Source organism: Pseudomonas sp. Q11 (assembly GCF_024494355.1).
GTDB lineage: Bacteria > Pseudomonadota > Gammaproteobacteria > Pseudomonadales > Pseudomonadaceae > Aquipseudomonas > Aquipseudomonas hefeiensis.
In genome coordinates, this window is sequence record NZ_JAKNQY010000007.1 from 1 (window position 1) to 115,343 (window position 115,343).

A 115,343-nucleotide genomic window follows, 5' to 3' on the forward strand; every position below is an offset into this window, starting at 1 on the left:
TGGCCCTTCGCGGCGGGCCCACGGAGCAATGCCGGAGTGAGGGCACACCGAGCCTGGGCGAGGTGCCAAGTGGTGGGGCAAAGCGCTTTTGGTTACTTTTGGCGCTCTTCCAAAAGTGACCCGCCGTAAGGGCGGAACCCTAAGCAGCCGTTACCGCAGCAACGGATATGCACACTACCCGTCTGGAAAAAGGCGAGTAGATTTTTCAAAAAACAAAAAACAAAAAAACGGCGCTTTTCATTTCTGAAACAAGCGCCGTTTTTCCTAAGTGAACAGCATTACGCAAATATCGCGGGCTTTTCTGTATCTATCTGGCTGTGGCGTTGAAGATTACAAATCTTTAACGGTACGAACCTGATCCTTGTTCACGCGAGTCTCTTTACCGTCCAGTTGCTCGAATTCGTAGAAGCCGGTGTCTTCATCGTACTCGGGGGTGTCGACGGCCTGGATTTCGCGACCGTCATTCAAGGTAATCACTGTTGGCGATGCGCACCCGGCGAGAGTGGCGAGGCCCAGTGCGAGCATGAAAGTGGCGAGGGTCCGTTGAGTCATGGTGTTTCTCCGAAATAGGATTCTTCAAGTTACTGACCTTCAGACGTATACATCGCGCGCAAGTTCCTGGCTAGTGTCACTCTGACACACCTTTGTGTCCGCTGAGCAGTTCCGGCGTATTCAGATTTGCCAGGCGAATATCGTTTGCAGGGCATTGCAGGGCAATCGCATGCAGCGCCCGCATGATGCGACCCGGGCTGCGTTCGCCTTCGCTCCAGGCCTGTTCGAAGGCCGGTGCCAGAGCCACAGGAATGACGCACAGCAGCGGTTCCCAATGTTCACCATGACGTACCATCAGCGGTTTGTCGGGATGCTGGCTCGCCTGGCTGAGCATGCTGTCAAGCAGGCTGGCGTCGATTTGCGGTACATCACACGGCAGCACCAGCAGCGTTGGGTATCGTGCCACCTTGAGGCCCGCCCGGATGCCTGCCAACGGGCCGGGGAAGCCCTCTTCATCGTCATGCACCAATTGATCGGCATACAGCGCATAGCGTTCCGGGTTGCGGTTGCAGGAGATAATCAAGTCGTCGCTCAGCGCTCGGGTCCGTCTATGGAGATGGGCGATCAACGGTTCGCCCTGCCACTCCAGCAGGCCTTTGTCCTGCCCGCCCATGCGGTGTCCGCGCCCACCCGCCAGCAGCAGGATGGAGCATGATGGCAGGGAAGTGTTCGAGGTCATGGTGTATCTCCGCACGGGCGAAAAAATGAAGCGCTGTGATATAACACCGGGCTGTTTCCTCTACAACTGGACGAGCCTATGAAAGCCAAGGCTGATGTACCTTTCGTGCCGCTCAATATCGCGGTGCTGACAGTCAGTGATACCCGCACCTTTGAAACCGATACGTCCGGGCAGGTCTTTGTCGATCGGCTCACGGCGGCCGGTCACAACCTGGCGGCGCGAGTTCTGCTCAAAGATGATTTGTACAAGATCCGCGCGCAAGTCGCGAACTGGATAGCCGAGGACGTGGTGCAAGTGGTGCTGATTACGGGTGGCACGGGCTTCACGGGGCGCGATAGCACCCCCGAAGCTGTCGCGTGCCTGCTGGACAAGCAGGTCGACGGTTTCGGTGAGTTGTTTCGACAGATATCGGTGGCGGACATTGGCACTTCCACCGTTCAGTCGCGGGCGTTGGCAGGCCTGGCCAATGGCACGCTGGTTTGCTGTCTTCCTGGCTCTACCAACGCGGTTCGCACCGGTTGGGACGGGATCCTGGCCGAGCAACTGGATGCGCGGCATCGTCCGTGTAACTTCGTGGCCCATCTGAAAAAGGCGGCGCCTTGTGAATCCCGTGGGTAAACCGGGCAAGGCCGGCGCCTTGATGGCCGTGGAAGTGGCGTTGGAGCGTTTGCTCGCGATGGCGGCGGCCACGCCGATTACCCAGCGCGAGCGTTTGCCTTTGGCCGCGGCACAAGGCCGGGTGCTTGCAGAGGATGTGGTATCAACCCTTGATTTACCGCCATGGCCCAACAGCGCCATGGACGGCTACGCCTTGCGGCTGGCTGACTGCAAGGGTGAGCCTCTGGTGGTCAGCCAGCGGATTTTCGCCGGGCAGGCCCCGGAACCACTAGCCGCCGGGACTTGTGCACGGATCTTCACGGGAGCGCCAGTTCCTGCTGGCGCCGATTGCGTCGAAATGCAGGAAAACGCTGAGGTTGAAGCTGACCAGCGGATACGGTTCACCCGCCCCATGGTCAGCGGACAAAACATCCGCCCTCAGGGCCAGGAAACAACGATCGGGGAGCAGGTTCTCTCTTGCGGCACTCGCCTGGGCCCGATTGAGCTGGGGCTGGCGGCATCCCTGGGATGTGCGTCGCTGGAAGTGGTGCGCAAGGTGCGTGTTGCGGTCCTCTCCACCGGTGACGAGTTGGTTGAGCCAGGCCAGGCGCTAGGGCCTGGTCAGATCTATAACAGTAATCGCGTGCTGCTCTGTGGCTGGCTGCGGCGATTGGGCTGTGAAGTGGTCGACGCGGGTATTCTGCCCGACGACTTGCCAGCCACCCGCCAGCGTCTGGGTCAGCTGTCGGATGTCGACCTGATCCTGTCCACTGGAGGTGTCTCGGTGGGGGAGGCCGACTTCCTGGGTATTGCGTTGCGTGAAGAGGGTGAGCTGGCTCTTTGGAAGCTTGCCATCAAACCTGGGAAGCCTTTGACGTTCGGGCATTTCCGTGGCGTGCCCGTGATTGGCCTGCCTGGAAACCCGGCCTCGACACTGGTGACATTTGCACTGCTGGCTCGGCCGTACTTGTTACGACGTCAGGGTGTTAAGTCCGTGACGCCGCTCAAGTTCAAGGTGCCGGCCGGTTTCGTCTGGCCGAAGGCAGGCAGTCGCCGAGAATACTTGCGAGGCCGCATCGAGGACGGTCGGGCGATCATCTACCGGAATCAAAGCTCTGGTGTACTGCGTAGCGCGGCCTGGGCTGAAGGTCTGGTCGAAGTGCTCGAAGAGCGGACCCTTGTCGAGGGTGACGAAGTGGGGTTTATTCCCTTGAGCGAGGTCCTGGGCTAGCGCTGCAGCAGCGGGTGTTTTAGGCCCGAGTTGAGTGCTCGGGCTTCTACATCCAACCCATTCATCGCGAGAGCAGCATTACCAGTTGATCGAATCGACTGTTCGCAATCCAGCCCAGCAGGCCGATGACCACCGCCGCGGCGCCAGCCGAATAGGCGAGTCTGTGACGTATCACCTTCACATCGGTACGGATTTCATCCATGTCTTTGCGGATGTACTTAAGGTGGGTTTCCAGTTCAACGACGCGCGGTTCCAAATCAATTCCTCCAGCGAAATTACTGCAACTTTTGCATTCGTTTCGAGCGTCGGCCTGCTCGCTTCCAAATGATGCGAGCTGCCGCGGCGACAGCTTGTATTTATGGCTATACATGGGAGCTTTCATCCCTTTGGCCATAACTGTTCGAACCACTGTTCCGGCCCTTGCGGGCCGTGACGTATCCATCCATGGGTTAGGACATCCTTGTGTAATAAGCGTTTTAACGATCCAGCACAACAGAATGCCAAGGTGTCTCAATACCGGTGGAGGGTCAATTGAGCAGATTCGCCAGTTCTTGTAAGAAAATTCTTCGAGGAGAAGTATCGAGCGGGGCGAGCTGCTTGGCTGTTGTTCCCCATCGGCGGTGGGTCTTTTATTTAAATTGAATCAGCCTGGGCTTTTTCGGCCGTGTGAGTGGTCCCATTCCCTGTACCTTTCAACGATGGAGATGACGATGAGCAAAGGCAAGGCGCTGTTGATTTTGCATGGCAAACAAGCGCTCAACGAGGAGGTTCGCGCCGCCGTAATGCTCAAGCGCAAGCAGGGCTGGGATCTTGCGGTCCGGCTGACCTGGGAGGCCGGCGATGCCCAGCGATGTGTCGAGGAGGCGCTGGATGCCGGTTACACGAAGCTGATCGCCGGTGGCGGTGATGGGACCTTGCGTGATATCGCCGAGGCCATCGCGCGCAAGTCGAGCGACATCAGCCTGGTGTTGTTGCCGCTGGGCACGGCCAATGATTTTGCCCGGGCAGCCGGAATCCCGCTGGAGCCGGACCAGGCTCTGGACCTGCTGGATGTTGCGCCCCAGGCCATTGACCTGGGTGAAGTCAGCGGTCGGATTTTCCTGAACATGGCTACGGGTGGTTTCGGCAGTCAGGTGACGGCCAATACCTCCGAGGACCTTAAAAAGGTCTTGGGGGGCGCTGCTTACCTGTTCACCGGTTTATCGCGTTTCAGTGAGCTGAGTACGGCCTATGGAGAGCTACAGGGCCCCGATTTCCACTGGCAGGGCGATTTGTTGGCGCTGGGCATCGGCAATGGCCGGCAGGCAGGAGGCGGCCATGTGCTGTGCCCAGAGGCACTGGCCGATGATGGGTTGCTGGACATCAGCATCCTGCCAGCGCCTCAAGAAGTGGTCAGCACCTTGAGGGACCTGCTGGCCGGTGGCCTGGGCATCGACAACATGTTTGTGCGCGCCCGTTTGCCATGGGTGGAAATCAAGGTCGCCCAAGGCCTGGACATCAATCTTGATGGCGAACCGTTGCAGGTCGACAGTTTGCGTTTCACCGTATGTGCGAAGGCGCTGCGTGTGCACCTGCCATTGGGTTCGCCTCTGCTGGGCGGTTCGACGGCGCTCAATCGTCCAGGCTGATGATCTGCTCGCGCACGGCGAACAGCACCAGTCCGGCCACATCATGGATCTGCAGGCGCTTCATGATCTGTGCTCGATGGGTTTCAATGGTCTTGATGCTCAGGCTCAGGCCGTTGGCAATTTCCCGGGTGGACTTTCCGCGCACAATCAGTCGCAGGATCTCCAACTGGCGTGCCGTCAGGTTGTGGGTCTGACCCGGATCGGGTTGCGGCTTCTGGACGCGGGTCAATGCCTGGTTGATCACGGTATGGGCGATGGCTGGGCTCAGGTAGCGTTCGTTGTTGCGCAGCGCCTCCAGCGCGTGTTCCAGCTCGGTGGCCGTGGTGTCCTTGAGCAGATAGCCGTGGGCCCCCGATTCCAGCGCTTGCATGATCAACGCCGGATCGGTGTGCATCGACAGAATCAATACTTTGCTATGGGGGCGCACCCGTTTGAGCTGCCGCAACGCATCCAGGCCGTTGGTGTCTTTCATGGAGATGTCGAGCAAGACGATATCTGGCGCCAGCCGTTCTACCAGCTCCAGCAATTGCGCGCCGTCGCTGGCTTCTCCGACGACCGCATAGCCGGGGAGATCCATGACGAGGGCGCGCACGCCGGCCCTGATCAGCGAATGGTCATCTACCAGAAGCAAATTACAAGTCAATGGAGAACCTTATTCTTACTGGCCCGTTCCAGGGCACGAGGCGCCCAGGGAAAGCTTGCTTCGATGTGCGTGCCTTTGCCGGCCTCGCTGATGACTTTCAAGGTGCCGCCCAATTGTTCGACCCGCTCCGACATGCCGGCCATGCCGCGTTGTCCTTCGCGAGCGGGGTGGGAGGCCGGGACAAATCCACAGCCATCGTCGCTGATCAACAGTGTCAGGCCTTCGGGTAGCCGTTGCAGGCGCACCAGCAGATTTTTCGCCTGGGCATGACGCAAGATATTGGTAACAGCTTCCTGGGTGATTCGAAACGCGGCAACCGTCATCTCCTCCGGGATACCAGCCATGCGTTGCTGGCAGTCGAGACTCCATTTCACCTGGGTGTTAGCCAGCGTCTTGAGCAGGTGCGCACGCAGGCTGGCTTCAAGTCCCAGGCTGGTCAGTTGTCTTGGGTTGAGGATGGCTGATACGTCGCGAACCTTATTGAGGGTTTCGTCCAGTGTCTCGCAAAGGATCGTGCATTGGCCGTGCAGTTCTTCGGGCATCCGCCGCTTGAGCCATTCGCTTTGCAGCTTTGCCGCGGTCAGTAACTGGCCGATATCGTCGTGCAATTCGCGGCTGAGCCGATGGCGCTCGTTTTCCTGGACCTCGAGCAACCGATCGGCCAGCTCCTGAGGCTGGAACTTGATGGATTTGCGTGACAGGCGATGCTGGATCCAGACACAGGACATGGCCGCGATATTCAGCGCCAGCAGGCTCAACGGTACGGTATGGGCGAACAGGTAGGCCAGCAGGCCGCCGAGGGCCGAGCAGATGCACAACAATAACGTGAACCGGCGGGCATTTTCTCGAGAGGGTGGCCAGGTAATGATTGACTTGAGGCTGGCGTACATAACGGATGGAGCCAATGAATGTTCGCTGCGGGCAGGCCGGTCAGCGTATCTGACAGGCCGGGACGGGTAAACGTTTCAGGTCGAGGCGGCTTCGGCTGATGGCTTGATGCCGTTGCCCTGAACCGACTGACGCGGGAGATAGTACCACTTCATATTTCGTTGGTCGCGTTCAGGATGGGCGGCGTGAAAGTGCTATGTGCCAGGCGCGTCGGGCTGACTGCAATCATCGGCATCAAGCCTGTTTTTGCGAGTAGGGCACTAACGCCATGGGGCGCGAAGCGGGTAATGCCTGGTCGGGGCTCTGGCCCATCTGGAAGGCAAAGGCTTCGATCAGCGACGTCTGTTCGCTGCTGTCCAGGCCTAGTTGGCCGGTGGTGTGATCGACCAGTTCCAGTTGCCAGGCCATCAGCGTGAAGCAGTCCTTTAGAGCGCCCAGGGCTTGATCATGCAACTCAACATGACTTTGCGCGTGGCTGAGCAAGCCATGGATATGCAACGAAAATTCCGAAACAGCTTCCAGCGCCAGGGCATCGGCCTTGTTTGCCAACTTCAGCAGGGTGCTGAGCATGCAATCGATGGCGTCCTTGTCGTTGTTGATCAATTGCAGATGGTTCAGGCATTCCTCTGACTTGGCCAAAAGTGTTTCGGCCTCGATCAGAAATTCGGGAAGACGCTGACTCCAGTTCTTACGATCGTTCGGCATGCTTATCTCCACAACATCATGTCAGGCGAAATACAATCGCGTGTGGCGAACGGCTGGACCTCACGGCCGGCAACTAACGAAGACGCGCTGATACATCCTTGCCCTTGGGCAAAAGCGCGCTCGCAAACGATTGCACTGGCAGAATCGGCCAAAAGGCTGGAAGTCCGGTGTCCCGCAGTCGCGCACAAAAGCCTGACTCCATTCAGCAATGAGAATGGCGTCACATTAATGGCTATTGGATAGCGGGAATATCAGGTTGGTCCTGATTGTTCCTAGGGGAAACCCTTACGCAAGGGAACTTTGTGCGCAAACCGAGGTCGTGGTGCGCGGAGAGAGGGCGGATGAAATCCGTGAAGCCAGTAAAGCATGATGCTAATGTGACATCAATGCCCTGCGCGACATTTTATACAGGGGTCAAGATCCGGCCTGCACGGCCGATATCTCCTTTATGGATTCATCCGAACAAGCCCAGGAGTCATCGATGGCCGGCATTCTCGACACAGTAGATCAACGAACCCAACTGGTGGGTGAGAATCGCCTGGAAATTCTCATGTTTCGCCTGGCAGGGCGGCAGTTGTTCGCCATTAACGTATTCAAGGTCCAGGAAGTGCTGCAACTGCCGAAGTTGACGTTGATGCCGCAGCGCCATCCATTTGTGTGCGGCGTGGTCAATCTGCGGGGCCAGACGTTGCCGGTGATCGACCTGTCCCAGGCCATCGGGATGCGTCCGCTGGTGCCGGGCCCCAACAGCACCATTATCGTCACGGAATACAATCGTTCGGTTCAGGCGTTTCTGGTGGGCGGCGTGGACCGCATCGTCAACATGAACTGGGAAGCCATTTTGCCGCCCCCTACCAGCGCCGGACGCGAACACTACCTGACGGCCATCAGCAAAGTGGACGATCAGTTGGTGGAAATCATCGACGTGGAAAAAGTCCTGGCCGAAATCGTGCCGTACAACGCCAAGGTTTCCAGGGACAAGCTCGAAGACCCGGTGCTGGAGCGCGCCCGCGGACGAGAAGTGTTGCTGGTGGACGACTCCAATGTCGCGCTTTCGCAACTGCGCGACACCCTGGGGCAACTGGGTGTGAAAATGCACGTTGCCAGCGACGGCTTGAAAGCCCTGAACATGCTCAAGGCCTGGGCCGATTCCGGCGAAGTGATGACCGACAAATTGCTGATGATCTTCACTGACGCGGAAATGCCGGAGATGGACGGCTATCGCCTGACTACCGAGATCCGCAACGACCCGCGTCTGCGTGCGCTCTACGTGGTGCTGCACACCTCGCTGTCGGGCAGCTTCAACGATTCGATGGTCAAGAAGGTCGGCTGCGACAACTTCCTCTCCAAATTCCAGCCGGACAAGTTGGTTGATGTGGTGCGCCAGCGGCTGATGCTCGACTGAGGCCGATCATGGTTTGCTTCAACGGCTGGCTCGTATAAGGTGGCGTTTTTTCGTCTCCAGGAAAGTCGACCATGTTGCGGCTGAGCGCGCTGTATCGTTATCCGTTGAAGTCCGGCAAGGGGCAGCTCCTGCAGGGCATAGGCCTGGACAAGCTCGGCCTGGACGGTGACCGGCGCTGGATGCTGGTGGACGAGGGCAGCGGGCGTTTCCTGACCCAGCGCGCGGTGGCGAAGATGAGCCAGCTTTCGGCATTGTGGAACGAGGCAGGTGGTCTGACGCTCAGCGCACCGGGTTTCGATACCCTTGATGTACCGCTACCGCCTGCTGACGAAGAACAACGGCGCGGTGTGATCATTTGGCGCGACACCTTGCGCGTGCCGGATGCCGGTGACGAGGCGTCAGCCTGGGTCAGCGAGTTCATCGGCAAGCCCACTCGGCTGGTGCATGTGCCGGTAGAACTGGCGCGAACCACCGCCGCCGGTTACGGCAAGGATGACGACAAGGTTGCCTTCGCGGACGGTTTCCCATTGTTGCTGATCGGCCAGGGCTCCTTGCAGGACGTGTCTGATCGGGTCGGTCGCCCCTTGGAAATGCTGCGCTTTCGTCCCAATCTGGTGGTCGAAGGCAGCGAGGCGTTTGCCGAGGATGGCTGGAAGCGCATTCGTATTGGCGATGTGGACTTCCGGGTGGTCAAGCCCTGCTCGCGTTGCATCATGACCACGGTCGATCCGCAAACCGGCGAACGCGATCCGAACCGCGAACCCTTCGCCACGTTGCAGCAGTACCGCTCGACACCGGATGGCGCGATGTTCGGCCAGAACCTGGTCAATGACAGCAATGGTTGGCTTGAAGTGGGTATGCCGGTTGAAGTGCTCGAATAAACACCGCATTTGAAAAAGCAATGCCCGTGTCCACTGGACACGGGCATTTTTCATTACCCCGATGCCACAGGCTCAGCCGCGGTATTCACACAGGTAGGCGGTATCGACGGCGACTTTGAGCTGGAACTTGCTGTTGGCCGGTACATTGAACTGGTTGCCGGCCTCGAAGGTTTCCCAGTCGGTGCTGTCGGGCAGTTTCACGGTCAGGGCGCCGGAGACGACGTGCATGATTTCCCGCTGGGCCGTGCCGAACTCGTATTCGCCCGGAGCCATGACGCCGATGGTCGCAGGGCCTTCGGCAGTGCCGAAAGCGATCGACTTGACGGTACCGTCGAAGTACTCGTTGACTTTAAACATGGGCGATTCCTCGAAAAAAGGGGCTGCAAAAGGCCGGCCAGTATGCACAAGGCTTCAACGTTCGTCATCTGCCGCGCCGCAGTCATGGCGCGTGTTCAGCCTGGGAGTACCAGGGGTAATAACCGCGCTGTATTGCGCGCATCTTCCAGGGCGCGATGCTGTTGACCGCAGAATTGCAGGCCGGCCAGTTGCAGCGCTCCGTTGAGCCCCAGCGGTCGCTCCAGCCGGCGGGCCTTGGCGAAGCGCTGCTTGAGATTCATGTGCGGCACCTGGCCGAGGAAACTGTGCAGTGGCTGGTGTTGCCATTCCTGAAGCAATTGCTGACGGTCGTAATCGCCCCAACTGACCCAGCTTTCCAGGTTCGCGTGATACGGCGCCAGCCAGCGTTCGAACGCCGGCCAGACCTCGGCCAAGGGTGCGGCGCTGTCGATATTGGCCTGGGTGATGTGGGTCAGCTCGCGACAAAAAGATGTGAGCAAGGGACGCCTCAAGGGCCTTACAAAACGCTGGAAATGGTCCAGCTCGCGGCCGTCCCGATTCACCAGCGTGGCGCCGATTTCGATAATTTCCATTTCGGTAACCGGCCAACCACCTTCATCGGTGGTGGCCTCCAGATCAATCACCAGCCAGTGAGGCATCGCAGGGTTCCCGGTATCGGCGTGCTGATGGGATTGAGCGTAGTCAAACCCTGCGCATCCGCCTAGTGCGCTGTTTCAACCTGCAACAAAACCTGCCGGTTTTTCACCTGATCACCTTGCTTGACTTGCAATCTGCTGATCACCCCATCGATGCCCGCTTTGAGTGGGTGTTCCATTTTCATCGCCTCGAGCACCATCAGCAACTGCCCCTGGCGCACTGCAGTGCCTTCGCTGACCAGTACTTCGACGATAGCGCCGTCCATGGGCGCCTTGAGGGTCCCGTCGCTGGCGCTGGCCTTGGCTGTGATGGGGGCCTGGGTCCGATCTTGCAAATGCAGGCCGCCAGGGCGAGTGAACAGCCACAGGTCATTACCCTCGCGGCGCCAGGCATGATGTTGACGAATACCGTCGATCATCAGTGTTGCACCGCACTGGTCAACATCGAGCAACATCAGCTCGATCACACGCTCGGCTATCTGGATACGCAGCGTACCCCCGGATTCGACGGCCAGGGTCAGTGTCCAGTCGCGCTCGCCCAGACCGATGCGATAGCGCCGCGCCGCGCCGTTAGTGTTGCTCCATCCTGCCAGGTCGGGCGCATGACGTGCATGCATGGCCTGATAGAACGAGGCTGCGGCGATGGCGAGCTGCTCAGCCGAGGGGGCGTGGATCTGCAGGGCGGGATGATCGGCGCAGTGCTGCTTGATGAAACCGGTGCCGAAATCTCCATCAATAAATTGGGAATGCGCGAGCAGCCCCGCCAGCAAGCGCTGATTGCTTTGGACACCAAGCAGCACGCAATCCTCCACCGCGCGCAACAATTTGCGCCGGGCCTCTTCACGGGTGGCGCCGTGGGCGATGACTTTGCCCAGCATCGGGTCGTAGAAGGGGGTGATGGTCTGGCCTTCCAGCAGGCCGTGGTCGATGCGCAGGCTGTCCCGGGTGGGCGGTTCCCAGCCGATCAACCGTCCGGTCTGAGGCAGAAAATCCTCGGTGGGGTCTTCGGCGTAAAGCCGCGCTTGTATGGCGTGACCGTTGAGCTGTATCTGGTCCTGGCGCAGGGGCAGCGGCAGCCCGGCGGCTACATCCAGTTGCCAGGCCACCAGGTCCAGGCCGGTAATCATCTCGGTGACCGGATGTTCGACCTGCAGGCGCGTGTTCATCTCCAGAAAGTAAAAACCGCCGTCCGGGGCGAGCAAAAACTCCACGGTCCCGGCGCCCACATAATTGACCGCGCGACCCGCCTTGAGCGCGGCGTCACCCATGGCCTGGCGCAGATTGGCGGTCATGACCGGGCAGGGCGCTTCTTCAATGATCTTCTGGTGACGTCGCTGGATCGAGCAGTCCCGTTCGCCCAAATGGACAAGATTGCCGTGGTGATCACCGAAAACCTGGATTTCCACATGCCGAGGATTGATCAATGCCTGTTCGAGGATCAATTCATCGTTACCAAAACCATGCAGTGCCTCGGAGCGTGCGGTGCGCAACTGTTCCAGCAGGTCTTCAGCCCGCCAAACCAGGCGCATGCCTCGGCCCCCACCGCCGGCGCTGGCCTTGATCATCAACGGATAGCCGATGCGCTCGGCTTCAAGGCGTAAGGTGTTGTCGTCCTGATCCGAGCCTTGGTAGCCGGCGATGCACGGTACGCCGGCGGCAATCATGGCGATTTTTGCGCGGCGTTTGCTGCCCATCAGGTCGATGGCGTCGGGGCTCGGGCCGATGAACACGATACCGGCCTCCTCGCAGGCCCTGGCAAACCCGGCGTTTTCCGAAAGGAAACCGTAACCGGGGTGGATCGCATCGGCGCCCGTGCGCCGGGCTGCATCGAGAATGGCCGGCTGATTGAGGTAGGACTGCTGCACCGGTGCCGCACCGATGAGTACCGCTTCATCGGCCATGCGCACGTGCAGCGCGGCGGCGTCGGCTTCGCTGAACACCGCCACGGTGCGATAGCCCAGGGCCTGGGCGGTGCGCTGGATCCGGCAGGCGATTTCACCGCGATTGGCGATGAGGATCTTGCTGAAGGCGGGCATGGTGGTCATTCCTGGGTTTTCCCGGTGGCTGTCAGGGCCTCATCGCGAGCAAGCTTTGCTCCCACAGATGAACGTGTTGCAACTCCACTGTGGGAGCAAAGCTTGCTCGCGATGGCGGCCTGGCAGGCGATGCATTCACTTTTTCTTCCCCGGCAAAATGCCCATGAGTTTGCAGATGATGCCGAGCATGATCTCGTCCGCACCGGCGCCAATGGACACCAGTCGCACGTCGCGATACGCCCGCGCCACCGGGTTGTCCCACATGAAACCCATGCCGCCCCAATATTGCAGGCAGCTGTCGGTGACTTCCCGGGCCAGGCGCCCGGCCTTGAGCTTGGCCATGGACGCCAGCCGCGTTACATCCTGGCCGTTGATGTACTGCTCGGTGGCCTGGTAGACCAGTGCTCGCAGGCATTCGATTTCGCTGGCCAGTTCCGCCAGGCGAAAGTGGATCACCTGGTTGTCGATCAGAGCGGTGCCGAAGGTCTTGCGGTCCTTGCAGTACGCGATGGTGCTGTCGATGCAGTGCTCCATGCCCTTGAGCATGTTCGCGGCGCCGAACAGTCGTTCTTCCTGAAATTGCACCATCTGCATCATGAACCCGGCGCCTTCCTGGCCAATGCGATTGCGTTGCGGCACCCGTACGTCGTCAAAGAATACCTGGGCGGTTTCCGAACTGCGCATGCCGAGCTTGTCCAGATGCCCGCCGAGGCTGATACCAGGGCTGTTCATCGGCACCATGATCAGTGATTTGTTGATGTGGGGCTTGTCGTCCGAAGTGTTGACCAGCAGGCACATGAAATCGGCGCTCGGTGAATTGGTGATCCACATCTTGCTGCCGTTGATGATGTAGTCATCGCCATCCTTGCGGGCTGTGGTCTTGAGCCCGGCGACATCGGAGCCGGCCCCGACCTCCGAGACGCCGATGCAACCTACCTGCTCACCGCTGATGGCCGGGCGCAAGAACGCTTCACGCAACTCATCGGAGCCGAAACGCGCCAGGGCCGGGGTGCACATGTCGGTCTGCACGCCGATGGACATCGGCACGCCGCCGCAATGAATGGTGCCGAACTCCTCGGCGGCGACGATCGAATAGCTGTAGTCCAGGCCCATGCCGCCGAATTGTTCCGGCTTGGATATACCCAGCAATCCCAGTTCACCGGCCTTGCGGAACACCTCGTGGATGGGAAATCGTCCGGCCTTTTCCCATTCGTCGACGTAGGGGTTGATGTGGTGGTCGACAAACTGGCGAACGGTGCGCCGCAGAGCTTCGTGTTCCTGGGTGAAGATCATTTTTTATTGTTCTCCTGTGGGCAGCGGTCAAAAGTCCTTCACCCGTTCAAAAACGGGCCACACCGAAGCTGTTGGGTTGCAGCGGTCGAAGCTCAGCCTCGTGGCAGATATCCAGCAGGTAGCCTAGCAACGTGCGCGTGTCCCGCGGGTCGATGAGCCCGTCATCCCAGAGGTTGGCGCTGCCGTATAGCGCAGTGGACTGACTGTCGAGTGTCTGTGCGGTGGTTTGTTCGAGCAGGTCCAGCATCTTCGGGTCGGGGGTGAGGCCGTTTTTGATCTGCGTGGCCTGCGTGATGATGCGCAGAACCTTGCCGGCCTGGGCACCGCCCATCACCGCCGTATGGCTGTTGGGCCAGGCGAAAATGAAGCGAGGATCCAGCCCCCGGCCGCACATGGCGTAATTGCCGGCGCCGTAGGAACCGCCCACCACGACTGTCAGCTTGGGCACCCGGGCGTTGGCGACGGCCTGGATCATCTTCGCCCCGTGTTTGATCACGCCTTGTTGTTCCGACTCGGTGCCGACCATGAATCCGGTGGTGTTGTGCAGGAACAGCAGCGGTGTACGGCTTTGATCGCACAGCTGGATGAACTGCGCGGCTTTGCTCGCACCTTTGGGCGTGATCGGGCCATTGTTGCCGATCAGGCCACAGGCATGGCCACGAATGCGCAGGTGGCCACAAATCGTCTGTTGATCGAACTCGCTTTTGAATTCCAGGAAGTCCGAACCGTCGGCGAGGCGGGCGATGATTTCCCGCACGTCATAGGGTTTTTTCGGGTCGTCGGGGATCAACCCCAGCAACTCATCGACTGGGTAGCGCGGCTCTTGCCAGGTCCGCTCAGGCTGAGGCGACGGTTGCTCGTTCCAGGACATCAGGCTGACGATCTCCCGGGCCAGGCGTATGCCATCGGCGTCATTCTCGGCCAGATATTCGGCGGTGCCCGTCACCTGCGCATGCATTTGCGCACCGCCCAGTTCCTCTTCGGTGGCGACTTCGCCAGTGGCGGCCTTGAGCAGCGGTGGCCCGGCCAGAAACAGCCGTGCTTTGTCGCGCACCACCACCACGTAATCCGAGAGCCCCGGCTGGTAGGCCCCGCCCGCGGTGGCCGAGCCATGCACCACGGTGATCTGCGGCAAGCCCATGGCCGACATCCGCGCCTGATTGGCGAAGCTGCGCGCACCTTCGACAAAAATCTGCGCGGCATAATTGAGGTTGGCGCCACCGCTTTCGGCCAAGGTGATGACCGGCAGTTTGTTCTCCATGGCGATCTGTTGCAGACGCAGGGTCTTGTTCAAGCCGCTGGGGGAGATGGTCCCGCCTTTGATCGCGCTGTTGTTCGCCACCACTAACACCCGCGCGCCGGACACGTAGCCGATTCCCGCGATCAAGCCGCCACCGGCCTGGCTGCCGTCCTTGTCGTCATGGAGTTTGTAGCCGGCCAGGCTCGCCAGTTCCAGGAACGGCGCGCCGGGGTCCAGCAGCAGATTCAGACGCTCGCGTGGCAGCAGTTGGCCGCGTTGATCGAATTTGGCCTGGGCTTGGGTGGCTTTCTCCAGCACCGTCTGTTCGATCTGGCGCAGGTGTGCCACGCCAGCCAGCATCGCGGCGCGGTTGCGGGCGAAGTCGGTGCTGTGAGTGTCAAGGTGCGATTCGATGACTGGCATGGGTGTTCCTTGTGCTCGAACCGAACGCCAGGGCGATCGTTCTTTAATTGACCTGATCGGCGATGCTTTGTGGCACCGGTATCTGGATCTCCAGCAATTGCTGAGCGAACGCCTTGCCCTGCGGGTCGATGCGCAGGCTGGCGACGCCACCGCCGCCAAGGGCATTTTCCAGTACGAAGTTCAGGCTGTGGGTGCCCGGCAGATACCAGCGTTCGACGCGCCCCAGCAGTGGGTCGAGCACATGACTCATCCAGTCGACCAGCACCTGGGGCGTCAGCGCCTCGGCGATCCACGGCAAGTATTCGGGAGCCCGGGCGATTACACCGATGTTGCTGTGGTTGCCCTTGTCGCCGGAGCGCGCCACTGCCAGTTTGACCAATGGCACGCTGGCGTCAGCCCGGCCTTGGGGTTTGGGCAGGTCGGGAGCGACGGGCAAGTCGCGGGTTTGCAGCGCTTTGACGGCGGGCAGCAGGCAAGGATGCCGCTGCCCATCGTGTTCGATTTCGAGACGGCAGGTGGACTTGTCGATCAGGAACGAGAACAGGCGAATCAGCGGATACACCGTCGGACGACCGCCCAGCAGCCCCGTCAGCCCAGGGGCCATGCCGGTGGCGGCCGGGGCGATCTCCCTGGAAAACAGGATCAGCGCCTGTCTGTCGGGGTGGCGTACTGCCAATTTGATCACCACTTCGCGGCTGTCCTGGCGTTGGCCGTGCGGCCCGTAAGTGGCTTCGCTGCCCAGAAGCTCGATGTTCACCTCGCTGTAGGGCGCCCAGCCGCGCAGGCTGAACATCTGCGAAGTCCTGGCGATGATTGCCTCGCTGACCCGTTCGGCCTTGGCTACCGCATCGACGCCGGCGATCAGGCACAGGGCGGTGCAACGAAAACCGTCGGCCCAGGTGGCGCAGACCTTGTATTGATCAGTGGGCGGCAGGCCCTTGGCACCTTGGACGCGCACGGCGTGTTTGCCTTGCTGGATCAACCTGACCTGGCTGAAGTCGCAGATCACGTCCGGCAGGAGATAGCCTTGGGGGTCGCCGATTTCATAGAGCAGTTGTTCGCCGACCGTCAGCGGCGTGACCAGCCCGCCGGTGCCCTCGGCCTTGGTGACGATGAACTTGCCATCGGCGCTGACTTCAACGATGGGAAAACCGATGTGCTCGTAATCCGCTACCTGCCGCCAGTCGGTGAAATTCCCGCCCGTGCATTGGGCACCGCACTCAATGAGGTGGCCGGCCAATGCGGCCTGGGCCAGTTTGTCGTAGTCGTGCCAGGCCCAGCCAAACTCATGCACCAGGGCCGCGCTGACCACGGCGCTGTCGACCACCCGGCCAGTGATCACGATGTCGGCTCCCAGGCGCAAGGCCTCGACAATGCCGGGGGCACCCAGGTAAGCGTTGGTGGACACGCACATCGCTGGCAGGGGCGCGCCACTGAACATCTCGGCGATGCCCTGCTTGGCGAGCCGTTTGAATTGCGGTTGCAGGTCGTCCCCCAGCAGCACCGCGACCTTCAAGGGCACGCCGGCCTTGTCGCAGGCCGCTTGCACAGCGGCGGCGCAGGCCTGGGGGTTGACCCCGCCGGCATTGCTGATGACGCGGATCCCGCGTTCATGCAAACGATGAAGCTGCGGCGTGAGCACTTCGATGAAGTCCGTGGCATAGCCGCCCAGAGGGTCTTTCATGCGCGCCCCGGCCATGATCGACATCGTGACCTCGGCCAGGTAATCGAACACCAGGTAGTCCAGTTCGGCGCCTTCGACCAGTTGCGCCGCAGCGGTACAGGTATCGCCCCAAAAGGCGCTGGCGCAACCGATACGTATCGTTTTTGGCATGGCGCTCCCTCCGGCCGACGTCGCCCGAGACTACCAAGCAAGCGCTTGGTTTGTAAACGACCGCCGGTTCTTCGATCCAAGCGCTTGCTTGGGTGCCCCGGCCAGCTTAAATTGCCCGCGCCACCTCGCCGGTTCCGCAAGCGTGGCCCCACGTTGATCGATCGACTGTAGGAGAGAATGGGTGGATGAGCAAAAAGCCCTGAACGTGATGCGTGAGCTGGTCGATAACGGGCAACTGACCGATCCGGACAGCGCTCGCGGCAAACTGCTCCAGACCGCCGCCCATCTGTTTCGCAACAAAGGGTTCGAGCGCACCACGGTGCGCGACCTGGCGAGCGCGGTGGGCATTCAGTCGGGCAGCATCTTTCATCATTTCAAAAGCAAGGACGAGATCCTGCGGGCGGTGATGGAAGAGACCATTCGCTACAATACGGCGTTGATGCGCGCGGCGCTGGCCGAGGCCGATAGCGTGCGCGAGCGGGTGCTGGCGCTGATCCGCTGCGAATTGCAGTCGATCATGGGCGGCAGCGGCGAGGCCATGGCGGTGCTGGTCTACGAATGGCGTTCGTTGTCCGAGCAAGGGCAAAGACAGGTGCTGGCTTTGCGTGATATTTATGAGGCGCTATGGCTCGAGGTTCTTGGGCAGGCCAAGGACGCTGGGTATATTCGCGGCGACGTGTTCATCACCCGTCGCTTCCTGACGGGCGCCTTGTCCTGGACCACTACCTGGTTTCGCGCCGAGGGCAGCCTGAGTCTCGATGAATTGGCCGAGGAAGCGTTGATTCTGGTGTTGGAAGAAAAATAAAAAGGGGCAGCAATGCCGTGGCCGCGCGGCGGGCCAGGTGTGATATGCATTGAAATGCCTGGTGATTAACGGATGAACAATTTTCTGGGGAGTGAGGTGTCTTGACGTTTTCGACGATGGGAATAGCCTCGCGTGTCTTGCTGGCCGCGTTTGTCGCAGTGTTCGTACTGCCGGCAACGGCTGCGCAATTGGTCCGTATAGGCGCCGCGCATTTTCCACCCTATACGGTGCGTCCTGAAAATGGCGCGGATACCGGTTTACTGCCGCAGTTGGTCGAAGCCTTGAACCGGTCCCAAAGCGACTATCAATTCGTGCTGGTTCCGACGTCGATTCCACGCCGCTTCAATGATTTCAAGCAAGGCCGGGTCGATATGGCCATTTTCGAGAACCCGGACTGGGGCTGGAAGGATGTGCCTCATACCGCGGTAGACATGGGCCTGGAGGATGCGGAAATCTTCGTTGCCCAGACTCAACCGGATCGTCAGCAAGACTATTTCTCTGATCTGAGGGGCAAGCGCCTGGCCCTGTTCAACGGCTACCACTACGCCTTTGCCGAATTCAACGCCGACCCCAAGTTCCTGACCGGCCAATACAATGCCACGCTGACGTATTCCCATGACAGCAACCTGCTGATGGTATTGCGCGGGCGTGCGGACATCGCGCTGGTCACCCGTTCGTACCTCATCGATTACGTGCTGCGCAATCCTGACGTCGACCCTCAACTGCTGATATCCGAACGTATCGATCAGATCTACCACCATTTCGCGCTGATCCGGCCCAAAGCGCCGATCTCCGGCGAAGCGTTCGCGCGGTTGCTGCAAAAGCTGCGGGACGACGGTCAGATGCTGGCGATTTTCAAGCCCTACCAGATACAACTGGTGCCCACGCACGATCATTGAGCGGGACACTAAATTTTCCCGCCTGGCTCACGTCACACGTTGACTACCGACGACTACGTGAGCCCCGCCCATGTCCAACCTCAAGCACCCGACGACGCTGCCTTTGCCCGGCGGTGGCCGTCTCGGCGCCGATGAAACCGAACGCCACCTGAGCCTGCTGCTTGAGGGTGCGCCGCTGATCCGGCTGCGCCTGGAGCGTGGCACCGAGCTGCATGTGCATTTGCAGGAAATCAACGATCGATCCGTTGGCCCGGCGCTTTGGGCAGCCTGCTATTGGTTGTTCGCCCGCGACCCTGAATGCCGGTGCTTGACCTGGCATCTGACCGAGCGCCCCGGTGAAGCCTTGCTCAGCGGACTGCTGAGGCCCAGCGAGTGTGTCGACGAGTACATCTGCGAGCGCACTATGTTCTGGCAATTGCCGCAACCCTGGCTGGGGGAATCGTTCAACGGCAGCTACCCGCAACAGATGATCATCACCGATGGCAAGCGTCATCCGCGCCGGCCCATGAAGCCGCGAGGCGAGGTGTATCGGCGCTTCGATGCGCGCCTGGGGGCTTGGGTGTCCTTGCGCACCCTGGAAATCGAACAGGACCTGACGCGCTTCAACCGCTGGCAGAACAGCCCTCGAGTGGCGAGTTTCTGGCAGGAGGAGGGCAGCCTGGAACAGCATCGCGAGTATCTGAGCAAACTGCAACGCGATCCCCGGGTGCTGACCTTGATTGGTTGTTTCGACGATCAGCCCTTCGCCTATTTCGAAGCCTATTGGGCCAAGGAAGATCGGATCGCGCCGTTCTATGACGCGCACAATTATGATCGCGGCATTCACATGCTGGTGGGCGAAGAGCAACACCGCGGCCCGCACAAGGTGGCGAGCTGGCTGTCGGCGCTGGTGCATTACCTGTTTCTCGACGACCCGCGCACCCAGCGGGTGGTGGCCGAACCCCGGGCCGACAACACCCGGATGATCGGTCATCTGCACAACCAGTGTTTTCACTGCGAAAAGGAATTCGATTTCCCCCACAAGCGCGCGGCGCTGATGATTCTGGGGCGCGAGCGATTTTTTGACCGGTGTGGGTTGATGTGAGGTTGTAAGCCCCTAGGGCCCCATCGCGAGCAGGCTCGCTCCCACAGGGATTGCGCGCAACACAGACTTTGTGAGCACGCAGATCCATTGTGGGAGCGAGCCTGCTCGCGATGAGGCCCGAAAAATCACTGCAAAATCACCGCCGGGCGAACGTATCCCCGCGAACCCCCGAGACCTTGCGGCAATGCACCAGGGCGTCGCGGATCATGAAGTTCACCAGGGTCGGCGAGACGCCCAGTTCCTTGGCGATATCTTTCTGTGGCACGCCGTGCAGGCGGTACATCTCGAAGGCATAACGGGTGCGGCTGGGCAGTTCGGTGAGCGCGTCGGCGATGTGCTCCAGCGTCGAGAAATTGATGTGTGACGTTTCTGGCGACGCACCCTGGATCACCACATTCAAACCTTCCTCTTCCGGCCCCGAGTATTTCTGTTCCAGCGCCTGCTTGCGGTAATGGTCGATCGCCAGGTTGCGCACGATCTGAAACAGGTAACTGAGTTGAGCCTTGAAGGACGAGGTGATCTGGGGCGCCGATTGCAGCCTGAAAAATGCATCTTGCACCACGTCTTCTGCCCGGGACCGGCAACCGGTGATTCGTGCTGCGATCTTGACCAGGATCATCCGGTTATCGACGAATGCCTGAAGTAGCGGTGAGTCGCACCTGCTTGTGGATACTTGTTCCGTCATGGAATTCACCTTGCTGCAAAAAGTTAGCAGGACGAAGGATTTGCCCGACTCGTCCTACATATCGAGCGACAAATTAGGATGAATGATAATGATTGTCAATTGAGAAGAAGAATTATTGATATTGAAAAGTCCAGCGTGAGAACTGCGACCCGTTGCCGCGGTGGTCTGCCTTCCGGTGGGCCTGGAACAAGAGGTTGCTGACTAATTATTTGCCGGTGGTATCCGTTCTCAGGGATGAAGGTTTCGGGCCGCAGTCCCGATGCCATACCGCATTCCGCAGGCCACCAGATACCATTAGCAAGCCGCATTCAGGCAGGAAACCTCATGACCGACGCGTTCGAACTCCCCAGCACCCTGGCTCATGCCCTTCAGCGCCGCGCCGCGTTGTCGCCGGACCGTGTGGCCTTGCGCTTCCTTGCCGACGTCCCGGAGCAAAGTGTTGTACTGAGTTATCGCGACCTGGACCTGCGTGCCCGGACCATCGCCGCCGCCTTGCAGGCCGAAGCGACGTTCGGCGACCGTGCGGTATTGCTGTTTCCCAGTGGCCCGGACTACGTCGCGGCGTTTTTTGGCTGCCTTTACGCGGGTGTGATCGCGGTGCCGGCCTATCCGCCGGAGTCCGCCCGTCGCCATCACCAGGAACGCCTGCTGTCGATCATCGCCGATGCCGAACCGCGCCTGCTGCTCACCCGCAGCGATCTGCGCGAGCCGCTGCAAGCCATCGAGTCGGCCCCGCCCGTGCTGTGCGTCGATACCCTTGATCCGGTCCGCGCCGGGCAATGGGTGCAGCCGAACCTGCAGGACCATGACATCGCTTTCCTGCAATACACCTCCGGCTCCACCGCATTGCCCAAGGGGGTGCAAGTGAGCCATGGCAACCTGGTGGCCAACGAATTGTTGATCCGTCAAGGCTTCGGCATCGATCTGAACCCTGACGATGTCATCGTCAGCTGGCTGCCGCTGTACCACGACATGGGCCTGATCGGCGGCCTGTTGCAGCCGGTTTTCAGCGGGGTGCCCTGCGTGCTGATGTCGCCCGCGTACTTTCTGGCCCGGCCGTTGCGCTGGCTGGAAGCGATCAGCGAATACGGCGGCACCATCAGCGGCGGCCCGGATTTCGCCTATCGGCTGTGCAGCGAGCGGGTCAGTGAATCGGCGCTCAAACGCCTCGACCTGAGCGGCTGGCGCGTGGCGTATTCAGGCTCCGAGCCGATCCGTCTCGACAGCCTGGAACGCTTTGCCGAGAAATTCGCGCCGTGCGGCTTCACGCCGGACAGTTTCATGGCCTCCTATGGCCTGGCCGAAGCCACCTTGTTTGTCGCTGGCACGCCGCGCAATCAAGGCATTCCGTCGTTGCGGATGGACGACACGGCACTGGCGCAGCACCGTGCCGAGCCAGGGCAGGGCAGTACGGTGATGAGTTGCGGCGTGAGCCAGCCCGGGCATGCGGTGCTGATTGTCGAGCCCAACACGTTGCAGCCGCTGACTGACAACCGGATCGGCGAAGTCTGGGCCAGCGGGCCGAGCATTGCGCATGGCTACTGGCGAAACCCTGAGGCCAGCGCCAAGACATTCGTCCAGCACGCTGGCCATACCTGGCTGCGCACCGGCGACTTGGGTTTCCTGCGTGACGGTGAGCTGTTCATTACCGGCCGCCTGAAAGACCTGTTGATCGTGCGCGGTCATAACCTCTACCCCCAGGACATCGAGCAAACCATCGAGCGGGAAGTGGAAGTGGTGCGCAAAGGCCGGGTGGCGGCGTTCGCGGTCAACGATGGCGGCGAGGAAGGTATCGGCATCGCGGCGGAAATCAGCCGCAGTGTGCAGAAGATCCTGCCACCTGAAGCGTTGATCAAAGCCATTCGCCAGGCAGTGGCCGAAGCCTGTCAGCAAGCGCCGAGCGTGGTGGTGTTGCTCAATCCGGGCGCGTTACCCAAGACCTCCAGCGGCAAGTTGCAACGCTCGGCGTGCCGGACCCGATTGGTCGACGGCAGTCTCGACAGTTATGCGCTGTTCCCGTCAATCGAGGTTGAAGCAGGCCCTGAAGCCCGCTCGTCATCGCCGTTGCAAACATTGATCGGCCAGGTCTGGTGCGAGCAGTTGCAGATTGAACAGGTCCATGGCGACGATCATTTCTTCCTGTTGGGCGGTAACTCCATCGCCGCCACTCAAGTGGTCGCGCGCCTGCAAGAAAGGTTGGGGCTGGCGCTGAATCTGCGCTTGTTGTTTGAAGCGCCGACCCTCGCAGGGTTCACGGCAGCGGTGAGCAATCAGCAGCAGGCAAGTGCCGAGGCCCAAGGCGTGATCAGCCCATTGCCGCGCCACGAAGCATTGCCACAATCCCTTGCCCAGAATCGTTTGTGGATCACCTGGCAACTGAATCCGGCGAGCCGCGCCTACAACATCCCATGCGGCTTGCACCTGCGCGGTGAGTTGGACGAAGACGCACTAAGGGCCAGTTTCCAGCAACTGCTCGAACGCCACGAAACCCTGCGCACACGATTTCTGGAGCGCGATGGTATTGCTCTGCAACAGATCGATCCGGCCGGTGAGCTCAAGCTGCGAGTGATCGACCTCAGCGACCTGCCCGCCGACCAGCGCGAAGTCCGGGCGCGGCAGATGCGTGACGACGAAGCGGCGCTGCTGTTCGATTTGCAGAAGGGGCCACTGTGGCGGGTCACCTTGCTGCGTCTCGATGAGGGTGACCATCAATTGTGGGTCACGCTGCACCACATCATCGCCGACGGCTGGTCGATGAGCGTGCTGATCGATGAGTTCTCGCGGTTGTACGCTGCTGCATGCCAAGGGCAGGTCGCCGCACTGGCGCCGTTGCCGTTGCAGTACGCCGACTACGGCAGCTGGCAGCGCCAGTGGTTGGCTCAAGGGGAGGCCGAGCGGCAACTGACGTACTGGAAACAGCAACTGGGCGACGAACATCCGACCCTGGCCCTGAACACGGACCATCCCCGCAGCGCTCAGCACCAGCGCAGCGCCGCCCGCCATAGTCTGCGTCTGGACAAAGGCCTCGGCGATGCCTTGCGTCGAGTGGCCCAGGCCCACGATGCAACCCCCTTCATGCTGTTGCTGGCGGCCTTCCAGGCGCTGTTGCAGCGTTACACCGGCCAGTCCGACATCCGCATCGGCGTGCCCAACGCCAACCGTCCACGCCTGGAGACCCAGGGGCTGATCGGCTTTTTCATCAATACCCAGGTGCTGCGCGGGCAGGTCGATTCGCGCCAGTCGTTCGCCGCGTTGCTGGCCCAGGCCCGGGAAACCACGCTGGGCGCCCAGGCCCATCAGGACCTGCCGTTCGAACAACTGCTCGAAGCGTTCCCTCAGGCGCGCGAGCAAGGTCTGTTCCAGGTGATGTTCAACCATCAACAGCGAGACCTGAGCGCCCTGCGTCGTTTGCCGGGGTTGGCGGCAGACGAGTTGCCGTGGCACAGCCGCGAAGCCAAGTTCGACTTGCAACTGCACAGCGAAGAGGAGCGCAACGGCCGGCTGACGCTGTCGTTCGACTATGCCGACGAACTGTTCGAGGCGGCGACCATCGCGCGGTTGGCGGTGCATTACTGCAACCTGTTGCACGCAGTCTGTGCCGATCCGCAGCAGGCCATCGGCGATGTGCCGTTGTTGAGCGCCGATGAATACACCCAACAGCACCAGTGGGGCGCGGCCCCGTGCGCGCCAGCCCGCCAATGGCTGCCGGAACTGCTGAACGAGCAGGCCCGGCGCACGCCGCAACGCACTGCGCTGCTGTGGGACGATGGCCGCCTGGATTACGCCGAGCTGCACACCCAGGCCAATCGCCTGGCCCATTACCTGCGCGACAAAGGTGTCGGTCCGGACGTGTGTGTGGCGATTGCCGCCGAGCGTTCGCCGCAGTTGCTCATCGGTGTGCTGGCGATCCTCAAGGCCGGCGGCGCCTATGTGCCGCTGGATGCCGATTACCCGGCCGAGCGCCTGGCCTACATGCTCAAGGACAGCGGCGTCGATCTGTTGCTGAGCCAAACTGCATTGCTTGAACGCTTGCCCCTCTGCGAGGGCGTCAGCGTCATCGCCATGGATGCGTTGCACCTGGAGCAATGGCCGAGTAACCCGCCGGGCTTGCACCTGGATGGCGATCACCTGGCCTACGTGATTTACACGTCCGGCTCTACCGGCCAACCCAAAGGCGTCGGCAACACCCATGCCGCCCTGGCCGAGCGCCTGCAATGGATGCAGGACACTTACGGGCTGGACGAAACCGATGTGCTGATGCAAAAGGCGCCGATCAGTTTCGACGTGTCGGTATGGGAGTGTTTCTGGCCGCTGATCACCGGCAGCCAACTGGTTCTGGCCGGCCCAGGCGAACACCGTGACCCGCACCGCATCGCGCAGTTGGTCCAACAATTTGGCGTGACCACGCTGCACTTCGTGCCGCCGCTGCTCAGCCTGTTTATCGACGAGCCCCTGAGCGCCCGCTGCACCAGCCTGCGCCGGGTATTCTGTGGCGGTGAGGCCTTGCCGGCCGAACTGCGCAACCGCGTGCTGGCGCAGCTGCCGTCGGCGCAATTGCACAACCGGTATGGCCCGACCGAAACCGCCATCAACGTCACCCACTGGCATTGCAGCGTCGCCGACGGTGAGCGCTCGCCCATCGGTCGGCCGCTGGGCAATGTGTTGTGCCGCGTACTCGACAGTGAACTCAATCCGGTGCCCGCCGGTGTGCCGGGCGAATTGTGTATCGGCGGCCTGGGGCTGGCTCGGGGTTACCTCGGGCGTCCGGGGTTGAGCGCCGAGCGCTTTATCGCCGACCCGCTGGGCGTGGCGGGCACGCGGTTGTATCGCACCGGTGACCGGGCGCGCTGGAGCGCCGATGGCGTGATCGAATACCTCGGCCGTCTCGACCAACAGATCAAGCTGCGCGGCTTCAGGGTCGAACCGCAGGAAATCGAAGCGCGACTGCTGGCCCAGGACGGCGTGGCGCAAGTGGCGGTGCTGGTACGCAAGACCTCGGCCGGCCCGCAACTGATTGGCTATTACACCGCTTGCGATGTCGCGCAAGATCAGGACCGCCAAAACGCCCGACTCCACGCCGCCCTGGCCGCCGAACTGCCGGACTACATGGTGCCCGCGCAATTGCTGCGCCTGGACGCCATGCCGCTGAGCCCCAGCGGCAAACTCGACCGCCGTGCCTTGTCCGAACCGCAATGGCAAGTGCGTGAACATGTCGAACCGGTCAGTGCCCTTGAGCAGCAAGTCGCTGGCATCTGGCGCGACGTGCTGGGGCTCGACCGCATCGGTCTGCGGGACGACTTTTTTGCCCTGGGCGGCCATTCGTTGCTGGCGACCCAGATCATTTCCCGCACCCGCCAGGCCTGCGACATCGAGCTGCCGTTGCGCACCTTGTTCGAGGCCAGTGAGCTGGGCGCGTTCGCCGAACAGGTGCGCTTGATAAAGGCCCGCGGCCAGACCAACCGGCAACCGCCGATCGAGAAAGCCGATCGCAGCCAACCGGTGCCGTTGTCTTATTCCCAGCAGCGCATGTGGTTCCTCTGGCAAATGGAACCCGACAGCCCGGCCTACAACGTCGGCGGCATGGCGCGGTTGCGTGGGGTGCTGGATGTCGGGCGTTTCGAAGCGGCGTTGCAGGCGTTGGTCCTGCGTCATGAAACCCTGCGCACCACCTTCCCCAGTGTCGATGGCGTGCCCCGGCAACAAGTGCGTGCCAACACCGGCCTGCGCATGGGCTGGCAAGATTTCTCAAGGCTGGCTGTCGATATTCGCCAACAGCGGGTGCAGCAGTTGGCCGACAGCGAAGCCCACAAACCCTTCGACCTGGAGACCGGGCCTTTGCTGCGGGTTTGTCTGGTCAAGACCGCCGAGCAGGAACATTACCTGGTGCTGACCCTGCACCACATCGTCACCGAAGGCTGGGCAATGGATATTTTCGCCCGGGAACTGAGCGCGCTGTACGAAGCCTTTATCGACGACCGCGAATCGCCGCTGGAACCCTTGCCGGTGCAATACCTGGACTACAGCGTCTGGCAGCGCCAGTGGCTGGAGTCTGGCGAGCGCCAACGGCAACTGGACTACTGGACCGCGCAACTGGGTCGCGAGCACCCGTTGCTGGAATTGCCGGGCGACCGTCCGCGTCCGCCGGTGCAAAGCCATCGCGGTGAATTGTTCCGATTCGACCTCAGTGATGAACTGGCCGCCCGGGTCCGCGCTTTCAACGCGCAACAGGGCTTGACCCTGTTCATGACCATGACCGCCGCCCTGGCCGTGCTGCTTTATCGCTACAGCGGCCAGACCGACCTGCGCATCGGCGCGCCAGTGGCCAACCGCATCCGTCCGGAAAGCGAAGGGCTGATCGGTGCGTTCCTCAACACCCAGGTGCTGCGCTGCCAGCTCAATGGGCAGATGTCAGTGGCTGAGTTGTTCGAGCAGGTGCGCCACACCGTGATCGAAGGTCAGTCCCATCAGGACTTGCCGTTCGACCATCTGGTCGAAGCCCTGCAACCACCGCGCAGTGCCGCGTATAACCCGCTGTTCCAAGTGATGTGCAATGTGCAGCGCTGGGAGTTCCAGCAGAGCCGCACGCTGGCCGGGATGAGCGTCGAATACCTGGCCAATGACGCCCGGGCCACCAAGTTCGACCTGAACCTGGAAGTCACTGATCTGGACCATCGCTTGGGTTGCTGCCTGACCTACAGCACCGACCTGTTTGACGAACCGCGCATCGCCCGCATGGCCGGGCACTGGCGCAATCTGCTGGAGGCACTGCTGGCCGATCCGACCCAACGACTGAGCGAGTTGCCGTTGCTCGATGCCCGCGAGCAGCAACAGATGCTCGACAGCCTGGGCGTCGAACCTGGCGAACACCGCCTGGATCAATGCATCCATCAACTGTTCAGCGAACAGGCCCTGGCCCGCCCCGACGCACCGGCCCTGACCTTTGCCGGGCGGACCCTGACTTACGCCGAACTCGAACGCCGTGCCAACCGCCTGGCCTGGAGGCTGCGCGAGCGCGGCGTCGGGCCGCAGGTGCGGGTGGGCCTGGCCCTGGAGCGGTCGCTGGAGATGGTCGTTGGCCTGTTGGCGATCCTCAAGGCCGGCGGCGCCTATGTACCGCTGGACCCGGAGTACCCGCTGGACCGTTTGCATTACATGATCGAAGACAGTGGCCTCGGTCTGCTGCTCAGCGACCGGGCGATGTTCCAGGCCTTGGGCCCATTGCCGGCCGGTGTGGGGGGCTGGTGTCTTGAAGACGATAGCGCGGCCCTGGCCGGCTACCCGGACCAGGCACCGCCGCTGATCAACCTGCCGCAGCATCAGGCCTACCTGATCTACACTTCCGGCTCCACCGGCAAGCCCAAGGGCGTGGTGGTGTCCCACGGTGAAATCGCCATGCACTGCCAGGCAGTGATCCAGCGTTTCGGCATGCGTCCGGACGATTGCGAGCTGCATTTCTATTCCATCAACTTCGACGCCGCCACCGAGCGCCTGCTGGTGCCGCTGCTCAGCGGCGCCCAGGTGGTGCTGCGCGCACAAGGGCAGTGGGACGCCGAACAGATCTGCGGGCTGATTCGCGAGCAGCGCGTCAACATCCTCGGCTTCACCCCCAGCTACGGCAGCCAGTTGGCGCAATGGCTGGCGACCCAGGGACAAACCCTGCCGGTGCGCATGTGCATCACCGGTGGCGAAGCCCTGACCGGCGAGCATTTGCAACGCATCCGGGTGGCGTTCAAGCCGAGCCTGTTCTTCAACGCCTATGGCCCGACCGAAACGGTGGTCATGCCGCTGGCGAGCCTGGCCCCTGAGCAACTGGAGGAGGGCGCGGCCAGTGTGCCGATTGGCAGCGTGATCGGCGCCCGGGTGGCCTACATCCTCGATGCCGACCTGGCCCTGGTGCCCCAAGGCGCCACCGGGGAGTTATACGTCGGCGGCGCGGGATTGGCCCAGGGCTATCACCAGCGTCCGGGCATGACCGCCGAACGTTTCGTCGCCGATCCGTTTGCCGCCGATGGCGGACGGCTGTACCGTACCGGCGACCTGGTGCGCCAGCGCGTCGATGGTCAGGTGGAATATCTGGGGCGGGTCGACCATCAGGTGAAGATCCGCGGTTTCCGCATCGAACTGGGGGAAATCGAAACCCGTCTGCTGGAACATGACGCCGTGCGCGAGGCGGTGGTACTGGCGCTCGATATGCCCGGCGGCAAGCAACTGGCCGGCTACCTGGTGACCGACGTCGTCGAACAGGACACCGAGCAACAAGCGGCCCTGCGCGAAGCGCTGAAGAGTCACCTAAAAGCCCAACTGCCGGACTACATGGTGCCCACTCACCTGACCTTGCTGGCGAGCATGCCGCTGACCGCCAATGGCAAGCTCGACCGCCGTGCCTTGCCGATGCCGGATCCGGAACTCAATCGCCAGCATTACCTGGCACCGAGCAATGCCCTGGAGCAGACCCTGGCGGCGATCTGGTGCGAGGTACTGAACGTGAAGCAGGTCGGCCTGAACGACAACTTTTTCGAGCTGGGTGGCGACTCGATCCTGTCCATCCAGGTCGTCAGCCGAGCCCGGCAACAGGGCATTCACTTCACGCCCCGCGACCTGTTCCAGCACCAGACCGTGCAGTCTCTGGCCAGTATTGCCAGCCACAGTCAGCCGGTGAGCGCCGAGCAGGGGCTGCTCGCCGGTGAGTCGGCGCTGACGCCGATCCAGCATTGGTTCTTCGATAGCCGGATTGCCAACCGTCACCACTGGAACCAGGCGTTGTTGCTGGAACCGGCCATTACCCTGCAACCGCAAGCGCTGGAACAGGCACTGCGTAGCGTTCTCCAGCAGCACGATGCGTTACGCCTGGGCTTTGCCGAAACCGCCGGGCGCTGGCGCGCGGAGCACTGGCCATTGCCCGACGCGGCGCTGTTGCGGCAGGTGGACGCGGAGAGTGAACAGGCCTGTGAAACGGTGTTTGCCCAGACGCAGCGCAGTCTGAATCTGTCGAGCGGGCCTTTGTTGCGCGCGGTGCTGGCGCAGTTACCCGATGGCCGACAACGACTGCTGATCGTGATCCATCATCTGGTCGTCGATGGCGTGTCGTGGCGGGTGTTGATGGATGACCTGCAAACGGTCTACCGCCAGATCAGCACCGGGCAAACCGCACACCTGCCGGCCAAGACCAGCCCGTTCCGGGATTGGGCCGCGCGCTTGCAAGCCTACGCCGGCAGCGAGTCCCTGCGCGAAGAACTGAGTTGGTGGCAAGCGCGGTTGAGCGGCCCGGAGGTGGCGCTGCCCTGCGCCCGTCCTGACGGCGGGCTTGAGGAGCGTCACGCCGAAACCGTCAGCGTGCGGCTGGACGCCGAGCGCACCGGGCAACTGCTGCAACAGGCCCCGCGCGCCTACCGCACCCAGGTCAATGACCTGCTGCTCACCGCCCTGGCCCGGGTGCTGTGTCGCTGGAGCGGCCATGAGTCGGCGCTGATCCAGCTCGAAGGGCACGGCCGCGAGGCGTTGTTCGATGACATCGACCTGACCCGCACGGTGGGTTGGTTCACCAGCGTTTATCCGCTGCGCCTGAGCCCGTCAGGTGAGGACTTCAGCACCTCGATCAAGGCCATCAAGGAGCAACTGCGCGCGGTGCCCCACAAGGGCCTCGGTTACGGCGTGCTGCGTTACCTGGCTGACGCCGCGACGCGTCAGGCGATGGTTGGCCTGCCGCAAGCGGCCATCACTTTCAACTACCTGGGGCAGCTCGATCAGACCCTGGGCCACGACGCGCTGTTCCAGCCGCTGGACGCTGCGTTGGGCGCGATCCACGACCCCGACGCGCCGCTGCCCAATGAGCTGAGTGTCGACAGTCAGGTCAGCGGCGGTGAGTTGGTGCTGCGCTGGACGTTCAGCAGTGAGCGGCACGACCGCCAGGCCATCGCTGCGCTGGCCGATGCCTACCTCAATGAGCTGCTGGGCCTCATCGAACATTGCCTGACGGACACGGCGGGCGGCCTGACGCCTTCGGACTTCCCCTTGGCGAAACTGACCCAGGCCCAGCTCGACAGCCTGCCGGTGCCGGCCGCGCAGATCGAAGACGTCTACCCGCTGACACCGATGCAGGAGGGCATGCTGCTGCACACATTGCTGGAGCCGGGCACGGGCCTGTACTACATGCAGGACCGCTACCGCATCAACAGTGAACTGGATCCGCAACGTTTCGCTCAAGCCTGGCAAGCCGTGATCGCGCGTCACGAAGCCTTGCGCGCGTCGTTCTGCTGGAATGTCGGCGAAGAGATGCTGCAAATCATCCACAAGCCCGGCAGCACGCCAGTGGATTATCTGGACTGGTGTGAAGTGCCCGAAGACCAGCAGGACGCCAAACTCCAGGCGTTGCTCAAGCGCGAGCGCGAGGCCGGTTTCGATCTGTTGAACCAGGCCCCGTTCCACCTGCGGCTGATTCGGGTTGGCGCGGCGCGTTACTGGTTCATGATGAGCAACCACCACATCCTGATCGATGCCTGGTGCCGTTCGTTGCTGATGGAGGACTTCTTCGAGATCTACACCGCCCTTGGCGAACACCGCGAGCCGCGACTGGTCGTGCCGCCGCGTTATCGCGACTACATCGGCTGGTTGCAACACCAGAGTCTGGCCGAAGCGCGGCAGTGGTGGACGCGCAACCTGCAAGGTTTCGAACGGACCACGCCGATTCCCGCCGACCGGCCGTTGCTGCGCGAACACGCCGGTGACAGTGGCGGCATGATTGTCGGCGACTGCTACACCCGCCTCGATGTTCGCGACGGTGCCCGGCTGCGGGAACTGGCCCAGGCTCATCAACTGACGGTCAACACCTTCGCCCAGGCCGCGTGGGCGCTGGTGCTGCGGCGGGTGAGCGGCGATCGGGACGTGCTGTTCGGCGTTACCGTGGCCGGGCGTCCGGTGGAACTGCCGCACATGCAACGCACCGTCGGCCTGTTCATCAACAGCATCGCCTTGCGAGTGCGGATGCCCGACGATCATCAGCGTTGCAGTGTGCGCCAATGGCTCAGTGAATTGCTCGACAGCAACATGCAATTGCGCGAGTACGAATACCTGCCGTTGGTGAGCCTCCAGGAAGTCAGCGAACTGCCCAAGGGCCAACCGTTGTTCGACAGTCTGTTCGTGTTTGAGAACGCCCCGGTGGAAGTTTCGGTGCTCGATCGCGCCCAAAGCCTCAACGCCACCTCGGACTCGGGCCGCACCCACACCAACTTCCCGCTCACGGCGGTCTGCTACCCGGGGGATGACCTGGGGCTGCATCTGTCCTACGACCAGCGTTACTTCGATGAATCCACTGTCCAGGGCTTGCTGGGTGAGTTTAAGCGCTTGCTGCTGGCGCTGATGGACGGTTTGCACGGTGACATGGCCGAGCTGCCGCTGCTGGGTGCCGAGGAACAGGACTTCCTGATCGACGGCTGCAACCAGAGCGAGCGTGCCCATGCGCTGGAGCAAAGTTACGTCGAGCTGTTCGAGGCCCGGGTCGCGGCCCATCCGCAACGGGTGGCCGCCACCTGCCTGGACAGGACGTACAGCTATGCCGAGTTGAATGCATGCAGCAACCGCCTCGGCCATGCCTTGATCGCCTCCGGCGTCGGTCTCGATCAACCGGTGGCGCTGCTGGCCGAGCGCGACCTGGACCTGCTGGGCATGATCATCGGCAGCTTCAAGGCCGGTGCCGGTTACCTGCCGCTGGACCCGGGACTGCCGAGTCAGCGTCTGAGCCGCATCATTGAGCTGAGCCGCACGCCGCTGCTGGTCTGCACCCAGGCCTGTCATGCCCAGGCGCTGGCGCTGCTGGACGAATTCGCCTGTTCCGGGCGGCCGAAGTTGCTGGTGTGGGAAAGCGTCCAGGCCAGCGATGTTTCGCTGCACAACCCCGGCATCTACAGCGGCCCGGACAACCTGGCGTACGTGATCTACACCTCGGGCTCCACCGGGTTGCCCAAAGGCGTCATGGTGGAACAACGCGGCATGCTCAACAACCAGCTCAGCAAGGTGCCGTACCTGGCCTTGAGCGAGACTGACGTGATCGCCCAGACCGCCTCCCAGAGTTTCGACATTTCCGTGTGGCAGTTCCTCGCCGCGCCGTTGTTCGGCGCTCGGGTGGACATCGTACCCAACGTCATCGCCCACGACCCGCAAGGGCTGCTCGAGCATGTGCAACGCCAGGCAATCACGGTGCTGGAAAGCGTGCCGTCACTGATCCAGGGCATGCTTGCCCAGGAACGTATCGGCCTGGACGGCCTGCGCTGGATGCTGCCCACCGGTGAAGCGATGCCACCGCAGCTGGCCCATCAATGGTTATTGCGTTACCCGGACATTGGCCTGGTAAACGCCTATGGCCCGGCGGAATGCTCCGATGACGTGGCGTTCTTCCGGGTCGACATGGCCTCGACCGATGGCAGCTACCTGCCGATTGGTACGCCCACCGACAACAACCGTTTGTACTTGCTCGATGGTGCGCTGGACCTGGTGCCGCTGGGTGCTGTGGGCGAGTTGTGCGTGGCGGGCACCGGGGTAGGGCGCGGTTATGTCAGTGACCCCTTGCGCACAGCTCCGGTATTTGTGCCCAACCCGTTTGGTGCGCCAGGGGAGCGCTTGTACCGCACTGGCGACCTGGCGCGGCGTCGCCGCGACGGCGTGCTGGAGCACGTCGGACGCATCGATCATCAGGTGAAGATTCGTGGTTATCGTATCGAACTGGGGGAAATCGAAGCGCGGTTGCATGAGCAGCCCGAGGTGCGCGATGGGGCGGTTGGGGTGCAGGAAGGCGCCAATGGCAAGCATCTGGTGGGTTATCTGGTCGCGGCCGACTCGGCACTGAAGCCGACCGAGCGCCTGGAGCGCATCAAGCAACGCCTGCGGGCCGAACTGCCGGAATACATGGTGCCGCTGCACTGGCTGTGGCTTGACCGCTTGCCCCTCAACGCCAACGGCAAACTCGACCGCAAGGCCTTGCCGGCCCTGGAATTCGGCCAGTTGCAAAGCCAGGACTACCAGGCGCCAGGCAATGAGCTGGAGCAGACCCTGGCGGACATCTGGGCCCAGGTGCTCAAGGTCGAGCGGGTGGGTGTACGAGACAATTTCTTCGAACTGGGCGGCCATTCGTTACTGGCAACGCAAATCGCCTCGCGGGTGCAAAAGGCCCTGCAACGCAACGTGCCGCTGCGGGCGATGTTCGAGTGCAGCACGGTGCAGGAACTGGCCGACTACATCGACGGGCTGGCGGCGAGCGAAATCACTGAGGAGAAGGTGGATCGGTTGAATGATTTGATGGCGCAGTTGGAAGGGTTGTAGTTCTGCGGCGTCTATAGAGGCCCCATCGCGGGCAAGCCTTGCTCCCACAGGGATTAGCTGTGAACAGCGCATCTGTGCAAGAGCAAAAATCCTGTGGGAGCAAGGCTTGCCCGCGATGGCGTCATTACTAAACCGCAAAGCCCAGGATTGACGCCTCGCCCTGCACAGCTCAGTCTCCCCAAGGCTTTTTTTCCCCACTCAATCAAAGAGGTCGCCAATGCCTTTTGTAACCCTTGACGGACAACCCCTCCACTATCTGGACCAAGGCCAGGGCCCGGTGGTGCTGCTGGGCAGCAGTTACCTGTGGGACCACACCATGTGGGCACCGCAGATCGAGGCATTGTCCCGGCATTACCGGGTGATCGCCCTGGATTTGTGGGGCCACGGCCAGTCCGGGCGTTTGCCTGAGGGCATGACGTCACTGGACGACCTGGCCCGCCAGGCACTGGCGTTGATGGACCATCTGGACGTCGATTGCTTCAGCCTGGTAGGGCTTTCGGTGGGCGGGATGTGGGGCGCACGGCTGGCGCTGATGGCGCCCAAGCGGCTCGAGGCGTTGGTGCTGATGGACACTTACGTGGGGGTCGAGCCTGAGCCGACTCGCCAGTATTACTTCTCGTTATTCGACACAATCCAAGCCAGCGGCAGCATCCCCGAGCCGTTGCTGGACATTGTCGTGCCGATCTTTTTCCGGCCGGGCATTGACCCGCAGTCACCACTCTACCAGCAGTTTCGCGCCACACTGGCCGCACTGCCGACCGAGCGGCTGCGCGACAGCATCGTGCCGCTGGGGCGGATCATTTTTGGTCGTGACGATATCCTGCCGCGCCTGCCTGGGCTGAATGCCAGGCGTACGCTGGTGATGTGCGGCGACCAGGACAAACCGCGACCACCGTCCGAGGCAATGGAAATGGCTGAGCTGATCGGGTGCCCGCATCTGCTGATTCCAGAGGCGGGGCATATTTCCAACCTGGAAAACCCGGAATTCGTGACCCAGGCCTTGCTGGAGTTTTTGCGCAGTTGACCTGACGCCATCGCGAGCAGGCTCGCTCCCACATTTTGATCTGTGCCTGACGCTGATTTTTGCCGTCGCCACACATCCCCTGTGGGAGCGAGCCTGCTCGCGATGAGGCCCTCTGAGTCGATGTCACTTCGGCCCGAGAATCTTCACCAGCTTGTCCGGCGACGGCGCGCCTTGCTGCTGTTGCAGTTCGCCCTTGTCATCCAGGTAGAAAATCGCCGGGGTGGCGGACAGTTCCAGCTCTTCCATCAATTGCAGGTTGGCGTCCAGTTTTGCCTGGATGGCCGGCGGTATGTTTTTGAGGGGTTTGAGCGCGCTGCCCTTGCCGGCTTTCTCATGGTTTTCCAAGGCTTTCTCAGGATCCTTGGCCGCCAGTAATGCGGCGGATTTTCCTGGGCTGTCTTCGCGGATGATGCCCACCATGATGTGGCGCAATTGCACCTTGCCGGCCTTGACCCATGGCCGTGCCTGTTCCCAGAACATGTTGCAGTACGGGCAGTTCGGGTCACTGAACAGGTAGACGGTGCGCGGCGCGTCCTTGCTGCCGTCGGCGATCCAGTTACTTGTTTCCATCTTCCCCCAGATGGCCTTGGCCATCGGTGCATAGACGAGCTTTTGCAGCGGTTCGGCGCTCAGGTCCTTGCCGTCGGCGTCGTACAAGTTGCCCAGTAAAACGTGCTGGCCATCGGGTGTCAGGTACAGCGCCATCCCACGATTCTGGTATTGCGCCGCATAACCGCGCAACCCGTCCGGTGCGTCGAAAGTGCCGACGATTTTCGCGCCTTTCGCTTCGATCTTCTTGATGGCCGCAGGCAGTTCTTCGGCCTGCAGCAGCGGTGCCTGCGACAGCGCGGCGGCGACGGCCAGGGTCAGCAGGTGGCGGAGGCGGGACATAGCGGTTTCCTTGTGGCGGGGTGGGACGCCGTGGTCGAACCCGGCGTTTCAAAGTTTTCCAGGGCGCGGGCCAGGCTCGCTTCCGACAACTCGCCCAGGTGACTGCCCAGCAGGCGGCCATCGGCACTGTAGAACAGCGTCGTGGGCAGGGCCATTGAACCAACGGCTTGACCGAGCCGCCCACTGCCATCAAACAGTACGTTGTCCAGGCTCAAACCCTGGGTGGCAAGGAAAGTGCTGACGCTTTGCATGCTTTCGGCCTGGTTGACGAACAGGAACGTCAGGTCCGGGCGCTGCTGCTGGGCCTCTTCCAGTACGGGCATTTCGCGCCGGCAGGGCGGGCACCAGGTGGCCCAGAGGTTGATCACCAGGGGGCCGCCCTGGTAGTCGGTGAGTTTCACCGTCTCGCCGTCGGCGTTGCGCAGGTTGATTTCCGGCATCCGGGTGCCTTGTTCATAGATCGTCAACGACATAGTCGCCACCAACCAGAACAGCAGGCCGCTGCCAACGCCGAAACCCAATGGTCGGCGCAAGGCAGGTCGCTGTCGGCTCCACAGCAATGCGCCAATCACCAGCGCGACGATCCCCGGCCAGGCCAGGAAACCGCCGTCGCGCAGGTCGACGATCTGCCACAGGTCATCCTGGTAATGGGTCCAATAGGCGGCGACAAACCCGATCCGCGCGGCCAGAATCCCCAGCAAGAACAGCACGAACAGTACCGATTCAGGGTTCTCGCCACCGCGCTTGGCTACTCGCCAGCCGACAAAGGTGGCCAGGGCCAGCGCGCTGATCAGCAACAAATGGTTAAGCGCAATGGCAAAAGTGCCCAGGGTAAACGTCAGCATCAGCGTGCATTCCGGGTGATGTTCCAGCGCTCCAGGAATTCCTTGGCATTGACTTCCCCGGTGATCCGCTGGCTGCGCCGCTCTTGACCGTCGGCGCCAATCCACAGCAGGCTCGGTGGCCCCGGCACTTGATAGCGGCCCAGCAGTTCACGACTGGCGGCATTGTCGGCGGTGACGTCCAGACGCACCAGGCGTACGTCTTTCAAGGCGTCCAGCACTTCGGCGCGGCCGAACACCTGTTTTTCCATGATCTTGCAGGACACGCACCAGTCGGCGTAGTAGTCCAGCATGACCCATTGGCCCTGGGCCTTGGCCGCATCCAGTTCCCGTTGCAGCGCGGCAGGCTCGTTGACCGTGATAAAGGCATCATGGGCGCTGACGGCCGAGCTTTCCGAGGTGCCGGCATAGACCTCCAGGGGCTGGAAGAAATCATCGCCGCCACCCGCCGCGCCGATCACCAGCAGGCTGCCCCACAGGCCGAACAGCAGCGACGCGCTGCCGCACACATAGGCTGTGCGACCGAAACCTTCGGTCTGGCGCCAGGCGCTATAGGCGGCAATCAGCAGCAGCGTGCCCCACAGGCCGATCCACAGCGAGCCGTCAATGACCGGGCGAATCATCAGGATCGCGGTGCCCAGGAACAGAAAGCCGAACACGCCCTTGAGCACATTCATCCAGGCGCCGGGCTTGGGCAGGAAACGATTGCCCACGGTCACCAATAGCAACAGCGGCAGGCCAATGCCGACGCCCATGGCGAAGAGGATCAGCCCGCCGTGTAACGCATTGCCGCTCTGGGCGATGTACAGCAGCGCACCGGCCAGCGGGGCGGTCATGCACGGGCCCACCAACAGGCCGGACAAGGCTCCGAGAATGCCGGCGCCCACCAGGCTGCCGCCGCGGCGCTGGCGTCCGGCGCTTTCCAGGCGGTCGCGCAGGGCGGCGGGCAGCTGCAGTTCGAAGAAACCGAACATGGGTAGCGCCAGCACCACGAATATCGCCGCGAAAGTGCCCAGCAGCCACGGTTGCTGCAGCAGGGCCTGAAGGTTGGCCCCCAGCAGCGCGGCGATTACGCCCATGGCGGCATACACCAGGGCCATGCTGATCACGTAGCTGATGGCCAAGGCCAATCCACGCCGGGGACCGGCGCCGCTGCCCACCACCACCCCGGCCAGGATCGGCAGCATGGGCAGTGAGCACGGCGTAAACGCCAATAACAGGCCCAGGCCAAAGAACACCAGCAGGCTCCAGCCCAAGGCCCGTTGTTGCAGGCCGCTGGCCAGGGCCTGGTCCGGCGCCTCACCATTGGCGACCGCCGGTGCATCGCCACCGAGGTCCACCACCTGGGTCTGCGGCGGATAGCACAGGCCCGCGTCGGCGCAGCCCTGGAAACCGACCTTGATCTTGCCGGTGGCGCCGGCGGGAATCTTCAGTTCCAGCGCCTGGCGATACACCTGTTGATCGCCGAAAAACTCGTCGCTGTGGGCTTCACCTTCCGGCAACTGCGGCTTCTGCGCCTGGGCAAGACCATCGAATTTGAGTCGCTGCTGATACAGGTAGTAGCCGTCGGCAATCTGCCAGAACAACTGGGTTTCACCGGAGTCCAGGCGTTCGGAGGTAAACACGAAGGCCTTTTCAACCGGCAGGAAATCGGTTTTGGTCTCGAAGGGATTGGCGGCCTGGGCCAGGCCCGAGATCAGCAGCAGCCACAGCAAAAACAATCGACGCATGGATAAAGCCTTAGAACGGAGCAAGTGGAATGCACGATGGCGACTGGCGATTAACCGTCGATTAACCCGGCGACGATCGGCAGGTAGCAATGATCGCCCATGTTTGCCGTACTCGTCGCATAATGTCGGCTTAATCGGCCGGCGGCCTAATGTACCTTTTTCCACGGGGCTTACCATGCACGTACTGGTCTGCGAAGACGATGAGTTGATCGCCAGCGGGATCGTCGCCGGTCTCACGGCCCAGGGCCTGACCGTCGAGCACGTCGCCACGGCCTCGGCGGCGCGGGCGATAGTCGGTGTGGCCAGGTTCGATGTCATGGTGCTGGACCTGGGGCTGCCCGACGAGGATGGCCTCAAATTACTGCGCCAATTGCGCCAGCAAGGCCTGGAGATACCGGTGCTGATCCTCACCGCTCGGGATTCGGTGACCGACCGGGTCGACGGCTTGCAGGCCGGTGCCGATGATTATTTGCTCAAGCCCTTCGATCTGCGTGAACTCGCAGCGCGCCTGCACACCTTGCTGCGGCGTGTGGCGGGGCGCAGCGTCAACCTGATCGAGCATGGCCGTCTGACTTACGACCCCAGCAGCCGGGAAACCACCCTGGGCGGACAGCCGGTGGACCTTTCCCGGCGTGAACAGTCACTGCTGCAGGCGCTATTGCACAGCCGCGGTCGGGTCCTGTCCACCGAGCAACTCAAGGACAGCGTCTACGGGTTCAACGACGAACTGGAAAGCAACGCCCTCAACGTCCATATCCATCACCTGCGGCGCAAGCTCGGCAATGGCATTGTCGAGACGGTCCGCGGGCTGGGTTATCGGCTGGGGCCGGCCGATGACGGGGAGTCTTCCAAGTGATGAGCCTGCGATTGCGTCTGAGCCTGACCCTCGGCGCGGCCTTCGCCCTGATCTGGGCCCTGGCGGCGGCGTGGATGCTCAGTGATCTGCGCAACCAGATGATGTTTTCCCTGGACCAACGTCTGGTGGCTTCGGCGCGGATGGTGGCCGGGCTGCTGGAACAGATGCCGCCATTGCCCAGCAAGGGAGAAGGCACGCACCTGAGAACCGAGCAGTTGAGCATCCCGGGGGGCATGGCCTGCCAGGTCAGTTCCTTGCGGGGGGAGATCCTGGCGCGCAGCCATGGCACCCCGGACCAAACCCTGGAAGCCGAGAAGCTGGGCTTTCACGACCAGATGATCGACGGCGCGCCCTGGCGCAGTTTTACCCTGGCTCGGGGGGATTTGCGCATCACCACCGCCGACCGCCAGATCGAACGCGAAGCCTTGAACATGTCGGTGCTGCTGGCGGCCTCGGTGCCGGTCGGCGTGGCGCTGCTGGGCTGCCTGTGTCTGTTGTGGCTGGGCATCGGCCAGGGTCTGGCACCGCTCAATCGCATGCGCGATGCGTTGATGCGACGCAATGCCGACTCCCTGGAGCCTTTGCAGATCCATCCGCTGCCCAGCGAACTGCGGCCGTTGCTGGAGACCCAGAACCAGTTGTTCCTGCGTATCGGCAAGACCATTGAACGTGAGCGCCGGCTGACCGGCGACGCCGCCCATGAGCTGCGCAGCCCATTGACGGCCATCAAGACTCACCTGCAAGTGGCGCGCATGACCGAGGGCGTCGCCCGCGATCAGTCCCTGGCCCGGGCCGAGGAGGGCGCCGACCGCTTGCACCGCACCCTCGAACAGTTATTGTTGCTGGCCCGGGTCGAGGGCAGCCTGTCGTTCGACGATGGCGTGCAGTGCAACGCCGAGCAAGTGGCGCGACTGGCGATCCAGGATGCGACCGGCGGCGCTCCCCAGCGGATCAAGCTGCACCTGGCACCAGAGGTGTCCGACGCGCCGGTGCAGATGCCGGCGGTGCTTTCCATCGCTGCCTTGCGCAATCTGCTGGACAACGCCTTGCGTCACACGCCGGACGATACCGAGGTGCAATTGAGCCTGGAAATGATTGGCCAGCGCGTGCGCTTTCAGGTTCGCGATCATGGTCCCGGCATTGACGCCGACGACATCCAGTACCTGACCCAGCGTTTCTGGCGCAACGGCCAGAGCACCGGCTGCGGGCTGGGGTTGGCGATCGTCCAGGCGATCGTCCAGCGTTGCGGTTGCGGTCTGCATTTCAACAGTCGTCCGGACGGATTGCGGGTTGAATTGACGATGCCGGTGAGGGCCCGCTAGCGGGCAGCTACAAGCTACAAGCTGGACCGCTTGAAGCTTGAAGCTTGAAGCTTGAAGCTACAACTTCCCATTGGCGCGCCCACCTCATCCGGGTCTATGTTTTTTTCAGCTCGACTCAAGGACTGAGGAAAACCGTGCCATGGAACCACTCATTGAAATCAGCACCGCAACACCCAGCGATGCCGGCATCATCAGCCGGATCGCCGAACGCTCCATTCGCCTCGGATGTGCCGCCGAACACCGTAACGACCCGCGCATCGTGGCGGCCTGGACCCGCCACAACACCCTCGCCCAAATACAGCCTTTACTGCTCGACCCAAGGTTGCGCCTGACCCTGGCGCGTTTGCAGGGGCGGCTGGTGGGCACCGCCATGGCCTCGGTCTGCGGCCGGATCGCCTTCTGCTATGTGCAACCGGAATGGTTTCGCCGCGGTGCCGGGCGAGCGCTGGTGCGGGACATCGAGGGCTGGTTGCGCGAGCGCGGGGTCGTCCAGGCGACACTCAACAGCACGCGCAGCAGCCACGGGTTCTATCGACACCTGGGGTTCAAGCAAAGCGCCGAGGCTTTCGCCATCGGCGGTGTCACTGCCATTGCCATGCACAAACCACTGGTCGAGCCCGCGGCGGAAAGTTCGGTTCGAGAGTAAATCCTTGCCGTGCCGGTGCGTTTCCTCAACAGGAAACCTGCACGTGCGCCCCAACCGGATGCGCACCTGGCCGGGGTGCCATTTGGCTCACTACTACAGTGTATTGCGGGGTCGAGAGATGTCAGTCGCCAATAGTCTTATCCAAGCACAGCCGGCGCGGGTCAGTTGCGCGCCGACCGAGACGCTCTACCAATTCAACGAGTCGCCGCTGCTGGCCCGCCAGAGCCGGCAGGAGTCCAACGCGCGCAGCTATCCACGGCGCATTCCCCTGGCCCTCAAACGCGCCAGGGGCTTGTATGTCGAGGACGTCGAAGGCCGCACTTTCATCGACTGCCTGGCCGGGGCCGGCACGCTGGCCCTGGGGCATAACCATCCGGTGGTGATCGAGGCGATCCAGCAGGTGCTGAGCGATGAGTTGCCTTTGCATACCCTGGACCTGACCACGCCGGTCAAGGATCGCTTCGTCCAGGACCTGTTCGGCCTGTTGCCGGCGGACCTTGCCGCCGAGGCGAAGATCCAGTTCTGCGGCCCCACCGGCACTGATGCGGTGGAAGCCGCCCTCAAACTGGTGCGCACGGCCACCGGGCGCAGCACCGTGCTGTCGTTCCAGGGCGGTTATCACGGCATGAGCCAGGGCGCGCTGAGCCTGATGGGCAGCCTGGGCCCGAAAAAGCCCTTGGGCGCCTTGCTCGGCAACGGCGTGCAATTCATGCCTTACCCCTACGATTACCGCTGTCCATTCGGTTTGGGCGGTGCCTTGGGAGTGAAGGCCAATCTGCATTATCTGGAAAACCTGCTGACCGACCCCGAGGCCGGCGTGCAATTGCCGGCGGCAGTGATCGTCGAGGTGGTGCAGGGCGAGGGCGGGGTCATCCCGGCCGATCTGGATTGGTTGCGCGGATTGCGGCGCATCACCGAGCGGGCGGGCGTGGCGCTGATCGTCGACGAGATCCAGAGTGGTTTTGGCCGCACCGGCAAAATGTTCGCGTTCGAACATGCCGGCATCATTCCAGATGTGGTGGTGCTGTCCAAGGCCATTGGCGGCAGCCTGCCGCTGGCGGTGGTGGTTTATCGCGACTGGCTCGACACCTGGCTGCCGGGCGCCCATGCCGGGACCTTCCGTGGCAATCAAATGGCCATGGCCGCCGGTTCCGCGGTGATGCGTTATCTGGTGGAACACAACCTGCCGGCCCACGCCAGCGCCATGGGCGATCGCTTGAGCGAACATCTGCACGTCCTGCAGCGGGATTTTGCGCAACTGGGTGATATCCGTGGTCGCGGACTGATGCTTGGCGTCGAACTGGTTGACCCGGCCGGGACGCCGGATGCCTTGGGTCACCCGCCAGTCAACGCATCTCTGGCGCCACGGTTGCAACGTGAATGCCTCAAGCGTGGGTTGATCCTGGAGTTGGGTGGCCGACAGGGCGGCGTGGTGCGGTTCCTGCCGCCGCTGATCATCACGGCGGCGGAAATCGACCGGGTTGCCGAGATTTTCAGACGTGCCTTGAAGGCTGCCGTTGCCCAAAGCTAATTTTCACCCGGCTCCAAACGTTCCTTTCATACCCTGGCTGCGCACGCACCGCAGTGAACCTCGAGCAAAGATGGAGAGACACCCATGACTTCAGTATTCGACCGCGAGGACATCGTCTTTCAGGTCGTGGTCAACCACGAAGAACAGTATTCGATCTGGCCTGACTACAAGGCCATTCCCGAAGGTTGGCGTGCCGTCGGCAAAAGCGGCTTCAAGAAGGACTGCCTGGCCTACATCGAAGAGGTCTGGACCGACATGCGTCCCTTGAGCCTGCGCAAGAAAATGGATGAGCAGGTGGCGGTAGTCCATTAATGCAGAGCATGTAAGGACGCCTCAACCCCTGTGGGAGCGAGCCTGCTCGCGATAGCGGTGGATCAGCAACATTAATGTTGGCTGACACTCCGCTATCGCGAGCAGGCTCGCTCCCACAGGGTTTTGTGTTGTTGCGGGTTACTTGAACCGCCGCTCCACCCCTTTCTCCACCAGGATCTTCGCCGAAATCTCTTCCACGGAAAAATGCGTGGAGTTGATGTGGGGAATGTTCTCCCGCCGGAACAGATTTTCCACCTCGCGCACTTCGAACTCGCACTGGGCGTAGCTCGAATAGCGGCTGTTGGGCTTGCGCTCGTTGCGGATCGCCGTAAGGCGGTCCGGATCGATGGTCAGGCCGAACAGCTTGTGCTGGTGGGCGCGCAGGGCGCTGGGCAGTTGCAGGCGCTCCATGTCGTCTTCGGTCAGCGGATAGTTGGCCGCGCGGATACCAAATTGCATTGCCATGTACAGGCACGTCGGCGTCTTACCACAGCGCGACACACCCACTAGGATCAAATCGGCCTTGTCGTAATAATGCGTACGGGCGCCGTCATCGTTGTCCAGGGCGAAGTTGACCGCCTCGATCCGCTCCATGTAGTTGGAGTTATGACCAATGGAATGGGACTTGCCGACCGAATAGGACGAATGCTCGCTCAGTTCCTGCTCCAGGGGCGCCAGGAAGGTGGAAAAAATGTCGATCATGAAACCATTGGACGTTGCGAGAATCTCACGGATGTCCTGATTGACGATGGTATCGAAGATAATCGGGCGGAAACCGTCGGTTTCGGCGGCTTTATTGATTTGCTGTACCATGGCCCGGGCCTTGTCGACGTTGTCGATGTACGGCCGTGTCACTTTGGTGAAAGTAATGTTTTCGAATTGCGCCAACAGGCTTTGGCCCAGTGTTTCGGCCGTGATGCCGGTGCCGTCGGAGATAAAGAAAGCAGATCGTTTCATTTGCGCCTTGGGCCCTAGTGAGCTAGTGACGATTCTTGGATATGATAGGCGCGATTTGCCGGCCGCCAGTGGCCCGCATTCTCACTTATTTTCCAGGTCCAGGCCATATCGCCGGTATTTGCTCCCCTGGAGCCGCCGGTGCCTTGAGCTTTTCCAACACAGTTAGTGGAGAGATCACCTTGGTAGAGTACGTAGTTTCCCTCGATAAGCTCGGCGTCCATGATGTAGAGCATGTGGGGGGCAAGAACGCATCCCTGGGCGAGATGATCAGTAACCTCGCCGGTGCCGGCGTATCGGTGCCAGGTGGCTTCGCCACGACAGCTCAGGCTTATCGTGATTTTCTGGAACTGAGCGGCCTGAACCAACAGATCCACGACGCGCTCGATGCCCTGGACGTCGATGACGTCAATGCCCTGGCCAAGACCGGCGCCCAGATCCGCCAATGGATCATGGAAGCCGAGTTTCCCGAGAAGCTGAACGCCGAAATCCGCACGGCCTTCGCCAAATTGTCCGAAGGCAATCCCGACATTGCCGTTGCCGTGCGCTCCTCGGCCACCGCCGAAGACCTGCCGGATGCCTCCTTCGCCGGCCAGCAGGAAACCTTCCTGAACATCCGTGGCGTGGAAAACGTCATCCGTGCCGCCAAGGAAGTCTTCGCCTCTCTCTTTAACGACCGTGCCATTTCCTACCGTGTGCACCAGGGCTTCGACCACAAGCTGGTCGCCCTGTCTGCCGGTGTGCAGCGCATGGTCCGCTCGGAAACCGGCACCGCCGGAGTGATGTTCACCCTCGACACCGAGTCGGGTTTCCGTGACGTGGTATTCATCACCGGCGCCTACGGTCTGGGTGAAACCGTCGTACAGGGTGCGGTGAACCCGGATGAGTTCTATGTCCATAAAGGCACGCTGGAAGCCGGCCGTCCGGCCATCCTGCGCCGTAACCTGGGCAGCAAGGCCATCAAGATGGTCTACGGCGACGAAGCCAAGGCCGGTCGTTCGGTCAAGACCGTCGACGTGGACAAGGCCGAGCGCGCACGTTTCTGCCTGAGCGACGCCGAAGTCAGCGAGCTGGCCAAGCAGGCGATGATCATCGAGAAGCACTACAAGTGCCCGATGGACATCGAATGGGCCAAGGACGGTGACGACGGCAAGCTGTATATCGTGCAGGCCCGTCCGGAAACCGTGAAGAGTCGTACCCAGGCCAATGTCATGGAGCGCTACCTGCTCAAGGAAACCGGCACCGTGCTGGTGGAAGGCCGTGCCATCGGCCAGCGCATCGGCGCCGGCAAGGTACGGATCATCAAGGACGTTTCGGAGATGGATAAGGTCCAGGCCGGCGACGTGCTGGTTTCCGACATGACCGACCCGGACTGGGAACCGGTGATGAAGCGCGCCAGCGCCATCGTCACCAATCGCGGTGGGCGTACCTGCCACGCGGCGATCATCGCTCGTGAACTGGGCATCCCGGCCGTGGTCGGTTGCGGCAACGCCACTCAATTGCTCAAAGACGGCCAGGGCGTCACCGTGTCCTGCGCCGAAGGCGATACCGGCTATATCTTCGAAGGCGAACTGGGCTTCGACATCAAGAAGAACTCCGTGGACGCCATGCCGGACCTGCCGTTCAAGATCATGATGAACGTCGGCAACCCGGATCGCGCCTTTGACTTCGCGCAACTGCCGAACGCCGGCGTGGGTCTGGCCCGCCTGGAGTTCATCATCAACCGTATGATCGGCGTGCACCCCAAGGCGTTGCTGAACTACGACGGCTTGCCGCCGGAGATCAAGGACAGCGTCGACAAGCGCATTGCCGGTTACGACGATCCGGTCGGTTTCTACGTCGAGAAACTGGTAGAGGGCATCAGCACCCTGGCGGCTGCGTTCTGGCCGAAAAAGGTCATCGTGCGCCTGTCGGACTTCAAGTCCAACGAATACGCCAACCTGATCGGCGGCAAGCTCTACGAGCCGGAAGAAGAAAACCCTATGTTGGGCTTCCGTGGGGCTTCGCGTTACATCAGCGAATCGTTCCGTGACTGCTTCGAGCTCGAGTGCCGCGCCCTCAAGCGTGTGCGCAACGAGATGGGCCTGACCAACGTCGAGATCATGGTGCCGTTCGTCCGGACCCTGGGCGAAGCGAGCCAGGTTGTCGACCTGCTGGCGGAAAACGGCCTGGCCCGTGGCGACAACGGCCTGCGCGTGATCATGATGTGCGAGCTGCCGTCCAACGCGATCCTCGCTGAAGAGTTCCTCGAGTTCTTCGACGGTTTCTCCATCGGCTCCAACGACCTGACCCAACTGACCCTGGGCCTGGACCGTGACTCCGGCATCATCGCTCACCTGTTCGACGAGCGGAACCCGGCGGTCAAGAAGCTGCTGGCCAATGCCATTGCCGCCTGCAACAAGGCCGGCAAGTACATCGGCATCTGCGGTCAGGGTCCTTCGGACCACCCGGACCTGGCCAAGTGGCTGATGGAGCAGGGCATCGAAAGCGTTTCGTTGAACCCCGACTCCGTACTGGAGACCTGGTTCTTCCTGGCTGAGGGTCAGGCTGCGGTCTGATCGAGTGAAGGGGCCTCGCGGGTAATGTCAGCCGGGTAACTCCTTGTGGGAGCGAGCCTGCTCGCGATTGCGGAGTGTCAGCCGATATTATTTTGCTGACCCACCGCAATCGCGAGCAAGCCCGCTCCCACAGGTTGCGCGGCTGACCCATAGGCCCCTTTTGATTGAAGTAGGGCGGGCTCCAGGCGGATGCCGCCCTTTTTTGTGCAAGAGCATTATGCAAAGCAGCAGTAACCTTTTTCCTGTCGCCCTGATCAGCGCCGAGCGGCGTGGTGATCTGAGCGAAGACGTCTATCGTCTGAAGCCCGGCAACAGCCCGGACTACAGCGTTGAACTGGCCATCACCCGATTGGGGTTGGCTGACGGCAGCGAGGTTCGCGGCATCCCCGTGATCCTGCTGCACGGCAGTTTTTCCAACCGGCGCTTCTGGTATTCGCCCAAGGGCTTGGGGCTGGGGGCCTATCTTGCGCGGCTGGGCTTTGACGTGTGGATTCCCGAGATGCGGGGCCATGGCCTGTCCCAGCGCAATCATGACTACCGCAAGAACCGCGTCGCCGATTACGCTCGTTACGACCTGCCCGCCATTGGCGCCTTCGTGCGTGAGCAAAGCGGGCAGGTGCCACACTGGATCGGTCACTCCCTGGGCGGCATCACCCTGGCGGCGGCGTTGGGCGGCCACTACCTGGGCGAACCGGCGGTGGCTTCGGCGGCATTTTTTGGCACCCAGGTCAGCCGCACCTACTGGCCGCTTAAAATCCCGCCGGTGGAATGGAGCGGGCGGTTCATCCTCAAGCGTTTTGCCCAATTGTCCGGTTCACGGCTCAAGCGCGGCCCGGAGGACGAGCCCATCGGCCTGGCCCTAGAGAGCATGCGCTGGTATGGCCTGTTCGGACGTTTCGGTGATGCCGAGAAGAACTGGTGGGCGGGGCTGGCCGATGTGCGGGTGCCGGTGCTGGCGGTGAGCGCGGCCGGCGATCAGCAGGACCCAACCTGGGCTTGCCGCAAACTCTTTGAACAGATTGGCTCCGAGCACAAGCAGTTTGTCTGCCTGGGCCGGGAGCAGGGCTTCAACGACAATTTCGGCCATGTCGAGATGCTGGTCAGCAAAGCAGCCCATGCTGAGGTCTGGCCGCTGGTGGCGCGCTGGCTGGCGGATCAGCACGAACCGTTGCTGGCAGATCCATCCCGGCTGGCCGAGGCGGTTTGAAGCGAAGGCTCTGACAAGGGCATTTCGCTCTTGTCGGCTTGCGGCTAAGATATGACGCGATACGCGGTTCCGGTCACAAACGGTTGCTCCCTCAGCCTGACGTTCCAGCCTTTACAGGAGTTGTTCAATGAACCATTACCTCACGCCCGACCTGTGCGACGCCTACCCGGAGTTGGTGCAAGTGTTGGAGCCGATGTTCAGCAATTTCGGCGGCCGCGATTCCTTCGGTGGCGAAATCGTGACCATCAAGTGCTTCGAGGACAACTCCCTGGTCAAGGAGCAGGTGGAGCTCAAGGGGAACGGCAAAGTGTTGGTGGTCGATGGCGGCGGCTCGCTGCGCCGGGCATTGCTGGGTGACATGCTGGCCGAGAAAGCCGCGAAAAACGGTTGGGAAGGGCTGGTGATTTACGGCTGCATCCGCGACGTCGACGTCATCGCCCAGACAGACCTCGGTGTCCAGGCCCTGGCCAGCCATCCGATGAAAACCGACAAGCGTGGCATCGGCGATCTCAATGTCGCGGTGACCTTCGCCGGCGTGACGTTTCGTCCAGGCGAGTATGTCTATGCGGACAACAACGGCGTGATTGTTTCGCCAAGCCCGCTGAAAATGCCTGAATGAAGCGTCAAAGCCATAAGGGATGAGGATGTTCGAGGAAGAAAACGCGCAATGGGGGCTGGTGCATGCCCTGGTGCTGGATGGTAAAGGTGGCGCGCGTTCGATAGCCCGGACAGAACTCGACGATTTGCAGCTACAGGCCCACGAAAGCCTGTGGCTGCACTGGGATCGAAGTCACCCGCAAACCCACACCTGGCTGCGTAAATCCAGTGGCCTCAGCGAATTCAATTGCGATCTGTTGCTGGAGGAGAACACCCGGCCGCGCCTGTTGCCATTGCCCAACGCCGAGTTGCTGCTGTTTCTGCGTGGCATCAATCTCAACCCGGGCGCTGAACCTGAGGACATGGTGTCGGTGCGGATCTTCGCCTCCGCCCAACGAGTCATCTCCCTGCGCCTGCGGCCGTTGCGCGCCACCGATGAACTGTTGGCGCAACTGGCCGAGGGCAAGGGGCCAAGGACCGCGTCGGAACTCATCCTTTATATGGCGCAGTACCTGACCAACAAGGTGCAGGATCTGGTCACCCAGCTCTCGGAAATCGTCGACGGGGAAGAGGAAAAGATCGATACCGACGAACGGTATACCCCCGAGCATGATGCCATTTTGCACATTCGTCGAAGGGCGGCCGGGCTGAAGCGGTTCCTGGCACCGCAGCGGGATATTTTCGGCCAGATGACACGGCTCAAACTGCCGTGGTTTGTCGAAGATGATGGCGATTACTGGAACGAATTGAACAACAGCCTGACCCGTTACCTCGAAGAGCTGGAATTGACTCGAGAGCGCGTGGGGCTTGTGCTGGAGGCCGAGGACCGGCGTCTGTCGGTGCGCATGAATCGCACCATGTACCGCTTTGGCATCATCACCGGGATCTTCCTGCCGATGAGCTTCCTCACTGGTCTTTTGGGCATCAATGTCGGCGGCATTCCGTTCTCCGAAAGTCCTTATGGCTTTCTGGTTGCCTGCCTTTTGATGGTCGGCGTGGCTCTGGGGCAGTGGTGGTTATTCCGCCGTTTACGCTGGGTTTGACGGAGTGCCATGTGACCTGCCGAAATTTGATCGCGTCTTTCACAGACATCACGAGAGGTGCGTATGCACGATCCGTTTGAACAGTCTTTGCGCGACATGCTCAAGGCTTCGCCGTCCAGCCGGGACGACGATGCATGCCTGGGACGTGTACTGAAAACCGCCAATCGCCAGGTTGGCGCCGGCGATCTGTTCAGCCTGCTGGGCCGCTGGTTGCCCGCGCTGATGATCGCCCTGAATAACGGGTCGGCCCACGTTTCGCCGGTTTCCCGTCGTAAACCTGTTACTCGCACCGCTGATAAGGCTGATTGAATATGGAACTTGATCTCTGGACCCAGAGCCTCGTCACGGCAATGACCGCGTTGTGGACCAAGGTGGCTAATTTCATCCCCAACCTCTTCGGCGCCCTGGTGGTGCTGTTGTTGGGGTTCGTGGTGGCCAAGCTGCTGGACACCCTGCTTTCAAAGCTGCTCGCCAAGTTGGGGCTCGACCGCCTGATGGGCGGCACCGGCCTGACCAAGTTGCTGTCGCGCGCTGGCATTCAGGTACCGATCTCGACCTTGGTCGGCAAGATCGTCTACTGGTTCGTTCTGCTGATTTTCCTGGTTTCCGCGGCTGAATCCCTTGGCCTTGAGCGAGTTTCAGCTACGCTCGATATGCTTGCATTGTATCTGCCGAAGGTTTTCGGTGCCGCGCTGGTATTGCTGGTGGGCGTTCTGCTGGCGCAACTGGCCAACGGGCTGGTGCGTGGCGCGGCTGAAGGCGTCGGGCTTGACTACGCCCAGGGCTTGGGGCGAATTGCCCAAGGTTTGGTGATCATCATCAGTATTTCGGTCGCGATCAGCCAGTTGGAGGTCAAGACTGACCTGCTCAACCACGTGATCGTCATCGTATTGATTACCGTTGGTCTGGCGGTTGCGCTGGCAATGGGGTTGGGAAGCCGGGAAATCGCCGGCCAGATTCTTGCGGGAATCTATGTGCGTGAATTGTATGAGGTTGGGCAACAAGTGCGTGTTGGCGAGGTCGAAGGCCAGATCGAGGAGATCGGCACGGTGAAGACCACATTGCTGACCGAGGAGGGCGAACTGGTATCGCTCTCCAATCGGATCCTGCTGGAGCAGCATGTGAGTAGCCGCTAACCCGGCAAACCCTGCTAATGTATGCCGCCGCAAAATGCCTGTTAACGCAGGCTGCGGCGCACATTGACCTAGACTGTCGGCCCGACTTGTTTTGAACAAACCCCAATCGCTATCCACGCGCTACGACCCCCGTGATCTCTCCGATGAGGAGTTGGTCGCGCGCGCGCATACGGAACTTTTTCACGTAACACGTGCTTACGAAGAATTGATGCGCCGTTACCAGAGAACATTATTTAACGTTTGTGCACGTTATCTGGGGAACGATCGTGATGCTGACGATGTCTGTCAGGAGGTGATGTTGAAGGTGCTGTATGGCCTGAAGAACTTCGAGGGGAAATCGAAGTTCAAGACATGGCTATATAGCATCACGTACAACGAATGCATCACGCAGTACCGCAAGGAACGGCGAAAGCGTCGCTTAATGGATGCTTTGAGCCTGGACCCTCTGGAGGAAGCGTCCGAAGAAAAGGCGCCCAAGCCGGAGGAGAAAGGCGGACTTGATCGTTGGCTGGTCCATGTGAACCCGATCGATCGGGAAATTCTGGTGCTACGATTTGTCGCAGAACTGGAATTCCAGGAGATCGCGGACATAATGCACATGGGGTTGAGCGCGACAAAAATGCGTTACAAGCGTGCTCTTGATAAATTGCGTGAGAAATTTGCGGGTATTGCTGAAACTTAGTTCGGCGCAAATATCTCTTACGTGTAGGCAAGTTCTGATAGACTTGTCGCCGAGTTGTCCCCCGGTTTGCGGGACTGCTTTACAATCACCAGATGGGGATTTAACGGATGAAACTGAAAAACACCTTGGGCTTTGCCATTGGTTCTTTGATTGCTGCCACTTCGTTCGGCGCTCTGGCACAAGGCCAAGGCGCAGTTGAAATCGAAGGCTTCGCCAAGAAAGAAATGTTCGACAGCGCTCGTGACTTCAAGAACAACGGCAACCTGTTCGGCGGCTCGATTGGTTACTTCCTGACCGACGACGTAGAACTGCGTCTGGCCTACGACGAAGTGCACAATGCACGTTCCGACGACGGTCGTAACATCAAGGGCTCCAACACCGCTCTGGACGCTCTGTACCACTTCAACAACCCAGGCGACATGCTGCGTCCGTACGTATCGGCTGGCTTCTCCGATCAGAGCATCGGTCAGAACGGCCGTAGCGGTCGCAACGGCTCCACTTTCGCCAACGTTGGCGGCGGTGCCAAGCTGTACTTCACTGACAACTTCTACGCCCGTGCCGGCGTTGAAGCTCAGTACAACATCGACCAGGGCGACACCGAGTGGGCTCCAAGCGTCGGTATCGGTGTGAACTTCGGTGGCGGCTCCAAGCCTGCTGCTGCTCCAGTTCCAGCTCCGGCTGAAGTCTGCTCCGACAGCGACAACGATGGTGTGTGCGACAACGTCGACAAGTGCCCTGACACCCCAGCCAACGTAACCGTTGACGCTGATGGCTGCCCGGCTGTTGCTGAAGTCGTACGTGTTGAGTTGGACGTCAAGTTCGACTTCGACAAGTCGGCCGTTAAAGAAAACAGCTATGGCGACATCAAGAACCTGGCTGATTTCATGAATCAGTATCCTTCCACCACCACCACTGTTGAAGGTCACACTGACTCCGTCGGTCCTGACGCTTACAACCAGAAACTGTCCGAGCGTCGTGCAAACGCCGTTAAAGACGTTCTGACCAACCAGTACGGTGTTGAATCGTCCCGCGTTCAGTCTGTTGGCTACGGCGAATCCCGCCCAGTTGCCGACAACGCTACTGACGCTGGCCGCGCTGTAAACCGTCGCGTAGAAGCAGAAGTTGAAGCCGAAGCTAAGTAATTAGCCCACAGCTATAGAAAAGCCCGGCCTAGGCCGGGCTTTTCTTTGCCTGCGATTTGGGAAATGAGGGGTGGGTTCGCCACAATTCAATTGGTTAAAACACTAAACCTGTGGGAGCAAAGCTTGCTCGCGATAGCGGTGTGTCAGCCCGTCTGAATGTTGCTGACCCTACCCCATCGCGAGCAAGCTTTGCTCCCACAGGTTCGGCAGCGCCGGCCACCGCACCAATCACCAGGATCGCCGGGCTCTTGAGTTGGAACGCGCCTGCATCGGCTTCCATTGAGGCCAGGTCACTGCGACAGTCACGCTGATGGGGCAGGGAGGCGTTTTCAATCATAGCTACCGGCGTGTCCGCCGCCAGCCCTCCGGCCAGCAGTTGTTCGCGGATCTCGCTCAGTTTCGCCACCCCCATGTACACCACCAGGGTGGTCCCGCTTTGTGCCAAGGCTGGCCAGTTCAGGCTGCTACCGTCCTGGGTGTGAGCGGTGACTAGCGTTACGCCCCGGGCAATCCCACGCAGCGTCAGCGGAATATCACATTGGGTGGCCCCCGCAAGACCGGCCGTAATGCCATTGACCAACTCCACTTCGACGCCGTGCTCGCGCAGCCACTGTGCCTCTTCGCCGCCGCGGCCGAAGATGCACGGGTCGCCGCCCTTGAGGCGCACCACGCACTTGCCCTGACGGGCATAACGCAGCATCAGCCGATGGATAAAGGCCTGTGGCGTGGAACGGCATCCGCCGCGCTTGCCCACGGCAATGATCCGCGCGCCGGGGCAGTGTTCCAGCACCGCGTCGTTGACCAGATCGTCGATCAACACCACGTCGGCTTCGCCCAAGGCGCGCACAGCTTTGAGGGTCAGCAATTCAGGGTCGCCGGGACCTGCACCCACCAACCAGACTTTTGCGTTCATAGTGCTTTTCCTCACGAGACAGCGGCCACTGGTTGCGCGGTGGCAACCAGCAGACGCTTGATTTCCGGTACGCAGGAGCCGCATTGCGTGCCGCAGCCCAGCTCCTGTTTCAAGCCTTTTAAGTCCAGGCCACGTTCAATGCCCGCGCAGATCGCACGCTGGCTGACGTTCATGCAGTTGCACAGCGTTTTGCTGCCGCCGACCGAGGCGCCGACATTGCCTGGTGGGGCGCTCAAAGGCGCCAGCAACCAGCGCCGCAACTGCTCATCGGCGCGGCCTTCCAGCCAAAGGTTTTGCAGCCAGTGCCGGGCGAGAGTTTCACCGGCCAGACGAATCGCTGTGATGCGGCCGTTTTCGATCCGCACCCGTTTACCGATGGAGCGACGCGGATCGTCATAGGCCAGCACGGGTCCTTCGATGAGTCCCAGTTGCTCGTCGATCGCTTGTAGCAACTGTGGCTCGGGGGCGACGGCGCTGGCCGCGCGAATCAGCAACGCGGGACGTTCGCGCCCGGTCAGGCTCAGGCTGACGTAGGAAAACGCCTCACACAGGGGTCGCAAAGTCTCCAGATGCTGTTGAACATCGCCTTCAACCAGGGCGAAAAGTTGCCAGGGCAGGCTCACCGGCTCCAGGCGCACGCCGCTGTGTTTGAGTTCCGGTTGTTTTGACAAGGGGTCGAAGGCCGGTTGAGTCAGGGTATTGACCCCACCCTTGAGAAAGCGGTCGCCCCAGTGCATGGGCAGGAATGCCTGGCCGGGGCGCACGCTGTCGTCGCTGTCCACCGCCACGATGATGGCGCCACGACGGCTCTTGAGGCTGACCAGGTCACCGGCTTGCAAGCGATGGCGATGCAGTTCGTCGGGGTGCAGGCTGAGCACGGCCTCGTTCACATGGCCGAATAATTGCGCTGCGGTGCCAGTGCGGCTCATGCCATGCCATTGGTCCCGCAGTCGACCGGTGTTGAGGGTCAATGGGTAGCGGGCGTCGCGCAGCTCTTTGGCGGCGCGATACGGCTCTGCGACAAACCGGGCGCGGCCATTGTCAGTAGGAAAAATCCAGTCCAGATACAGGCGCGGCGTTCCGCTGCTGGCGCCTTCCGGGAAGGGCCATTGCTGAGGACCGAGTTGATCGATCAAAGCGTGGCTGATACCGGACAAGTCCAGGTCGCGGCCACGGGTCAGTTGCTTGTATTCATCGAACAACTGGGCTGGGGTTTCAAAGGCGAACAGGCTGGGTTGGCCCGGGCGCAGGCGTTTCTCCAGGCGCTGGGCGAAGTCCACTGTAATCGCCCAGTCCGGCCGTGCTTCACCCGGTGCGGCAATCGCCCGGCGGACGTGGGAAATACGCCGCTCGGAGTTGGTCACTGAACCTTCTTTCTCGCCCCAACTGGCCGCTGGCAGCAGCAGGTCGGCAAACGCGGCGGTTTCGGTGGTCCGGAAGGCCTCTTGCAGCACCACGAATGGACAGGCTTGCAGGGCGTCCCTGACTGCCGTCTGGTCAGGCATCGACTGCGCGGGGTTGGTGCAGGCAATCCACAGCGCCTTGATCTTGCCACTGCGAACCTGTTCAAACAGTTCGATGGCGCTCAAACCCGTGGTCGCGGGCAATTGTTCAACGCCCCAGTAGCGGGCGACTTCGGCGCGATGCTCAGCATTGGCGGCGTCGCGATGGCCCGGCAGCAGGTTCGACAAGCTACCGGTTTCCCGACCACCCATGGCATTGGGCTGACCGGTCAGCGAGAAGGGCCCGGCGCCCGGCCGGCCGATCTGCCCGGTGGCCAGGTGCAGGTTGATCAACGCGCTGTTCTTCGCACTGCCGGCGGTGGACTGATTCAAGCCCATGCACCATAACGACAGGAAGCTGGGCGACGTGCCGACCCATTCGGCGCACTGGTGCAGTTGCTCGACGCTGATGCCGCAGATTTGGGCGACCATGGCGGGCGTGTAGTCGCGCACCAGGTTCTTCAGGTCCGCCAGGCCTTCGGTGTGAGCCTTGATGAAATCGCGGTCGACCCAGTCTTCCCACAACAACAGGTGCAAAATCCCATGGAACAATGCGACATCGGTGCCCGGCAGGATCGCCAGGTGCAAGTCGGCAAGGTCGCAGGTGTCGGTACGCCGTGGGTCGATGACGATGATTTTCATCTGCGGCCGGCGGGACTTGGCTTCCTCCAGGCGACGGAACAGGATCGGGTGGGCGTAGGCCATGTTACTGCCGACAATCATCACGCAGTCGCTCAGCTCCAGGTCTTCATAGCTGCAGGGAGGCGCATCGGCGCCAAGGCTTCGCTTGTAGCCCACCACCGCCGAGGACATGCACAGCCGGGAATTGCTGTCGATGTTGTTGGTGCCCACCAGGGCCCGGGCGAGTTTGTTGAAGGCGTAGTAGTCCTCGGTCAGCAGTTGCCCGGAGATATAGAACGCCACGCTGTCGGGGCCGTGTTCGGCGATGGTATCGGCGAAGATGCTGGCAGCGTGTTCCAGCGCGCTGTCCCAGTCGCTGCGGGCGCGGGACAGGCCCTTGCCCAGGCGCAGTTCGGGATACAAGGCGCGCGCGGCGAGGTCGCCGGTCAGGTGCAGGGTCGAACCCTTGCTGCACAGTTTGCCGAAGTTGGCCGGGTGGGCGGGATCGCCACTGACGCCGAGGATGCGCTCGTCGTCATGTTCGATCAGCACGCCGCAACCGACCCCGCAATAACAGCAGGTCGAGGCAGTGGTCTGATGGCTCATCAGCTTGCTTCCCGCAATGCCAGCATCACCCGGCCGTTTTCGACCCGCGCCGAATGATAATGAGCGCAGCCCACATCCGGGGCCTGGGCCTGGCCGGTTTCCAGGTCGATCTGCCAGTTGTGCAGCGGGCAGGCCACGCGCTTGCCATAGATCAACCCTTGGGACAGCGGGCCACCCTTGTGCGGGCAGCGGTCATCGAGTGCGAAAACCTCATCGTCACTGGTACGAAAAATCGCGATATCGCCTTTTGGTCCGTTGATGATGCGCGAGCCCAGGGCGTTGATCTCGTCTAGCGCGCAGATATCCAGCCAGTTCATGCCGGCACCTCCAGATTTTTCACGGGGATGACTTCAAACTCTTTTTTCAGCAGGGGCTGTTCCAGGCGTTCTTTCCATGGGTCCTGTTCCAGCGACAGGGAAAACTTCAGGCGGTCATGCAAGGCTTTGCGTCGTTGCGGATCTTCAAGTACCGCTTTCTTGATGTGCTCCATGCCGACCCGCTGCATGTAGTGCACGGTGCGCTCGAGGTAAAAGGCTTCTTCGCGGTACAACTGCAGGAATGCACCGTTGTATTCGCGCACTTCTTCGGCGGTCTTGAGCTTGACGAAGAACTCGGCGACCTCAGTCTTGATCCCGCCATTGCCGCCGATGTACATCTCCCAGCCGGAATCGACGCCGATAATGCCGACGTCCTTGATGCCCGCTTCCGAGCAGTTGCGTGGGCAACCGGAGACGGCCAGCTTCACTTTGTGGGGCGACCACATGTTGAAGAGGTCGTGTTCCAACTCGATCCCCAGTTGGGTGGAGTTCTGCGTGCCGAAGCGGCAGAACTCGCTGCCCACGCAGGTTTTTACGGTGCGGATGGATTTGCCATAAGCGTGGCCGGACGGCATGTCCAGGTCTTTCCAGACCCCGGGCAGGTCCTGCTTTTTGATCCCCAGCAGGTCGATACGCTGGCCGCCGGTGACCTTGACCATCGGCACGTTGTACTTGTCGGCCACGTCGGCAATGCGCCGCAGCTCCGACGGATTGGTCACGCCACCCCACATCCGTGGGACGACGGAGTAAGTGCCGTCTTTTTGGATGTTGGCGTGGGCACGCTCGTTGATCAGGCGCGACTGTGGATCGTCGTGCGCTTCGCCGGGCCAGGTGGAAATCAGGTAGTAGTTGAGCGCCGGGCGGCAGGTGGCGCAGCCGTTCGGGGTGCGCCAGTTCAAGTAGCTCATGGTTGCGGCGATGCTCAGCAGATGCTGGTCGCGGATCGCCTGGCGAATCTGCCCGTGGTTGAGGTCGCTGCAACCGCAGATGGCTTTTTCGCTTTTCGGTTTGACATCCGCCGCACCGCCGACGGTGTTGATCAGGATCTGCTCCACCAACCCGGCGCAGGAACCGCAGGAACTGGCGGCCTTGGTGTGTTTTTTCACGTCATCGACGCTGAACAGTCCGTGCTCCTGGATCGCCTTGACGATGGTGCCCTTGCACACGCCGTTGCAGCCGCAGACTTCGGCGGTGTCGGCCATGTTCATGGCTTTGTCCTGGCCCTGGTGTCCTACGTCTCCCAGTGCGTTTTCGCCAAACATCAAGTGATCGCGGATCTCGCTGATGGCGTGGTTCTCACGGATCTGACGGAAATACCAGCCACCGTCTGCCGTATCGCCGTACAGACAGGCGCCGACCAGCACGTCATCCTTGATCACCAGTTTTTTGTAGACGCCGCCAAGCGGGTCGGAGAGGGTGATGGTCTCGGTACCTTCGCCGCCCATGAAGTCCCCGGCGGAGAACAGGTCGATGCCGGTGACTTTGAGTTTGGTCGAGGTCACCGAACCCTTGTAGGTGGCGAAGCCCAGTTGCGCGAGGTGATTGGCGCAGACCTTGGCTTGCTCGAACAGCGGTGCCACCAGGCCGTAGGCGGTCCCACGGTGGCTGGCGCATTCACCGATGGCATAGATGCGCGGGTCGTACGTTTGCATCGTGTCGTTGACCAGGATCCCGCGGTTGCAAGGAATGCCGGACTTTTCCGCCAGTTCGGTATTGGGGCGGATACCGGCAGCCATCACCACCAGGTCGGCGGGGATGATGTCACCGTTCTTGAATTGCACCGAGCCGACCCGACCATTGCCGGCGTCGTGCAGGGCCTGGGTCTGTTCGCTGAGGCGGAATTTCAGGCCACGATTTTCCAGGGCGGTTTGCAGCAGCTGGCCACTGGTCTTGTCCAGTTGCCGTTCCAGCAGCCACTCACCCAGGTGCACCACCGTCACGTCCATGCCCCGCAGTTTCAAGCCGTTGGCGGCTTCCAGGCCCAGCAGCCCGCCGCCGATCACCACGGCGTGTTTGTGGGTCTTGGCGGTGTTGATCATCGCCTGGGTGTCGGCGATGTCGCGGTAGCCGATCACGCCCTCCAGGGTGTTGCCGGGGATTGGCAGGATGAACGGCGTGGAGCCTGTGGCGATCAGCAGGCGGTCGTATTCGGCTTCGCTGCCGTCCTCGGCGATGACCCGGCGCTTGATCCGGTCGATCTCCACCACTTTGCGGTTGAGCAGCAGCTTGATGTTGTTGTCCAGGTACCAGCTCAGGTCGTTGAGCACGATTTCTTCAAACGTCTGCTCGCCGGCGAGCACGGGCGAGAGCAGGATGCGGTTGTAGTTGGTGTGGGGCTCGGCGCCGAACACCGTGATGTCGTACAGCTCATTGCTCAGTTTGAGCAGTTCTTCGAGGGTTCGAACCCCGGCCATGCCGTTGCCGATCATCACCAGTTTGAGTTTTTTCATCAGGGTTCTCCGCAAGCCCAGACCGGTTTCGTCACGTTTCATCACGGCGATTGGACTGGCTCAATTTTTACGAAAACAAAAAAAGGCGTCCCGCTAGTTGCCTAGCGAGGACGCCTTTGTCCTGGTCCCGTTCTCTCGGGAAGCACCGCCTTCATCGTTGGAGGCGTTGCTTTATGTATGGTGAGAGAGACTATGCAGTGGTTGTGCCAACTGGCGTGAGGGCACGGATTTACTGGGCAAGCGACTGGTTTCACGCATGGGGGAGGGATTTATTGCACCGAATCAAAGCGTGTTGCCCGCTAATGGAGCGGTAGGCTGGAAAGTTTGTAATGGACAGTCCGGCCGCCATCGCGAGCAAGCTTTGCTCCCACAGCAGATATCCTGTGGGAGCAGATCTCCTGTTGGATCAGAGATTTCCTGTGGGAGCAGATATCCTGTTGGATCAGAGATTTCCTGTGGGAGCAGATATCCTGTGGGCTCAGAGATCTCCTGTGGGAGCAAAGCTTGCTCGCGATAGGCGCGACTGGATCTCAGCTGTGAAACACCAGAAAGAGCAGCACAATATTCACCAGCAAAGACACCAGCGCCAACGTGCGCCAGACCTTCAGCGGCTCGCGCTCCAGCAACGACCGGGGCCTGACGCTCAAGCTGCGGCGTTCGCCCTGTTCCAGCAGCAACAGCCATTCCTCGGCGGTTTCAAAGCGTTGTCCAGGATCTGCCGCCACGGCACGCTCCAGGCTTTGCCCGAGCCATTCGGCCAAGTCCGGTCGATAGCGATGGGCACTGACCGGTACGCCAAAGCGCGGTCGCTGGAACGCCTCGATTTCGCCGTAGGGATAGTGCCCGGTCAGCAGGAAATACAGGGTCACGCCGACGGCATACAGGTCTTGTTGCGCCGTCGGCGGGGTCCCTCCGAAAGCTTCCGGGGCGATATAGCTGGGCGTGCCGGGCAGCACGTTGGCCTGGTCTTCGGACAAGCCCGGGCAGTACGCCAGTCCGAAATCCAGCAAGCGCAGTTCCCCATCCTCGCCCAGGTGCAGGTTCTCCGGCTTGATATCACGGTGAAAGATTTGCCTTCGATGCAACAGGCCCACCGCGTGGACCAGCCGCTGTGCCAGGTCCTGCCACTGAGGCAGAGGCAACGGGCCGCCCTGGTTGAACAGCTCGGCCAGGGTCTTGCCCGAATACTCCCGCATGACGTAGTACAAATGCTGACGCTGGGGAGCGCCGTGGACTTCCGGAAACTGCCGCCCTGCGACCCGCTTGAGGAACCACTCTTCCGACAGCAACGACTGCCCGGCCTGAGTATCGTCCCGTAGAGGCCCCGGCAAGGTTTTCAGCAACCACGGTTGGCCCTGGCCATCGTGTACCCGGTAGAGCAACGATTGCTGGCTCTGGCCGAGCAGGCCTTCGATCTGCCAGCCCTCGAACACTTGCCCCGGTTTCAATGCCGGGGGAAGGGGCCATTGCTGCAACTGGGCCAGTGCATCGCCAATGCTCGCTTCGCCCACTGCATCGACCCGCACCAGCAGGGCGCTGGCGTTGTCCTGGCTGCCGGCCAGGTGCGCAGCGTTGACCAGGGTTTGCGCCGCAATGTCCAGATCTGGCTGGTCGCGAAGGATACCGGCGATGGCCGTGTCCCCCAGAACCGCCCAGACGCCATCGCTGAGCAGTACGAAGGTCTCGTCGGCGCGCAATTCTCCATCGAGGAAGTCCAGGATCAGGTGCTGATCCAGCCCCAGGGCACGCTTGAGCACGTGCTGCATGCCCTGTTGTTCCCATACGTGATCCTCACTGACCCGTTGCAGATGATTGTCGTGCCAGCGATAGACACGGCAATCGCCAACATGGGCGAGGGTGAAGCGCCGGCCCCGCAGGACCAGGGCGCTGACGGTGGTGAGCAACGGTTGTCCGCCACCATTGGCCTGTAGCCAGCGATTCTGAGCCAGCAACAGCCGGTCCAGCGCTTGGGCCACCCCCCAGGTTTGCGGCGTGGAATAGTAGTCCAAGGCCAGGGCCTGCAAGGTCGAACGGGCGGCCAACCCGCCATCGGCGCATTGGCTCACACCGTCGGCGATGGCGAACAGGTACCCCTTGCTGGCAGCCAGGGCCGGCGCCGGGGTCACTAGGCGCAGGGCGTCCTGGTTTTCTTCCCGAGGGCCAATGGCACTGGCTTCGGCAAAACTCAGTTGCAGGCTCATGGGTGCTAGTTATACCCGAGCCGCGGTGACAGCGGCCGAACCCCAGGTGGTCCTCCAGCGACGCTTGACGCCGTACAGGCCGAACCAGGCCAGGACGCCGAGGCTGGCGAACAACCACAGCGCCAGTTGATAGCTGCCGGTGCTCTGCTTGATCGCGCCCATGCCTGCCGCCAAGGCGAAACCGCCGATGCCGCCGGCCATGCCGATCAACCCGGTCATCACGCCGATCTCGCGACGGAAGCGTTGTGGCACCAGTTGGAATACCGCGCCGTTGCCCGCACCCAAGCCGAGCATGGTGCAGACGAACAGGGCCAGGGCCGCGTAGGAGCTTGGCAGATTGAAGCCCACTGCCGCGATGCAGACAGCGGCCACGGTGTACATGCCCAGCAGCGTGCGGATGCCCCCGAAGCGATCCGCCAGGGCGCCGCCCAATGGACGCATCAGGCTGCCCCCGAAGACGCAGGCGGCGGTGTAGTAACCGGCGGTCACCGGGCTCAGGCCGTACTGGTCGTTGAAGTAGCCGGGCAAGGCACTGGCCAGGCCGATGAAACCGCCGAAGGTCACGCTGTAGAAGAACATGAACCACCAGCTGTCCCGGTCGCCCAGGGCCTTGAGGTAGTCGCCCATGGATTTGGCTTTTGGTCGCTCGGGAGCGTTCTTGGCCAGCCAGGCGAAGAGAATCAGGGTCACGATCAGCGGAATCAGCGCGAAGCCGAACACGTTAGTCCAGCCGAATGCCACCGCCATGACCGGTGCGATCAAGGCTGCCAGCACAGTGCCCGAGTTTCCGGCACCGGCGATGCCCATGGCCTTGCCCTGGTGCTGTGGCGGATACCACTGGGAGGCCAGCGGCAGGGCCACGGCGAATGAAGCACCGGCCACGCCCAGGAACAGCCCCAGCAGCAAGGCTTGTTCATAGCTGTGGATGCCCAGTTTCCAGGCACAGAACAGTGCACCGATCACAATTACCTGGCCGACCATGCCGGCGGTTTTCGGTGAAATACGGTCGGCCAGCAGGCCCATGAACAAGCGCAGTACGGCACCGGCCAGGATCGGCGTAGCCACCATCAGGCCGCGTTGCTGGGTGGTCAGGTGCAGGTCGGCAGAGATCTGCACCGCCAGTGGACCGAGCAGGTACCAGACCATGAAACTCAGGTCGAAGTAGAGGAAGGCCGCGAACAGTGTCGGGGTGTGGCCGGATTTCCAGAAGCTTGAATTCATCGCGCACCTCAGCTGTAAAAGTCTCGAGAAATGAGTCAGTGCCTTGAAGCAGTGCGCCGCCTGTGGCTGCACCACCGACCCCGGACTGTGGGGTCAAAACAAAAAAACGCCGCAACCCGAATCGCCAGGGGGCGAGGAGGGTGTGCGACGTCTTTGTCGTAGGTGGGGCAACCGCCGTTGGTTACCTGTGGGGTTGCTTAAGCGAGATCTGTGCCAACAGGAGGGTTTGGCGTGAGGGCTATCGCGAGCAGGCTCGCTCCCACATGGGGTTCTCGGGGTGAATCAGCATTTGCGTGCCCCCAATCCCCCATGTGGGAGCGGGGTGTTGGCGAATGCTGTGTTCCCCCCTGAACCTGTGGGAGCGAGCCTGCTCGCGATGGGGGCAGGCCAGGCGCTGCAAGGCTTTCAGCCGAGCAGCTCATTCATCGCAATGATCTGCTCGGCCACCTGGATCAGCTTCTGCTGACGGCTCATGGCCTGGCGGCGCATGAGGGTGTAGGCCTGTTCCTCGTTGCATTCTTTCATCTTCATCAGCATGCCCTTGGCCAGTTCGATGCGTTTGCGTTCGGCCAGTTGCTGGTCCCGGGCCAGGAGCTGGGCGCGCAGGGCCTGGTCGCTTTCGAAGCGCGCCATGGCCACGTCGAGGATCGGTTGCAGGCGCGCCGCGTGGATGCCTTCGACGATGTAGGCGCTTACGCCCGACTTGATCGCCTGGCGCATCACATCCGGATCGTGGGAGTCGGTAAACATGACGATCGGTCGTGGCTGATCGCGGCTCACCAGCACCACTTGCTCCATGACATCGCGCCCGGGTGACTCGGTATCGATCAGGATCACGTCCGGACGCACTGTTTCGACGCGCGCCGGCAGGTCGATGGTCAATCCGGATTCGTCGATGACTTCGAATCCGGCCTCAATCAGGGCCGCTTTGAGGCGACCGACTTTTTTCGCGGTGTCGTTGATCAGCAGGATACGCAGCATGGTCGAGGCTCCTGTCAGCGGCTGGCGAAGAGGGGAGCCGCATCGCTCAAGGCGTGCAGTTTGAAGCTTTTGGCATAAGCGGCCGGATCCGAGCCGTCCCAGGTGGTGCCGTCGATCAACTGGCTGCTGCGCATGTCCTGGCGGGGGGATGCGATGTCCAGCGCCGCGCAGGCTTCACGGTATAGCTTGAGTTGCTGGACCTGCCGCGCCACGGCCAGGTAATCAGGGTCTTCACGCAACAGGCCCCAGCGGCGGAACTGGGTCATGAACCACATGCCATCGGACAGGTAGGGCAGGTTCACTTCGCCGTCGCCGTGGAAGCGCATCGCGTGAGGGTCCTGCCAGCTATTGCCCAAGCCGTCGGCGTAGATCCCCAACAGGCGCGGCTCGATGCAGTCCAGCGGCGCATCGAGGTATTCGGGCGCACTCAACAGTTGTGCGGTGCTGCGGCGGTTCTCGGTGCTTTGCTCAATGAAGCGACTGGCTTGCAGGATTGCCATCACCAGTGCGCGGGCGGTATTGGGGTAGTGCTCGACAAATGCACGGGTGCAGCCGAGGACTTTTTCCGGGTGATCGGGCCAGATGGTCTGGGTGGTCGCCAGGGTGAAGCCCAGGTTCTGCTTTACCGCACTGGCGCACCACGGCTCGCCCACGCAGAACCCGTCGATGCGTCCGGCCTGCAGGTGGGCGATCATTTGCGGCGGCGGCACCACGACGCTGTCGACATCCGACAGCGGATGGATGCCTTGGGCGGCGAGCCAGTAATAGAGCCACATGGCGTGGGTGCCGGTGGGGAAGGTCTGGGCGAAGGTCAGTTTCGTGCGAGTTTGGTGCACATGCCGTTCCAGTGCCTCAGGACTGGTCACGCCTTGAGCCTGCAAGCCGTGGGAAAGGTTGATGCTCTGGCCGTTCTGGTTCAGCCCCATCAACACCGCCATGTCGGTCGACGCGACCCCGCCGATACCCAGGTGCACCGCGTAGATCAGGCCATACAGGCTGTGGGCGGCATCGATTTCACCGCTGACCAGCTTGTCCCGCAGGTTGGCCCAGGATGCCTGGCGCTTGAGGTTCAAGGTCAGCCCGTAAGGCTGGGCGAAGCCCTGGGTGGCGGCCACCACCAGCGGCGCGCAGTCGCTCAAGGCCATGAAGCCAAGATTGATCGCGCTCTTTTCCGGGGCATCGCTGCCGTTGACCCAGGCCAGGGGGTTGGCTGGAATTTCATTCATCGCGCATCACCTTTCCACAAAAAAAGGCGCCGTATCCGGACGCTTGCAAGGCCGGATGACGACGCCGTTGTCCTTCAAATACAGTGTGGCACTCATTCCGTCGTTGGCATGGGCGCCGATGAACGCAAGTGGTGCAAGGCATATGCCATCGCCGCTGATTTGTGCAGGCGCCTCGCGTGCATCATCGTTGCCCGGCTATAATCGCCGCCTCATTTCGTCGCCCGAGTCCAAGCCGCCCATGTACACCCTGGCCCGTGAACTGCTGTTCAAACTTTCCCCGGAAACCTCCCACGATCTGTCCCTGGACCTGATCGGCGCGGGTGGACGTTTGGGCCTCAATGGTCTGCTGTGCAAGGCGCCGGCGAAATTGCCGGTGAGTGTGATGGGCCTTGAGTTCCCCAACCCGGTCGGGCTGGCGGCGGGGCTGGACAAGAATGGCGCGGCCATCGACGGCTTTGCCCAGCTAGGGTTCGGTTTCGTGGAAATCGGCACCGTCACCCCGCGTGCCCAACCGGGCAACCCCAAGCCACGGCTTTTCCGCTTGCCGCAAGCCGAGGCGATCATCAACCGCATGGGTTTTAACAACCTGGGCGTCGACCATTTGCTGGGGCGTGTGGCCGCGGCCAAGTACAAGGGCGTGCTGGGCATCAACATCGGCAAGAATTTCGATACACCGGTGGAGCGCGCGGTCGACGATTATCTGATCTGCCTGGACAAGGTCTACGCCCACGCCAGTTATGTGACCGTCAACGTCAGCTCCCCCAACACCCCGGGGCTGCGCAGCCTGCAATTTGGCGACTCCCTCAAGCAGTTGTTGGCTGACCTGGCCCGACGTCGTGCCGAGCTGGCGGTGATCCATGGCAAACATGTACCGCTGGCCATCAAGATCGCCCCGGACATGACCGACGAAGAGACCGCACAGGTGGCCCAGGCCCTGATCGACACCGGAATGGACGCGGTGATTGCCACCAACACGACGCTGGGTCGCGAAGGCGTCGAGGGGGTGGATCACGGTGACGAGGCGGGCGGGCTGTCGGGTGCGCCGGTGCGGGACAAGAGCACCCATACCGTGAAAGTGTTGGCCGCGGAACTGGCGGGACGCTTGCCGATCATTGCAGTGGGTGGCATCACCGAGGGCAAGCATGCTGCCGAGAAAATCAGTGCAGGCGCGAGCCTGGTGCAGATTTATTCGGGCTTTATCTATAAGGGGCCGGCGTTGATTCGTGAGTCGGTGGATGCGATTGCCGCACTTGGCCAATTTCAACGCGGGTAAGTTCTTAAAGACTGCGCAGACTCACTGTGGCGAGGGAGCTTGCTCCCGCTGGACTCTGTAGGAGCTGCCGCAGGCTGCTATCTTTTGATCTTGATCTTTCGCTCTAGACCCCATTGCCAGAGGAAAGATCGCAGCCTCGTTGCACTCGACAGCTCCTACAGGGTGCAGCCCAGCGGGAGCAAGGGTGTTCACCGCTCGGCTTTTTGCAGTGTTCGCTGAAACCCGGGCATTAAAAAGGGCTCCTCGAAGGAGCCCCCTGGGCCGAAGCCCGCCGTCCGGATGGGACGTGCGTGGTTAAATCGGTGTGGATATCAAATTGTCGAGTTCTTGAGTGTTAAGCCCTGTGTCAGCCGACGGCGTGAAGTTCGTTGAGTCTGTGGATACCCGCAGTGCCGGTCATACCGTCCCAGTTGTCGCCGCGTCCTTCTCGCCAGCCATTGATCCAGGCTTGACGTACCGACGGTAGAGTAAAGGGGCAAAGCTCACGGGATTTACCACCAACGCCATATTGGTAACCGCGTAAAAAAGCTCTTTCCAACGGATCACGCTTAAGTCTTCTCATAGGGTGTTGCCCTCACTTGTTGACTGTTGCTTCGCGTTGACCTCTGTCGAGGTCGGGGCAGAATCATTCTGCCGTTGGGTGGCTCGTTGCCGGCGTGACGAGCCGAGGTGTTGACGCCGTTGTGACGTCAACCTGTGTTGAGTTCTAACCAAAGCGTCACATGTATGGAATGATCGTTTTGTCATAAGCGCGTAACAATAAAGATGTTAGGGCGATAAGTAACATGATGTTCGTCACCCGCTTTCAGGCAAGACCCCTGTATGATCGGCCCTGCATCGAAGGGGGTCGCCCTCAGGCGAATGAGAATGTCCCCCCGTTGCACTCGGGTACTATTCGACGAAAGGGTCGAGTTTTCACAATTTGTTGCACAGAATTTTTTATCTGCCCTCGCCTCTAAGCTCTTTTAACCTGAGCGGCGAGAGCGGCACGGCACACTTTCGTGCCACGCGGGTGCTCTTGAGAAAAGCACCTGATTGAACCCGGCCCGGCAATGCGTTGCCCGGTCCACTTAGCCAAAGGCTCTGGAAATCCCATGTCCGATCGTTTCGAACTCTTCCTCACTTGCCCCAAAGGTCTTGAAGGCCTGCTCATCGAGGAAGCCGTCGGGCTTGGCCTTGAAGAGGCGCGTGAGCACACCTCGGCCGTGCGCGGCATGGCCGACATGGAAACGGCTTATCGCCTGTGCCTGTGGTCACGCCTGGCCAACCGCGTGTTGCTGGTGCTCAAGCGCTTCCCGATGAAGGACGCCGAAGACCTGTATCACGGCGTGCTGGATGTCGACTGGCAGGACCACATGCTGGCCGATGGCACCCTGGCGGTGGAGTTCAGCGGGCACGGCTCGGGCATCGATAACACTCACTTTGGTGCCTTGAAGGTCAAGGACGCCATTGTCGACAAACTGCGCACGCCGACGGGCGAGCGGCCATCGATCGACAAGCTCAACCCGGACTTGCGCATCCACCTGCGCCTGGACCGCGGCGAAGCGATCCTGTCCCTGGACCTTTCCGGTCACAGCCTGCACCAGCGCGGCTATCGCCTGCAGCAAGGTGCCGCGCCGCTGAAGGAAAACCTCGCCGCGGCCATCCTGATCCGCTCCGGCTGGCCGCGCATTGCCGCTGAAGGCGGGGCGCTGGCCGATCCGATGTGTGGCGTCGGCACCTTCCTGGTCGAAGCCGGCATGATCGCCGCCGACATGGCGCCGAACCTGAGTCGCCAGCAGTGGGGGTTCACCGCCTGGCTCGGCCATGTGCCGGCGTTGTGGAAGAAGCTGCACGAGGAGGCGAGCGCCCGTGCCGCCGCCGGGCTGGCCAAGCCGCCGCTGTGGATTCGCGGCTACGAGGCTGATCCGCGGTTGATTCAGCCCGGCCGCAATAACGTCGAGCGTGCCGGCCTGAGCGAGTGGATCAAGATTTATCAGGGTGAAGTCGCCACGTTCGAACCCCGCCCGGACCAGAACCAGAAAGGCCTGGTGATCTGCAACCCGCCGTACGGCGAGCGTCTGGGCGACGAAGCCAGCTTGCTCTACCTCTATCAGAACCTCGGCGAACGCCTGCGCCAGGCCTGCCTGAACTGGGAAGCTGCCGTGTTTACTGGTGCGCCGGACCTGGGCAAGCGCATGGGCATTCGCAGTCACAAGCAATATTCGTTCTGGAACGGTGCCCTGCCGTGCAAATTGCTGCTGATCAAGGTCCTGCCGGATCAGTTCGTCACCGGTGAGCGTCGTACCCCGGAACAGCGCCAGGCCGAGCGTGAGCAGGCTGAGTACGAACAGACGCCCGACGTACCGCAAGAGCGCCAGTACAACAAGAACGGCAACCCGATCAAACCCGCCCCGGCTCCGGCCCCTGTGGTCGAGCAGGCACGTTTGAGCGAAGGCGGGCAGATGTTTGCCAACCGTCTGCAAAAGAACCTCAAGCTGCTGGGTAAATGGGCCAAGCGTGAAGGCGTGGACTGCTATCGGGTCTACGACGCCGACATGCCGGAATACTCCATGGCCATCGACCTGTACCACGATTGGGTGCATGTCCAGGAATACGTCGCGCCAAAATCCATCGACCCGGAAAAAGCCTCGGCCCGGCTGTTCGACGCCCTGGCGGCCATCCCCCAGGCATTGAACGTGGACAAGAGCCGCGTGGTGATCAAGCGTCGCGAACGCCAGAGCGGCACCAAGCAGTACGAACGCCAGAGCGCCCAGGGCAAGTTCACCGAGGTCAATGAAGGCGGCGTGAAGCTGCTGGTCAACCTCACCGACTACCTGGACACCGGGCTGTTTCTCGACCACCGGCCGATGCGCCTGCGGATCCAGAAAGAGGCGGCCGGCAAGCGCTTCCTCAATCTGTTCTGCTACACCGCGACCGCCAGCGTCCACGCTGCCAAGGGTGGCGCGCGCAGCACCACCAGCGTCGACTTGTCGAAGACTTACCTGGACTGGGCACGGCGCAACCTGTCGCTCAATGGTTTTTCCGACAAGAATCGCCTGGAGCAGGGCGATGTGATGGCCTGGCTTGAAGCCAGTCGCGAGGAGTACGACCTGATCTTCATCGACCCGCCGACCTTCTCCAACTCCAAGCGCATGGAAGGTGTGTTCGACGTGCAGCGCGACCACGTCCAGTTGCTGGACCTGGCCATGGCCCGCCTGGCGCCGGGTGGTGTGCTGTACTTCTCCAACAACTTCCGCAAGTTCCAGCTCGAGGACAATTTGGGCGAGCGTTACGCGGTGGAGGAAATCACCGCCAAGACCATCGATCCGGATTTTGCCCGCAACGGCAGGATTCATCGTGCCTGGAAGATCATGGCCCGTTGACCTGTAGCCGATTGGATCCATGGAAGCCTTGAAACTCAAGGCTTTCGGGGCTTTTTGTGCTGGTCAAAGTGATGGCTAATAGCTATAACTTAAGCTTGTGGACAGGGCAGTACCTATGCCTGGCCCCTTTCTGAGTTGTATTTATGGCATTGCATCAGGTGCGCCCCAGAATCCTGGGCTTTATCAGCGAAGATGTGTCGGCCTGGCTGGTGGCTTCGCTGGTGCTGCTGGCCGGTGCGTTCGTGACCGGTTTGCTGACCTGGGCGATGGCGAGTCTGTTCAACCAGCAATTGCGCCAGCGCTTTGAACTGCAAGCCCAGGAGCGCTTCAGCCGCATCGAGGAGCGTTTCCAGGACCAGGAGCAACGTCTCGACAGCCTGAGGCGTTTCTTTGCCAATTCGGCTGGGGTTTTCGAGAGGGAATTCCATGGCTATGCCGAAGCGTTATTGCGCCGCACCCAGGCGTTCGCCTGGGCGCCTCGGGTGCTGCGCGACGAACGATCCTCGTTCGAACAACAAGCCCGGACCGAGGGGGGCGATACGTTTTCCATCCGTGAGCCGGACGACGCAGGTGGCCTGCGCCTGGCCGCTGAACGGGACGAATACGTGCCGGTGCTGTACCTCCAGAGTCAGCCTTCCTTCAAGGCCTCACGGGGTTTGGATCTGCTCGCCCATCCCTTGCGCCGTGCCACCCTTGAGCGTGCTCGCCAACGTGACACCATGGTGGTATCGCAACCTTTGGACCTGGCGGGGGAGGCTTCCACCACGGTGCGCGGGGTGTTGCTGGTCGCGCCGGTCTCCAGGGCGTGGTCCAGGGAACCGTTCGGTTACGTCGTGGCGGCCGTCAGCATGCACCAGTTGGTGGGTGATGGCCTGCCGGCGCCCGGTCAGGACAATCTTTCGATGCGGGTCATGGACCTGTCCAGCGACGACCGTGAGGAGGTGCTGTTCGAGTCGCTCGATCCACCGGGTGAAAGCAATTTGTCGGCGACCCGCCTGTTGCGCCTGGCCGATCACGACTATCGGATAGAGTTGCGGCCCAGTCGCATGTTCTTGTCCACCAACCCTTCTTCGGTGGCGAGCCTGCTGGTGCTGGGTGGTTTGCTCAGTCTGCTCCTCAGTACCTTGCTTTATGTGTTGGTCAGCCAGCGACAGCGGGCCCTGGAACTGGTAGAGCAACGGACCCGGGAACTGCGCGACCGTGAGCAGGAACTGCGGGGCACCCACAGCCAGTTGCGTGGTGTGCTGGATGCTGCGACCCAGGTTGCGATCATCGCCACGGATCTGCGTGGTGTGATAACCACGTTCAATGCGGGCGCCGAACAGATGCTCGGCTACGACAGCGGCGAGGTCCTGCACAGCATGACCCTCGAAAGCCTTCACCTTCCGTGCGAGCTCCAGGCCCGGGCTGTACAACTTGCTGCGCGTTACGGCAAACCGATTCCCACGTGCCACGCCATGCTGGTCGAGGGCGGCGAACAGGGTGGCCAGCAGGCCCGAGAGTGGACGCTGGTGCGCCGCGATGGCAGCCATTTGACCGTGAACATGCTGGCGACACCGATGCTGGATGATCAGGGGCTGTGGATCGGTCATCTGGCGATCTGCATCGACATCACCGAGCGTAAGCGCGTCCACGAGGCCCTGGCCGCCCGGGACCTGTTGCTGAAAAAGCTCAGTGCCCACGTTCCGGGGGGAATCTACCAGTTCAAGATGGATTTCAATGGGCGTTTCAGCGTGATTTACGCCAGTGACGGCATTCGCGATATCTATGAGCTGGAACCCGATGTACTGGTGCGCAACGCCGAATCGATTTTCTCGCGCATCCATCCGCTGGACAGTGCGCGCGTGCGCAGGTCGATCCGGACTTCGGCCGACACCCTGAGCCCATGGCGCGAGGAGTATCGCCTGCAACTGCCGCAGCGTGGGTTGCGTTGGGTACGTGGCGAGGCCACACCTGAGGAGCTGCCGGGCGGCGGGGTGTTGTGGCACGGTTATATTTCCGACATCTCCGATCTCAAACGGGTGGAAGAGGAACTGCGAACCTTGTCAGTGACCGACGCCCTGACAGGTATTCGCAACCGGCGCTATTTCCAGGAGCGGCTGACCACGGAGATGGCCCGGGTGGAGCGGGGTACCGGGGAGTTGGCGGTCATCATGCTCGACATCGACCACTTCAAACGTATCAACGACCAGCACGGCCACGCAGTGGGCGATCGGGTGTTGCAGGCGGTTTGTCAGCGTATCACTCAACGGCTGCGACGGACCGACGTGTTCTGCCGGCTGGGCGGTGAAGAGTTCGTGGTGTTGTGCCCGGACACTGACGGCGAAAGCGCCCATGCCTTGGCCGTAGGATTGTGGGAAGGGCTGCGCAGCGCGCCAATCGAGGATGTGGGCGTCATCACCGCCAGCTTCGGCATCGCCACCTGGCACGTCGGGGAGGGGGCGGATGCGCTGCTGTTGCGAGCCGACTCGGGGGTGTACGCGGCCAAGCAGGCCGGACGGGATAGGGTTGAGGCGCAGTTGGGGTAGGCGTCTCCGCCGGGGATCAATGTGGGAGCGAGCCTGCTCGCGATAACGGTGTGCCATTCAACATTTCTGTTCACTGGCTGACGCATCGCGAGCAGGCTCGCTCCCACAGTTAATTTGTACGGGTTTAGAGCACCGAAGCCGTCTGCGGCAGTTTCGGCTGGCGATACAGGTCCAGCAGCACCTGGTCCAGCACCGACGACGCACCCCATGGCCGCGGATCGTTGAGAATCGCCACCACGGCCCAGGTGTTGCCGTTGATGTCACGGCTGTAGCCGGCGATGGCGCGAACGGTGTTCAGGGTGCCGGTCTTGACGTGGGCTTCGCCGGCCATGGCGGTGGTCTTGAGACGTCTGCGCATGGTGCCGTCGGTGCCGGCGATGGGCATCGAACTGATGAATTCGGCGGAGTACGGGCTGCGCCACGCGGCTTGCAGCATTGCCGCCATTTCCCGGGCACTCACCCTTTCGGCGCGGGACAGGCCGGAGCCGTTTTCCATGACCAGGTGCGGCGCGGTGATGCCTTTGCGAGCCAGCCACTGGCGTACCACCCGTTGTGCCGCCTTGGCGTCGTCACCGTCGGCTTCGTTGCGAAACTCTGCACCCAGGCTCAGGAATAATTGCTGGGCCATGGTGTTGTTACTGTATTTGTTGATGTCGCGAATGATCTCCGCCAGGTCCGGCGAGAACGCCCGGGCCAGCACCTTGGCGCCGCTTGGGGTCGCAGCCAGGCGGTCCTTGCCCTGGATGCTGCCGCCCAGTTCCTTCCAGATCGCCCGCACCGCTCCGGCGGTGTAAGTGGGGTGGTCCAGCAGCGCCAGGTAAGTCTGGGAACTGCAGCCGTCACCGAGCTGGCCGCCAACGGTCACGGTCACGCTGCCGTCCGCCTGCGGCACCGGGTTGTAGCGCACGCCACCGGTGCATTTTTTGGAGTTGAGTGCCTTGACCTGGTTTTCGATGCGAATGCTGGCGATCGGCGGCTCCACCGACACCAGCACCCGGCCGGCGTCATTGCGGGCGACAAAACGCAGGGCCTTGAGGTTGACCAGTAGGGAATCGGGCTTGACCAAAAACGGTTTGTTTTTGTCGTTGCCGTCGTCGTTGAATTCAGGCAACTGCGGTTTGACGAAGAAACCACGGTCCAGCACCAGATCACCGGTGACCTGTTGCACGCCGTTGGCCCGTAAGTCGCGCATCAGTAGCCAGAGCTTTTCCATGTTCAGCTTGGGGTCGCCGCCACCCTTGAGGTACAGGTTACCGTTGAGAATCCCGCCGCTGAGGGTGCCGTCGGTGTAGAACTCGGTTTTCCACTGGTGATTGGGCCCCAGCATCTCCAGGGCGGCATAGGTGGTCACCAGCTTCATGGTGGAGGCCGGGTTCACCGAGACGTCGGCGTTGTACAGGGTCGGGGTGCCAGGGCCGTTGAGCGGGATCATCACCAGGGACAAGGCGTTGTTTTGCAGCTTGCTGTTCTTGAGGGCCTTTTGCACATTGGGCGTCAGGGCCGTGTTGATGGTGGCGGCGCTGGTGGACGCAGGCAGGGCCAGGGGAAGAAGAAGACCGGCCAAAAGCAGTGGACGCAAAGATTTGATCATCTGAAATAAAACCCTACGGGCGAGGGGGAAAAAACGAGGACATGAAAATGAACGCCCTCAACGTCATGAAAGTGTCGGCATTATGCCCCAAGGTGCAACGGCGTGTGCCGTGCCTGAGCCCTTTGGGACGCTATTTTTTACCGACGGTAGGCCTACATACCCGATCAGGCGGGCAAACAGTGCACCAAACTGGTAGAGTGCCGGCCGTTATTACTTATGAGGATTGTTCCAATGGCGACTAACCGTTCCCAGCGTCTGCGCAAAAAACTGTGCGTGGATGAATTTCAAGAGCTGGGTTTCGAACTGAACCTGGATTTCAAAGAAGATCTGGCCGATGAGGCCGTTGACGCTTTCCTCGACGCTTTCCTGAAACAAGCCATGGAAGCCAATGGCCTGGGCTATGTTGGCGGCGACGACTACGGTCTGGTTTGCCTGCAGAAACGTGGCTCGGTGTCCGAAGAGCAGCGTGCGGCCGTTGAAGCCTGGCTCAAGGCGCGTCCTGAGCTGACCAGCGTTGAAGTCAGCCCGCTGATGGACGTCTGGTACCCGGAAAAGCCGATCAATCAGAAATAAGCTGCAAGCTGCAAGCTTCAAGCTGCAAGTCTAAGAGCTTGAAGCTTGAAGCTTGAAGCTTGAAGCTTGAAGCTTGAAGCTTGAAGCTTCAAGCGCTACGCCAGTTCAGGATCAGCAAGGTCAACACCCCCGCCACAATCCCCCAGAACGCCGAACCGATGGAAAACAGCGTCAACCCCGATGCCGTGACCATGAAGGTGATCAGCGCCGCTTCGCGTTCCCGGGCTTCGCTCATGGCGATGCTCAAGCCATTGATGATTGAGCCGAACAGCGCCAACGCCGCGATGGACAGTACCAGCTCCTTGGGCAGCGCCGCGAACAATGCCGCCAGTGTCGCGCCGAACACGCCGGCAAACCCGTAGAAAATCCCGCACCAGACTGCTGCCGTATAGCGTTTATTACGATCCTCATGGGCGTGTGGCCCGGTGCAGATGGCCGCGCTGATGGCCGCCAGGTTAATGCCATGGGAGCCGAACGGCGCCAGCAGCAGCGAGGCGATGCCCGTGCTGGTGATCAGCGGCGAAGCCGGCACGTTGTAACCGTCTGCCCGCAGCACGGCGATGCCAGGCATGTTTTGCGAGGTCATCGCCACCACGAACAGTGGAATGCCGATGCTGATGGTGGCCGCCAGGGAGAAGTGCGGCGTGGTCCATACCGGTGTGGCGACTTCCAGGGCAAAGCCGCTGAAGTCCAGGAGTCCCATCAAACCTGACAGCGCTGTACCGATCAGCAACGCCGCCAGCACTGCGTAGCGCGGCGACAGGCGCTTGACGATCAGGTAGGTGAAAAACATCCCCAGCACCAGGCCGGTTCGATGCTCGGCGGCGACGAAAATCTCGCTGCCGATCTTGAACAGGATCCCCGCCAGCAACGCCGCCGCCAACGAGGCCGGAATGCGCTTGACCAGGCGCTCGAAGCTACCGGTCAGGCCACAGATTGTCACCAGCACCGCGCAGGTGATGTAGGCGCCGATGGCTTCGCCATAACTGACCCCGCCCAGACTGGTGATCAGCAGCGCCGCGCCGGGCGTCGACCAGGCGATGGTGATCGGTGTGCGATACCGCAACGACAGGCCAATGGAGCACACAGCCATGCCGATGGAAATTGCCCAGATCCACGAAGAAATCTGCCCGCTAGTCAGCCCTGCCGCCTGCCCGGCCTGGAACATCAACACCAGCGAACTGGTGTAGCCGGTCATCATTGCGATGAAACCGGCGACGATGGCCGATGGCGAGGTATCGGCCAGCGGACGAAGTGGCGTGGTCGTGACTTCGGTCATGGTGGGCGGTGGTCCTTGTTGTAAATTGCAGGAGGGCTGGGGCCACAGGTTCGGGGTTTAAGCCTAAACTCAACCCCGTTGCCGATTGCAATACAGCCACGTCCGCAAACAGCCGTACAGTCGTGTTGCCATCAGAGGTTGTGTACAATCGCCGTATTATTTACGTGATACTTGTCAGCGACTCGCTGAGGCGTATTACAGTCACGGTCAATTCGCCGCAGTTCTCCCGACTCGAGTGCCCATGAACGAACAGTTGCAGCCCCTCAAGAAACAACCGCGAGCAGGCAAAGCCGGCCGCAGCGGAACCCAGGACGATATTGTCTATGCGCATATTTTCGAGGCCATCCTCGAACAGCGCCTGGCGCCCGGTACAAAGTTGAGCGAAGAGGCGTTGGGGGAGATTTTCGGGGTCAGCCGCACCATCATTCGCCGTGCGCTGTCGCGCCTGGCCCACGAAGGCGTGGTGCTGTTGCGGCCCAATCGCGGCGCCGTGGTGGCCAGTCCGAGTGTCGAAGAGGCCCGCCAGGTGTTCATGGCCCGGCGCCTGGTGGAAAGGGCGATCACCGAACTGGCCGTGCAGCACGCCACGGCCGAACAACTGTCTGAGCTGCGGCAGATGGTCAGCGACGAGCGCGACAGTTTTTCCCGCGGCGACCGCGGCGCCGGTATCCGCCTGTCAGGCGAGTTCCACCTCAAGCTGGCCGAGGCGGCGAAGAACGCCCCGCTGATCAGCTTCCAGCGCAGCCTGGTATCCCAGACCTCGCTGATCATCGCCCAGTACGAAAGCGGTAACCGTTCCCACTGTTCCTACGACGAACACACCCAGTTGATCGACGCCATCGAGGCCCGCGACGCCACCCTGGCGGTGGACCTGATGATGCATCACATGGACCACATCGACAGCAAGCTCAACCTCGACGAAGAAAGCGCGTCGGATGATCTGCATGCGGTGTTTTCGCATTTGTTGCAGAGCAAGAAGCCGGGGCGGTCGACGGCCAAGCTTTGATGGGTTGAATCAGTCATACCGAGTTGCCTTCATCGCGAGCAGGCTCGCTCCCACAGTGGATTTGTGTTGTTCACATAACCCCTGTGGGAGCGAGCCTGCTCGCGATTGACGGTCTGACAGGCGAATGAGATCTAGCGCTGATGCACCAACTGGCCCGCCGCATAAGTCTGCGCCACCGTCCGGTCATCCCCCAATGTCATCAACACAAACAACTTCTCGGCAATGTCCCGGGCCTGCTTCAGTCGATAGTCCAAGAGCGGCGTGGCGTTGTAGTCCAGTACCAGAAAATCCGCATCGCTGCCCGGCTGTAAAGTCCCGATCCGGTCTTCCAGGCGCAAGGCCCGGGCGCCGCCAAGAGTGGCCAGGTACAGCGACTTGAACGGGCTCAGGCGGGCGCCCTGCAACTGCATCACCTTGTAAGCTTCGTTCAGGGTTTGCAGCAACGAGAAACTGGTGCCGCCACCGACGTCCGTGCCCAACCCCACGTTCACTTTGTGCTTCTCGGCCATTGGCAGGTTGAACAGGCCGCTGCCGAGGAAAAAGTTCGAGGTCGGGCAGAACGCGATGGCCGAACCGGTCTCGGCCAGGCGCGCGCATTCGTCGTCACACAGGTGCACGCCGTGGGCGAACACCGAGCGTTCGCCGAGCAGATGGTAGTGGTCGTAGACGTCCAGATAACCTTTGCGCTCTGGAAACAGTTCCTTGACCCATTGCACTTCCTGCAGGTTCTCACTGATGTGAGTCTGCATGTACAGGTCGGGATATTCCCCCAGCAACTGACCCGCCAGGGCCAGTTGTTCCGGCGTGCTGGTCGGCGCAAAACGCGGGGTCACGGCGTAATGCAGGCGGCCCTTGCCGTGCCAGCGTTCGATCAGCGCTTTGCTTTCGGTGTAGCTGGACTCAGCGGTGTCGGTCAGGTAGTCCGGGGCGTTGCGATCCATCATCACTTTGCCGGCGATCATCCGCAGGTCGAGTTTCTCGGCCACCTCGAAAAATGCGTTGACCGATTGCGGGTGCACACTGCCGAACACCAGCGCGGTGGTGGTGCCGTTGCGCAGCAGTTCCTTGACGAAAATATCGGCCACGGCGTCGGCGTGGGCCTTGTCGGCGAACTGGCTTTCGCAGGGGAAGGTGTAGGTGTTGAGCCAGTCCAGCAATTGCTCGCCGTAGGCCCCGACCATGCCGGTCTGCGGCAGGTGGATGTGGGTGTCGATGAAGCCGGGCGTGATCAGCGCGTCTTGGTAATGAGTGATCTCGATGTCGGCCGCGAGGGTCGGCAGCAACTCGCTGGCGTGGCCGATGGCGCTGATCTGGCCGTTTTCCACCACCAGCAGGCCATCTTCAAAATATTCATAGGACGCTTCAATGCCGACTTCGGCAGGGTCGGCAAGGCTGTGGAGCAGGGCGGCGCGGTAGGCTTTGCGTGTCAGGGGCATGGGAATTCTCAACGATTGTTCAACGGTTCGCCTGGCTGCGGCGCGAGGCCGGCAGCAGCTTGGCAATCGGTTCGGCACGCTTGGTGTGCTGGCCGAAATCCGCGTTATAGGTGGCGATGATTTCGCCGGCGATGGAAATGGCGATTTCCACAGGCAACTTGCCTTTGACGTCGCCGATGCCCATCGGGCAGCGCATGCGTTGCAAGGTGCTGCTGTCGAAGCCGCGATCGCGCAGGCGATGTTCGAACTTGACCCGTTTGGTCTTCGAACCGATCAGGCCGAAGTAGGCGAAGTCGTTGCGCTTGAGGATCGCGGCACTGAGTTCCAGGTCGAGCTGGTGGTTGTGGGTCATGACGATGCAGTAGCTGCCGGCGGGCAATTCGTCGATTTCATCCAGCGGCTCTTCGCTGACGATCTTGCGCACGCCGTGGGGCAGGTGTTCGGGAAACTCCGCTTCCCGGGAGTCGATCCAGCGCACCTTGCACGGCAGGCTCGCCAGCAGCGGCACCAGGGCGCGGCCGACATGGCCGGCGCCGAACACGGCAATCTGTGCCTGGACCTGGCCCATGGGTTCGAACAGCAGCACGGTCACGCCGCCGCAGCACTGGCCCAGGCTGGCGCCGAGGCTGAAGCGCTCCAGATGGGTGCTTTGCTGGCCGCTGGCGAGCATCTGCCGGGCGAGTTCCATGGCTTTGTATTCCAGGTGCCCGCCGCCGATGGTGTCGAACGTCTGGCTGGTGCTGATCACCATCTTCGAACCGGCATTGCGCGGGGTCGAGCCGAGTTCTTCGATGATGGTCACCAGCACGCAGGGTTCACCGCGATCTTGCAGGTCGGCGAGGGCGCTGATCCAGTTGTACATATTCACCTCGACATCTCTGTTGTCTGTTCGGCCGCTTTCGCGAGCAGGCTCGCTCCCACATTAGGTCGGTGTTCACAACTTCCTGTGGGAGCGAGCCTGCTCGCGATTGGCCGCACCGCGGTCTAAAGCGAAGCCGCCTCAGTCTCAGCTTCTACGGTTTTCGCCACCCGCAACCCACGCATCTGCTCACACCCCCACAACACCCGCTCCGGTGTCGCCGGCGCATCGATTTTCGGCTGGTGCTGGTAATCCCCCAGGCTCGCCACGGCGTCCTTGATCGCGCACCACGCGGCGATGCCAAGCATGAACGGCGGCTCGCCCACAGCTTTGGAATGGAACACCGTGTCTTCCGGGTTCTTGCGGTTTTCCACCAGCTTGACCCGCAGATCCAGCGGCATGTCGGCCACCGCCGGAATCTTGTAGCTGGCCGGGCCATTCGTCATGAGCTTGCCTTTGTCGTTCCAGACCAGCTCTTCCATGGTCAGCCAGCCCATGCCCTGGATGAAACCGCCTTCGACCTGGCCAATGTCGATGGCCGGGTTCAGCGAGGCGCCGACATCGTGGAGGATGTCGGTGCGCAGCATCTTGTATTCGCCGGTCAGAGTGTCGACGATCACCTCGGCGCACGCCGCGCCATAGGCGTAGTAGTAGAACGGCCGCCCTCGGGCCTGGCTGCGGTCGTAGTAGATTTTCGGGGTCTTGTAGAAACCGGTGCTCGACAGTGAGACCTGAGCGAAATACGCCTGCTGCACCAGCGCCTCGAACGTCAGGATATGATCGCGCACCCGCACATGGCCGTTGTGGAACGCCACGTCTTCTTCGCTGACCTGGTACTGCCGCGCAGCGAACTCCACCAGGCGCTGCTTGATGGTTTCGGCGGCATTCTGCGCAGCCTTGCCATTGAGGTCGGCACCGCTGGAGGCGGCGGTGGGCGAGGTGTTCGGCACCTTGTCGGTGTTGGTTGCGGTGATCTGCACCCGGTCCATTTCCACCTGGAACACCTCGGCCACCACTTGCGCGACTTTGGTGTTCAAGCCCTGGCCCATTTCCGTGCCGCCATGGTTCAGGTGGATGCTGCCGTCGGTATAGACGTGAATCAGCGCCCCGGCCTGATTGAGAAAGCTGGCGGTGAAGGAAATGCCGAACTTGACCGGTGTCAGCGCCAGGCCTTTTTTCAGGATCGGGCTATTGGCGTTGTAGCGGCGGATCGCTTCTCGGCGCTCGGCGTACTGGCTGCTTTGCTCGAGTTCAGCGGTCATCTCCTCGAGCATGTTGTGCTCGACGGTCTGATAGTAGTGGGTGACGTTGCGCTCGGTCTTGCCGTAGTAGTTGGCCTTGCGCACCGCCAGCGGATCGAGCCCCAAATGCCGTGCGATGGCGTCCATCACCTCTTCGATGGCGACCATGCCTTGCGGCCCGCCGAAGCCTCGGTAAGCGGTGTTTGACGCGGTATTGGTCTTACAGCGGTGGCCGTTGATGGTTGCATCGCCCAGGTAATAGGCGTTGTCGGCATGGAACATCGCCCGGTCGACAATCGAGGCCGACAGGTCCGGCGAGCAGCCGCAGTTGCCGGCCAGCTCCAGGGCAATACCGTGCAGACGCCCGGTGCTGTCGAAGCCGACGTCGTATTCAATGTAGAAGGGATGGCGCTTGCCGGTCATCAGCATGTCTTCGACCCGGGGCAGACGCATCTTGGTGGGCTGGCCGGTGAGGTGGGCGATGACCGCGCACAGGCACGCCGGGCTGGCGGCCTGGGTTTCCTTGCCGCCAAAGCCACCGCCCATGCGGCGCATGTCCACCACGACTTTGTTCATCGAAACGTCCAGCACTTCGGCCACCAGTTTCTGCACTTCGGTGGGATTCTGCGTGGAGCAGTAGACGATCATGCCGCCGTCTTCGGTGGGCATCACCGAGGAAATCTGGGTTTCCAGGTAAAAGTGTTCCTGGCCGCCAATGTGCAGCGAGCCCTGGATACGGTGCTCGGCGCTGGCCAGTGCCGCCGCCGAATCTCCGCGCTGGTGGGTGTGGCTATCCAGCACGAAATGCCGCTTGCGCAGGGCCTCGACCACGTCCAGCACCGGTTCCAGATCTTCGTATTCGATGATGGCCGCCATCGCTGCCTTGCGCGCGGTTTCCAGGTCCCTGGCGGCAACGGCCAGCACCGGTTGGCCGACGAACTGCACGTCATCGATGGCCAATAACGGGTCACCGGGCAGCAGCGGGCCGATGTCCTTGAGACCCGGCACGTCTGCATGGGTGATGGCGATGCGCACGCCTTCGAAGGCGTAGCAAGGCGCGGTGTCGATGCGCAAAATCCGCGCGTGGGCGCGGTCCGACAGGCGGGCGTACACGTGCAGTTGGTTCGGAAATTCCAGGCGATCGTCGATGTACTGGGCTTCGCCGGACACATGCTTGGCGGCGCTGTCATGCTTGACGCTGCGGCCCACGCCGGTGGTCAGGTCGCGGGCGAACAGCTCGGCCAGCTCGGCTTGAGTCTTCTCTACGGCGTGATGGTTAGACATAAGCGGTCACCCGAGTCTCGATGTGCGGCGTTTGCAGTTCGATGAAGTATTTGCGCAGCAGGTTGCGGGCGCTGAGCAGGCGGTATTCCTTGCTGGCGCGGAAGTCCGACAGCGGTGTGAAGTCCTCGGCCAGTGCGGCGCAGGCACGTTCGACGGTGTTGTCGTTCCACGCGGCACCGGTCAACGCGGCTTCACAATGCTTGGCGCGCTTGGGTGTCGCGGCCATGCCGCCGAAGGCCACCCGGGCGTCCTGGACCACGCCATGCTCGATACGCAGGTTGAACGCCCCGCATACGGCGGAAATGTCATCGTCCAGGCGCTTGGAGACCTTATAGGCGCGGAACGCCTGCTCGGCGCTGGCCCGGGGCACGATGATCTTCTCGATGAATTCGCTTTCCTGGCGGGCGGTGACCCGGTAGTCGATGAAATAGTCTTCCAGCGCCAGGGTGCGGCGGGTCTGGCCCTTGCACAACACGATCTGCGCGCCGAGAGCGATCAACAGGGGCGGCGAGTCGCCAATCGGCGAGGCGTTGCCGATGTTGCCGCCCAGGGTGCCCTGGTTGCGGATCTGCAACGAAGCGAAGCGCTGCAGCAGTTCGCCGAAGTCCGGGTATTCAGCCTGCAAGGCTTCGTAGCAGTCGGAGAGTGCGGTGGCGGCGCCGATCTCCAGGCGATCGTCGAAACGCTCGATTCGCTTGAGCTCAGCGACGTTGCCCACGTAGATCATCACCGGCAGGGTGCGATGGAACTGGGTGACTTCCAGGGCCAGGTCCGTGCCGCCGGCCAGCAGGCGCGCCTGGGGATAGGCATCGTAGAGGTCGGCCAGATCGGCCACGGTCAACGGCACCAGGCAGCGTTTGTCGCCGCTGTTGAGTTCACCCGTGTCAGTCGGTGCGATGGCCTTGAGGCGAGCGATGGTCTCGGCTTCGCGGGCGTCGAACTGGTCCGCTTGCTTGGCGCAGCAGACCTGCTCGGCGGCCGCCAGAATCGGCCGGTAGCCGGTGCAGCGGCACAGATTGCCGGCCAAGGCTTCGTGGGCTTTATGGGCGTCGGGCTGTTCACTGTTCTTTTGCAGGGCGAACAGGGACATCACGAAGCCCGGTGTGCAGAAGCCGCATTGCGAACCGTGGCAATCGACCATCGCCTGTTGGACGCTGTGCAACTGGCCCTGGTGCTTGAGGTCTTCGACGCTGATCAGTTGCTTGCCGTGCAGGGACGAGACGAAGGTCAGGCACGAATTGAGGCTGCGATAACGAATGCGTTCACGACCGTCCTCGTCGGTCTGCAACTCGCCCACCACTACGGTGCACGCGCCACAGTCGCCACTGGCGCAGCCTTCTTTGGTACCGGATTTGCCGACGTGTTCGCGCAAATAGTTGAGCACGGTCAGGTTCGGGTCCAGGGCGTGCTCGCTACGGAGTTCCTGGTTGAGTAAAAACTGGATCACGGAAGGCCTCGCAGACTCATTATTGTTGTATCGACTTGAGCTGAATTTATCAGGTCTGACTTTGCGGTCAACGATTTTCTGACTTATAGGTCAAGAAAATCCGTTTGGTCGATGAACAACGTATTCACTCAGTATTGACCCTGTGGGAGCGAGCCTGCTCGCGATGGCGGTATATCAGTCGATGAATACATAGCTGTTCCGGCGCCATCGCGAGCAGGCTCGCTCCCACAGGTTTTGTTTCAAGGTAAATTCCCTAACTTTTTTGCTTAGATCGTGCCAAAAACCCGCTGCAGGCCCTGCGCCATGACGTATTGAGTGCGCTACACTGCGCCGCTTGTGCAAATCGAAGAGTTTGAAGGACAACCATGACGTTCAAGGCCCCGGACAGCCTCGCCGAGCAAATCGCCCATCACTTGGCCGAACGCATCATTCGCGGCGAAATGAAGCCGGGCGAGCGCATACAGGAGCAGAAGGTCACGCTGGCGCTCAACGTGAGTCGCGGCTCGGTCCGTGAGGCGTTGCTGATATTGGAGCGCCGGCATCTGATCGCGATCCTGCCGCGCCGTGGCGCACACGTCACCGAGCTGAGCGAACACAAGGTGCGCAGCCTCTGTGCGCTGATGAGCGAGCTGTACATCCTGTTGGGCAATGCCGTGGCTCATGGCTGGCAGGAACAGGCTGACATGGCGCCGTTCGTCGAGATCCAGCAGCGTTTGCAGGCCGCCTTCGAGCGCCAGGACATCCGCACTTTCGTCGATGAAAGTTTCAGCGTGATGCGCGCCGCCTATCCCTTTGCCAACAACCCGTACTTGCAGGAAACCGTCGAGAACCTGCAACCGGCCATGAGCCGCGCCTACTTCCTGGCCCTGGAACAACGCAAGGCCGAGATGAGCGAATTCCTCGACCTGTTCCAGCGCCTGCTGACCGCCGTGCTGGCCCGTGATTTGCCGCAGATCCGCATCGTGCTGACGGCCTACGCCCAGCGCAGTTGCGATCTTGTGGTTGCTGCCCTGACGGCGGCCTGAACGTGCGGCTCAAGTGCATCAAACTGGCGGGGTTCAAATCCTTCGTCGACCCGACCACGGTGAACTTCCCCAGTAACATGGCGGCGGTGGTCGGGCCCAACGGTTGCGGCAAGTCGAACATCATCGACGCCGTACGCTGGGTGATGGGCGAGAGCTCGGCCAAGAATCTGCGCGGCGAGTCGATGACCGACGTCATCTTCAACGGCTCCACCAGTCGCAAACCGGTGAGCCAGGCGAGCATCGAACTGGTGTTCGACAATTCCGACGGGACCCTGATCGGCGAGTACGCGGCATATGCGGAAATCTCCATCCGCCGCAAAGTAACCCGCGACAGCCAGAACAGTTATTTCCTCAACGGCACCAAGTGCCGACGTCGCGACATCACCGATATTTTCCTCGGCACCGGCCTCGGCCCGCGCAGCTACTCGATCATCGAGCAGGGCATGATCTCCAAGCTGATCGAAGCCAAGCCTGAAGACCTGCGCAACTTCATCGAAGAAGCCGCCGGTATTTCCAAATACAAGGAGCGGCGGCGCGAGACCGAAAACCGCATCCGTCGCACCCATGAGAACCTGGCCCGCCTGACCGACCTGCGCGAAGAACTCGAACGCCAACTCGAACGCTTGCACCGCCAGGCCGAGGCCGCCAAGAAGTATCAGGAGTACAAGGGCGAAGAGCGTCAGCTCAAGGCCCAGCTTTCGGCCTTGCGTTGGCAGGCGCTGAACGAGCAGGTCGGCCAGCGCGAGGCGATCATCGGCAACCAGGAGGTCAGCTTCGAAGCCCTGGTGGCCGAGCAGCGCAATGCCGACGCCGCCATTGAGCGCTTGCGCGACGGTCACCACGACCTGTCCGAACGCTTCAACCTGGTGCAAGGGCGCTTCTATTCGGTGGGTGGCGACATCGCCCGGGTCGAGCAGAGCATCCAGCACGGTCAGCAACGGCTGCGCCAGTTGCAGGATGACTTGAAAGAAGCCGAGCGGGCGCGCCTGGAAACCGAATCCCACCTGGGCCACGACCGCACGTTGCTGCTGACCCTTGGCGAAGAACTGGACCGGCTCACGCCGGAACAGGAACTCACCAGCGCCGCTGCCGAAGAGGCTGCCGCGGCCCTGGAAGAAGCCGAGCTGACCATGCACGGCTGGCAGGAGCAGTGGGACAGTTTCAACCTGACCTCTGCCGAGCCGCGGCGTCAGGCCGAAGTCCAGCAGTCGCGTATCCAGCAATTGGAAGCCAGCATGGAACGCCTGGCCGAGCGCCAGCGCCGCTTGGCCGAAGAGCGCGCCTTGCTCGCGGCGGACCCCGAAGACGCGGCGATTATTGATCTGAGTGAACAGCTGGCTGCCAGCGAAGCCACCCTTGAAGACTTGCAGGCCAGCGAAGACGCCCAGGTCGAACGGCTCGAACAACTGCGCCAAGCCTTGCAACTGGCTCTGCAGAATCAGCAACAGGCCCAGGGCGAATTGCAGCGCCTCAATGGCCGTCTGGCGTCGCTGGAGGCCTTGCAGCAAGCCGCGCTGGACCCTGGCACCGGCACCGCCGAATGGCTGCGCGACCAGCATCTGGCCGAGCGCCCGCGACTGGCCGAAGGCCTGAAGGTCGATGCCGGCTGGGAGCTGGCGGTGGAAACCGTGCTGGGCGCCGATCTGCAAGCGGTGCTGGTGGATGACTTCGCAGGCTTCGATCTGTCGGGCTTCACTCAAGGTGATCTGCGCCTGCTCAGCCCCGCTGGCGATGGCGTGCGGGTGCCGGGCAGCTTGCTGGATAAAGTCGAGGCCCAGGTCGATCTGTCTCCCTGGTTGGGGCAGGTGAAACCGGTGGATAGCCTTGAACAGGCCTTGGCCCTGCGCGGACAACTGGCGGCCGGTGAAAGCCTGATCAGTCGGGACGGCTATTGGGTCGGCCGGCATTTCCTGCGGGTGCGCCGGGCCAGCGAAGCCGAGAGCGGCATGCTCGCCCGGGGCCAGGAAATCCAGCGCCTGAGCGCCGAGCGCGAAGAGCGCGAAGCGAGCGTCGAAGCCCTGGAAACCGAATTACAAAATCTGCGGGCGCAACAGCGTCAGCAGGAGAACGGCCGCGAACATTTGCGTCGGCTGTTGCAGGATGAAGCACGCCAGCAGGGCGAACTCAAGGCGCAGTTGTCGGCCGGCAAGGCCAAGGTTGAACAACTGGCCTTGCGCCGCACGCGCCTTGAGGAAGAAATCGCCGAGCTGGGCGAGCAACGGGCGCTGGAACATGAGCAGATCGGTGAAGCGCGCCTGCAACTGCAGGAAGCCCTCGATGCCATGGCCGTGGACACCGAGCAGCGCGAGTTGCTGCTGGCTCAGCGCGACAGTCTGCGCGAACGCCTCGATCGGGTGCGCCAGGATGCCCGTCAGCACAAGGATCACGCTCATCAGTTGGCGGTCCGCCTGGGCTCGCTCAAGGCTCAGTACGACTCCACGCGCCAAGCGTTGGAACGGCTGGAAATGCAGTCCGAACGCCTGACCGAAAAACGCGAGCAATTGAGTCTGAATCTGGAGGAGGGCGAAGCGCCGCTGGAAGAGTTGCGCCTCAAACTCGAAGAGTTGCTCGACAAGCGCATGAGCGTTGATGAGGAACTCAAGACTGCGCAAATTGCCCTGGAAGACGCCGACCGCGAACTGCGCGACGCCGAAAAGCGCCGCAGCCAGGCCGAACAGCAGTCCCAACTGATCCGTAGCCAGATGGAACAGCAACGGATGGAATGGCAAGCCCTGACCGTGCGCCGCAAAGCCTTGCAGGACCAGTTGCTGGAAGACGGCTACGATCTCGACGGCGTGCTCGCCACGTTGGTGGCCGGGGCCAACGAGAAAGACGCCGAAGAAGAATTGGAACGCATCGCTGCCCGCATCCAGCGTCTGGGCGCCATCAACCTGGCGGCCATCGACGAGTATCAGCAGCAGTCCGAGCGCAAACGTTATCTGGATGCCCAGAACGACGATCTGGTGGAAGCGCTGCAGACCCTGGAAAACGTCATCCGCAAGATCGACAAGGAAACCCGTAATCGCTTCAAGGATACCTTTGATCAGATCAACGGCGGTTTGCAGGCACTTTTCCCGAAAGTTTTCGGTGGTGGCAGCGCTTACTTGGAACTGACGGGCGAAGATTTACTCGATACAGGGGTGACCATCATGGCGCGTCCCCCGGGCAAGAAGAACAGCACCATCCATTTGCTCTCCGGGGGTGAAAAAGCGCTGACGGCATTGGCTCTGGTTTTTGCCATTTTCAAATTGAACCCGGCGCCGTTCTGCATGCTCGACGAGGTGGACGCGCCGCTGGACGACGCCAACGTGGGGCGTTATGCACGGCTGGTAAAAGAGATGTCTGAAACGGTGCAGTTCATCTACATCACCCACAACAAAATCGCCATGGAAATGGCCGACCAGTTGATGGGCGTGACCATGCATGAGCCAGGTTGCTCGCGACTGGTGGCGGTGGACGTGGAGGAGGCGATGGCGATGGTGGACGGCTAGCGACGAGCTTCGAGCTGCAAGCTGCAAGGGGCACGTGAGATCGCTGTCAGCTTGCCGCTTGTAGCTGCACCTAACAGTGTAAAGTTATCTTTGGTCGTGCTAGTTTAATGTCAATTTTTCGTATGCGTGGGCAAAACGCCATTCAGAACATAGAGTTGGCGCCACGTTTTAAAGCGGTTTGCACATAGCTAAGCCCCTTATTTTTCAGCATTTTTATAGAGGCACGGGATTACATGGAAATCGGTCTGCGCGAGTGGCTGATCGTCATCGGCATTATTGTCATTGCCGGTATTCTTTTCGACGGCTGGCGCCGCATGCGTGGCGGCAAGGGGAAACTCAAGTTTCGCCTCGACCGCAGCCTGTCGAACCTGCCGGATGACGATGGCAATGCCGAGCTGTTGGGCCCGCCCCGGGTGCTGGATACCCATAAGGAGCCGCAACTGGATGAGCACGACCTGCCGTCGATGAGCGCGCCAGTGCGCGAGCCACGGGAATCGGGCTCCAAGCGCGGCAAACGCAACAGCGAACCGTCCCAGGGTGACCTGAACCTCAATCTCGATCTGGATGGCGGCCCGAGCTTCAGCAGTCGCGACGATGACTTCCCGGACGAGAGCAAACCCGTGCGTGGCGACAAGGACCAGGCCCAGGCCGAGGAAGTGCTGGTGATCAGCGTGATCTGCCGTGACCCGGCCGGCTTCAAGGGCCCGGCGCTGTTGCAGAACATCCTGGAGAGCGGCCTGCGTTTTGGCGAGATGGACATTTTCCACCGCCATGAAAGCATGGCCGGCAACGGCGAGGTGCTGTTCTCCATGGCCAACGCGGTCAAGCCTGGCGTGTTCGACCTGGACGACATCGACCATTTCAGCACCCCGGCGGTGAGCTTCTTCCTCGGCTTGCCCGGCCCGCGTCATCCCAAGCAGGCGTTTGATGTGATGGTGGCGGCGGCGCGCAAGCTGTCCCAGGAGCTCAACGGCGAACTGAAGGATGACCAGCGCAGCGTGCTGACCGCCCAGACCATCGAACACTACCGTCAGCGCATCGTCGAATTCGAACGCCGGGCGCTGACCCAGAAACGCTGAGGCCAACGATTGCTGGCCCTGTAGGAGCTGCCGAAGGCTGCGATCTTTTGACCTTTCGCTTGAGATTCAAGTGTCTGGGGAAAGATCGCAGCCTCGTTGCACTCGTCAGCTCCTACAGCGCCTACATGCGATCGAAGTATTGAGAATGAGCAGCCTAGGCTGCTCTTTTGCTTTATGAGAGAACATCCATGACTGCCGTCCAAACCCGCATCCAACAGCTGCGTACCGAGCTGGATCAGCACAACTACCGCTACCACGTTCTCGATGAGCCGAGCATTCCGGACGCCGAGTACGACCGCCTGTTCCATGAGCTCAAGGCCCTGGAAGAGCAACACCCGGAACTGGTGACCAGTGATTCCCCGACCCAGCGTGTCGGCAGTGTTGCGCTGTCAGCCTTCAGCCAGGTCCGTCATGAAATCCCGATGCTCAGCCTGGGTAACGCCTTCGACGAAACCACCCTGCGCGAATTCGACCGCCGCGTGACCGAAGGTCTCGACCTGCCCATGGGCGACTTGCTGGGTGGTGGCGCGGCGGTGGAGTACAGCTGTGAGCCGAAGCTCGATGGCCTGGCGGTCAGCCTGTTGTACCAGGACGGTCTGCTGGTGCGCGGCGCCACGCGCGGCGACGGAACCACCGGCGAAGACATCAGCGTCAACGTACGCACGGTGCGCAATATCCCTCTCAAACTGCAGGGCAGTGGCTGGCCGCCGGTGCTGGAAGTGCGTGGTGAGGTGTACATGTCCAAGGCCGGTTTCGAGCGTCTCAACGCCACGCAACTGGAGGCGGGCGGCAAGACCTTCGCCAATCCGCGCAACGCGGCTGCGGGCAGCCTGCGCCAGCTGGATTCGAAGATCACCGCCAATCGTCCCCTGGAATTCTGCTGCTACGGCATCGGTCAGGTGACGGCGGACATTGCCGACACCCACATCGGCAATCTCAAGCAACTCAAGGCTTGGGGTCTGCCCATCAGCCGCGAATTGAAACTGGCCCACGGCATCGACGAGTGTCTGGATTACTACCGCGACATCGGCGAGCGGCGTAACGCGCTGCCTTACGAAATTGACGGCGTGGTGTTCAAGGTCAACAGCATCGCCTCCCAGCGCGAACTGGGTTTCCGCGCCCGGGAACCGCGCTGGGCCATCGCCCATAAATTCCCGGCCAGCGAAGAGCTCACCGAACTGTTGGATGTCGAGTTCCAGGTCGGCCGCACCGGCGCTGTAACACCCGTTGCGCGACTCAAGCCGGTCAAGGTGGCCGGCGTGACCGTGGCCAACGCCACGCTGCACAACATGGACGAAGTGGCGCGCCTGGGTCTGATGATCGGTGACACGGTGATTATCCGCCGCGCCGGTGACGTGATCCCGCAAGTGGTGCAAGTGGTCACCGAACGTCGCCCGGAAAACGCCCGCCCCGTTGAAATTCCGCAACAGTGCCCGGTGTGTGGCTCCCATGTGGAACGCACGCAACTGATCAAGCGCAGCAAGGGCCGCGAAACCATCAGCGAGGGCGCGGTGTACCGTTGCGTCGGCCGTCTGGCCTGTGGCGCCCAGCTCAAGCAGGCAATCATTCATTTCGTGTCGCGCCGGGCCATGGACATCGAAGGCCTGGGCGAGAAGAGCGTCGAACAGTTGGTCGATGAAGGTCTGGTGGGTTCGCCTGCCGATCTGTATGCACTGACCTTCGAGCAGGTGGTTGACCTGGAAGGCTTCGCCGAGCTGTCGAGCAAGAACCTGTTGGCGGCCATCGTCGACAGCAAGAAGCCGAGCCTGGCGCGCTTCATCTACGCCCTCGGCATCCCGGACGTGGGCGAGGAAACCGCCAAGGTCCTGGCCCGCTCCCTCGGTTCACTGGAGCGTGTGCAAGCGGCCTTGCCGCAAGTGCTCACGTACTTGCCGGACGTTGGCCTGGAAGTGGCTCACGAGATCCACAGCTTCTTCGAAGACCCGCACAACCGCCAGGTGATCAAGGACCTGCTGCGCCATGGCCTGGATATTCAGGACCAGGGTGAACTCGGCGCTGAATTCTCCGCCAGCACTACCTTGGGTGGTTTTCTGGACAAACTGGACATTCCCTCGGTCGGGCCGGGCGGGGCGCAGAAACTGGCGGACAAGTTCGGCTCTCTTGAAGCTGTCATCGAAGCCGTAAAGACAGATGACTGGCTAGCTATGAACCAGGCATTGCCAAAGAAGCAAGCCAGTGCTGTACGGGATTTTTTTGCCGTCGAGGAAAATCGTCAGCGCTCATTGACAGCCCAAACGCAATTAGCCGACTTCGGCATGCACTGGCAGAGCGAGAAGAAGGTTGTCGAAGGTTTGCCCGAGGCGGGACACACCTGGGTGCTGACCGGCTCGCTGGAGTTGATGAGCCGCGATGTCGCCAAGGACAAGCTGGAAAGCCTGGGGGCCAAGGTGGCCGGTTCCGTGTCGGCGAAAACCCACTGCGTCGTCGCCGGGCCAGGAGCGGGCTCGAAACTGACCAAGGCCAACGAACTGGGGCTGAAGGTGCTGGATGAAGAAGCGTTTGTGGCGTTTTTGAGTCAGCACGGCATCACGGTTTAGTCATGTCGCCAGGAAACTCGGATTCATTGTGGCGAGGGGATTTATCCCCGCTCGACTGCGCAGCAGTCGCAAACCGGCTGGCACGGCCTACCTGTTGCATCGTGGTGCCTGGTTTGAGGGCCGCTGCGCGGCCCAGCGGGGATAAATCCCCTCGCCACAGGGTTATGTGGAGAGTCGGCTAGCGCGGATCGACGTTATCCAGCGCCCGATTCGCCAGCAAACCTCCCAGCTCAATCAACTGCTGAATACCCAGCGCAACATGCCGCCGGGAACCCTCCAGCTCAGAAGCCAGATCACTGATCATGGCATCGGCCGAAGCCAGGGTTTCACTGAGGTTGGCGAGCAGGCATTCGGTGTCGATGCCGTTAATCACCGTGAAGAGCTGGCCGGGTGTGGGGTCGGCCTCCGGCTGTTCCGGTTTTGGTTTCAGGTAGAAGTCGAGGGCGCGCTCGGCGGCTTCGTCGAGTTTTTTGGCGGCGGCGGTTTTGTGCGGGGATGTTGGATCGGTGTCTGGTGGGTTGGGTGTTGCTTTGAACATGGTGACGCTCCTATGGGATGGAGCCACCAAGGCCTGTCGCTAAACAGAAATGGTGGCGGCTGCACGCAGGTTAGCGAACCGGTCATAGGCACCCGGCAGACTCGAAGGTCTCCCACATACAGCCGCCATAACGTCATTGCAGTTAGACCTGCAGCGAAGCATTGACCGCTTATGCACCTAGAATGATCCGGGTCGCTAAACCCGATCGCTGATTCGTCAGCGACCCGGAAACGATAAGGCCCGGCCCATAGGCGCACAAGCCGGCGGATTCTGGCGTAGTTGTAGGCAATGGCGCAAGGCGGGGTAGCCGCTCCTGCAACGTCCTACATCGGAGCTTACAATTTGACCATTTCCCACGCTCCTGCGTGGGAAAGTCGGCAGGGATGCTCTCCGTTCCGCTTTAAATAAGTCCATCACATTTTTTGCGTCACCTATTTTCGGAAGAGGGGAACCGGGACCGTTTATTGGTTAGTAAAAGGCTTTGCTAGCGTTGCGTGGCTGCAAAATATAGGTGTATAAACACACAAACACCTATCAAGGGGAACGCCATGAGTACCATCCGTTGGAATGTCGCCGTCTCGGCTGACACCGACCAGTCGCTTCGCATGTTTCTGGCCAGCCAGGGCGGTGGCCGCAAAGGCGATCTGTCGCGCTTCATCGAAGAAGCGGTACAGGCACACATTCTGGAACTGACGGCCGAACAGGCCAAGGCCGCAACAGCCAATCTGAGCGAAACGCAATTGACCTCAATGGTCGATGAGGCTCTCGACTGGGCACGTAAGCGCTGATGCGGGTCGTGTTGGATACCAACATCCTGTTCAGCGCTCTGATTTCGCCGCACGGTGCCCCCGATGCTATTTACCGCGCCTGGCGAGCGGCGCGTTTTGAAGTAGTGACCTCGCGGATGCAACTCGATGAAATCCGCCGAGCCAGCCGCTATCCCAAGCTCCAGGCCATCCTTCAGCCCGCTAAAGTGGGCGCCATGATCAATAACCTGCAAAGGGCAGTTGTACTGGAGCGTCTGACCATCGAGGTCGAAGCCGATGATCCGGATGACTCGTTTTTACTGGCCATGGCCCTTGCAGGCGACGCGGACTATCTGGTGACCGGTGATCGCCGCGCCGGTCTCTTGCAGCTTGGGCACATAGGACGCACGCGGATTGTCACGCCTGCCGTGTTTTGTGCCGAGGTGCTGTGATCGATCGGGATCTTTCCCGAGATGTCGGGTCGCAACAGCCGGAGCAAGCTCCCTCGCCACGGTTTATCGGATGCCTGTGGTGCAGCGCCCGGGAACGATCACGCACAGGGGGGGATCTAGTCTTGCAGGCCCCGGGAGATCACCATGTACCGCTTCTTCGAGCAGCTGAGTTCACGCATCGCCGCGCCCTTTGCCGGCGATCGCTCGCGTAACAGCAAGATCTGGCCGTGTCGTTGCGGCCAGTCGCTGTTTTTTCGCAACAGCCAGTGCCTGGCCTGCCAGGCAGTGCTGGGCTATCAGCCCGAGCAAAGCCGCTTGTCGTCCCTGCAAGCCGGCGAGCAGCCCGGCACCTGGACCCTGGATGCCGACCCGCACGCCGGATTGTTCCGCCGTTGCGCCAACCTCGACACGCCGGCGGCCTGCAATTGGTTGCTGCCGGCCAATGGGCGCGACACCTTGTGTATCGCCTGCAGCCTGAACCGCACCATTCCAGACCTGTCGATCCCGGAAAACTCCGAACGCTGGTGCAAGGTCGAAACCGCCAAGCGCCGGCTGGTGGCGCAATTGATCACCCTCGGTTTGCCAGTCATCCCCAAAACCGTCAGTGAAAGTGAGGGGCTGGCCTTCGATTTCATCGGCGTTGATCTCAACGGCACCCCTCCGACCACCGGCCACGCCAGCGGGTTGGTCACGCTCGACATCAAAGAGGCCGACGATGCCCACCGCGAGCTCGTGCGCCAGCAGATGCACGAGCCGTACCGCACCTTGCTCGGGCACTTTCGTCATGAGGTGGGGCACTACTACTGGGACCGGTTGATCGCCAACAGCCACTGGCTCGAGGCGTTTCGCGAGCAGTTTGGCGACGAGCGGGCCAGCTATTCCGATGCCTTGGAGCGCCACTACCAGCACGGCGCGCCGCTGGACTGGCAAACTCACTACGTCAGCGCCTACGCCACCATGCATCCCTGGGAAGACTGGGCGGAAACCTGGGCGCATTACCTGCACATGATGGACGCGGTGGACACGGCCCTGGGTTTTGGCATGAGCGCCGGGGAAATGGATTTCGACTACCAACCGTTTCCGCCCGAGACCTTGTTCGACCCTGCGCACAGCGGCGGTGTGGCCTTCCTATCGTTCGTCAACGCCTGGATCGAACTGGCCGGCATGCTCAACGAACTGTCGCGCAGCATGGGCCAGCCGGATTTTTATCCGTTCGTCGTACCGGCCGCGGTGATCACCAAGCTGCATTTCATCCATCTGGTGATCCAGGAGGAGGGCGGCCGCGCTGACGAGGTGTTGCTGTAGCAGCCCGGCTTGCGGGAGCAGGCTTTGTTCTCACAGGCAAGTGCTTGAACATCTTCAGTTTTTTAATCCGGCGCGAACGGTTGTAACTTCTCGTCAGATAGGTACAATGGCGCGGCTCGCCGTCAGGCGGGCGTCGTTATGGTGACCCCATCGGTCCCCCCGCAACGATTACCCGTGAACCTGGTCAGATCCGGAAGGAAGCAGCCACAGCGGGAACATTGTGTGCCGGGGTGTGGCTGGTGGGGTTGCCTCCATAACGCCCAAGCCTTCGTTCGTAAGGTTTGCGAATATTCCATATTTCTTTTATTTACCAAACGATATTTATCGTCGCTTTCTGCTGCCTGGATTCTGGTGTGGCAGAACAACCAAACACCGAAAGAGAAGCCCGGTCTGTCGCTCATCGACAGGCCGGGCTTTTCTTTTGCATTACCGCTTCAAGGCTTCGCCAGTGCCTGGTCTACCGCCGCAATCAGCTTCCCCAAATCCTTTGCGGTGGCTTTGTGTATGACGCCAAACAGGTATGCCCGCTGTTCGTCCTCGTCGTCCATGTCGGCAAAAAACGCTTTGAGCTGTACATCCAGTTTGTCGGCAAGCAAGACCAAGGCTTCGACGCTCGGGGTGTAGGTGCCGGTTTCGAAACGGCTGATGGTTTTAGGGTCAAAACCGGTTTTTTCGCCAAGTTCAGCCTGAGTAAGCCCCGCTACTTTGCGATAGCGTCTGATGGCCGGACCCAAACTTGAAATTTGCATCGCTTAATTCCCATTTAGAATCAAGAACTTAACGATAGATTTTTGCATTAGGCAACCGCATGATTCATCACCTTGCTTTGCAAAATGTGATGCGTTTCGTAGAATCGGCCTTTGGCACGGGCATTTGGTGACCTGCTTCAGAAGCCTGGATGTGCGAAAAGGGTGGGCCTTGCGTTTTCTTTTTGTACACAAGGCGACGCTTGGCGCCTTCAGGTAGCACCGCCACGGCCCGCGCTCCAGCGTATCTCAAGGTGTTTGAGCCTAGTTGATTTTTCGCCTGTCCTGGGGCGGTGCAACCGCGCGCGACAAATGAGCCTGACTCATGGATGACTGCTTCGATGGATAAGAAGTACCGCAGAGCCGTTGACGCCGCCGCGATTTTTTCTGAAACCGATCTGAGCGGGCGCATTACCTACGTCAACGACCAATTCTGTAAGCTTTTTGGCTACCCGCGTGCTGAGCTGTTGGGGGCTAACCATCGCCTGATCAACTCTGGCCAGCACCCTGGCGAGTTCTTCAGCGCCATGTGGCGCACCATCGCCCTGGGTCAGGTCTGGAAGGGCGAAATCTGCAACCGGGCCAAGGACGGTACGCTGCATTGGGTCGATACCACCCTGGTGCCGGTGATCGACGATGCGACCGGTAAGATCGAGCGCTACCTGGCGATTCGTTTTGATGTCAGCGAGAAGCGTCAGTTGTTGCATTCGCTGCAATGGCGGGTCGGTCACGATGTGTTGACCGGATTGCCCAACCGCACTTACCTGTCCGATCTGCTGGACCAGGCCCTGGAATTTTCCAGGGCGCAGAACTTGCCCCTGGCGGTGTGCATGCTCGACCTGGATGGCTTCAAGGCCGTGAACGACGGTCACGGCCATGCCAGTGGGGATCAGTTGCTGGTGGAGGTCGCCAGGCGCCTGCGCAGCATTGTACGCGGTGAGGATGTGGTGGCGCGGCTGGCTGGCGATGAGTTTGTGCTCGTGTTGCGCCATGTGCGCGGGCTTGATGAATTGCATGCCGCGTTGAACCGGGTGCTGATTGCCGTCTCCTTGCCGTATGCCATTGATGGTAAAGACATCAAGGTTTTCGCCAGCATTGGCGTCACCCTGTTTCCCGGTGACAACGAAGACGCTGATACCTTGCTGCGCCACGCTGACCAGGCGATGTACGTGGCCAAGCAGAGCGGTCGCAATCGCTTTCATTTGTTCGACGTGTCCCGGGACCAGGAAGTGCGGGTCACTTACCAGACCGTCGAGCGGGTCCGGCAGGCGCTGGCGGACAACGAGTTGCGGCTGCATTTCCAGCCCAAGGTCAATATGCGCCATGGCACGGTGGTGGGCCTGGAGGCGTTGCTGCGCTGGAAACACCCACAACGGGGCCTGGTGCCGCCCCGGGAGTTCCTGCCACTGGTAGAGGAGACCGACCTGATCGTCGAGATCGGCGAGTGGGTCATGGAACAGGTGCTGATTCAGTTGCAGCAATGGCAGCACGCCGGGCAGGTCTGGCCGGTGAGCATCAATATCTCGGCGCGGCATTTCCAGCGGGCGGATTTCGTCGAGCGGTTGCGGCAGGTGCTGCAACGCCACCCGGCGGTGTCGCCGCGGATGTTGGATCTACAGATCGTTGAATCCGTCGCGGTGGAAAACCTTGCCCACGTCAGCGCCTGTCTCCAGGCGTGCCAGGCCTTGGGCGTGGGGTTTTCCCTGGGCGGTTTTGGCACGGGATACTGTTCGCTCAATGACCTCAAACACCTGCGCACGCAGACCATCAAGATCGACAAGACCTTTGTCCGCGACATACTCAATGACCGGGATGATCTGGCGCTGACCGACGCGATCATCGGTTTGGCCAGGGCGTTTGGTCGCCAGGTGGTGGCGGAGGGACTGGACAGCCTGGAGCATGGCCAACTGCTGTTGCGCCTGGGTTGCGAAGTGGCTCAAGGCTATTTCATCGCCCGGCCCATGCCGCCTGAACAAGTACCCGACTGGGTGAGGGGATTTGTTTCGCCGCCGCAATGGCAGCATCGGCCCGACCTTCAGGGCGAATCGGATCCGCTGCCCGGCGACTCTCTATGGCCGGTGTAGCGCTGGATGATCGCGTCGATTTCCCCCGAGGTTTTCATTTTCAATAAGGTGCGCAGAATGCGTTGTGCCGGGATTTTCGGATCGTCGCGCACATAACAGCCCAACATACGCTCCTGGAGCACAGCCACGGCGCGCAGCTGCCGGTCAGGGGTATGCTGCTGATTGAACCACTCCAGCGCCCATTGATTGCTGACCGCATAGCGATAGCGGCCGGCCAGCAGTTTTGCCAGGACTTGTTCCTGGCTGCGTGCATCGTCACGTCGCAGATCCCCGCCGTCGAAGAGCGGTTGCAAGGTCGGGTAGGCATAACTGAGCACGGTCCCGACAGGCTGGTGGGGCAGGGTCGCGGGCGTCACCTCCGTGGGGGCGCTGGCCATGCCCACCAGCACGTCACGCTGGAAAAACAGCGGGACGCTCCACAGGTAATCGCCCCCCGTATCCTTTACCCAATCGGGGATGACATAACACCGTACGTCGACTTCGCCATGTTTCATGGCATTGTCCAGCCGGGCGCGGGCCAGGACATGAAACTGCGCCGGCATCCCCACCTGGGTCGCCAGGCGGGTCATGACCTCGGGGATGATGCCCTGGATCGGGCGGCCTTCTTCAGTCTGCACCATGGGCATGGCCCAGCTGTCGGTGATGGCGAAACGCAACGGGGTTTCGGCAGCAAAACACCCTGAACCCATTAACAGCAAAGCCCCCATGGCCGAACGCATAAACTCTCCTGATGGTGCAAAATCCTGCCGACAATCGGGCCCCTGACCCAAGCTTAGACAGATTAGACGAGCACACCGGATGCAATTTCGCCCCTGCTCCGCTAGCATTAGCCGCTTCTGCTTTCCAGTGGCGATGGTTTTCGATGAGTTATCAGGTTCTTGCACGTAAATGGCGTCCGCGCTCGTTCCGCGAAATGGTCGGCCAGACCCATGTGCTCAAGGCCCTGATCAATGCCTTGGACAGCCAGCGGCTGCATCACGCCTACCTGTTCACCGGCACGCGCGGCGTCGGCAAGACGACCATCGCGCGGATCATCGCCAAGTGCCTGAACTGTGAAACCGGCATTACCTCGACGCCGTGTGGCGAGTGCTCGGTATGCCGGGAAATCGACGAAGGCCGTTTCGTCGACCTGATCGAGATCGACGCCGCCAGCCGCACCAAGGTCGAAGACACCCGCGAGCTGCTCGACAACGTGCAGTACGCGCCAAGCCGCGGACGCTTCAAGGTCTACCTGATCGACGAAGTGCACATGCTTTCCAGCCATTCCTTCAATGCGCTGCTCAAGACCCTCGAAGAGCCGCCGCCTTACGTCAAGTTCATCCTGGCAACCACCGACCCGCAGAAGCTTCCTGCAACGATTTTGTCCCGCTGCCTGCAGTTCTCCCTGAAGAACATGACGCCGGAGCGGGTCGTTGAGCATCTGACCCACGTGTTGGGTGTCGAGAACGTGCCGTTCGAAGACGATGCGCTGTGGCTGCTGGGTCGCGCCGCCGATGGTTCGATGCGTGACGCCATGAGCCTGACCGACCAGGCCATTGCCTTTGGTGAAGGCAAGGTCATGGCCGCCGATGTGCGGGCCATGCTTGGCACCCTGGACCACGGTCAGGTCTACGACGTGTTGCATGCGCTGATCGAAGGTGACGCCAAGGCGCTGCTCGAAGCGGTGCGTCACTTGGCCGAGCAGGGGCCGGACTGGAATGGTGTGCTTTCGGAAATTCTCAACGTATTGCACCGTGTCGCCATCGCCCAGGCCTTGCCTGAGGGGGTCGATAACGGTCATGGCGACCGCGATCGGGTGCTGGCACTGGCTCAGGCACTGCCGGCCGAAGACGTGCAGTTCTATTACCAGATGGGGCTGATCGGCCGTCGTGACTTGCCCCTGGCGCCGGATCCGCGCGGTGGTTTTGAAATGGTGCTGCTGCGAATGCTCGCGTTCCGGCCGGCCGACACGGAAAACGCCCCGAGGCAACCGCTAAAGCCAGTGGGGATCAGCCAGGCCACAGCTGATTCCGCCAAGCCAGTGGCTGCCGCGCCCGTCGTTGCGCCGGCAGTGGCTTCTGCTCCGCCAGTGGTGGCGCAACCGGCCCCTGAGCCTGTCGTCGCGGTGCCCGAGCCTGAGCCCGAGCCTGTCGTCGAGGCGTTGCCGGAGCCGGTCGCCGAAAAAGTGGTCGACCTGCCCTGGAACGACCCGGTCGAGGCCCCGGTCGTCCAGCAGCCCGCCGTGGAGCCGGTGCTGGAAACCGTCGCCGAGCAACCCGAGCTGCCGCCGATGCCGATGCCCACGCCCGACAGCGTGGTGCCCGACGCACCCGAGTGGGCTGCCGCTCCGGTACCCGAGCCTACGGTGGCGGACGTTGATGTCGCCACGCCGGGCATGGACCTGGATGATGAGCCTCCACTGGACGAGGATTACATCGAGCCGGACATGGATTCGGCCTACAGCTATCTGGACGAACTGGCCAGTGAGCACACCGCCGAGCCGGCTCCGGAGCCCGAGCCTGAACCGGCGGCGATGCCGGCTACCGGACTGGCCCTGCAATGGCTGGAGCTGTTCCCGAAACTGCCGATTACTGGCATGACCGGCAGTATTGCGGCCAACTGTACGTTGATCTCCGTGGAGGGCGACCACTGGCTGCTGCACCTGGATCCGGCCCATAGCGCGCTGTTCAACGCCACTCAGCAGCGCCGCCTCAACGATGCGCTGAACCAGTATCATCAGCGCACCCTGACGCTGAGCATCGAGCTGATCAAGCCTGAGCAGGAGACGCCGGCCCAGGCTGCGTCCCGCCGCCGTGCCGACCGTCAGCGCGAAGCCGAGGAGTCGATCCACAGTGACCCGTTCATCCAGCAAATGATGCAACAGTTCGGCGCCGTGGTCCGTCACGATACTATCGAACCTGTCGAGGCCCCGGTAACCCAGGGCTTATAACTGAAAGCGCCGGGCTGAACGGGCCGGGCGCGGTGTTTATCCAAGTACTTTCGAGGTGATTCCCATGATGAAAGGTGGCATGGCCGGCCTGATGAAGCAGGCGCAGCAGATGCAGGAAAAAATGGCCAAGATGCAGGAAGAACTGGCCAACGCTGAAGTCACCGGCAAGTCCGGCGGCGACATGGTGACCGTGGTCATGACCGGTCGCCACGACATCAAGCGGGTCAGCATCGACCCGAGCGTGGTTGAAGGCCTGAGCGAAGACGACAAGGAAATGCTCGAAGCCCTGTTCGCCGCCGCCGTCAATGACGCGGTGCGCAAGATCGAAGCCAACAGCCAGGACAAAATGTCCGGCATGACCGCTGGCATGCAACTGCCGCCGGGCATGAAACTGCCGTTCTGACTCGCCACCCCGGTCGGGATGGGCTACATACAATGCCAGGCATCGCGCCTGGCATTTTTGTTTGTGTCACAAGGCGAGTCCGGTAGAAACCTCACATGCGGTAGAAACCTTATCTGTGGGAGAAACCTTACCTGTGGGAGAAACCTTACCTGTGGGAGAAACCTTATCTGTGGGAGAAACCTTACCTGTGGGAGCAAGGCTTGCCCGCGATGAACGATGACGCGCCGCCGCGACAAACCGGGCGACTGCATCGCGGGCAAGCCTTGCTCCCACCAGTACCCACTGAACAAAACATCGAACGCCGCCCCGCCGGCAATGGTCTGCTTTCTATAGGTCCCACTCAACGATCAAGGAGACGCTTCCATGTCACAAGCATCGACCACCCACCAGCGCATCGTCCTCGCCTCCCGCCCCACAGGCGCACCCACCCCGGACAACTTCCGCCTGGAGCAGATGACGCTGCCGGAGCTGGCGGACGGGCAGATTCTGCTCAAGACGCTGTTTCTCTCATTGGACCCTTACATGCGTGGACGCATGAGTGATGCACCTTCCTACGCTGCGCCGGTGGAAATCGATGAGGTGATGACCGGCGGTGCTGTCAGCCGGGTTGAGCGTTCAATGCATCCGAAGTTTCAGGAGGGGGATCTGGTGGTGGGCGCTACGGGGTGGCAGAGCCACACTGTCAGCGATGGTCGCAATGTCATTCCGATCCCGTCCGGGCTGCCCAGCCCGTCGATGGCGCTGGGTGTGCTGGGCATGCCGGGCATGACCGCGTACATGGGATTGATGGAAATCGGCCAGCCGAAGGCCGGGGAAACCCTGGTGGTCGCGGCGGCCTCGGGCGCCGTTGGCTCGGTGGTCGGCCAAGTGGCGAAGATCAAGGGCCTGCGGGTGGTCGGCGTGGCCGGCGGCCCCGAGAAATGCAAGTACGTGGTCGACGAGTTGGGGTTCGACGCTTGCATCGATCACAAGCACGATGACTTTGCCGAGGAACTGGCCCGGGCTTGCAACAAGGGTATCGACATCTATTACGAGAACGTCGGTGGCAAGGTTTTCGACGCAGTGGTGCCGTTGCTCAACGCCAAGGCGCGCATTCCGCTCTGTGGCCTGATCGCTTCCTACAATGAGCATGAAGCCCCGAGCGGGCCGGATCGCTTGCCGCAATTGCAGCGCACATTGCTGACCAAGCGCGTGCGGATCCAGGGGTTTATCGTGTTCGACGACTTCAGTGGCCGTCAGCCGGAATTCATCAGCGCCATGGCGCCCTGGGTTCGTGATGGCAAGGTCAAGTTCCGCGAAGACGTGGTCGACGGCCTTGAGAATGCGCCGCAGGCCTTTATCGGCCTGCTGGAAGGGCGCAACTTCGGCAAGTTGGTGGTGCGGGTGGCGCAGGATTGAGTATTTGACGCTAATCGGAGGCGCGGGTATAAACCGCGTCTCGTTGTTATGTCGGACATTTCCTCCATGAGCTTCAGCCCTTTGATTCGCCAACTGATCGACGCCCTGCGAACTTTGCCGGGTGTGGGTCAGAAAACTGCCCAGCGCATGGCGTTGCAATTGCTTGAACGTGATCGCAGCGGCGGTTCGCGTCTGGCTCTGGCCTTGAGCCAGGCCATGGAAGGAGTAGGGCATTGCCGCTTATGCCGCACCCTCACTGAAGACGACCTCTGCCCGCAATGCGCCGACCCGCGTCGGGATGACAGCCTGCTATGCGTCGTGGAAGGCCCCATGGATGTGTACGCCGTGGAGCAAACTGGCTTTCGCGGCCGTTATTTCGTGCTCAAGGGGCATTTGTCTCCGCTCGACGGCCTCGGCCCGGAAGCTATCGGCATTCCGCAGCTGATGGCGCGGATCGAAGAGGCCGGTACTTTCACGGAAGTCATCCTCGCCACCAACCCGACGGTCGAAGGCGAAGCCACCGCCCACTACATCGCGCAGTTGCTCAACAACAAAGGCCTGGTCGCCTCACGCATCGCTCATGGGGTGCCGCTGGGTGGCGAGCTGGAACTGGTGGACGGCGGGACGCTGGCGCATTCGTTTGCCGGGCGCAAGCCGATCGCTTTATAACTGCCACGAAGAACCCTGTGGGAGCGAGCCTGCTCGCGATAGCGGTGTGTCAGTCACCATTGATGTCGGCTGACACGCCGCTATCGCGAGCAGGCTCGCTCCCACATGAGGTTTGTGTGCTAATGACGGGCGTTATCTTTCGCTCAGCGAAAACTGCGTCAGGCAGAACGTCGGTATCCCCATGTCTTCCAAACGTTGAGAGCCAAGCAACTCCGGCAGGTCGATGATCGCCGCGGCTTCGTGGACCTTGGCGCCCATGCGGCGGATCAGGTTGGCGGCGGCGATCAGCGTGCCGCCAGTGGCGATCAGGTCATCGAACATCACCACAGAGTCACCCTCGCACAGGCTGTCGGCATGCACTTCAAGGAAGGCTTCGCCGTATTCGGTCTGGTAACCCTCGGCCAGTACATCCGCCGGCAGCTTGCCTTGCTTGCGAAATAGCACCAGGGGCTTGTTCAGTTGATAGGCCAGGATCGAGCCGATCAGGAAGCCCCGCGCATCCATTGCGCCAATGTGGGTGAACTCGGCCTCGACATAACGATGGGCGAAGCTGTCCATCACCAGCCGCAGTGCGGTGGGGGACTGGAACAGTGGGGTAATGTCGCGAAAGATCACGCCTGGCTTGGGGAAGTCGATCACGGGGCGGATCAGGGATTTGATGTCGAAGGAATCGAAGACCATCGTCGAGGTGTCCTGGCAGGCTGCAAACGCCGGAGTATAGCGCGGTAGAAAAAATCCCTCAGCCGCGCATGCTCGTCAGCCTTCGATCGAGCCACCCGCCAGGGCACAGAGCTGGATCGGGTCGAGAATGTGGATCTCCTTGCCTTCGGCGGCGATCAATTCGTTCTGCTGGAAACGGGTGAATACCCGGGACACGGTTTCCACCGCCAGGCCCAGGTAGTTGCCGATTTCGTTGCGCGACATGCTCAGGCGGAACTGGTTGGCCGAGAATCCGCGGGCGCGGAAGCGTGCCGAGAGGTTGACCAGGAACGTAGCGATGCGCTCGTCGGCGGTTTTTTTCGAGAGCAGCAGCATCATTTGCTGATCGTCGCGGATCTCCCGGCTCATGACCCGCATCAACTGACGGCGCAGTTGCGGCAGTTGCAAAGCCAGCTCGTCCAGGTGATCGAAGGGGATCTCGCACACCGAGGTGGTTTCCAGCGCCTGGGCCGAGACGGGATGGGTCTCGGTGTCCATGCCCGACAGACCCACCAGCTCGCTGGGCAGGTGGAAGCCGGTGAGCTGTTCTTCGCCGCCATCGCTCAGATTGAAGGTTTTCAAGGCGCCCGAGCGCACTGCATAGACGGAATCGAAGGTGTCACCCTGGCGAAACAGGAACTCACCTTTTTTTAACGGTCGACCCCGTTTAACAATTTCGTCCAGCGCGTCCATATCCTCCAGATTCAGCGAAAGTGGCAAGCAGAGAGGGGCCAGGCTGCAATCCTTGCAGTGAGTCTGGCTGTGAGCGCGCAGTTTGACTGGCTCGGACATTTCTTAAATCCTTGTGGGAAAACACACATAAGCCGTAAGGGTAACCCAGCGCAGGTACTCCGGCCAGTGGGCTTTCGTCGTCAAATTGTCGCGCTCAGATGACTCGGGAGAAGCGCTGTCGATTGTGTTGTTCCAGATAGGCATCGAAGACCATGCACACCGAACGCGCCAGCAGGCGCCCGGCGGGCAGTATCTTGATGTGGGCGCTGTTTAACTCAATGAGGCCGTCTTCGGCCATAGCCTGCAATTGCGGCCACAACGGCGCGAAATAACCGCGAAAATCGATGTTGAACGTTTGCTCGATGTCGGCGAATGCCAGGTTGAAATGGCAGATCAGTTGCTGGATCACCGCGCGCCGCAGCCGGTCGTCGGCATTGCACAGCAGACCGCGACTGGTTGCCAGTTGCCCGTCGGCCAAGGTGTTCTGGTAATGGTTCAGGTCGCTGCTGTTCTGGCAGTACAAATCGCCGATCTGGCTGATGGCCGACACGCCGAGACCGATCAGGTCGCAGTGACCATGGGTGGTGTAGCCCTGGAAGTTGCGTTGCAGGGTGGCGTCTTCCTGGGCAATCGCCAGTTCGTCGTCGGGCAGGGCGAAGTGATCCATGCCGATGTAGCGGTAACCGGCGGCGGTCAATTGTTCGATGGTGCCTTGCAGCATCGCCAGTTTCTTCAGCGGATTCGGCAGGTCCTGGCTATTGATGCGGCGCTGGGGCATGAAACGTTCCGGCAGGTGCGCGTAGTTGAACACCGAAAGCCGGTCCGGCTGCAGGTTGATGACTTCCTGGACGGTATGGGCGAAGTTTTCCGGGGTCTGTTTGGGCAATCCGTAAATCAGGTCGATGTTGATCGAGCGGAACTGCAAGGTCCGGGCGGCTTCGATCACCGCGCGGGTTTCTTCCAGGCTTTGCAGGCGATTGACGGCGCGCTGCACCGCCGGGTCAAGGTCTTGCAGGCCGATGCTGACGCGGTTGAAACCCAGTTCCCGCAGCAGGCCCATGGTGGACCAGTCGGCTTCCCGAGGATCGATTTCGATGCCGTAGTCGCCGGAATCGTCCTCCAGCAGGTTGAGGTGTTGGCGCAACCTGGCCATCAACTGGCGCAATTGGTCATGGTTGAGGAACGTCGGGGTGCCTCCGCCCAGGTGCAATTGTTCCACGCGCTGCGCCGGGTCGAGGTGGCAGCCGATCAGCTGGATTTCCTGTTCCAGGCGCTGCAGGTAAACGTGCGCACGGCCGCGGTCCTTGGTGATGACCTTGTTGCAGGCGCAGTAGTAGCAAATGTTCGCGCAGAACGGCACATGCACATACAGCGACAGTGGCCTCAGGGCCTTGCGGCTGTCGCGCAGGGCGTGGAGCAGGTCGAAGGTTCCCACCTGGCTACCGAATTGCGCCGCGGTCGGGTACGAGGTGTAGCGGGGCCCCGCCAGGTCGTAACGGCGGATCAGGTTTGAGTCCCAACGAATGGCGTCGAGCATGCGGGCGTTCCCCGGATAGGCTGGCATGGGCACAAGTTTAGGAGGGTGGGCGCCGGATGGTTTTGATTTGCGTCAACGGGGCGTGGAATCTGGGCGAGGGCCAATCGCGAGCAGGCTCGCTCCCACATTTGGATCGGGCTGTTTTACAAAAGCTGTGTCCGCCCCAAAACCCCTGTGGGAGCGAGCCTGCTCGCGATGGAGGCGCGCTGGGTTAATGCCCCATGAGCCAATGCTGATGAGGCCCTGGCAGGGTCCAGAGACCAAAGACAATCACCAGTAACCCGCCGGCCATGCGCACGCTGCGTTTGCGCAACACGGCGGTGATACGTTCGGCGGCCATGCCGGTGGCGAGTAACACCGGCCAGGTGCCGAGGCCGAAGGCGAGCATCAGCAACGCGCTCTCCAGCGCATTACCCTGGCTGGCCGACCACAATAGGGTGCTATAGACCAATCCGCACGGCAGCCAGCCCCACAGCGCGCCGAGCAGCAAGGCTCGTGGCAGGCTTGACACCGGCAACAAGCGGTTGGCGACGGGCTGGATATGCCGCCACAAGCCACGACCGATGCCTTCGATGCGGGTCAGGCCGCTCCACCAACCTGCCAGGTACAGGCCCATGGCGATCAACAGCAGGCCGGCCAGCACCCGCATGATCATCGCCGCCGGGCTATTGGCCACGGCCCAGCCGGCCAGCCCGATCAGTAACCCTGCGGTGGCGTAGCTCAGAATCCGCCCCAGGTTGTAGGCCAGTAGCAACCGAAAGCGCCGACTGCGCTGTTCCTTGGGAATCGCCAGGGTCAGGGCGCCCATCAGGCCGCCGCACATGCCCAGGCAATGCCCGCCGCCCAATAAACCCAGGATGAGCGCCGAGACCAACAGTGGCGCCAGATCAAGCATGGGGCGGGGCCTTGTCGTCCGGCTTGCGGGACTCGCCGCCGGCTTCGTCCACCGCTGCTTTGTGGTTGGGATCCTGATCGTCGAACAGAATGCTGTGGGCCGGACCGTCGAGGTCGTCGTACTGCCCGCTGTCCACGGCCCAGAAGAAGATGTAGACGGCGATGGCCACGATCAGCAGTGCGGCCGGGATCATCACGTAAAGAGCTGGCATGTCGAAACTCCATGCCCGCGCGGCTCAGGCCGGCAGCGGGCGGGTATCGGGCGAGGCGTCGAAAACCTGCGTCTTGGGCTGGCGAGTCAGCCTCAGCGCATTCAACACCACGGTCAACGAACTGATGGACATGCCGATCGCCGCCCACACTGGCGTAATCCAGCCGAGGGCAGCGAACGGCAACATGAGACCATTGTACAGTGCCGCCCAGACCAGGTTCTCGATGATCACCCGCCGTGTGCGCCGGGCCAGGCTGAAGGCGTGGATCAGGGCATCGAGACGGTTGGACAGCAGCACCGCATCGGCGCTGGTCTTGGCAAGGTCGGTGGCCGAGCCCATGGCGACACTGATGTCCGCCGCCGCAAGCACTGGCACGTCGTTCACCCCGTCGCCGAGCATCAGCACTTTGCGGCCCTGCTGGTGCAACTGCTGCAACACGGCCAGTTTGTCGTCCGGGCGCAGACCGCCGCGGGCTTCATCGATGCCCAGTTCGGCGGCGACACTGGCAACCATGGGCGAACTGTCGCCCGACAGCAAAAGTGTGCGCCAGCCCCGGGCTTTGCAGGCGGCCAGTAATGCTGGGGCGTCGGCACGCAAGCGGTCGTCGAGGACGAACCAGGCCAACGGACCGATGTCGTTACCCAGCAGCAGCCATTGTCCGGGCTCATCCGGCATCACCGGTACCGCCGCGCCACTGAGTTCGCAGACAAAGGCGGGTTGACCGATGCGCAGGCGCTGGTCACCCACCAGACCCTCCAGCCCCAGTCCTGGGGTGCTTTGCACCTGCTCGGCGGCCAGTGGCGCGCGGCCGAAGGCGCGGGCGATGGGGTGTTCGGAGCGATTCTCCAGGGCAGCGGCCAGGCCCAGGCATTGATCACTGTCCAGGGCCGTCAGCGTTCGAATGGCGCGCAACGCCAGACGACCTTCGGTGAGGGTGCCGGTCTTGTCGAAAATCACCGTGTCGATCTGGTTCAGGCCTTCCAGCACATGGCCGCGAGTCAGCAGCAGGCCAAGCTTGTGCAGCGTGCCGGTGGCGGCGGTAAGGGCGGTTGGCGTGGCCAAAGACAGCGCGCAAGGGCAGGTGGCAACCAGCATCGCCAGCACGATCCAGAAGGCGCGAGAGGCATCCAGTTGCCACCACAGCAGACCGATGGCCGCCGCGGCGACCAGGGAGAACAGCAGGAACCATTGGGCGGCGCGGTCGGCGATTTCCGCCAGCCGCGGCTTCTCGGCCTGGGCCCGTTCCAGCAACCGCACGATGGCCGACAGCCGGGTGTCTTGCCCCAGTGCCAGCACCTGGACCGTCAATGCGCCCTCCACGTTAAGCGTGCCAGCGGTCACCGTGTCGCCCACTTGACGAGGTTGTGGCAGGTATTCGCCAGTCAGCAACGATTCGTCGACGCTGGACTGGCCATCGAGGATTCTGCCGTCGGCCGGCAGGACCGCGCCGGGATGCACCAGTACCCGGTCACCGGTGCGCAATTCGCTGAGCAGGATACGTTCGCTCTGGCCGTTATCTTCCAGGCGCAGGCACGAGGCCGGCAGCAGATTGACCAGTTGTGCGGTGGCGGCAGCGGTGCGCTCCCGGGCGCGGCGCTCCAGGTAGCGACCGGCCAGAAGAAATAGCGCGAACATGCCCACGGCATCGAAATACAGCTCGCCCACGCCGGTGATGGACGTCCAGATCCCGGCAACGTACGCACCGCCAATGGCCAGGGACACCGAAACATCCATGGTCAGGTGCCGGGTGCGCAGGTCGCGCATCGCACCCTTGAAGAATGGTGCGCAACTGTAGAACACGATAGGTGTGGTGAGGAACAGCGCGACCCAGCGCAGGATGGTGTGCATCTCCGGGCTCAGGTCGATGTTGAATTCCGGCCAGGTGGCCATGGTCGCCATCATCGCCTGGAACCAGAGCAAACCGGCTACGCCCAATTGGCGCAGGGCCAGGCGATTTTGCGCGGCCAGTTGTTCGCTGGCCTGGTCGGCCTGGTATGGATGGGCGACGTAGCCGATCTGGCGCAGTTCGGCCAGCAGGGTGCTCAGTGGTAATTGAGCGTCGGCCCAGCGCACATGCAGGCGGTGATTGGACAGGTTCAGCCGCGCCTCGGCCACGGCCGGCAGGCTGCGCAGTTGTTTTTCGATCAACCAGCCGCAGGCGGCGCAACTGATGCCTTCGATCAGCAGCGTGGTTTCGGCCAGCTCGCCTTCATGGCGCACGAACGACTGCTGCACGTCCGGGCGGTCGTACAGCACCAGCTCATCGGTCAACTGGACCGGGAGGGTTTCGGGGTTGGCCGATGCTTCGCTGCGGTGTTGGTAATAGCTTTCCAAACCACCGGCGACAATGGCCTCGGCCACTGCCTGACAACCCGGGCAGCAGAGTTCGCGAGTTTCACCCAGGACAACGGCGGTGAAGCGGCTGCCGGGAGGAACGGGCAGGGCGCAGTGATAGCAGGGCAGTGGGGTGGTCATGGTTGTCGCTATGAAGGCTTGGCATAGTGGGCTTGCAAGGTACACGAACTGTAGGAGCTGCCGAAGGCTGCGATCTTTCCCCTGACACTTGAGTCTCAAGTGAAAGATCAAAATCAGAGATCGCAGCTTCGGCAGCTCCTACAGAGGCCATCGATCGGCTTATTCCTTCAGGTCTTCAGCGCCTTGCAGCGGTTCATCGCCGAGCAGGACGGCCTGGTCATGGTTGATCTGCTCTTCTTCGAACAGCCGCCAGGTCTTGTCGTTCTCCACACCCAGCAATTCGACAAAGCGCCGGCCTTCGATCTTGTCCGTCAACTGACCGACATACCGTCCCGGTTCGCTGTCGTTGCGCGTCAGGACGACCTTGCGGTCCTTTTCCGGCTGGGTGGGCGAAATCAGGTTCAGTTCCAGGGTCTGGGGCCGACTGTCGCCGCTCAGGCGCAGGTTCACTTCGCCAGTGACGTCATCCAGTTGCACGTTGGCATGCAGTTGCAGGGTCTGGCCCAGCAGTTCGCGCTCCAGGGAGCGGTTGATGCCTTTGCCGGCTTCGTAATAGTTGTCGTTGACCAGATTGTCCGGGTTGTTCACGGCGATGGTCACCATGGTCAGGCTCAGTGTCACCGAGCAGGCCAAAATCCCAATGATGATCCACGGCCAGAGGTGCTTGTACCAGGGACTTGTAGCGGTTGCTGCAGGCATGTTCAGTTCTCTCAACGAATTTGTGGGCCGATGAACCGGCTCTTGGCTTCAACATGAACGCTGTCGTCATCGGCATCCTTGAGGATGAAGGTCACCTCGTTGGCGCTCGATGGCAGTTGCTCCGGCGCGCTGGACAGTTCTACCGGCTGGGTGAAGATCTCGCCAGCCGCGACCTTGATTTCCCGCCGGCCTTGAAGCTTGAGGTCCGGCAAGCCAGTGGCGTCCAGCACGTACGTATGATCGCGCTGGTCCTTGTTCATGATCTTGAGGCTGTAGACGTTCTCGATTCGGCCTTCGGCGTTTTCGCGGTACAACACGCGGTCTTTGCTGACGTCGAAACCCACCAGCGAACGCATGAAGAATGCGGTCACCAGCAGGCTGATCATTGCCAGCAGCACCAGGGCATACCCGATCAGGCGTGGGCGCAGTTTATGGGTTTTCTGCCCGGACAGGTTGTGTTCGGTGGTGTAGCTGATCAGGCCGCGAGGGTAATCCATCTTGTCCATGATGTTGTCGCAGGCGTCGATGCACGCCGCGCAGCCGATGCATTCGATCTGCAGGCCGTCGCGAATGTCGATACCGGTGGGGCAGACCTGGACGCACATGGTGCAGTCGATGCAGTCCCCCAGGCCCAGGGCTTTGTAATCGATGCCTTTTTTGCGTGGGCCACGACTTTCGCCGCGACGCGGATCGTACGAAACGATCAGGGTGTCCTTGTCGAACATCACGCTCTGGAAACGGGCGTAAGGGCACATGTAGATGCACACCTGCTCGCGCAGCCAGCCGGCGTTGCCGTAAGTGGCGAGAGTGAAGAAGCCGACCCAGAAATACGACCAGCCATCGGCCTGGCCGGTGAAGAACTCGAACACCAGTTCGCGAATCGGCGTGAAATAGCCGACGAAGGTCATGCCGGTCACAAAACCGATCAGCAGCCACAGACTGTGCTTGGCCAGCTTGCGCAGGAACTTGTTCCCGCTCATGGGCGCCTTGTCGAGCTTGATGCGTTGGTTGCGGTCGCCTTCGGTGACCTTCTCGCACCACATGAAGATCCAGGTCCACACGCTTTGCGGACAGGTGTAGCCGCACCAGACCCGCCCGGCATAGACCGTAATGAAAAACAGGCCGAAGGCGGCAATGATCAGCAGCCCGGAGAGCAGGATGAAATCCTGGGGCCAGAAGGTTGCACCGAAAATGAAGAATTTGCGTTCCGGCAGGTTCCACCAGACGGCCTGATGCCCGCCCCAGTTCAGCCAGACCGTACCGAAGTACAGCAGGAACAACATTGCGCCGCCGACCATCCTCAGGTTACGGAACAGGCCAGTGAAGGCGCGGGTGTAGATTTTTTCCCGAGAGGCATACAGGTCGACGGTTTTGTTCGCGTCCTTGGCAGGCGGGGTGACGTCATGTACCGGAATCTGGTTACTCATCAAAATGCATCCCACGGCAGTGGAAAAGTGCCGCGGCCAGTACGTGCCGACCACGGTCAGAAAGGGTATTGCAGTGGCGCAATGATACGCCTGTAGGTCTGGCTCAAGGGTGCGACCTTTGGTCGCGTTGGGGCTCTGCATAGAATGGTGTAGCGGATGTAACAAGTCATGACCCAGATCAATTGACTATAGACATTCCATGGCGTTGGCGAAAAAACCAAGGGCCTGGCGGCTCGTTCGACAGGCCCGTCTGGTTGCTTTGTGCCGCTATTTTTGGGCGGCTTCGCCACCCGGCGGAAGATGTGCTTAACGAAGTCTTCCACCGATATCACGAGTGGAATAGACGGAAAACCTATAAGTTTTTTATTAAACATGGCTACCAATCTGACCGCTCACTGTCCTCATCATTGATAGAAACTCTGCAGGTCGGTGAAGGCGGGTCACACGCCTGCTTTTGAGGTGTAGGCGATCCGTGGCGAGGGAGCTTGCTCCCGCTCGGCGGCGCAGCCGTCGTAAACCGGCTGATGCGGTTTATCTGGAGAATGCGTCAGCCTGTTTTGGGGCGGCTTCGCCACCCAGCGGGAGCAAGCTCCCTCGCCACGGGTTGGTGGTGTCGCGGCTAGCGTGGGTCGACGTTATCCAGCACACGGCTGGCCAGCATTGAACTCAACTCGATCAGTTGCTGGATGCCGAGGGCAATGTGGCGGTGGGGGCCTTCCAGATCGAAGGCCAGGTTGCTGATCATCGCGTCGGCGGATGCCAGGTTTTCGCTGAGGTTGGCAAGCAGGCATTCGTTGTCGGCGTTTTTTGCCACGGTGAAGAGCTGGTCCGGTTTGGATGCATCTTCGAACTTTTCCTGTTGGGGAAGCAGGTAGTGATCCAAGACGCGTTTGGTGGTTTCGTCGTGCTGTTTGTTTTTTCGACTTGGATGAGGAGACGTTGAGTCAGTTTCAGGAGGATTTGGAGTAATTTTGAACATCGTTGCGTTACCTCTAATGAGTAGGCCGCAACCATCTCGCTACTAAACGAAAGGAGGCAGCTGTGCGCAAGTTAGTAGACCGGTAGAGGTAACGGATCCCGGCGCGCCCGAAGGCGCCATGCGCACAGCCACCATCGAGTGCAGGCAATGCCTGACTGATGAGACTCATGCAACCGTTACTACTACCGGGCTACTAAACCCGACCACTGATGGGCAGAGGCAGGGAAACGATAGAACCCATGAGCAAGGCGCACAAGCGGGCGAATTCTGGCGTAGTTGTAGGCAATGGCGCAAGGATTCGTAGCTTGGTGGAAGCGTTGCGGAGGGGGAATAAACAAGCCTTCGTAATGCCCAGGATTCGGGGTGAAGGCGCTTGCTCTCGCTCGGTGGTGCAGCGGTTTTTCTGTAGGAATTCGTCAGCCTTTTTGGGGCAGCTCCGCCGCCCAGCGGGAGTAAGTTCCCTCGCCACGGGGATTTGCGCTTAACCTGCGCCTGGTCATTTGTTCGCAAGCGCCAGATCGAACTGCTTGTTTCCCAATTTGATCTAGCCGCCAGGGTTTTCTTGAGCACAGCCGAATCCCGGCTCTGATTATTTTTGTGCGCTGCAAAGAGAAGCGTCAGGCGCACAAATGCATCAAGTTTCTACTGGCGGTACAAAATGTTGTAGAAAGCGGTTTGCTCATCCTTGATCAAGGACAGATCGTGCCCCGTGGGAATTTTTTCGAACAGCGCTTTGTTGACTGCCATCCGACGCATGATGATCACCTCCAGCAATTGGCCGAACAGCGCTTCATCACGGACGTGTTTTTTCAGTTTTAGAATTTCGTGAGGCTTGTCTTTCAGGACGTGAAAGGCGTAATTCATCACAACCATATTGGAGACGAACAGGTTTGCCGTTGACTGAAGCGGATTGACCGCGTCGATCAAAGCATCAAATATTTTTTGCCTGTCCTGAGCATAGGTGGGCAAAAAAACGTCGGGGTACATAAGCTCGCTGTGACGATCATTGATCGCGAAGCGGTTATGGGTATCGTCGGGCTCGCTGAGTAATCTGACTGTGCTTGTTTGAAATGTTTTCAACGTACTCAGCAGTTGATGTTCTTTCCTGCTGTCGGCCTTGATCGCTTTGTAAACCAGATCAATCACATCCAGAAAAGCCACGGACCCTAGCCCATCGGTCGCCATCATCAACTGATTGCCCTCGATGCTGAACCGACGATACGCCTCGTCATCGATGCTCAATTCGAAGAGGAGGAACCTAAGCATGTAGTTCCTGAGGCGCGCATCCGCATCCAAGGTGCTGTTCTTCAAGCTGATCAGTTGGATCAGGTAGAAGAAAATAAAGTAATCCTTGTTGGTTCGTTGACGGTTGTCGATTTCAAGCAGGTAGCCAAAGCGCGACAGGACCAGGAGGAGGGCGTAGCAGTCGGGTTCCGTGAAGCCGTTCTTCAGCATGGCTTTTTCGAAAGCGCTGGTGGAAAACAAGTCCCGCCAGCGGCTAACGCTGAAGGGAGCGCCATTGTGTTTTTTCGCGACGACGTTCAGTAGCGAAGGCTCGTCTTCTTCGTAAAAAACAGCACCCAACGCCTTCGGATACGGCCGGACGTTCAGGAAATTTTCAAGCTTGTATGAGAGAAGATCGAATATGTCCATCTGGCTTTATCCGCAGGTCTTCCATTTTCCGTTCGGGCCTTTCTTCTCGACACGAAATGACGTAATGGTTTTATTGAATTTATCCAGTAACCGGAAACCGATACCTCTGGCCTTGGGCTCATTCGTTTTGGATAGCACGCCATCCTTAAGGCCCGTCTCCTTATAGTCAACGGTAGAAATATCCTTGTGGTCGTTGAGCATGCTAACCCCTTCATTATTGACGGTGGCGACTACCCGATAGCAACGCGGTGACCGCCAGTCCCACGCCCGGGGTCTTGCCGCTGCGAATCTCACGCACCACCACTGAGCCGCCGCCAATGGTCACGTCCGGGGAAATCAACCCGGCCGACACCACTGTCGCGTCGCAGGTGCTGCGGTCGCCGCTGCGCACCGCGGGCTGGCCATTGATGGTGACTTTGTCCGAGCCTTCAGCCATGAACTGCGGCGGCATCGGTGGGTGCTTGGTGCAGATCACCAGGTCTTCCGGCCGGGTCTCTGTGCCGGGGGCGGGCGAGGCGACGGTGGGGCGCCACATCTGCGAGAAGAAGTTGCCGGCCATGTCCAGGTAACTGGGCTCGGCTTCTTCTTCCGGCTCGGGCATGTCCAGTTCGGTGCCGGCCGGCGCGACGTGGGAAACAACCGCTCCGGCGGCGCGGGCCGAGGGGATGTTGTTGGTGAAGGTGTCCTTGGAACCGGTGAGAATGTTGGCCTGCACCGTGGGCGGAAAGAGCGCGTTGCCGATGCCTTCGCAGATATTGCTCAGGCCTTCGTCGGCCCCGGTCTTGCTCATGGCAATGCCCACGACCGCCCCCACCACCGCACCGAGCAGGAAACAACCCAAGCCACCCGTGGCGACGGTGATGCCGGTGGCGGCCACCACCGCCGCCGTCGCCAGGGCGGTGATGGCGATGTTGGCCGCCACTTCCAACACTCCGCCGAGGATGTCGGCCATCATGGAGGTGTGGTTCAGTGCATCGCCCAGGCGAGCGGCCCAGAGCGCGTCAGACATGCCGGGGGCTCATCGTTGCGCGCTGAAGTGTTTCGATGCCCATTGCGCCTATCTCCTTGGCGGTAATTGATGGTCCGTCGCGACGTTATATTAGCTTGACCATGGATTGAGCAAGGCCACGCCGCTGCTTTGAAAATCACTCACATTGCGGGTGACTACGGTCAGGCCATGGACCAGCGCCGTGGCGGCAATCAGTGCATCGCATTCATTGCTGCGATCCGGTACATGCAGGCGAGCGCAGCGCAGCGCGACGGTGCGGTCGACCGCCAGGATCCTGCCGGCAAATGCGGGCATGACGTGGTTATCCAGCCACGCGCGCAGGTGGCTGCCTTGCGCCGGGTCCTTGCGTTCGAAGCGCAACACACCGGTTTCCAGTTCCAGTACGGTAATTGCCGAGACGTACAGGTTGGGGGCGGACACGCTACGTGCCCAGGCCTGTACGTTTTTATCTGCATGCGGCTTGCGCAGTTCCGAAATGACATTGGTGTCGAGTAAAAACATCAGGACAGGTCCACTGGCCGGGGAGTGATGACGGCACGTTCGGTATCGAAATCGATATCCGGCGCATCGGGCATGACCAGCAACTCGACAATGCTGGTGCCAATACCGGTCAGTTTCTGGTACTCCTCAATGCTTAGCAGTACGTGGGTCGGCCTGCCACGGTCAGTAATGATGACCGGCCCTTGGCGGGCCGCTTTTTTGGCACCACTTGTGTCGTGATTGAATTCGCGGCTGGAAATGGTCGTGATGGACATGGCGGTGCCCTCATGAAACTAGAATGTAGGTACGTTACTACCGGCGCAAGCGGCGAGCAAGTGAAACAGCTTCGCCTCTTGATACCCACCAATAAAAAGGCCCCGCCAACATGGGTTGGCGGGGCCTTTGGTGCATCAAGCGTGTGCCTTACTGGGCATCGGCGGCTGGCGCCGGTTCACCATGAGACAGGCTGTAGACGTACGCAGCCAGCAGGTGGACCTTATCGTTACCCTGCAGATCGGCCTGGGCAGGCATCTGGCCCTGACGACCGTAACGGATGGTCTGCTGCAACTGAGCGAAGCTCGAACCGTAGATGAAGCCGGCCGGGTGCGTCAGGTCAGGTGCGCCCATGGCTGGCGTGCCCTTGCCGGCTGGACCGTGGCAGGCCACGCAGTTGGCCGCGAACAGCTTCTGGCCGTTGGCCGGATCGGCCTTGGCGCCTTCCGGCAATTTGCGGCCGTGCAGGCTGGTCACCACGTAGGCGGAGACGTCGGCGACACCTTGCTCGCCAACCACGGCAGCCCAGCCCGGCATCACGGCATGACGACCGCCCATGATGGTGGTCTTGATGGTTTCCGGCTCACCACCCCAGCGCCAGTCGGCGTCGGTCAGGTTCGGGAAGCCGTAGGCACCCTTGGCGTCGG

Annotated in this window: 89 protein-coding genes, 1 other RNA gene and 1 pseudogene (1 of these 91 running past the window's edge); 41 read left to right on the top strand and 50 right to left on the bottom strand. The window is 61.3% G+C overall.

Features of this window, described 5'->3' with window-relative positions; all coding sequences use genetic code 11:
* Positions 1–330: 330 nt before the first annotated feature.
* Complete coding sequence (locus MA884_RS09675) at positions 331–552, bottom strand: YgdI/YgdR family lipoprotein (RefSeq protein ID WP_047226391.1); 222 nt, start codon at positions 550–552, stop codon at positions 331–333.
* Between the two features lie 76 nt (positions 553–628).
* On the bottom strand, positions 629–1,231 hold the full coding sequence (mobA, locus tag MA884_RS09680) for a molybdenum cofactor guanylyltransferase MobA (RefSeq protein WP_256230279.1): 603 nt from the start codon (positions 1,229–1,231) through the stop codon (positions 629–631).
* A gap of 78 nt (positions 1,232–1,309) precedes the next feature.
* Between mobA and moaB the strand changes: the two genes are divergently transcribed.
* Positions 1,310–1,849, top strand: a complete 540-nt coding sequence (moaB, locus tag MA884_RS09685) for a molybdenum cofactor biosynthesis protein B (RefSeq protein WP_256230280.1) — start codon at positions 1,310–1,312, stop codon at positions 1,847–1,849.
* Positions 1,833–3,059, top strand: coding sequence for a gephyrin-like molybdotransferase Glp (glp, locus tag MA884_RS09690; protein ID WP_256230282.1), 1,227 nt, complete (start codon positions 1,833–1,835; stop codon positions 3,057–3,059). The genes moaB and glp overlap by 17 nt, the downstream gene beginning before the upstream one ends.
* A 61-nt stretch (positions 3,060–3,120) precedes the next feature.
* Here glp and MA884_RS09695 read toward each other — a convergent pair whose 3' ends face one another.
* Positions 3,121–3,429: a hypothetical protein gene (locus MA884_RS09695; protein ID WP_256230283.1), complete on the bottom strand. Its 309-nt coding sequence runs from the start codon at positions 3,427–3,429 to the stop codon at positions 3,121–3,123.
* 340 nt (positions 3,430–3,769) lie between these two features.
* On the opposite strand from MA884_RS09695, the gene yegS reads away from it, so the two are divergent.
* Positions 3,770–4,687 (top strand): lipid kinase YegS, encoded by a 918-nt coding sequence (yegS, locus tag MA884_RS09700; protein ID WP_256230284.1) that lies wholly within the window; start codon positions 3,770–3,772, stop codon positions 4,685–4,687.
* On the opposite strand, the gene MA884_RS09705 is transcribed toward yegS, so the two are convergent.
* From MA884_RS09705 to MA884_RS09715, 3 genes are all read right to left on the bottom strand, one after another.
* Complete coding sequence (locus MA884_RS09705) at positions 4,671–5,330, bottom strand: response regulator transcription factor (RefSeq protein ID WP_256230285.1); 660 nt, start codon at positions 5,328–5,330, stop codon at positions 4,671–4,673. The two genes, yegS and MA884_RS09705, sit on opposite strands and share 17 nt — an antisense overlap.
* A complete protein-coding gene (locus tag MA884_RS09710) occupies positions 5,327–6,220 on the bottom strand; it encodes a sensor histidine kinase (protein WP_256230484.1) in 894 nt (297 codons plus the stop codon). Before MA884_RS09710 ends, MA884_RS09705 begins: the two co-directional genes overlap by 4 nt.
* Before the next feature lie 232 nt (positions 6,221–6,452).
* Positions 6,453–6,923: a hypothetical protein gene (locus MA884_RS09715; protein WP_256230286.1), complete on the bottom strand. Its 471-nt coding sequence runs from the start codon at positions 6,921–6,923 to the stop codon at positions 6,453–6,455.
* Between the two features lie 481 nt (positions 6,924–7,404).
* Between MA884_RS09715 and MA884_RS09720 the strand changes: the two genes are divergently transcribed.
* Together MA884_RS09720 and MA884_RS09725 are read left to right on the top strand one after the other, a co-directional pair.
* Positions 7,405–8,328 carry a chemotaxis protein CheV gene (locus MA884_RS09720; protein WP_256230287.1) on the top strand — a complete coding sequence of 308 codons (924 nt, stop codon included), beginning with the start codon at positions 7,405–7,407 and terminating at the stop codon, positions 8,326–8,328.
* Between the two features lie 71 nt (positions 8,329–8,399).
* Entirely contained in the window at positions 8,400–9,209 is an 810-nt protein-coding gene (locus MA884_RS09725) for an MOSC domain-containing protein (RefSeq protein ID WP_256230289.1), read from the top strand.
* Positions 9,210–9,281: 72 nt separating this feature from the next.
* Here the strand turns inward: MA884_RS09725 and MA884_RS09730 are convergent, their stop codons facing one another.
* From MA884_RS09730 to MA884_RS09755, 6 genes are all read right to left on the bottom strand, one after another.
* On the bottom strand, positions 9,282–9,566 hold the full coding sequence (locus tag MA884_RS09730) for a pyrimidine/purine nucleoside phosphorylase (RefSeq protein ID WP_256230290.1): 285 nt from the start codon (positions 9,564–9,566) through the stop codon (positions 9,282–9,284).
* Between the two features lie 95 nt (positions 9,567–9,661).
* Entirely contained in the window at positions 9,662–10,204 is a 543-nt protein-coding gene (locus MA884_RS09735; protein ID WP_256230291.1) for an exonuclease domain-containing protein, read from the bottom strand.
* A 62-nt stretch (positions 10,205–10,266) separates the two neighbouring features.
* Entirely contained in the window at positions 10,267–12,237 is a 1,971-nt protein-coding gene (locus MA884_RS09740) for an acetyl/propionyl/methylcrotonyl-CoA carboxylase subunit alpha (protein WP_256230292.1), read from the bottom strand.
* 135 nt (positions 12,238–12,372) lie between these two features.
* Entirely contained in the window at positions 12,373–13,530 is a 1,158-nt protein-coding gene (gene atuD, locus MA884_RS09745) for a citronellyl-CoA dehydrogenase (RefSeq protein WP_256230293.1), read from the bottom strand.
* Between the two features lie 46 nt (positions 13,531–13,576).
* Positions 13,577–15,193, bottom strand: a complete 1,617-nt coding sequence (locus MA884_RS09750; protein ID WP_256230294.1) for an acyl-CoA carboxylase subunit beta — start codon at positions 15,191–15,193, stop codon at positions 13,577–13,579.
* Positions 15,194–15,236: 43 nt separating this feature from the next.
* Entirely contained in the window at positions 15,237–17,027 is a 1,791-nt protein-coding gene (locus tag MA884_RS09755) for an acyclic terpene utilization AtuA family protein (protein WP_256230295.1), read from the bottom strand.
* A gap of 181 nt (positions 17,028–17,208) precedes the next feature.
* Between MA884_RS09755 and MA884_RS09760 the strand changes: the two genes are divergently transcribed.
* The 3 genes from MA884_RS09760 (at position 17,209) to MA884_RS09770 (ending at position 19,815) form a co-directional block, all read left to right on the top strand.
* A complete protein-coding gene (locus MA884_RS09760) occupies positions 17,209–17,832 on the top strand; it encodes a TetR/AcrR family transcriptional regulator (RefSeq protein ID WP_256230296.1) in 624 nt (207 codons plus the stop codon).
* Between the two features lie 116 nt (positions 17,833–17,948).
* A complete protein-coding gene (locus MA884_RS09765) occupies positions 17,949–18,731 on the top strand; it encodes an ABC transporter substrate-binding protein (protein ID WP_256230486.1) in 783 nt (260 codons plus the stop codon).
* Positions 18,732–18,801: 70 nt separating this feature from the next.
* Positions 18,802–19,815 carry a GNAT family N-acetyltransferase gene (locus MA884_RS09770; protein ID WP_256230297.1) on the top strand — a complete coding sequence of 338 codons (1,014 nt, stop codon included), beginning with the start codon at positions 18,802–18,804 and terminating at the stop codon, positions 19,813–19,815.
* Between the two features lie 136 nt (positions 19,816–19,951).
* On the opposite strand, the gene MA884_RS09775 is transcribed toward MA884_RS09770, so the two are convergent.
* Positions 19,952–20,500, bottom strand: a complete 549-nt coding sequence (locus MA884_RS09775; protein ID WP_025212663.1) for an RNA polymerase factor sigma-70 — start codon at positions 20,498–20,500, stop codon at positions 19,952–19,954.
* Positions 20,501–20,824: 324 nt separating this feature from the next.
* Between MA884_RS09775 and MA884_RS09780 the strand changes: the two genes are divergently transcribed.
* Both MA884_RS09780 and MA884_RS09785 read left to right on the top strand, forming a co-directional pair.
* Complete coding sequence (locus MA884_RS09780; RefSeq protein WP_256230298.1) at positions 20,825–33,811, top strand: non-ribosomal peptide synthetase; 12,987 nt, start codon at positions 20,825–20,827, stop codon at positions 33,809–33,811.
* A gap of 217 nt (positions 33,812–34,028) precedes the next feature.
* Positions 34,029–34,835: an alpha/beta fold hydrolase gene (locus MA884_RS09785; RefSeq protein ID WP_256230299.1), complete on the top strand. Its 807-nt coding sequence runs from the start codon at positions 34,029–34,031 to the stop codon at positions 34,833–34,835.
* 123 nt (positions 34,836–34,958) lie between these two features.
* Here MA884_RS09785 and dsbG read toward each other — a convergent pair whose 3' ends face one another.
* Genes dsbG through dsbD form a run of 3 tightly spaced genes read right to left on the bottom strand, consistent with a single transcriptional unit; the run spans position 34,959 to position 38,298 of the window.
* The gene (gene dsbG / locus MA884_RS09790) at positions 34,959–35,726 is read right to left on the bottom strand and encodes a thiol:disulfide interchange protein DsbG (RefSeq protein WP_256230300.1); all 768 of its coding nucleotides are present in this window, start codon (positions 35,724–35,726) and stop codon (positions 34,959–34,961) included.
* Positions 35,702–36,571, bottom strand: coding sequence for a TlpA disulfide reductase family protein (locus tag MA884_RS09795; protein WP_256230301.1), 870 nt, complete (start codon positions 36,569–36,571; stop codon positions 35,702–35,704). Before MA884_RS09795 ends, dsbG begins: the two co-directional genes overlap by 25 nt.
* A complete protein-coding gene (gene dsbD / locus MA884_RS09800) occupies positions 36,571–38,298 on the bottom strand; it encodes a protein-disulfide reductase DsbD (protein ID WP_256230302.1) in 1,728 nt (575 codons plus the stop codon). The genes MA884_RS09795 and dsbD overlap by 1 nt, the downstream gene beginning before the upstream one ends.
* 175 nt (positions 38,299–38,473) lie before the next feature.
* On the opposite strand from dsbD, the gene MA884_RS09805 reads away from it, so the two are divergent.
* The 5 genes from MA884_RS09805 to MA884_RS09825 all read left to right on the top strand — a co-directional run bounded on the left by MA884_RS09805 (position 38,474) and on the right by MA884_RS09825 (position 42,965).
* A complete protein-coding gene (locus MA884_RS09805) occupies positions 38,474–39,154 on the top strand; it encodes a response regulator (RefSeq protein ID WP_256230303.1) in 681 nt (226 codons plus the stop codon).
* Positions 39,151–40,476, top strand: coding sequence for an ATP-binding protein (locus MA884_RS09810; RefSeq protein WP_256230304.1), 1,326 nt, complete (start codon positions 39,151–39,153; stop codon positions 40,474–40,476). Before MA884_RS09805 ends, MA884_RS09810 begins: the two co-directional genes overlap by 4 nt.
* 139 nt (positions 40,477–40,615) lie before the next feature.
* The gene (locus MA884_RS09815; RefSeq protein WP_256230305.1) at positions 40,616–41,122 is read left to right on the top strand and encodes a GNAT family N-acetyltransferase; all 507 of its coding nucleotides are present in this window, start codon (positions 40,616–40,618) and stop codon (positions 41,120–41,122) included.
* Positions 41,123–41,240: 118 nt separating this feature from the next.
* Positions 41,241–42,653 (top strand): aspartate aminotransferase family protein, encoded by a 1,413-nt coding sequence (locus MA884_RS09820; protein WP_256230306.1) that lies wholly within the window; start codon positions 41,241–41,243, stop codon positions 42,651–42,653.
* An 84-nt stretch (positions 42,654–42,737) separates the two neighbouring features.
* Complete coding sequence (locus MA884_RS09825) at positions 42,738–42,965, top strand: MbtH family protein (RefSeq protein ID WP_214912977.1); 228 nt, start codon at positions 42,738–42,740, stop codon at positions 42,963–42,965.
* A 138-nt stretch (positions 42,966–43,103) separates the two neighbouring features.
* Here the strand turns inward: MA884_RS09825 and MA884_RS09830 are convergent, their stop codons facing one another.
* On the bottom strand, positions 43,104–43,922 hold the full coding sequence (locus tag MA884_RS09830) for a pyruvate, water dikinase regulatory protein (protein WP_256230308.1): 819 nt from the start codon (positions 43,920–43,922) through the stop codon (positions 43,104–43,106).
* Between the two features lie 179 nt (positions 43,923–44,101).
* On the opposite strand from MA884_RS09830, the gene ppsA reads away from it, so the two are divergent.
* The 8 genes from ppsA (at position 44,102) to MA884_RS09870 (ending at position 52,284) form a co-directional block, all read left to right on the top strand.
* Entirely contained in the window at positions 44,102–46,477 is a 2,376-nt protein-coding gene (gene ppsA / locus MA884_RS09835; RefSeq protein WP_256230309.1) for a phosphoenolpyruvate synthase, read from the top strand.
* A 217-nt stretch (positions 46,478–46,694) separates the two neighbouring features.
* Complete coding sequence (locus tag MA884_RS09840; protein WP_256230310.1) at positions 46,695–47,684, top strand: alpha/beta fold hydrolase; 990 nt, start codon at positions 46,695–46,697, stop codon at positions 47,682–47,684.
* Positions 47,685–47,811: 127 nt separating this feature from the next.
* Positions 47,812–48,303: a ribonuclease E activity regulator RraA gene (gene rraA, locus MA884_RS09845; protein ID WP_047227142.1), complete on the top strand. Its 492-nt coding sequence runs from the start codon at positions 47,812–47,814 to the stop codon at positions 48,301–48,303.
* A 25-nt stretch (positions 48,304–48,328) separates the two neighbouring features.
* Positions 48,329–49,324 carry a zinc transporter ZntB gene (locus MA884_RS09850; RefSeq protein ID WP_256230311.1) on the top strand — a complete coding sequence of 332 codons (996 nt, stop codon included), beginning with the start codon at positions 48,329–48,331 and terminating at the stop codon, positions 49,322–49,324.
* A gap of 63 nt (positions 49,325–49,387) precedes the next feature.
* A complete protein-coding gene (locus MA884_RS09855) occupies positions 49,388–49,633 on the top strand; it encodes a hypothetical protein (protein WP_014337331.1) in 246 nt (81 codons plus the stop codon).
* 2 nt (positions 49,634–49,635) lie between these two features.
* Positions 49,636–50,460, top strand: coding sequence for a mechanosensitive ion channel domain-containing protein (locus tag MA884_RS09860; protein WP_256230312.1), 825 nt, complete (start codon positions 49,636–49,638; stop codon positions 50,458–50,460).
* 91 nt (positions 50,461–50,551) lie between these two features.
* A complete protein-coding gene (gene sigX / locus MA884_RS09865; protein WP_042729583.1) occupies positions 50,552–51,142 on the top strand; it encodes an RNA polymerase sigma factor SigX in 591 nt (196 codons plus the stop codon).
* A 107-nt stretch (positions 51,143–51,249) separates the two neighbouring features.
* Entirely contained in the window at positions 51,250–52,284 is a 1,035-nt protein-coding gene (locus tag MA884_RS09870; protein WP_256230313.1) for an OmpA family protein, read from the top strand.
* A 94-nt stretch (positions 52,285–52,378) separates the two neighbouring features.
* Here the strand turns inward: MA884_RS09870 and cobA are convergent, their stop codons facing one another.
* The 8 genes from cobA to MA884_RS09910 all read right to left on the bottom strand — a co-directional run bounded on the left by cobA (position 52,379) and on the right by MA884_RS09910 (position 64,322).
* A complete protein-coding gene (gene cobA, locus MA884_RS09875) occupies positions 52,379–53,197 on the bottom strand; it encodes a uroporphyrinogen-III C-methyltransferase (RefSeq protein WP_256230314.1) in 819 nt (272 codons plus the stop codon).
* Between the two features lie 11 nt (positions 53,198–53,208).
* Positions 53,209–55,926, bottom strand: a complete 2,718-nt coding sequence (locus tag MA884_RS09880; protein WP_256230315.1) for a nitrate reductase — start codon at positions 55,924–55,926, stop codon at positions 53,209–53,211.
* Positions 55,926–56,243, bottom strand: coding sequence for a nitrite reductase small subunit NirD (nirD, locus tag MA884_RS09885; RefSeq protein ID WP_256230316.1), 318 nt, complete (start codon positions 56,241–56,243; stop codon positions 55,926–55,928). Before nirD ends, MA884_RS09880 begins: the two co-directional genes overlap by 1 nt.
* The gene (nirB, locus tag MA884_RS09890) at positions 56,240–58,693 is read right to left on the bottom strand and encodes a nitrite reductase large subunit NirB (RefSeq protein WP_256230317.1); all 2,454 of its coding nucleotides are present in this window, start codon (positions 58,691–58,693) and stop codon (positions 56,240–56,242) included. Before nirB ends, nirD begins: the two co-directional genes overlap by 4 nt.
* A gap of 530 nt (positions 58,694–59,223) precedes the next feature.
* Positions 59,224–60,894: a bifunctional protein-serine/threonine kinase/phosphatase gene (locus MA884_RS09895; RefSeq protein ID WP_256230318.1), complete on the bottom strand. Its 1,671-nt coding sequence runs from the start codon at positions 60,892–60,894 to the stop codon at positions 59,224–59,226.
* 9 nt (positions 60,895–60,903) lie between these two features.
* Positions 60,904–62,115, bottom strand: a complete 1,212-nt coding sequence (locus MA884_RS09900) for a NarK/NasA family nitrate transporter (RefSeq protein ID WP_256230319.1) — start codon at positions 62,113–62,115, stop codon at positions 60,904–60,906.
* 405 nt (positions 62,116–62,520) lie between these two features.
* Positions 62,521–63,096, bottom strand: coding sequence for an ANTAR domain-containing response regulator (locus tag MA884_RS09905; RefSeq protein WP_047227152.1), 576 nt, complete (start codon positions 63,094–63,096; stop codon positions 62,521–62,523).
* A gap of 14 nt (positions 63,097–63,110) precedes the next feature.
* Positions 63,111–64,322, bottom strand: coding sequence for a CmpA/NrtA family ABC transporter substrate-binding protein (locus tag MA884_RS09910; RefSeq protein WP_256230320.1), 1,212 nt, complete (start codon positions 64,320–64,322; stop codon positions 63,111–63,113).
* A gap of 238 nt (positions 64,323–64,560) precedes the next feature.
* Between MA884_RS09910 and MA884_RS09915 the strand changes: the two genes are divergently transcribed.
* Entirely contained in the window at positions 64,561–65,595 is a 1,035-nt protein-coding gene (locus MA884_RS09915) for a quinone-dependent dihydroorotate dehydrogenase (RefSeq protein WP_256230322.1), read from the top strand.
* A 346-nt stretch (positions 65,596–65,941) separates the two neighbouring features.
* Here the strand turns inward: MA884_RS09915 and rmf are convergent, their stop codons facing one another.
* Positions 65,942–66,157, bottom strand: a complete 216-nt coding sequence (rmf, locus tag MA884_RS09920) for a ribosome modulation factor (RefSeq protein WP_003223300.1) — start codon at positions 66,155–66,157, stop codon at positions 65,942–65,944.
* Between the two features lie 532 nt (positions 66,158–66,689).
* On the opposite strand from rmf, the gene rlmKL reads away from it, so the two are divergent.
* Entirely contained in the window at positions 66,690–68,960 is a 2,271-nt protein-coding gene (gene rlmKL / locus MA884_RS09925) for a bifunctional 23S rRNA (guanine(2069)-N(7))-methyltransferase RlmK/23S rRNA (guanine(2445)-N(2))-methyltransferase RlmL (RefSeq protein ID WP_256230323.1), read from the top strand.
* 143 nt (positions 68,961–69,103) lie between these two features.
* The gene (locus MA884_RS09930) at positions 69,104–71,488 is read left to right on the top strand and encodes a GGDEF domain-containing protein (RefSeq protein WP_256230324.1); all 2,385 of its coding nucleotides are present in this window, start codon (positions 69,104–69,106) and stop codon (positions 71,486–71,488) included.
* Between the two features lie 124 nt (positions 71,489–71,612).
* Here the strand turns inward: MA884_RS09930 and dacB are convergent, their stop codons facing one another.
* Positions 71,613–73,079, bottom strand: coding sequence for a D-alanyl-D-alanine carboxypeptidase/D-alanyl-D-alanine-endopeptidase (gene dacB / locus MA884_RS09935; protein WP_256230325.1), 1,467 nt, complete (start codon positions 73,077–73,079; stop codon positions 71,613–71,615).
* A 231-nt stretch (positions 73,080–73,310) separates the two neighbouring features.
* On the opposite strand from dacB, the gene MA884_RS09940 reads away from it, so the two are divergent.
* Complete coding sequence (locus MA884_RS09940; protein ID WP_256230326.1) at positions 73,311–73,652, top strand: YggL family protein; 342 nt, start codon at positions 73,311–73,313, stop codon at positions 73,650–73,652.
* An 88-nt stretch (positions 73,653–73,740) separates the two neighbouring features.
* On the opposite strand, the gene MA884_RS09945 is transcribed toward MA884_RS09940, so the two are convergent.
* Positions 73,741–74,931, bottom strand: a complete 1,191-nt coding sequence (locus MA884_RS09945) for a benzoate/H(+) symporter BenE family transporter (protein WP_256230328.1) — start codon at positions 74,929–74,931, stop codon at positions 73,741–73,743.
* A gap of 241 nt (positions 74,932–75,172) precedes the next feature.
* Here MA884_RS09945 and MA884_RS09950 point away from each other — a divergent pair, with 241 nt between their 5' ends.
* Positions 75,173–75,937, top strand: coding sequence for a GntR family transcriptional regulator (locus MA884_RS09950; protein WP_256230330.1), 765 nt, complete (start codon positions 75,173–75,175; stop codon positions 75,935–75,937).
* Positions 75,938–76,068: 131 nt separating this feature from the next.
* Here the strand turns inward: MA884_RS09950 and guaD are convergent, their stop codons facing one another.
* The 4 genes from guaD to xdhA form a co-directional block, all read right to left on the bottom strand.
* The gene (gene guaD / locus MA884_RS09955) at positions 76,069–77,373 is read right to left on the bottom strand and encodes a guanine deaminase (RefSeq protein ID WP_256230332.1); all 1,305 of its coding nucleotides are present in this window, start codon (positions 77,371–77,373) and stop codon (positions 76,069–76,071) included.
* Between the two features lie 19 nt (positions 77,374–77,392).
* Complete coding sequence (xdhC, locus tag MA884_RS09960) at positions 77,393–78,235, bottom strand: xanthine dehydrogenase accessory protein XdhC (RefSeq protein WP_256230333.1); 843 nt, start codon at positions 78,233–78,235, stop codon at positions 77,393–77,395.
* 122 nt (positions 78,236–78,357) lie between these two features.
* Positions 78,358–80,757: a xanthine dehydrogenase molybdopterin binding subunit gene (gene xdhB, locus MA884_RS09965; RefSeq protein ID WP_256230334.1), complete on the bottom strand. Its 2,400-nt coding sequence runs from the start codon at positions 80,755–80,757 to the stop codon at positions 78,358–78,360.
* Positions 80,750–82,204 carry a xanthine dehydrogenase small subunit gene (xdhA, locus tag MA884_RS09970; protein ID WP_256230335.1) on the bottom strand — a complete coding sequence of 485 codons (1,455 nt, stop codon included), beginning with the start codon at positions 82,202–82,204 and terminating at the stop codon, positions 80,750–80,752. The genes xdhB and xdhA overlap by 8 nt, the downstream gene beginning before the upstream one ends.
* A gap of 365 nt (positions 82,205–82,569) precedes the next feature.
* Between xdhA and MA884_RS09975 the strand changes: the two genes are divergently transcribed.
* The 4 genes from MA884_RS09975 to ligA all read left to right on the top strand — a co-directional run bounded on the left by MA884_RS09975 (position 82,570) and on the right by ligA (position 90,357).
* Positions 82,570–83,229, top strand: coding sequence for a GntR family transcriptional regulator (locus tag MA884_RS09975; RefSeq protein ID WP_256230336.1), 660 nt, complete (start codon positions 82,570–82,572; stop codon positions 83,227–83,229).
* Between the two features lie 2 nt (positions 83,230–83,231).
* A complete protein-coding gene (smc, locus tag MA884_RS09980) occupies positions 83,232–86,720 on the top strand; it encodes a chromosome segregation protein SMC (RefSeq protein ID WP_256230337.1) in 3,489 nt (1,162 codons plus the stop codon).
* Between the two features lie 233 nt (positions 86,721–86,953).
* The gene (zipA, locus tag MA884_RS09985) at positions 86,954–87,799 is read left to right on the top strand and encodes a cell division protein ZipA (RefSeq protein ID WP_256230339.1); all 846 of its coding nucleotides are present in this window, start codon (positions 86,954–86,956) and stop codon (positions 87,797–87,799) included.
* 188 nt (positions 87,800–87,987) lie between these two features.
* Positions 87,988–90,357: an NAD-dependent DNA ligase LigA gene (gene ligA, locus MA884_RS09990; RefSeq protein ID WP_256230340.1), complete on the top strand. Its 2,370-nt coding sequence runs from the start codon at positions 87,988–87,990 to the stop codon at positions 90,355–90,357.
* 178 nt (positions 90,358–90,535) lie between these two features.
* On the opposite strand, the gene MA884_RS09995 is transcribed toward ligA, so the two are convergent.
* Complete coding sequence (locus MA884_RS09995) at positions 90,536–90,895, bottom strand: DUF6124 family protein (RefSeq protein WP_256230341.1); 360 nt, start codon at positions 90,893–90,895, stop codon at positions 90,536–90,538.
* A gap of 548 nt (positions 90,896–91,443) precedes the next feature.
* Between MA884_RS09995 and MA884_RS10000 the strand changes: the two genes are divergently transcribed.
* From MA884_RS10000 to ffs, 4 genes are all read left to right on the top strand, one after another.
* A complete protein-coding gene (locus MA884_RS10000) occupies positions 91,444–91,683 on the top strand; it encodes a ribbon-helix-helix domain-containing protein (protein WP_092459033.1) in 240 nt (79 codons plus the stop codon).
* Positions 91,683–92,093 (top strand): putative toxin-antitoxin system toxin component, PIN family, encoded by a 411-nt coding sequence (locus tag MA884_RS10005; RefSeq protein WP_256230343.1) that lies wholly within the window; start codon positions 91,683–91,685, stop codon positions 92,091–92,093. The genes MA884_RS10000 and MA884_RS10005 overlap by 1 nt, the downstream gene beginning before the upstream one ends.
* 144 nt (positions 92,094–92,237) lie before the next feature.
* The gene (locus MA884_RS10010; RefSeq protein ID WP_256230344.1) at positions 92,238–93,398 is read left to right on the top strand and encodes a putative zinc-binding metallopeptidase; all 1,161 of its coding nucleotides are present in this window, start codon (positions 92,238–92,240) and stop codon (positions 93,396–93,398) included.
* 148 nt (positions 93,399–93,546) lie between these two features.
* Positions 93,547–93,643, top strand: an RNA gene (gene ffs, locus MA884_RS10015) — signal recognition particle sRNA small type.
* 189 nt (positions 93,644–93,832) lie between these two features.
* Here ffs and MA884_RS10020 read toward each other — a convergent pair.
* Positions 93,833–94,147, bottom strand: a complete 315-nt coding sequence (locus MA884_RS10020) for a helix-turn-helix domain-containing protein (RefSeq protein ID WP_256230345.1) — start codon at positions 94,145–94,147, stop codon at positions 93,833–93,835.
* A 338-nt stretch (positions 94,148–94,485) separates the two neighbouring features.
* Here MA884_RS10020 and MA884_RS10025 point away from each other — a divergent pair, with 338 nt between their 5' ends.
* Complete coding sequence (locus MA884_RS10025; protein WP_256230346.1) at positions 94,486–96,228, top strand: bifunctional diguanylate cyclase/phosphodiesterase; 1,743 nt, start codon at positions 94,486–94,488, stop codon at positions 96,226–96,228.
* Here MA884_RS10025 and MA884_RS10030 read toward each other — a convergent pair.
* Entirely contained in the window at positions 96,180–96,947 is a 768-nt protein-coding gene (locus MA884_RS10030) for an ABC transporter substrate-binding protein (RefSeq protein WP_256230348.1), read from the bottom strand. The two genes, MA884_RS10025 and MA884_RS10030, sit on opposite strands and share 49 nt — an antisense overlap.
* Before the next feature lie 143 nt (positions 96,948–97,090).
* On the opposite strand from MA884_RS10030, the gene dnaX reads away from it, so the two are divergent.
* The 4 genes from dnaX to recR all read left to right on the top strand — a co-directional run bounded on the left by dnaX (position 97,091) and on the right by recR (position 101,627).
* Positions 97,091–99,157 carry a DNA polymerase III subunit gamma/tau gene (gene dnaX, locus MA884_RS10035; protein WP_256230349.1) on the top strand — a complete coding sequence of 689 codons (2,067 nt, stop codon included), beginning with the start codon at positions 97,091–97,093 and terminating at the stop codon, positions 99,155–99,157.
* Positions 99,158–99,221: 64 nt separating this feature from the next.
* Positions 99,222–99,560: a YbaB/EbfC family nucleoid-associated protein gene (locus MA884_RS10040; RefSeq protein WP_003183512.1), complete on the top strand. Its 339-nt coding sequence runs from the start codon at positions 99,222–99,224 to the stop codon at positions 99,558–99,560.
* A gap of 363 nt (positions 99,561–99,923) precedes the next feature.
* Positions 99,924–100,958, top strand: coding sequence for an NADP-dependent oxidoreductase (locus tag MA884_RS10045; protein WP_256230350.1), 1,035 nt, complete (start codon positions 99,924–99,926; stop codon positions 100,956–100,958).
* Between the two features lie 66 nt (positions 100,959–101,024).
* Positions 101,025–101,627, top strand: a complete 603-nt coding sequence (gene recR / locus MA884_RS10050) for a recombination mediator RecR (protein ID WP_256230351.1) — start codon at positions 101,025–101,027, stop codon at positions 101,625–101,627.
* Between the two features lie 132 nt (positions 101,628–101,759).
* Here the strand turns inward: recR and MA884_RS10055 are convergent, their stop codons facing one another.
* From MA884_RS10055 to ccoP, 15 genes and pseudogenes are all read right to left on the bottom strand, one after another.
* Positions 101,760–102,308: an adenine phosphoribosyltransferase gene (locus tag MA884_RS10055; protein WP_041020481.1), complete on the bottom strand. Its 549-nt coding sequence runs from the start codon at positions 102,306–102,308 to the stop codon at positions 101,760–101,762.
* Positions 102,309–102,383: 75 nt separating this feature from the next.
* On the bottom strand, positions 102,384–103,118 hold the full coding sequence (fnr, locus tag MA884_RS10060) for a fumarate/nitrate reduction transcriptional regulator Fnr (protein ID WP_256230352.1): 735 nt from the start codon (positions 103,116–103,118) through the stop codon (positions 102,384–102,386).
* A gap of 94 nt (positions 103,119–103,212) precedes the next feature.
* The gene (gene hemN / locus MA884_RS10065; RefSeq protein WP_256230354.1) at positions 103,213–104,595 is read right to left on the bottom strand and encodes an oxygen-independent coproporphyrinogen III oxidase; all 1,383 of its coding nucleotides are present in this window, start codon (positions 104,593–104,595) and stop codon (positions 103,213–103,215) included.
* Between the two features lie 211 nt (positions 104,596–104,806).
* A complete protein-coding gene (locus MA884_RS10070) occupies positions 104,807–105,490 on the bottom strand; it encodes a sulfite exporter TauE/SafE family protein (protein ID WP_256230355.1) in 684 nt (227 codons plus the stop codon).
* The gene (ccoS, locus tag MA884_RS10075; protein ID WP_256230356.1) at positions 105,483–105,701 is read right to left on the bottom strand and encodes a cbb3-type cytochrome oxidase assembly protein CcoS; all 219 of its coding nucleotides are present in this window, start codon (positions 105,699–105,701) and stop codon (positions 105,483–105,485) included. The genes MA884_RS10070 and ccoS overlap by 8 nt, the downstream gene beginning before the upstream one ends.
* Before the next feature lie 24 nt (positions 105,702–105,725).
* Complete coding sequence (locus MA884_RS10080; protein ID WP_256230357.1) at positions 105,726–108,176, bottom strand: heavy metal translocating P-type ATPase; 2,451 nt, start codon at positions 108,174–108,176, stop codon at positions 105,726–105,728.
* 159 nt (positions 108,177–108,335) lie between these two features.
* Positions 108,336–108,875, bottom strand: coding sequence for a FixH family protein (locus MA884_RS10085; RefSeq protein WP_256230358.1), 540 nt, complete (start codon positions 108,873–108,875; stop codon positions 108,336–108,338).
* Between the two features lie 11 nt (positions 108,876–108,886).
* Positions 108,887–110,302 (bottom strand): cytochrome c oxidase accessory protein CcoG, encoded by a 1,416-nt coding sequence (gene ccoG / locus MA884_RS10090; RefSeq protein WP_256230359.1) that lies wholly within the window; start codon positions 110,300–110,302, stop codon positions 108,887–108,889.
* 619 nt (positions 110,303–110,921) lie between these two features.
* Complete coding sequence (locus MA884_RS10095) at positions 110,922–111,281, bottom strand: DUF6124 family protein (protein WP_256230361.1); 360 nt, start codon at positions 111,279–111,281, stop codon at positions 110,922–110,924.
* Positions 111,282–111,923: 642 nt separating this feature from the next.
* Entirely contained in the window at positions 111,924–112,934 is a 1,011-nt protein-coding gene (locus tag MA884_RS10100; protein ID WP_256230362.1) for a hypothetical protein, read from the bottom strand.
* A gap of 6 nt (positions 112,935–112,940) precedes the next feature.
* Entirely contained in the window at positions 112,941–113,135 is a 195-nt protein-coding gene (locus tag MA884_RS10105; protein WP_256230363.1) for a hypothetical protein, read from the bottom strand.
* A 37-nt stretch (positions 113,136–113,172) separates the two neighbouring features.
* Positions 113,173–113,943 (bottom strand): annotated as a pseudogene (locus tag MA884_RS10110) (PAAR domain-containing protein); the annotation flags it as partial.
* A gap of 90 nt (positions 113,944–114,033) precedes the next feature.
* Entirely contained in the window at positions 114,034–114,444 is a 411-nt protein-coding gene (locus MA884_RS10115) for a type II toxin-antitoxin system VapC family toxin (protein WP_256230364.1), read from the bottom strand.
* Positions 114,444–114,698 carry a type II toxin-antitoxin system Phd/YefM family antitoxin gene (locus MA884_RS10120; RefSeq protein ID WP_256230365.1) on the bottom strand — a complete coding sequence of 85 codons (255 nt, stop codon included), beginning with the start codon at positions 114,696–114,698 and terminating at the stop codon, positions 114,444–114,446. The genes MA884_RS10115 and MA884_RS10120 overlap by 1 nt, the downstream gene beginning before the upstream one ends.
* Positions 114,699–114,846: 148 nt before the next feature.
* A protein-coding gene (gene ccoP / locus MA884_RS10125) for a cytochrome-c oxidase, cbb3-type subunit III (protein ID WP_076385618.1) crosses the window boundary here: on the bottom strand, positions 114,847–115,343 show its 3' portion. The gene runs 487 nt beyond the window's last position; only the last 497 of its 984 coding nucleotides appear in the window; the start codon falls outside the window, past its right edge; the stop codon is at positions 114,847–114,849.

What these genes read in the sequence shown, in the direction of transcription:
- MA884_RS09900 (WP_256230319.1), bottom strand. Translation starts at nt 62,115, where the DNA reads ATGAATTCAAGCTTCTGGAAATCCGGCCACACCCCGACACTGTTCGCG.
- dacB (WP_256230325.1), bottom strand. Translation starts at nt 73,079, where the DNA reads ATGATCAAATCTTTGCGTCCACTGCTTTTGGCCGGTCTTCTTCTTCCC.
- MA884_RS09915 (WP_256230322.1), top strand. Translation starts at nt 64,561, where the DNA reads ATGTACACCCTGGCCCGTGAACTGCTGTTCAAACTTTCCCCGGAAACC.
- mobA (WP_256230279.1), bottom strand. Translation starts at nt 1,231, where the DNA reads ATGACCTCGAACACTTCCCTGCCATCATGCTCCATCCTGCTGCTGGCG.
- xdhC (WP_256230333.1), bottom strand. Translation starts at nt 78,235, where the DNA reads ATGTACAACTGGATCAGCGCCCTCGCCGACCTGCAAGATCGCGGTGAA.
- hemN (WP_256230354.1), bottom strand. Translation starts at nt 104,595, where the DNA reads ATGCTCGACGCCATTCGTTGGGACTCAAACCTGATCCGCCGTTACGAC.
- MA884_RS10115 (WP_256230364.1), bottom strand. Translation starts at nt 114,444, where the DNA reads ATGTTTTTACTCGACACCAATGTCATTTCGGAACTGCGCAAGCCGCAT.
- MA884_RS09995 (WP_256230341.1), bottom strand. Translation starts at nt 90,895, where the DNA reads ATGTTCAAAGCAACACCCAACCCACCAGACACCGATCCAACATCCCCG.
- MA884_RS09855 (WP_014337331.1), top strand. Translation starts at nt 49,388, where the DNA reads ATGCACGATCCGTTTGAACAGTCTTTGCGCGACATGCTCAAGGCTTCG.
- MA884_RS09940 (WP_256230326.1), top strand. Translation starts at nt 73,311, where the DNA reads ATGGCGACTAACCGTTCCCAGCGTCTGCGCAAAAAACTGTGCGTGGAT.
- MA884_RS09830 (WP_256230308.1), bottom strand. Translation starts at nt 43,922, where the DNA reads ATGAAACGATCTGCTTTCTTTATCTCCGACGGCACCGGCATCACGGCC.
- nirD (WP_256230316.1), bottom strand. Translation starts at nt 56,243, where the DNA reads ATGAACTGGCTGGATATCTGCGCGCTAGACGAGATCAACGCCCTGGGC.
- MA884_RS09750 (WP_256230294.1), bottom strand. Translation starts at nt 15,193, where the DNA reads ATGCCAGTCATCGAATCGCACCTTGACACTCACAGCACCGACTTCGCC.
- rraA (WP_047227142.1), top strand. Translation starts at nt 47,812, where the DNA reads ATGAACCATTACCTCACGCCCGACCTGTGCGACGCCTACCCGGAGTTG.
- MA884_RS10080 (WP_256230357.1), bottom strand. Translation starts at nt 108,176, where the DNA reads ATGACCACCCCACTGCCCTGCTATCACTGCGCCCTGCCCGTTCCTCCC.
- MA884_RS09850 (WP_256230311.1), top strand. Translation starts at nt 48,329, where the DNA reads ATGTTCGAGGAAGAAAACGCGCAATGGGGGCTGGTGCATGCCCTGGTG.
- MA884_RS09775 (WP_025212663.1), bottom strand. Translation starts at nt 20,500, where the DNA reads ATGACGGAACAAGTATCCACAAGCAGGTGCGACTCACCGCTACTTCAG.
- dsbD (WP_256230302.1), bottom strand. Translation starts at nt 38,298, where the DNA reads ATGCGTCGATTGTTTTTGCTGTGGCTGCTGCTGATCTCGGGCCTGGCC.
- MA884_RS09805 (WP_256230303.1), top strand. Translation starts at nt 38,474, where the DNA reads ATGCACGTACTGGTCTGCGAAGACGATGAGTTGATCGCCAGCGGGATC.
- MA884_RS10010 (WP_256230344.1), top strand. Translation starts at nt 92,238, where the DNA reads ATGTACCGCTTCTTCGAGCAGCTGAGTTCACGCATCGCCGCGCCCTTT.
- MA884_RS09950 (WP_256230330.1), top strand. Translation starts at nt 75,173, where the DNA reads ATGAACGAACAGTTGCAGCCCCTCAAGAAACAACCGCGAGCAGGCAAA.
- MA884_RS09780 (WP_256230298.1), top strand. Translation starts at nt 20,825, where the DNA reads ATGACCGACGCGTTCGAACTCCCCAGCACCCTGGCTCATGCCCTTCAG.
- MA884_RS10085 (WP_256230358.1), bottom strand. Translation starts at nt 108,875, where the DNA reads ATGCCTGCAGCAACCGCTACAAGTCCCTGGTACAAGCACCTCTGGCCG.
- MA884_RS09795 (WP_256230301.1), bottom strand. Translation starts at nt 36,571, where the DNA reads ATGCTGACGTTTACCCTGGGCACTTTTGCCATTGCGCTTAACCATTTG.
- MA884_RS10100 (WP_256230362.1), bottom strand. Translation starts at nt 112,934, where the DNA reads ATGGACATATTCGATCTTCTCTCATACAAGCTTGAAAATTTCCTGAAC.
- MA884_RS09770 (WP_256230297.1), top strand. Translation starts at nt 18,802, where the DNA reads ATGTCCAACCTCAAGCACCCGACGACGCTGCCTTTGCCCGGCGGTGGC.
- MA884_RS10045 (WP_256230350.1), top strand. Translation starts at nt 99,924, where the DNA reads ATGTCACAAGCATCGACCACCCACCAGCGCATCGTCCTCGCCTCCCGC.
- rmf (WP_003223300.1), bottom strand. Translation starts at nt 66,157, where the DNA reads ATGAGAAGACTTAAGCGTGATCCGTTGGAAAGAGCTTTTTTACGCGGT.
- MA884_RS09735 (WP_256230291.1), bottom strand. Translation starts at nt 10,204, where the DNA reads ATGCCTCACTGGCTGGTGATTGATCTGGAGGCCACCACCGATGAAGGT.
- nirB (WP_256230317.1), bottom strand. Translation starts at nt 58,693, where the DNA reads ATGAAAAAACTCAAACTGGTGATGATCGGCAACGGCATGGCCGGGGTT.
- MA884_RS10105 (WP_256230363.1), bottom strand. Translation starts at nt 113,135, where the DNA reads ATGCTCAACGACCACAAGGATATTTCTACCGTTGACTATAAGGAGACG.
- MA884_RS09755 (WP_256230295.1), bottom strand. Translation starts at nt 17,027, where the DNA reads ATGCCAAAAACGATACGTATCGGTTGCGCCAGCGCCTTTTGGGGCGAT.
- MA884_RS09815 (WP_256230305.1), top strand. Translation starts at nt 40,616, where the DNA reads ATGGAACCACTCATTGAAATCAGCACCGCAACACCCAGCGATGCCGGC.
- MA884_RS10040 (WP_003183512.1), top strand. Translation starts at nt 99,222, where the DNA reads ATGATGAAAGGTGGCATGGCCGGCCTGATGAAGCAGGCGCAGCAGATG.
- MA884_RS09730 (WP_256230290.1), bottom strand. Translation starts at nt 9,566, where the DNA reads ATGTTTAAAGTCAACGAGTACTTCGACGGTACCGTCAAGTCGATCGCT.
- MA884_RS10000 (WP_092459033.1), top strand. Translation starts at nt 91,444, where the DNA reads ATGAGTACCATCCGTTGGAATGTCGCCGTCTCGGCTGACACCGACCAG.
- atuD (WP_256230293.1), bottom strand. Translation starts at nt 13,530, where the DNA reads ATGATCTTCACCCAGGAACACGAAGCTCTGCGGCGCACCGTTCGCCAG.
- MA884_RS10025 (WP_256230346.1), top strand. Translation starts at nt 94,486, where the DNA reads ATGGATAAGAAGTACCGCAGAGCCGTTGACGCCGCCGCGATTTTTTCT.
- dnaX (WP_256230349.1), top strand. Translation starts at nt 97,091, where the DNA reads ATGAGTTATCAGGTTCTTGCACGTAAATGGCGTCCGCGCTCGTTCCGC.
- fnr (WP_256230352.1), bottom strand. Translation starts at nt 103,118, where the DNA reads ATGTCCGAGCCAGTCAAACTGCGCGCTCACAGCCAGACTCACTGCAAG.
- MA884_RS09785 (WP_256230299.1), top strand. Translation starts at nt 34,029, where the DNA reads ATGCCTTTTGTAACCCTTGACGGACAACCCCTCCACTATCTGGACCAA.
- MA884_RS09675 (WP_047226391.1), bottom strand. Translation starts at nt 552, where the DNA reads ATGACTCAACGGACCCTCGCCACTTTCATGCTCGCACTGGGCCTCGCC.
- dsbG (WP_256230300.1), bottom strand. Translation starts at nt 35,726, where the DNA reads ATGTCCCGCCTCCGCCACCTGCTGACCCTGGCCGTCGCCGCCGCGCTG.
- MA884_RS10055 (WP_041020481.1), bottom strand. Translation starts at nt 102,308, where the DNA reads ATGGTCTTCGATTCCTTCGACATCAAATCCCTGATCCGCCCCGTGATC.
- ligA (WP_256230340.1), top strand. Translation starts at nt 87,988, where the DNA reads ATGACTGCCGTCCAAACCCGCATCCAACAGCTGCGTACCGAGCTGGAT.
- recR (WP_256230351.1), top strand. Translation starts at nt 101,025, where the DNA reads ATGAGCTTCAGCCCTTTGATTCGCCAACTGATCGACGCCCTGCGAACT.
- MA884_RS10005 (WP_256230343.1), top strand. Translation starts at nt 91,683, where the DNA reads ATGCGGGTCGTGTTGGATACCAACATCCTGTTCAGCGCTCTGATTTCG.
- MA884_RS09905 (WP_047227152.1), bottom strand. Translation starts at nt 63,096, where the DNA reads ATGCTGCGTATCCTGCTGATCAACGACACCGCGAAAAAAGTCGGTCGC.
- MA884_RS09910 (WP_256230320.1), bottom strand. Translation starts at nt 64,322, where the DNA reads ATGAATGAAATTCCAGCCAACCCCCTGGCCTGGGTCAACGGCAGCGAT.
- MA884_RS09880 (WP_256230315.1), bottom strand. Translation starts at nt 55,926, where the DNA reads ATGAGCCATCAGACCACTGCCTCGACCTGCTGTTATTGCGGGGTCGGT.
- ccoS (WP_256230356.1), bottom strand. Translation starts at nt 105,701, where the DNA reads ATGCCAGCTCTTTACGTGATGATCCCGGCCGCACTGCTGATCGTGGCC.
- zipA (WP_256230339.1), top strand. Translation starts at nt 86,954, where the DNA reads ATGGAAATCGGTCTGCGCGAGTGGCTGATCGTCATCGGCATTATTGTC.
- ccoG (WP_256230359.1), bottom strand. Translation starts at nt 110,302, where the DNA reads ATGAGTAACCAGATTCCGGTACATGACGTCACCCCGCCTGCCAAGGAC.
- MA884_RS09740 (WP_256230292.1), bottom strand. Translation starts at nt 12,237, where the DNA reads ATGCCCGCCTTCAGCAAGATCCTCATCGCCAATCGCGGTGAAATCGCC.
- MA884_RS10095 (WP_256230361.1), bottom strand. Translation starts at nt 111,281, where the DNA reads ATGTTCAAAATTACTCCAAATCCTCCTGAAACTGACTCAACGTCTCCT.
- rlmKL (WP_256230323.1), top strand. Translation starts at nt 66,690, where the DNA reads ATGTCCGATCGTTTCGAACTCTTCCTCACTTGCCCCAAAGGTCTTGAA.
- MA884_RS09695 (WP_256230283.1), bottom strand. Translation starts at nt 3,429, where the DNA reads ATGTATAGCCATAAATACAAGCTGTCGCCGCGGCAGCTCGCATCATTT.
- MA884_RS09765 (WP_256230486.1), top strand. Translation starts at nt 17,949, where the DNA reads ATGGGAATAGCCTCGCGTGTCTTGCTGGCCGCGTTTGTCGCAGTGTTC.
- xdhB (WP_256230334.1), bottom strand. Translation starts at nt 80,757, where the DNA reads ATGTCTAACCATCACGCCGTAGAGAAGACTCAAGCCGAGCTGGCCGAG.
- MA884_RS09975 (WP_256230336.1), top strand. Translation starts at nt 82,570, where the DNA reads ATGACGTTCAAGGCCCCGGACAGCCTCGCCGAGCAAATCGCCCATCAC.
- MA884_RS10030 (WP_256230348.1), bottom strand. Translation starts at nt 96,947, where the DNA reads ATGCGTTCGGCCATGGGGGCTTTGCTGTTAATGGGTTCAGGGTGTTTT.
- MA884_RS09710 (WP_256230484.1), bottom strand. Translation starts at nt 6,220, where the DNA reads ATGTACGCCAGCCTCAAGTCAATCATTACCTGGCCACCCTCTCGAGAA.
- MA884_RS09840 (WP_256230310.1), top strand. Translation starts at nt 46,695, where the DNA reads ATGCAAAGCAGCAGTAACCTTTTTCCTGTCGCCCTGATCAGCGCCGAG.
- yegS (WP_256230284.1), top strand. Translation starts at nt 3,770, where the DNA reads ATGAGCAAAGGCAAGGCGCTGTTGATTTTGCATGGCAAACAAGCGCTC.
- MA884_RS10070 (WP_256230355.1), bottom strand. Translation starts at nt 105,490, where the DNA reads ATGCTTGATCTGGCGCCACTGTTGGTCTCGGCGCTCATCCTGGGTTTA.
- MA884_RS09945 (WP_256230328.1), bottom strand. Translation starts at nt 74,931, where the DNA reads ATGACCGAAGTCACGACCACGCCACTTCGTCCGCTGGCCGATACCTCG.
- guaD (WP_256230332.1), bottom strand. Translation starts at nt 77,373, where the DNA reads ATGCCCCTGACACGCAAAGCCTACCGCGCCGCCCTGCTCCACAGCCTT.
- MA884_RS09725 (WP_256230289.1), top strand. Translation starts at nt 8,400, where the DNA reads ATGTTGCGGCTGAGCGCGCTGTATCGTTATCCGTTGAAGTCCGGCAAG.
- moaB (WP_256230280.1), top strand. Translation starts at nt 1,310, where the DNA reads ATGAAAGCCAAGGCTGATGTACCTTTCGTGCCGCTCAATATCGCGGTG.
- MA884_RS10120 (WP_256230365.1), bottom strand. Translation starts at nt 114,698, where the DNA reads ATGTCCATCACGACCATTTCCAGCCGCGAATTCAATCACGACACAAGT.
- MA884_RS09860 (WP_256230312.1), top strand. Translation starts at nt 49,636, where the DNA reads ATGGAACTTGATCTCTGGACCCAGAGCCTCGTCACGGCAATGACCGCG.
- cobA (WP_256230314.1), bottom strand. Translation starts at nt 53,197, where the DNA reads ATGAACGCAAAAGTCTGGTTGGTGGGTGCAGGTCCCGGCGACCCTGAA.
- MA884_RS09825 (WP_214912977.1), top strand. Translation starts at nt 42,738, where the DNA reads ATGACTTCAGTATTCGACCGCGAGGACATCGTCTTTCAGGTCGTGGTC.
- MA884_RS09870 (WP_256230313.1), top strand. Translation starts at nt 51,250, where the DNA reads ATGAAACTGAAAAACACCTTGGGCTTTGCCATTGGTTCTTTGATTGCT.
- MA884_RS09895 (WP_256230318.1), bottom strand. Translation starts at nt 60,894, where the DNA reads ATGAGCCTGCAACTGAGTTTTGCCGAAGCCAGTGCCATTGGCCCTCGG.
- MA884_RS10020 (WP_256230345.1), bottom strand. Translation starts at nt 94,147, where the DNA reads ATGCAAATTTCAAGTTTGGGTCCGGCCATCAGACGCTATCGCAAAGTA.
- MA884_RS09820 (WP_256230306.1), top strand. Translation starts at nt 41,241, where the DNA reads ATGTCAGTCGCCAATAGTCTTATCCAAGCACAGCCGGCGCGGGTCAGT.
- MA884_RS09720 (WP_256230287.1), top strand. Translation starts at nt 7,405, where the DNA reads ATGGCCGGCATTCTCGACACAGTAGATCAACGAACCCAACTGGTGGGT.
- MA884_RS09715 (WP_256230286.1), bottom strand. Translation starts at nt 6,923, where the DNA reads ATGCCGAACGATCGTAAGAACTGGAGTCAGCGTCTTCCCGAATTTCTG.
- MA884_RS09930 (WP_256230324.1), top strand. Translation starts at nt 69,104, where the DNA reads ATGGCATTGCATCAGGTGCGCCCCAGAATCCTGGGCTTTATCAGCGAA.